The organism is Bradyrhizobium sp. 604_D8_N2_3 (assembly GCF_051810765.1).
Classification (GTDB): domain Bacteria; phylum Pseudomonadota; class Alphaproteobacteria; order Rhizobiales; family Xanthobacteraceae; genus Bradyrhizobium; species Bradyrhizobium barranii.
Genome location: NZ_JBPWPM010000001.1, coordinates 5918616 through 6028097, shown reverse-complemented (window position 1 = coordinate 6028097; position 109482 = coordinate 5918616). Strand labels below are relative to the sequence as shown.

Below are 109482 nucleotides of genomic sequence, written 5' to 3'. Positions count from 1 at the left end.
CGGAAACCGCAGAGGTGGGAGTCGGGCGGCGGCGGCCTTGTTGGTACGGTCGGTGACTACGCGCGCTTCTCGCAGATGCTGCTCAACGGCGGCAGCTATGAAGGCCGGCGCTATCTCAAGCCGGAGACCATCGCGCTGATGGCGTCGGATCATATCGGCCCCGGGACGAAGATCGCGCGCGATCAGAATTACTATCCGGGCGGAAGCTCCGGCTTCGGCCTCGGTTTCGCGGTGCGCACCTCGGTGCCATCAGGGACATCGTGGCCGCTTGGCGAATATCGCTGGGACGGCGTCGGCGGCACCTTCTTCTTCATCGATCCCGAAGACGATCTGTTCGGGATCTTCATGGTGCAGACCCCGTCGCAGCGCGGCCGGATTCAGCTCGCGTTGAAGACGCTGATCTATCAGGCGATGGGGCGGTAGCTGGCCGCCTTCGTAGCCCGGATGGAGCGAAGCGCAATCCGGGAACATCTTTCCGCGAGGCGAGGACCCCGGATTTCGCTGCGCTCCATCCGGGCTACGGACTTACGCCCCGCGCACGATCTCTCTGACATACCCGATCGTTTCTTCGACCTGGGCCGCATTGACGTCGAGATGGGTGCAGGCGCGGATGCGGCCGTCCATCATCGCGAGCGTCACGCCGCGCTGGCGCAGTGCGGCGACCATCTTGTCGCCGGCAATTCCGGCGCCATCAGGCTTGAAGAACACGAGATTGGTCTCGGGCTCCTGCACCTCGACGCCTGCGATCTGCGACAGCCCGCGGGCGAGCGCGCGCGCATTGGCGTGGTCGTCGGCGAGACGGTCGACGTGATGGTCGAGCGCGTAGATGCAGGCGGCCGCGCAGACGCCGGCTTGCCGCATTGAGCCGCCGAGGCGCTGTTTCCACTGCCAGACCGCGTCGATGAAGGCGCGCGAGCCCGCCAGCACGCCGCCGATCGGCGCGCCCAGGCCCTTGGAGAAATCGATCCACGCCGAATCCCACCCCGCCGTCATGTCGCGCGGGGAGATGCCGCTTGCGACGGTGGCGTTGAGCAGGCGCGCACCGTCCATGTGGGTGACGAGGCCGTGCTGCTTGGCGATCGCGACGATCTCGTCGAGCGCTGCCTTCTTCCAGATCGTGCCGCCGCCGATATTGGCGGTCTGCTCGACGCTGACGACGGTCTGCGGCGGCTGGTAGCGCGTCCGCGGATGCAGTGCCTTGCGAAAGGTCTCCGGCGTGAACTGGCCGTCGGGTCCCTTGAGCTGGGTCACCTGGAAGCCGCCGATCGCGGCATGCGCGCCGCCCTCGCGGGCGATGATGTGCGCGCTCTCGTGGGCGAGGATCTCGTCGCCGGGACGGCAATGCACCAGCGTCGCGGTGACGTTGCACATCGTGCCTGAGGGCATGTAGACCGCGGCTTCCTTGCCGAGCAGCGCGGCGACGCGCTCGCACAGTGCGTTCACGGTCGGATCGTCGCCGACCTGCTCGTCGCCGACCTCCGCCCGCGCCATCGCCTCGCGCATCGCAGCCGTCGGCTTGGTCTGCGTGTCCGAAAGCAGATTGATGCGCACCGGCGGCGCCTTGGGATCGATCGGGGGAGGGGTATAGAGCATCAACTTGCTCCCTGAGGGGAATGGCACTCGCTCGCGGTCAGCGAGCTCTGGGTGGACGCCGGGCGGCGTGACGAAACCGCATAATAACGATTTCTGTCTAGGTCACACGATAATCGATCAGATAGGGATAAGGGTTGACCGGCAAGCGACGGACGTATGCACGCGTAGTCGTTCGACCTGCGTGGGGGTAGGTCTCTAGCAATGCCATGAGAGCGACAATGCGGCCGCGCACGTGGCCTGTGCCTTGGGGCGAGTGCGCCTCGATGTAGGTCAGAATTTGGTCGATTTGGGCGAGCGCCCGCTTCGTATAGCGGACCTTCACAGGCCGTGCTTAGCCCACATCGCGCGGACTTCGTCGCCGCTGGCCAGCTCGCCGCGGGCGATTTCGGCTTCGGCCTCGGCGAGATCTGCCTCTTCCGCCGCCGTCAGCTGGATTGGTGGCTGATCGACCCCGGCAAGCTCAAGCAGGGTCCGCGCCAGTTCGTCCTGCTCTAAATCGGGCAGGCCGGAAACTTTGCTGAAGGCCTCTTCCAGAAGATGAGTCATGCTCAACTCCGCGATGTGCAATCATAGCACAGATGGCCTGAGACATGGGAATCGCCGGCTCAAACAAAAAGGCCCCGGTGAACCGGGGCCTTTGAATGTCGTTCTGCCGAACTGTTAGCGCGAATAGAATTCGACGACCAGATGCGGCTCCATCTGCACCGGGAACGGCACGTCGGAGAGGCCGGGGATGCGCACATACTTGGCGGTCATCTTGCCGTGGTCGACTTCGAGATAGTCGGGGGTGTCGCGCTCGGGGAGCTGGCTGGCTTCGAGCACGTGGGCGAGCTGCTTGGAGGCTTCCTTGACCTCGATCACGTCGCCGATCTTGAGCTGGTAGCTCGAGATGTTCACCTTGCGGCCGTTCACCTTGACGTGGCCGTGGTTGATGAACTGGCGCGCGGCGAAGATCGTGGAGACGAACTTGGCGCGGTACACGACCGCGTCGAGACGACGCTCCAGGAGACCGATCAGGTTCTCGCCGGTGTCACCCTTGAGGCGGCTCGCCTCGACATAGATGCCGTGGAACTGGCGCTCGGAAATGTTGGCGTAGTAGCCCTTCAGCTTCTGCTTGGCGCGCAGCTGCACGCCGAAATCGGAGAGCTTGCCCTTGCGGCGCTGGCCGTGCTGGCCGGGGCCGTACTCGCGGCGGTTGACGGGGCTCTTCGGGCGGCCCCAGATGTTCTGGCCCATACGGCGATCGAGTTTGTACTTCGCCTCACTGCGCTTAGTCATCGCGTCCTCTTCAGGTACATGGTTTGAGGAAACGCGCCCTCCTGTGTGACGGGCTGGGCCCGGCACTGACAGGTCCGATCCCCAAAGCTTAAGGGAGAGGACCACGGGTCGCGAAACGCTTCGCGGGCCGAAATCGGCCCGCGAGCAGGCGGCTTTTAGGTGAGTTTGGGCCGTTCTGTCAATGCGAATAGCCCCGAAATCATGTCCGGACCGCCCGGATCGGCTTCGGCCCGGCCGCGCGCAATTCGGCAGCGATTTCAGTGTTCAGGACCTGTTCCAGCCGGGTCAGGACCCGGGCAATGGGGGCGGCGTCGGTGACCCGGTGGTCCCAGCGGATCACGACATTGATGGTCTGGTCGCCCTCGACCACCCCATAGCTGACGATGAACGGGCCCGGCGTGATGGGATGGAGCTCGCCACCGCCATAGGCGGCCACCGAGCTCACCGCGAAGCTGCCGAACCAGTTGCCGCGCTGTCGGCCGAAATTCAGCCCGACCGCCCAGCACAGCCGCCGCAGCGGCAGCGGCAGGCGGGTGGCCCGCATGATCTTGCGGAACATCGGGATATCGTCGATCGGGGCCGTCTTGGCACGCCGGATTTCGGCGTCCACCGCGGCCAGCGCCATGGCTTCGGGAGCCGCGATTCGCTGCGGCATCACGCATTCCTCGCCGTCTTGGACCCGGGCGATCGCCACCGACGCCACGCTATTGGGCAGCTCGTAGAGCATCGGCCAAGGCCATTTGGCGTAGACAGTGCGCAGGACCGGCTCGTCCCTGGCGACCAGGGCAAAGGCCTTGACGAACATCGCGGCCCAGCCGGCGGACGCCATCGCTCCGGCACGCGCCTCCAGCAGGGGGCGGATATTGAGGGGGCGGGAGAGCGAGACGAATGGCACGTCCATCGACGCCCGCATGAGGTCGCAAATCAGGCGGCGCGGCAGCGAAATGGTCTTGGGCGTCCCGCGCATGGGTCTTTCGGTTCCTGCGGACTAAAATATGTGCAGCGAGCGGGTGGCCCGCTCGCCGCGTGCTCTAGCACGAACCAACCCGCCTGGGGCCGGTCGGTTCGCCGCATCAGGGCGCCGGCGAAGCCAGCGGCTTGGTCTTGTCGACGATGTAAACTCCAAGCACTTTCATGGCCTTGTCGCCATGAGCCTTGGCGTCGTGCACGACGCCTGCCGGGATCTGATAGGAATCCCCGGCTTTCAGGGTTTTCTCCGGCTGGCCGTCGATGAGGAGATTCAGCTCGCCTTCGAGCACGTAGCCGGTTTCGACCCCAGGATGGGTATGGCGTCCGGCCGCGCCGCCCGCCGGGACCTCTGCGATGGCGGTGACGGTGTTGTAGCCGTCGGGAAATTCGACCTTCTGCAGTGGGGTCCGCTTGATGCCGGTCTGCTGGGCGAAGGCTGCGAGGGCAAGGCTGGTGAAGGCGAGAGCGAGCAAAGTCTTTTTGAGCATGGTTCTTCCTCCCTGGAACCGCCGACCCTAGCAGCGTCGCAGTTCCCGGCAAGGCCGCGATCGGCTCGTTCAGCGCTTGATTCCCTCGAACGCCGCCATGATGCCGCGCTGGAACAGCGACCAGTCGAAACCCAGCGCGATCGCGCGATAGCCGCGATCGACTAGGGCGTTGGCCTGGTCGGCGGTGCGGGCCACGCCGCCGATCGGCACGCCGCTCTTGAGGATGCCGGCCTCGGCGCGGGCGACCAGCTCCAGCAATTCCGGATCGTCCATCTGCCCGCGCTTGTTGATGGACGTCGCGAGATCGCCGGGGCCGATCACCGCGACGTCGATGCCCGGCGTCGCCATGATCTCGTCGATGCGATTGACGGCCTCGACATGCTCGATGGTGATCATGCAGATCATCTCGTCGTCGGCGCCGGCCATGTAGTCCGGCATCGACTGGCCCCAGCGGAACGGCGCGTGGAACGGACCCCAGAGACGATCGCCGCGCGGCGGATAGCGCACGCTGCGCACCGCCTTCTCGGCTTCGGCGCGATTGGTGATCATCGGGAAGGTGATGCCGAAGGCGCCGATGTCCATCGGCGCTTTCGCAAGCCACGGCTCGTTCGCCGCGATCCGCACCAGCGGCGTGCATGGCGTGCCTGTCGTGGCGGCGATCATCGCATGCGCTTCGGTCAAGCCAATCGGGCCATGCTCGAGATCGACGATGATCCAGTCGAGCGAGCGCGCCATGATCTGTACGGTCTGCACGCTCGGGATCGTCGCGATCGCGCCAAAGGCGGGGCGCCCCTCGCTCCACAATTGGCGGAGGCGATTGAGCGGCGTTGCGGGGACCGGCATGGGGATGAACCTGCGAAGATGGCGACGGCGAAGCCTAGCAGCGCGCCGTCGAGGCGCAAGGTCAGGCCAGCGCGCGGCCGCCGAAGAACGGCGTCAGCGTGGCCGAAAGACCATGCACGCGGTTCGAGGTGAAGATCATCTCGGCGCCGGACTGCGCGATGCCGCCGATTTGCGTGCCGAGCAGGTCGGAGACGCGGCGGGCGATGGCGGGCGCGGGGTCGATCCATTCGACCGGCCAGGGCGCGAGCGTCTTCATCCGGTCGAGCAGCAGCGGATAGTGCGTGCAGGCTAGCACCACGGTGTCCGTGCGCGATGTCGCGTCCGCGGGATCACCGACGAAGCAGGGGGCGAGTTCGGCGAGGATGTCGCCGTCGCTGATCGGATGGCCGCTGAGCGCGGCTTCTGCCAGCGAGGCGAGCTCGGGCGAGCCGACCAATGTCACCTCGCAACCCAGCGCGAAATCGCGGATCAGCGCCTTGGTGTATTCGCGCTTCACCGTGCCCTTGGTGCCGAGCACCGAGACGCGGCGGCTCTTCGACTGCGCGCAGGCGGGCTTGATCGCCGGCACGGTGCCGACGAAGGGCAGGGAATAAGCGGCGCGCAAGTGAGATAGGACCAGGGTGGACGCCGTGTTGCAGGCGATGACGACGAGGTCAGGATCGTGGGTGCCAATCAGTTCGCCCATCAGCGGCACGACGCGGGCGATGATCTCGTCCTCGCTGTGGTGGCCATAGGGGAAGAAGGCATCGTCGGCGACATAGACGTAATGCGCGTCCGGGCGCGCGGCCACGACCTCGCGGAGCACCGTGAGTCCGCCAAGGCCGGAATCGAACACCAGGATCGTCGAGGAATAGGTCACGTCGCTACCTTAAGGGCACCATGGTTACCATTCGGTTTTTGGGGCGGTTTTGCGGCGGGGCCCGCTTGGGACCAATTTGGAACGATTCAATTTCACGGTTGCCGCAAGTTCCCGCTATCAGCAGCTGCGCTGCGGAGGGGGACATATCCGCAAAACTCCGGAGAGCCGACATGATCAGAAATACCAGTAACGGCTGGGGCAGCGTTTCCCGGTGGCTGCACTGGATTTTGGCGCTGGCCATCCTCGCCATGATCGGCTTCGGCTGGTGGATGAACCACATCCCGGCGCGTCCGGACCGCTTCTTTTGCCGCTCGATCCACGCCGATATTGGCTATGTGATCCTGCTGCTGACCGTGCTGCGCCTGGTCTGGCGCGCCGTCAACCCGACGCCGGCGATGCCGCCTGAAACCTCGCGCTGGCAGAAGATCGCGGCCCATATCAGCCACGGCGCGCTCTATCTCGTGGTCATCCTGGTCGCGATGCTGGGCTGGGCGCATTCCGGCGCGCGTACGCCGGATTATTCCGATTTCTTCGGCCTGTTTCAGGTGCCGCAATTCACCTCTCCCGACCGTGCGGCGGCGGGCGCCTATGAGGACCGCCACATCCTCTTTGCCTATGTGCTGCTGGCGCTGATTGCGATTCACGTGGTCGCTGCCCTCTGGCACCACTTCATCCGCCGCGACCGCGTCGTGGCGCGGATGGTGACGGACGAGGCGGGGTAGGGCGGTCCCTCCACGTCGTCATTGCGAGCGCAGCGAAGCAATCCAGAGTCTTTCCGCGGTCGCAGTCTGGATTGCTTCGCTGCGCTCGCAATGACGGGTTAAGATGCGGACATCACGGCAGGTCCAACTCACGGTCGCAGGAGACGCCATGCTCACCGTCCACCATCTCGGCAAGTCGCAATCCGAGCGCATCGTCTGGCTCTGCGAGGAACTGGGAATTCCTTACGAACTGAAGCGCTACGCGCGCGATTTCGTCACCATGCTGGCGCCGCCCGACTACAAGGCGCTGCATCCGATCGGGAGCGCGCCCGTGATCACCGACGGCGACCTCGTGCTCGCCGAGTCCGGCGCCATCGTCGATTACATCATGGCCAAATACGGCGATGGGCGCCTTGCGCTCCGCCCTGATCATCCTGATTTCGCGCAGTTCCTGTACTGGTTTCACTTCGCCAACGGCACGCTACAGGCCGGCATGGGCCGGCTGATGATCCTGAACCGGCTCAAGCTCGCCGCGGACAATCCGATGCTGGTCGCGAGCAGAGGGCGTACCGACCGCGCCTTCGACCTGGTCGATGCACGTGCTCGCGACGCCGAATATCTGGCGGGCGACACCTTCACCACCGCCGACATCATGATGGGCTTCTCGCTCACCACGATGCGCTACTTCCAGCCCTATGACCTGTCGCGCTGCCCGAATGTGATCAAATATCTCGGCCGCGTCGGTGCCCGCCCGGCCTACCGGCGCGCGATGGAGAAGGGCGATCCGGGAATGGCGCTGCTGCTGAGCTGAGCCGCGGCGCCGTTCACGCGATCCGGTTCGTGGTCGTTGACCGCTCGCTCGCCAGCTGCTTTTGCAAGCGATCGATGTTTTGCAGCAGGCGCTGGCTGGTCAGCACCAGGAAGTAATAGCCGAACTGCGGGTCCTGAAAATAGATCTCGAGCAAGCGGTCATAGGTGATCGTCAGCACCTGTCCGTCCTCGACGCATTCGATGGTTCCGGTGCGCCGATTGTCCGGCGTGAGGAAGCCGAGCTCTCCCATGAGAGCTCCGGGCCCGATCTCCACATTGATCTCCTTGACCAGGAACTTGCCGGTGACCGTGAGGAGCATCTCCTTGGCCGGATCGCCCAGTTTGAAGAGCGTATCGCCACTGCGATATCTGCGCTCGGTCATGAACGGCTTGAGCCACTCGATCGACATGTCGCCTTCGGCCGCATGGCGCGCCTTCTTGACCAGCTTGAGCATCTGCCGCAGGCGCAGGGCGTTGATCGGAAGCAGCAACAGATAGAGGAGGAAGGTCGAGACGTTGGCCGAGAGCGCGCCGAAAACGGCGAAGAATGCACAGCCGACCATGTTGGCGACGCGCAGCGGCACCATCGTCCGCATCAGGAGGGTGGCGACGAAGAAGCCGGCGCCGACCGCGGCGAACAGATTGGCCAGCGTAATGTTTTGGACAAAGATCTCCAGCAACCGGTTGAAGATCGCGTCGTAGGTGACGTTGTTGGGATCGAGGCCCATCTGGACCAGGATCTTTGCGATCCTGAGGTTGTCCGTCGCCGCATCCAGAATGCGGTCGAGGATCGAGGAAATGTCTGCGCTGCCGGACGGCATGTACTAACCCCGCGTAAGGCCTTCAGTCCTGGTCGGTATGCTCGACACGTATAGCCGAAATCGAATGACGGCCGCTTGAAATGAAGCCTTCGGCCGCCATGCCGCAAGAGGCAAATTTTAGCCTGATCGGGCGTTTCGGCAATTGCCCGTTGGTTGTGCGCGTGGCCATGGCGCGCCCGTGATTCGGGGCCCCCGAGGCGCGGGCTTCGGCGTCGTGGACCGTGGCGCCCCGACGGGGCGGGGGCGGAGCGCGACCGGCCCTTACGGCTTGGCGGCGGGTTGCATGACCTGCTGCTCGACGAGGTCGAGGTGCCCCGGCAGCGAACCGGCGCGCAGCAACATCGCGACGCTATTGGCTTCCTCCAGGGTGAAATTGCCGGAGATTTGGCCCGAGCCGCCGGTGATGGGCTCGCGGATCACGGGGGCGGAGATCACCTTGCCGTCGAGCACGATGGCGAAGGGCCTTCCGATGTTCTCCTCGGTGACGTGGGCAAAGCGCCGCGTGCCGCGGCCGTTGAAACGGAACGAGGCGATCGGGTCTTTCGTGCCGCTGGCAAATCCCGGGCCGGCATAGCTGATGTCGTCGCCGTCGAGTGCGCTGTCCCTGGCGACCAGGTAATGGCGCTCGTCCTTGAAGCCGGGCAGGACTTCGGTGCCCGTGGGCGGCGTGCCGGATTGCGCCTGCTCCGCCGGCATCGAGACGTCGATCAGGCGGAAGCTGACCTTGACCTTCCTGGCGAAGACCGCGGTCACGCGGGCGGGCTCCATCATGCCCGGGATGAAAATGCGGATGCGATCCGTGCCATCCGGCAGGACGCTGGCGAGGTTGATGCCGGCATCCTTGAGGCGCTGCTCGATCATGGCGATGGAATCTTCGACGAGATCGCGCAGCCGGGCCGCGGATGCGGCATCGGTCTGCGCGAGCCTGACCAGTCCGTCGCCGCCATCGGTCACCGTGAGCGCATGCGATGGCAATCCCTCCGCGGCCGACGCGAGCTTGCGTGCGAGCTGTTCGCGGCCCTTGGCATCCGCGATCTTCACCTCCACGCCGGCGTCGCGGATCGCAAGACCGGAGAAGGCGATCTTGCCCTCGCGCAAGGTCTTGTAGACATCGTCGCGCAAATCCGTGACGACGCTCTCGCGCAAGCCGTCGGTATCGACCTTGTAGATAATGCGCGAGCCGCCCAGCTTCTCCATCTTGTCGGCGACGAAGGCGGCGATCCTGGCACGCATCTTGTCGAACTGGCCGTCCTCGGCGCGCGCCGCGCGCGGCAGGACGATCGCCGAAGTCATGATCGCTGAAGTCATGATCGCCGAGGTCACGGCGAGCGCGACAATCAGCCGTGTGATGCGGTGCCGCGGGGGCGTGGTCATGATTTCCTCAAGTCTTGCGGCAGGACGCTGGCAGCGGAGTCCGATGCATGTTCTTGGTCCCCGGATCGGGCCGGGAGGTTCAATGGCCACGAAGACGAGTGCTACGGCCGTAGCCGTTCGGCCATGGACGAACGCTCAATCATCCATCATTCTGTCGGCGCTCGACCGGCTATCGGCCGAGGCCTCGCCGACCAAAATGTCAAAAGACAGGGGGCGGGAAATGCATCTGAGGGAGGACGGAATTCCATGGCGGGCATCCACGCGCTCGATCGGTTCATCGGCAACGACTATCCGGACTTCGCGACGGACGCAGAGGTCCGGGCCTTCGAGCAGGTCCCTTACGCCGATCGCGTCGCGGCCGAGAGCACCTATGACGCCATCAGGCTCGGTGCGGCGCGCAACCCCGACGGTGCGGCGATCCAGTTCCTGCAAAACGCCGATCCGGCCGATACGCCTGTGATGGTCACCTATCGCGATTTCGTCGCGCGCGTCACGCAGGCCGCCAACATGTTTCACGCGCTCGGCGTCGAGAAGGGCGATGTCGTCAGCTTCATGCTGCCGCTGGTGCCCGACGCCTTCGTGACGCTGTTCGGCGCCGAGGCCGCGGGCATCGCCAATCCCGCCAATCCGCTGCTCGAGCCGCACCAGATCGCGGAGATCCTTGAGGCCGCGAATACCAAGGTTCTGGTTGCGCTCGGGCCGATGCCGGGCACCGACATCTGGCAAAAGGTCGAGCAGATCCGTCCGCAGCTCAAACACCTCAAGGCGGTCGTGCAGGTGTTCGGGGGAGGCGATCCGGACAAGGGCATCTTCGCCTTCAACGACCTGATCAAGCAGCAGCCGTCCGACCGGCTTATCAGCGGGCGCAAGATTCTGGGTGGCGACATCGCCGCCTATTTCCACACCGGCGGCACCACCGGCACGCCGAAGCTTGTGCGGCACACCCACGCCAATCAGGTCTATCAGGCCTGGGCGCTCAATCTGCTGCTGAAGTCGAAGCCCGGCGCCAACATGCTGTTCGGCATGCCGCTATTCCACGTCGGGGGATCGCTGACGCAGGTGTTGCTGACGCTGTCCGCCGGCGGCTCATTGGTCGTGCTGTCGCCGAGCGGCTGGCGCAACCCGAATTCGGTGAAGAACATCTGGGGGCTGGTGGAGCGCTTCAAGCCGGAGGCGCTGTCGAGCGTGCCGACGGTGCTGGCGGCCACGCTTGCGGTGCCGCCAGGCAATGCGGACATCTCCAGCCTGAAATATGCCGCCGGCGGCGGCTCGGCGATTCCCGTCGCCGTCGGCTCGGCGATCCAGGAGAAGCTGAAGCTGCCGGTGGTCGAGGTCTACGGCATGACCGAGACCTCGAGCGTGCACACGCTTGCTTATCCCAGCCGGCCGATCCGGCTCGGCTCGGTCGGCCTTCCCATGCCTTACGCGCGCGTGCGCATCGTGCAGCTCGATGCTGACGGCCGCCTGATCCGCGACTGCGCAGCCGACGAGATTGGCGTCGTCATCATGGCCGGGCCCGGCGTGTTCGGCGGCTATCTCAACGACGAGCACAACAAGGGCGCGTTCGTCGACGATGTCTGGGTCAACTCCGGCGACCTCGGACGTCTCGATGCCGACGGCTACCTCTGGATCACCGGCCGCGCCAAGGATCTCGTGATCCGCGGCGGCCACAATATCGATCCGGCGCCGATCGAAGAGATCATGTTTCGCCATCCCGCCGTCGGCTTCGCCGCCGTGGTTGGCCAGCCCGACGCCTATGCGGGTGAGCTGCCGGTCGGTTACGTGCAACTGAAGCCGGGCGCGACCATTCAGCCGGGCGAGCTCGAGTCCTGGGTGCGCGAGCGGACGCCGGAGCGCGCCGCCGTTCCGGTACAGGTCATTCCGATCGACCCGATGCCGGTGACGGGCGTCGGCAAGGTGTTCAAGCCGCAGCTGCGCTGGGACGCCGCGCAGCGCGTGTTCGCCAAGGTGCTGTCGCCGCTCACTGAGCGCGGCATCGATTGCAGGGTGAAGGTCGGCGCCCACGGCAGTCACGGCTCGATCGCCACTGTGACGCTCGCGGGCCTGCCGGCAGACCAGCGCGAACTCGTCGCTGGTGAGGTGCACACGCTGCTCGATCCGTTCGTGATGCGGCACGAGGTGGTGCAGGCGTAGGTAAGGGCACGCGAGGCTTGCGCGCCTCGCCGCGAGCGCGCATCATCCTCTCAAAAAATGGGGGGAAGCCGATGCCTGAACTCTCTCGCCGCCATTACCTTCAACAATTGTCGGCCGTGTTCGGATCCGCTGCGCTGTCCGGATTGTCACGGCCGGCATGGGCGTCAGAGCCGGACATTCCGCCGGAGGGCATCGGCAAGGGCATCAAGCATATCTCGTACAGCGATGTCGGCGGCCGGCCCGACACCGTGCAGGTGATGTTCAACCGGCAGCACGTCTATGTCGGACACATGTTCAGCGACGGCGTGACGATCCTGGACGCATCCGATCCGCGCGCACTGAAACCGGTCAATTTCTTCACTGCCGGGCAATACACCCGCACCCACCATCTGCAGGTGGCGGAAGACCTGCTGCTGCTTGCGAACGGCGCCAACATCGTCGCGATGCAGTCCTACGACAGCATGCGCGGCTATTTCGAGAATTCGCTCGCCGACAGCATCACCAAGGCCAAGAAATTCCGCTCCGGCCTGTCGATCCACGACATCTCGAAACCGGGCGAGATGCGCGAGGTCGCGTTCCTCGAAATGCCGGGCTTCGGCATCAACCGGCTGTGGTGGCCCGGCGGCCGCTATGCCTATGTGTCGGCGCATTTCGACGGCTTCACCGACCACATCCTTTGCGTGGTCGATCTCAAGGCCATCACCAAGCCGGAGATCGTCGCGAAATGGTGGCTGCCGGGCATGAACCGCGCGGCCGGCGAGCTGGCGACGCCCGAGGGCAAGCGCTTTGCGCTGCATCACATGATCACGGCGGGCGATCGCGGCTATGCCGCCTGGCGCGACGGCGGCTTCACCATCCACGACATCGGCGATCCCGCCAATCCGAAGCTGCTCTCGCACATCAACTGGTCGCCGCCCTTCGCCGGCGGCACGCATACGCCGCTGCCGCTGCCCAAGCGTCAGCTCGCCATCGTCGCGGATGAAGCCAATGCGGATCAATGCGCCAAGGGCCTGTTTCATACATTCGTGCTTGACGTGCGCGCGCCGCAAAATCCGGTGCCGATCGCGACGCTGCCGACGCCACGCGATCGCGACTTCTGTGCGAAGGGCACCTTCGGTCCGCATAATCTGCATGAGAACCGCCCCGGCTCCTTCCAGAGCGAGGAGACGATTTTCGCGACCTACAACAATGCCGGCGTCAGGGTGTTTGACGTCACGGATCAGTTTGCGCCGAAGGAGATCGCGTATTGGGTGCCGCCGGTACCGAAGAAGCTGATCGATCCCCGGCCGAACGTCGCGCTCGCAGCCAAGACCTGCGATTCCTATGTCCGGCCCGACGGGCTGATGTTCGTGTCGGACTGGAATGCCGGAATGCACGTGCTGCAATATCAGGGGTAATCGCCGCGCAGCGGGAGTCGGCGACTTGTCCGCCGTGGCCACCTCTTCCGATCGGGTGATGCCTCGCCGCTACCCGCGGATCGCTGCATTGGCCCTTTCGGCCGCGCCCGTCATCGCATCCTTGGCCGATTTCGCACCGTTGACCACTTCATTCACGCCGATCATGAAGGCGTCCAGGATCAGTCTTGATTGCGGATGGAAAAGAATCGCCTTGGCGCGGTCGACGTCGGCATTCTGCAAATTGATCAGCGCCGCCTCGGCGGCCTGCGAACCGAACGCCTTCCTGAAGCCCTCGCTCGACCAGGCCGACACGCGTGTCGTCGCCAGCCCTGCTGCAGCAGTCTGCAGCGAGGTCGCCTTGCTCGTCGCCCAGAGCAGGAACAGGAAAGCCGCGCGCTTGTTTCGCGATTTGGAATTGATGCACGCCTGCCAGTGCGACATGAAGGGGACGGGGCCGCGACCGGCGAGATGCGGAAAGGTTGCAAACCCGGCCTGCTTCGCGACACGGCTTTTCGCTGGATTGGAAATGTCGGTCGCGAAGTTGCTGCTGTCGATCGCCATGGCCGTCCGCCCCTGCAGGAAGTCGTCCAGCACGTGGTACCATTCGTAGCTGCCGACGCCGGCAGGCCCGGCCTGACCGAGCAACTGTCCGTACATCTCGACGGCCGCGATCCCCTCAGGGCTCGCGAAAACGACCCTGTTGTGCTCGACCATGGCTCCACCGTAGGAGAACAGGAAGCCCATGGCTGGCGGGGAGGAATTGCCGCTCGCCTGGGCCCGCATCGCGATCCCCGACATCCCGTTGCTCTTGACCGCCTTGGCGGTGACAAGCAGCTCGTCGAAAGTCTGGGGTACCGGCTGGTCCTTGGCTGCCAGCGCATCGCTGTTGATGAACAGGGTCGTCGCCTCTGAGGTAATCGGGACCGCGTACCGTTCGCCGTCCGACCACAGCGGGAAGGCGCGGGCCGTCTTGAGCAGGTCGCTCTCGTCATACCAGGCGGGGTCGGTCAGCGACTTCATGGAATAATAGCCGTTCAGTGGCTCCACCCATCCGTTCGTGATGCCCTGGCCATAGGTCGTGAACATGAAGACGTCGGGCGTGCTACTGCCGCGAGCGAGCCTGATCGGCAGCGCGCCGAGGTAGGTGGTTTCCAGCTGGAAATCGATGGTGACGTTGATGCCGGTGAGGATGGTGAACTCCGGCAACAGCGGCGCGATCGCGTTCGACCACGGATGGATCGCACCCGAAAGTGCGATCGTCTGTCCCGCAAATTGCTTCCAGTCGATCGCGGCGTTGGCGTTAGCCGCAGCGGAATCCTCGGCAAAGCCCCATCGCGGCAGCGCGGTCAGGCCCGCGCCAGCCGCCCCAGTCCCTTGATGAAACTGCGGCGGCTCGCCGGATGGCTCAATGAGTTTTCACCCTGTGCCATGATGATGCTCCTTGAATCAACCAAGGGCATTCATCCATAGCACACGCACGGTGCCGCAGTCCTGCGACATCACGGCCCGACCTCTGGCGTATCCGATGAATGTCGGGTTCCCGACCTCCTTATCCGTGCTATTGTCCCATCATGCTCTGGCGTCGGCACCAGAACACGCGCGGTCACACGAGCATCGAAGACCCACGGCCAATGTCCGTTCCTGTTCGGGCCCTGCCTCTGCGATGGTTTGCTCGTCCGCTGATCCTTGCGGTCGCAGTGCTTGTGACCCTGTTTGCCGCGACCAGCTTCCTCGGCCTGCAATATTGGCAGGAGCGGCAAGCAGCTCATCACTTCATCGAGCATAGCCGTCAGGTCCTCGAAACGCTTGATCGGCTGCGGGCGATCGTCGCGGAACTGGAGACTGAAAGGCGCGGGTATCTCATGACCCTCGACCCCGCCTATCTCAAGGCCTACGGCGTCTCTGACGAAAGCGTACGGCGCGAGGCTCAGGCGCTGCAGATGTTGGTGGCGGATGATCCGTTGCAGGGCCTTCGGGCCGGACATCTGGCGCTGACCGTTACAGCCACGCTGCGCGAGATCGACGAGCTGCTGAAGACGGCCGGCACGTCCGGGCTGGCCGCGCTGGCAATGATCCGCAGCATGGACGAGATCCGCTCGCAAATCGACCAGATGGTGGATCACGAGCGCTTTCGGCTCGCCGGCCGGGAGGCGCGCGCAGAAGCATTCGAGCAACGCTGGACCTGGCTGATCGCCGGCGCCGTTGTCCTCGTCGTCGCGCTGGCCGCAGCGGCGCTGGCGCTCGCGCGGCTCGAAGCGAAACGGCGGCGGGAGGCGACCGAGGAGAACATCCAGCTCCAGAGTGATCTTGCAGCACGGGATATCAAGATCAGGCGCCTGTTCGATGCCAACATCATCGGCATCATCATCTGGGAAGTCGAGGGGCGCATTCTCGAGGCCAACGATGCCTTCCTGCGCATCGTGGGATACGACCGGGAAGATCTCGCCGCAGGGCGCCTGCATCGGACCGACCTCACGCCGCCGGAATGGCGCGACCGCGACTTGCAGACCGTGACGGAACTGAAGCGGGTCGGGACGGCCCAGCCATTCGAGAAGGAGTATGTGCGGAAGGACGGAAGCCGCGTTCCGGTGCTGATCGGTGGGACCATGTTCGGAGAAGGTACGGATCATGGCGTCGGCTTCGTCCTCGATCTGACGGCTCTCAAGCGGGCGGAAGCCGAAGGCCGCGAACACGAGCGGCGCTACCGTGAAGCGCTGATGGAGCTCGCGCACGCCAATCGCGTCACCACGATGGGACAGCTAACCGCTTCGATCGCCCATGAAGTCAATCAGCCGATCGCCGCGATCGTGGCGAACGCCGAGGCCGGGCTGAATTGGCTGGAGGCGCGACCGCCAAACCTGGAGCGGGTTCGACAGACCCTCGACTGGATCACCGGTGATGGTATGCGAGCCGGCGACATCATCGGCCGGATCCGGGCGCTCATCAGGAACGCGCCCCCGCAAAAAGAGACCCTGGAGATCAACCCGGCGGTGCTTGAGGTCATCGCGCTGACACGCAGCGAAGCGTTCAAGAACGGCGTCTCGGTGCGAATGCAATTTGCGGAGGGCTTGCCGCCGATTCAGGCCGACCGGGTTCAAGTTCAGCAAGTGGTGCTCAACCTGATCGTCAACGCGATCGAGGCGATGGCCGCGGTCGGCGAGGGGGGACGGGAGTTGCTGATCAGCACCGGTCGGGATGCATCCGACGGCGTCCACGTCACCTTGCGGGATTCCGGTCCGGGGCTGGATCCGAAGAACGTGGATCGCCTGTTCGAAGCCTTCTACACCACCAAGCCCACAGGCATGGGGATGGGTCTCGCCATCTGCCGCTCGATCATCGAGGCGCATGGCGGGCGGATGTGGGCCGGCGCAAACGAGCCGCGGGGCGCCTTCTTTCAGTTCACCCTGCCTCTCGCCTCAGACGAGACCGCATCCAGCCCGCTGGAGACGGAAGAGCCAACGGGGCAACGCTCTGCGGCTCGATGACGGGCTCCGCGTTGCGTGGCCCTTTGGCGGCAATGTCGCCCGGGCCACGGCTGCCGCGAAGCGACGCTAGCCCGCCGGCATCCGCGTCTCCACCAGGCGCGCCCAGTAGGAGGCGCCGTGGCCGAGGATGTTGTCGTTGAAGACATAGGCCGGGTGGTGGCACTCGTTGCCGTCGCCCATGCCGACCAGGATCATCGCGCCGGGACGCGCTTCCAGCATGAACGAGAAGTCCTCGGCGCCCATCATCGGGATGAACTTGTCGTTGACGCGCTCGGCACCGACGATGTCGCGGGCGACGTCGGCGGCAAGGCCGGCCTCGCGCGCATGGTTCATCGTCACCGGATACATCCGCGTGTACTTGGTCTCGGCCGAGCCGCCATAGGCGCGGGCGACGCTTTCGGCGACCTCGCCGATGCGGCGCTCGACGAGATCGCGCACTTCAGGATCGAGCGTGCGGACGGTGCCGCCGAGCTCGGCGACTTCAGGGATGATGTTGAAGGCCGTGCCGGAGTGGAATTGCGTGATCGAAATGACGGCGGACTTCAGCGGATCGACGTTGCGCGCGACGATCGACTGCAGCGCGTTGACGATCTGCGAGCCGATCAGCACGCTGTCGACGGATTTGTGCGGACCGGCGCCGGCGTGGCCGCCCTTGCCGTGGACGGTGATCTGGATGTTGTCGGAGGAGGCCAGCATCGCGCCGGGCGTGGTCGCGAAATGGCCCTCGGGCAGGCCCGGCATGTTGTGCATGCCGTAGACCTCCTGGATGTTCCAGCGCGTCATCAAGCCGTCCTCGACCATCGCCTTGCCGCCGCCGCCGCCTTCCTCCGCAGGCTGGAAGATCATGATCGCGGTGCCGTCGAAATTGCGCGTCTCGGCGAGATATTTGGCGGCACCGAGCAGCATGGCGGTGTGGCCGTCATGGCCGCAGGCGTGCATCTTGCCGGGAACCTTGGAGGCGTAGGCGACGCCCGACGTCTCCATGATCGGCAGCGCGTCCATGTCGGCACGCAGCCCGATGGTCTTGCCGGAGGCCGACTTGCGGCCGCGGATCACGCCGACGACACCGGTCCGGCCGATGCCCGTCACCACCTCGTCGCAGCCGAATTCGCGCAAGCGATCGGCGACGATGCCGGCGGTGCGATGGACCTCGTAGAGCAGCTCCGGGTTCTCATGGAAGTCATGGCGCCAGGCGGCCATTTCGTCGGAGAGGGCGGCAACGCGGTTGACGATGGGCATGAGGGGATCCGTTTCTTGTTCGTGGGGTAGGTTAGCGTAGCGTAACCCACCGCCGTGTCACGAGGAATGGTGGGTGATGCCTGCGGCTAACCACCCGGCAGTTTCTACGGACGCGCGCTCAGCTCTCGCCGAACACGCGCTTGAAGATCGTGTCGACATGCTTGAGGTGATAGCCGAGGTCGAACTGCTCCTCGATCTCGGCGTCGGTGAGATACTTCTTCACTTCAGTGTCCTTCTTCAGGAGCTGGAGGAAGTCGCCTTCGCCGCGCCAGACCGGCATCGCGTTGCGCTGCACCAGCTTGTAGGCATCCTCGCGGCTTGCGCCCTTCTGGGTCAGCGCCAGCAGCACGCGCTGCGAATGCACGAGGCCGCCGAGGCGGTCGAGGTTCTTCTGCATGTTGGCGGGATACACCAGCAGCTTGTCGATCAGGCCGGCGAGGCGCACCAGCGCAAAGTCGAGCGTCACGGTGGCATCCGGGCCCATCATGCGCTCTGCGGAGGAGTGCGAGATGTCGCGCTCGTGCCAGAGCACGACGTTTTCCAGGGCCGGCGTCACATAGGCGCGGACCATGCGGGAGAGGCCGGTGAGGTTTTCCGACAGCACCGGGTTGCGCTTGTGCGGCATCGCGGACGAGCCCTTCTGCCCTTCGGAGAAGAACTCTTCGGCCTCCAGCACCTCGGTGCGCTGCATGTGGCGGATCTCCACGGCAATGCGCTCGACCGAGGAGGCGATCACGCCAAGCGTCGAGAAATACATCGCATGGCGGTCGCGCGGGATGACCTGAGTGGAGATCGGCTCGGGGACGAGGCCCATCGCCTTGGCGACGTGCTCTTCGACGCGCGGGTCGATCTGGGCGAAGGTGCCGACGGCGCCGGAGATGGCGCAGGTCGCGACTTCCTTGCGCGCCGCGATCAGGCGCTCCTTGGCGCGCGAGAATTCGGCATAGGCATAAGCGAGCTTGAGGCCGAAGGTCACAGGCTCGGCGTGGATGCCGTGGCTGCGGCCGATAGTCGGCGTCATCTTGTGCTCGAAGGCACGCTTCTTCAGCGCGGCCAGCACCTTGTCGAGATCGGCGAGCAGGAGGTCGGCGGCGCGGGTGAGCTGGACGTTGAGGCAGGTGTCGAGCACGTCGGAGGAGGTCATGCCCTGGTGCACGAAGCGCGCTTCGGGGCCGACGATTTCGGCAAGGTGGGTCAGGAAGGCGATGACGTCGTGCTTGGTCTCGCGCTCGATCTCATCGATGCGGGCGACGTCGAAAGTGGCGTCCTTGGCCTTGGCCCAGACCGTCTTCGCGGCCTCCTTGGGGATCGTTCCGAGCTCGGCGAGAGCGTCCGCCGCGTGCGCCTCGATCTCGAACCAGATCTTGAACCGGGTCTGCGGCTCCCAGATCGAGGCCATTTCCGGGCGGGTATAGCGGGGGATCATCAGACTGCTCCAGGAAGGTGGGCGGGCGGCCCAAGGGGGCGGCGACCGGCCAAAATGCTTTTTACGCCGTGATTTAGCAGAGCGGGCAGGGCGAAACAAACGATCTGGACCCCAGGCGAGGGGGATCGGCGAGCTATCCACCGCCCCTGGACCAGCCCAAGCTGAGGAGACGCCGCCCACAAAAGTTAACTGTCAATCACGGATCATTGACTGACAGATATTGAAATCTGTCAGCGGGACGTGTATATCCGTTCTCGGACGCTGCGATTGGGCGTCCCGCGGCGACCCGCCCGGGGAGCCCGAGGTCCGAAACAGTTGCGGATCGCGGGACATAAGGAGGTTGGGACCGCGGACGAATGGAGACTTAAGACAATGACGACCGAAATCATCAACTTCACCGGAACGATTGGGCATTGGCTCAATTTACTGGTTGCGCGCCAGATCGCGGCGCAGGCTGCAAAACTGCCTCATTAAGGCGAGAGCTTTCCGAAACGACCGGCACGGGCGCTTCGGAAGCAGCTCCATCGCCGGGTAACTGAGCCCTCAACGGGAACATGGTGCTGGCATGAATGAAGCCGTGATCTTGACGCCGGAGCGGATCCTCGAAGTCACCGAGGACGTTCTGCGGCGCTACGGACTTGCCAAGGCCACCGTGGTTGACGTTGCCCGTGCGCTCGATGTGAGCCACGGCAGCGTCTATCGCCATTTCCCGAGCAAGGCCTCGCTGCGCGAGGCCGTCGCCAAACGCTGGCTGGATCGCATCGACGCGCCGTTGCTGGCGATCGCCGAGGAGCAGGGGCCGGCGCCGGCCCGACTCGACCGCTGGCTGCGCACGCTGTTCGCCGCCAAGCGCTCGCGCGTGCTCGACGATCCCGAGATGTTCGACACCTATCTGACGCTGGCGCGCGAGGCTTGCGCCGCCGTCAAGTGCCACAAGGACACCATGATCGACCAGATCGCGTCGATCCTGACCGACGGCGTGAAGCAGGGCGTGTTCGAGGTGGGCGACGTCAAGGCCACCGCCCGCGCCATCTTCGATGCCACCGTCCGCTTCCACCACCCGGCACATGCCGACGAGTGGAAGGACGCCGATCTGCCCGCTCGTGTCGATGCGACCCTGGCGCTGGTGCTGCGCGGGTTGAAGGCGGCCTAGACCGACACGGTCCCGCCAAAGCGTGTAACTGTCGATTCAGCCTTTCGCCTTGTGCAAAAGGGCCTCCTCGCGAAGGGCAGGCGAGTGGGTCGATTGCCTTCCGTTGGAGGATGGGACAACCGGCGGGCTCTCCGGATATGTGTTCACCGCGATTTCGACGGCGTCCTTCGACCGCTTCCGAATGCGGTAGAATGTAAGCTCCTGATCGAGTGCGGGGCAGCGGAAGTGGACGACGGCCGTATCCGGCAAGCGGCAGAGTTCGTCGATGAGCTCGCCCACGGTGAGGAGCGGAGGATCGACGACCGTTCGGTGCATGGCCTTACTCATGGCGCAACTCCTTCACTCTGCTGCTAACCAAAGCGCGACGGTGTCGGTTCCATTCCGCTCGCCTCAAGCGCTGGATAAAGGCGCGAACTGTGCGCCGCCGCGCTAGAGCGCGGATCCCGACCGCAGGCCGCGCGACCGTAAGATGCCGAACGGGTCTTCACGCCCGGCCAGTTTCCGATATGTCGCAAGGTCGTCGAGCGTCGGACCTTCTCCCCGTCGGACATTCCCACTCGTTCCAACCGGAATCGACGTGCCGAGGCCGGCATAGAGATAGCTGTCGCCGAACGCCTTCTTGAGCGCGGCAAAAGTCGGCTCACCGGTGCAATGTCCCGGTGCTACGGCGTCGACCTTGAACCTGTCCTTCAGAGCGGTAACGACTTTCGCGATTGCCTCGTCAGGCGCCACGACCAGATGAAATCCGCCGGCGATGAGATGAATCCTGGGATTGATACCGGTCGCCGCTTCGACAATGCGCTCGATCCCGGGGTGCGAACAACCGACCAGAAGGACTACGCCTTCTGCGGTGTTGACGGCCAGAGACAGCTCCTTGAGTTCTCGTGTCCCGGGCGCGTCGGAGATCAGCGAAATCAGTGTGATCCCAGGAGCAATCTCGGTCGTTTGATCGATCAGTTCGAAGTTTGCGTTGGCCCATGCCGAGCCGAACTTCATCACCGCTGGGGGCTTGCCTCCGTAGTACCGCATCTCCGGTGGCAGGGCCTCGTCTTTCCGGAAGAAGCCGGAAGGCAGCGAAGAGCCGTAGATGCCAAATCCTTCCTTCGGCGCGTAGATCTTGACGGTCGGATTGACGCTCAGGACGTAGGACAAGCCCGCCATATGATCGGAGTGGCGGTGCGAAAGAACGACAAAGTCGAGGTCCGAGAGGTTGACGCCCCTGGCCTTCACGTTTGCCGCGAAGATCTCGGGGTCGTTACCCGTGTCGAACAGGATGCGTTTTCCCGCGACTTCGACAAGGGCGGAAAAACCCCAGTCCTTTGTCATCGCGTCATTTGTGCCGAAGGCGTCATAAAGAATGGTGATCTGGTCTTTCGCCTCGGCTGCTGTGCTCTCGGTGGTTCCGGTCGCGACAACGTTGAAGGCGATCAGTGCGGCAAGAAGACTGTCCCTGATGTTCATGGAAGCGTCTCCTGTTGTCATGCAAAACATACAACGGGAACGAGCGCGGCTTCGAAAGAGCCGGGAGGCTCGCGTCAAGATCGGAGCCCAACAGACACCCACCGGCGGTCTCGCGCGGATGCCGTGGCTGCGATCGAGCCTAGCACAATCCGAGAGCGACTGGAGACCTTCGTTGGGGCGGCCGGCCGGAACCGGATAGGCGTCCAGCCGCGAAGCCCTAGATCCTCGTCAGCCCGCAGCTCGCTGCCAGCCGCACCAGTTGCGCGTCGGTGCGCGCGCCGGTCTTGGTCTTAATCAAATAGTGATAGTTCTGCACCGTCTTGACACTGAGATTGAGATGCGCAGCAATCTGCTCGGTCGTAGCGCCGCCGGCGAATTGGCGCAGGATCTCGATCTCGCGCTCACCCAGTTGGTCCAGCGCCGAGCCCGCCGACAGGCTGTCCTCGGCCAAAATGTGCGCGATGTCGTCGCTCATGGCGCGCTCGCCGCGCGCAACGCTGCGGATCGCGGTGACGACCGCGGAGGGTTCGCTGCTCTTGGTGACGAATCCGCTGGCTCCGGCGCTGAAGGCGGCTTTCACCAGCACGGCCTCGTTGTGCATCGTGAAGACGAGGATGCGCGCCCGCGGGCTGCGCGCGCGGATGTTGCGGATCGCCTCCAGCCCGCTCGCGCCGGGCATCGAGATATCCAGCAGGACGACATCAGGGTCGTGCGCCTTGAAGGCGCCGTAGGCGTCGGCCGCGTTGTCGGCTTCCGCCACGACATGGAGATCGCCCTGGCTCTCCAGCACGCGCCGGTAGCCTTGCCGCACGATCGGATGATCGTCGACCAGCAGCACGGAGATGCCTGTTGCCGCAACATCGCTCATGTCGGCCTCATGCGGCGAGCGGGATGGTGGCGGCGACGCTGAGGCCTCCTCGCGCAGGCAGGATCGAGAGCGATCCGCCGGCCGCCGCGACCCGCTCGCGGATGCCGGTGAGGCCGAAGCCGGCCGACTGCGCCACGCGCGCGGCGTCGCCGCCGCCGTCGTCCTCGACACGGATCAGCAACGCGTCGTCGTCACCGGCGCGCCGCTCGATGCGCAAGGAGATTTCGCGCGCCGAGCTGTGGCGCAGTGCGTTGGTCAGGCATTCCTGCGCCACGCGATAGGCGGTGGTGGCGGCCGGGCCGCTGATGTCGGTGAGGTCGCCCCTGAGGTCGAGCCGGATGGTCGGCTGGGCAGCGCTTTGCGAGCGCCAGCTGTCCACCAAATTGACCAAGCTGGCCTCGAGCCCAAGCTCCTCGGGCAGGGGATTGCGCAGGCGTTTGAGCGCATCGCGCAACGAGGCCATCAGATGATGGGTGGCCTGCGAGATCATGCGCGCGTCCTGCGCGATTGCGTTATCCTTGCTCTCCTTCGCGCTTGCGGTCTCGATCGTGTTGGCGAAGGCGAGGATGGCGGAGAGATTTTGGCCGAACTCGTCGTGCAGCTCGCGGGCGAGCGCGCGGCGTTCGTCGTCACGGATCTCGATCAGCCGCCTTGTCAGCGCCGCGCGCTGTTCGGTGGCTTCCTCGAGCCGGCCGCCGAGCTCGCCGACGGCGCTGCCGATCATCGCCAGCTCCATGGAGCGGAAGCGCGGCAGTTTCGTGCGATACTGGCCCCGCGCCATGCGCTGGAGCGCGGCGACGATGGTGCGCGCCGGCGCCAGCGCGTGCGCGATGGCGAGCGACGCCAAGAGCGCGATCGCCGCCGCCATCAGAAGCGCGACGTCGACCACGTTGAGGAGATACTCCCAGGCAAGCGAGATGGCCGCTGCGGCATCCGGCGTCGCGACGACCGTTCCGGCGGCTGCCGCGCGGGGACTGACGGGCCTTATCACTTCGGCGTGGCTGCCGAGGAAGATGGGTACGATCGCGGTGAACCAGTGCGGCGGCGTCTTGCCTAGCCCCACGCTCTGGCCGCAGAGCGGCCGTTCGAATGCGATGGCCGGCTGGAACTCGACGCAGACGCCGGGCGAGATCAGCTTCATCGTCTCCAGGGTGCGCCACTCCGGAACCGGCAAGAGCTGCTCGCGCGTTCTGCTGCTGCGCAACAAGAACTCGTGCCAGTACAGCGCCTGAAGTGCCTGCGCGACCCGCTGCGCCGAGGCCGCGGTCGCCCGGTCGACGCTGCGATAGGCGTCGAACGTGGCCCAGACGGTCGCCGCGCCAAGGCAGAGCGCGACAATGAGAAGCAGACGGGCGACAAGCTGAAGCACGAGGCGCATGCGATCACCCTCAACGTTTGGTAAGGTCAGCCTAACAACGCCGCCGCGCCTTGCCAATTGCGGGGTTTGGGCCGGATTGCAGCTCGGGCAAATTTCCCAAGCCGGATTGGGCATGGCTCTTTGGACCGCGCGCGGCGGCTTTGATCTAATCGGGGTGGAATCGTTGCAGGCCAATCCCTGCAAGCCAGGAGCAGTGCAGCATGAGTTCGATGACGATTGGACCGATCGCGGGGTCTGCTGCCGACCCATCCGAGCGCAGTGCGCTGCTGTTCTGGATGATCTTCACCGGGCTGTCGATCTTCGCCGTCGTGCTGCTGTGGCGCTTCGGCCTGATCCGTCTGATGCTGAGCTCGGACCGCACTTACATTTCCAGCGTGATCGCGCTGCTCTATGTCGTCACCTGCGGCCACTGCTTCCTGCGGACGCGGGCGATCGCCCGTGAAGGCGCGGCGGCGCGGCGCTGCCGGGCGGTGCTCGCGGCGCCCGGGGGCAGCAAGGTGCTCGACGGCAGCGCGGCCGCGCTGCCACGCGGGCTGGTGCGGGACCATATCGAGAGCCTCGTGACGAAAGCGTCCGCGCAGGACTACCGGGCGGTCGACCAGACGCTGCTGCTGCGGACGCTGGCCGACCGGCTGCGCGGCTCCAACGGGTTCGGTGCCTTCGTCTCGGACACGCTGATGAAGCTCGGCCTGCTCGGCACCATCATCGGCTTCATCATCATGCTGGCGCCGATCGCGGGGCTGGACGCCGCCGACAAGGTCGCGATGCGTTCCTCGATGGGGCTGATGAGCGACGGCATGGCGGTCGCGATGTACACGACGCTGGCGGGCCTCGTCGGCTCGATCCTGGTGCGCATCCAGTATTACATGCTGGATGCCGCGACCCAGCGCGTGTTCTCGGACGCGGTGGTGCTGACCGAGACCTATGTGACGCCGGTGCTGGAGCGCAAAGGCGCTGGAACCGCGTCATGATGGATGACTTTGGTCTCTATCCACGCGAGGAGCCGTTCGATCCGCTGGGCGTGATGCTGTTCAAGGCGCTCCAGGTGATCGCTTTCCTGTTCTTCCTCGCGCTCCTCGCGGTGTCGCCCGATGCCAAGGACGGCAAGATCGATTCCAAGGCCGAGTTCATGATCACGCTGGACTGGCCGGACAGCCATCCAGACGATCTCGACCTGTTCGTGCAGGATCCCGCCGGCAACATCGCCTGGTATCGCCACCGCGAAGCCGGCTTCCTCACGCTCGATCGCGACGACCGCGGCGGGGCCAACGACTTCATCATGGTCAACGGCAAGAAGATCGCCTCGCCGATCCGCGAGGAGATCGTCACGGTGCGCGGCATCCTCGCCGGCGAATACACCGTCAATGTCTCACATTTCGTGGCGACGACCGGCGAACCGGTCCAGGCCAATGTGAAGGTGCAGAAGCTCAATCCGACCGCGCAGGTGGTCTTCGACAACAAATTCACGCTCGATCACACCGGCGACGAGAAGACCGCGGTGCGGTTCCGGCTCGATGCCGAGGGCAAGGTCGTCAATGTGGACCAGCGGCCGAAATCGCTGCTGGAGACGTTCCGCAGCAGTTGGCGCAACGGCGCCGATCTCGACCCGAGGACCGGTGTGAGCAAGAACGCTGTGAGGGTGCGCCGTGACTAGCCTGCAGACGGTCATCCTCACGCTGTCGGTCGCCTACGCCGTCATCGGCGCGCTGCTGCTGGTCGTGCTGGTCTATGCGCGGCTGCACTGGTCGTTGAAGGCCGTCGCGGTGGTCGTGACCAGCGCCTTCTATGTCGTCAGCTTCACCGAGATGCGCGGACTGCTCGGCTGGGCCAGCGCCGACCGGCTGCCGGCGACCTTCAAGCTGCTGAAGGCCCGCATCGTCGAGCCGCATTCGCTGGAAGGCGATCCCGGCTCGATCTATCTCTGGGTCGAGCAGCTCGACGAGGACAATCGGCCGAGCGGCATCCCGCGCGCCTTTCGTGTGCCCTACAATGACAGGCTGGCCGACAAGACCCATGCGGCGGAGAACGAGATCGCGCTGGGACATCCGCAAGGCGGCCGCGCCGCCGATTTCGGCGGCGGCGATGGCAGCCTGATCGACATGGTCCGGGAATATGTGACGCCTAAGACCATTCTGGAGACCAGCGGAGGCGATTCCTCGACCGGCGAATTCCTGGCACCACCCGCCGGCGCGCAAGGCGCGGTGTTCACCCCGATTCCGCCGCCCCGGATGCCGCCGAAAGACGAGCAATAGGCTCTTCACCATCGCGACAGGGGCACGCTGGAAAACGCACCCGCACTGGCGCATCTTCTTGACGTCCCTCAATTTGGCCTTATCGGCTTCCGATAAGACCTTTGGGGTGGAGGGTGCGTGCTTCTCGCTGTCTTCTCGGATATCCACGGCAACCGGCAGGCGTTCGAGGCCTGCCTGAAGGTTGCCCGCGCGAAGGGCGCGGAGCGGTTCGTCCTGCTCGGCGATTTCGTCGGCTATGGCGCCGATCCGGAATGGGTCGTGGATACCGCGATGGGTCTGGTCCGGGAGGGCGCCATCGCCGTCCGCGGCAATCATGACGAGGCGGTCAACACCACGACCGAAGCCATGAATGCGGAGGCGCAGATCGCGATCGAATGGACGCGCGGACGGCTCGACGTCGCGCAGCGGCGGTTCCTCGCCGAGCTGCCGATGCTCGTGGATGAGAAGGAGCGCCTTTACGTCCACTCGGAGGCCTCGAGCCCGCAGCGCTGGCACTATGTCCGTTCGACAGCGGATGCCGCCAAGAGCCTGATATCGACGCCCGCCCATGTCACCTTCTGCGGCCACATCCATCGCCCGGCGCTCTATTCGATGTCGGTGACGGCGAAGATGACGGGCCTCGTGCCCAAGACCGACGTTTCCGTGCCGCTGCTGCGCGGGCGGCAATGGCTGGCCGTGCTCGGCTCGGTGGGCCAGCCCGCGATGGCGATCCATCCGCAGCCTTCGTGCTGTTCGACACCGTGTCGTGCCAGATCACCTATTGCCGCGCGCCCTATGATATCGCGAGCGCGGCGAACAAGATTCGCGAGAACGGCCTGCCGCCCTGGCTCGCCGACCGGCTGTCGCAGGGACGCTGACGGCGATGCCGCAATCCCTGGTCAAATCAGGCGCCGAGATCGACGGCTACACCATCGGTGAATGCGTCCATGCCGGCGGCATGGCGACGCTGTGGACCGTCACCCATCCCGGCATCGACGTGCCGCTGCTGATGAAGATTCCGCGGGTGTCGGAGGGCGAGGACCCCGCCGCGATCGTCTCGTTCGAGATGGAGATGATGATCTTGCCGCGGGTCGCCGGGCCGCACGTGCCCTCGTGTTTCGGCACCGGCGACTTCGCGCACCAGGCCTACGCCGTGATCGAGCGCATTCCCGGGACCACGCTCTACAAGCGGCTGCCCGACCTGCCGCTCCCATACGAGGAGGCGCGGCAGCTCGTCGCGAAGATCGCCGCCGCGCTGGCCGATCTGCACCGGCAGAACGTGATCCATCACGACATCAAGCCGAGCAGCATCATGTTCCGCGATAGCGGCGAGGCGGTCCTGATCGATTACGGCCTGTCGCACCACAACCATCTGCCGGACCTGTTGCAGGAGGAATTCCGCCTGCCTTACGGCACCGCGCCCTACATGGCGCCCGAGCGGCTGTTGGGGGTACGCGACGATCCGCGCAGCGATCTGTTTTCGCTGGGTGTGCTGCTCTATTTCTTCACCACCGGCGAGCGTCCCTTCGGCGAGGGCGAGACGCTGCGCGCGATGCGTCGCCGGCTGTGGCGCGATCCGCATCCGCCGCGCGAATTGCGCGCGGACTATCCGCCCTGGCTTCAGGAGGTGGTGCTGCGCTGTCTCGAGATCGAGCCGGTGCGGCGCTATCCGACCGCGTCCCAGCTCGCCTTCGATCTCGCTCATCCGGACCAGGTCAGGCTCACCGCGCGTTCGGAACGGCTGAAGCGCGACCCCTTGAGCGTCGCCTGGCGGCGGCGCTTCAACCTGGGTGTCATGGCGCCGCGCGCGAAATCGGACGTCGCCGCGCAAATCGCCTCCAGCCCGATCCTCGCGGTCGCGCTCGACACGGTGGAAGGCGCGGGCGAGCTGAACGAGGCGCTGCGCGTGACGACCGAGCGCATTCTCGCGACGCTGCCGTCGGCGCGGCTTGCCTGCGTCAACGTGCTCAAGCTCAACCGCATCGCGATCGACCGGACGCTCGACGAGCAGGGCTCCAACAAGCATATCGACCGCCTGGTCGCGCTCCGGCATTGGGCGACGCCGCTCAAGCTGGATGAGAGCCGGCTGTCGGTTCACGTGCTGGAGGCCGTCGACCCCGCCGCGGCGCTGTTGGAATTCGCCGAGGTCAATCAGGTCGACCACGTCATCATCGGCGCACGGCAGAGCTCGTTCCGCCGCGCGCTGCTCGGCAGCGTCTCGGCCAAGGTGGCCTCGGAGGCGGCCTGCACCGTCACTGTGGTGCGGCCGCCGCGAATGGCTGCTGCGAAACCAGACGCCGGCGTCGTGTGGGGCTAGGAAAGATCACGCCGCGTGGGCGGCGTGGACGGAGCGCTTGCGGCGGATCGGCCAGCAGAATTGCGGGCCGGGCTCGCCGTGATCCGCGCCGCCGCCGAAATACTGGATGATCTCGCGGCAGGGCTCGCAATTGAAGAGGTTACGCGACGCAGATGCCTTGGTCATTTCCTTCAGGCAGTTCGGGCAGTGCGGTTTCATCGGGCGTGGTCCAGAACAGAATTCAATGCCGGCGCGGTGACCGGAGCGGGTGATCCGGGTCCGCCATCTCGGGCCCGGTGTCGTCGCGCCTCTCGCCTTCGGTGCGTTCGAGCCGACCGAAGAAATAGTCGAGGTCAGGATGCGGGCGCCGCGGGATGCGGCACCTGCGCTTCAGTTGACGCTTCACGAGCGCGATCTGCATGGGCTCAGGCCCGATACCAGTCGCGACGGACGATGCGGGCCGAACGTGCCGGCACCCTCGCCGGTCCGGCCGATGGGCCGAACACAACAAACGCACTGAAACCAAGCCACAACGCCACGCCAGTCCAAACCAGGGTCGTCGTCATGATGTGCTCCCGCGAAAACAGGCAAGAATCACTAGCGGTGATTTGCACGAATCAGGGAAGCCCGGAGGAGTACGGATCAAGGTGCAATTTAGGCATTGCGCGTCGCAACGCCCGTAAGACCCGCAGCTTTTCAGCAAATATGTTGCTTGTGCTTCAGATCGCTTCGCCGCGTGCGCCTGCGGCGGCGTTACGGATCGCGGCGATGTTGGTCTTGTACGCTTCCTGCGTGCCGCCCTTGAACACGGAGGTGCCGGCGACGAAGGCGTTGGCGCCCGCCGCGGCCAGGGGACCCGCGACATCGGGACCGACGCCGCCATCGACCTCGATGTCGATCGGACGTCCCGCCGTCATCGCGCGGATGTCGCGGATCTTGCCGATCGCAGACGGGATGAAGGCCTGGCCGCCGAAGCCGGGATTGACCGACATCACCAGCACGAGGTCGACGAGGTCGATGACGTATTCGAGCACGCTGATCGGCGTGCCCGGGTTGAGCGAGACGCCGGCCTTCTTGCCGAGCGCGCGGATCGCCTGGAGCGAGCGGTGCAGATGGGGACCGGCTTCCGCATGCACGGTGATGTGGTCACAGCCGGCTTTGGCGAAGGCCTCGAGATAGGGGTCGCAGGGCGAGATCATCAGATGCGCGTCGAAGATCTTCTTGGTGTGCGGGCGCATCGCCTTGATGACGTCGGGGCCGTAGGAGATGTTGGGCACGAAATGACCGTCCATCACGTCGAGATGGATCCAGTCGGCGCCGGCCGCGTCCACCGCGCGCACCTCTTCGCCGAGCTTGGAGAAGTCCGAGGCCAGGATCGAGGGCGCGATGGCCAGGGGGCGGGGAGTGAAGGCTGGGGTCATGGCGCGGTGTCCCGTGGCGGCCGTGAAAGATGATGCTCGCCTAACATGGGCCTCTCAGCCGGGCAATGCAGGGCTGGTGTGCTTCCTGTGGGCGGAAATTTCTGCCGCGACCGGCATGAATTGCCGGTGTTCCCGAGCCGCGCCAGGCGTCGCGAACGCGGATTTCATTGAGCTTTTTGCGCTGGCACGACGCTTGCTGGCATCACCGCCAGAACATTGGCTGCGGCGTGCCGCATCGGTTGGAGTTGTGCAATGTTGTTTGCCCTTGGTGCCGTATCGAGCGCGCTCGACGCGATCCAGTCGCTGACGAACTCGAAATCGTCCTCGTCGACCCAGAAGACGGGGTCTTCGCAGAGCGCGCCGACCAATCCGTTCGCGATCGACAGCAGCAGCACGACGAGCAACGCGACCTCGCCGGTCAACGCGGGCAAAACTCCGCAGATCTCGCCGGAGACCATGAACGCGCTGTTCGCCGCGCAAAGCCAGTCGACGGACAGCACCGGCAGCGCGGCCAGCTCGACCTCGTCGAGCTCGACGTCTTCGACCTCGACGAGCCGCGACGCTGCGCTGAAGGACCTGTTCTCTCAGATCGACGGGGACGGCGACGGCAAGATCACCAAGTCCGAATTCGAGAACGCGCTCGGCGCTGGCGGCACCAACCTAGCGCAGGCCGACGACGTGTTCTCGAAGATGGATACGAATTCCGACGGCAGCGTCAGCCTGGATGAGATGTCGAAGGCGCTGAAGAGCGGCCATCACGGCCATGCCCACGGTGCCAGCGGCTCCGGCGATGGATCGGATTCCGCCTCGAAGCCGAGCGGCGGATCGACCTCGACCACGACGACCGCGGCCGACGGCTCGACCACCACCACCGTCACCTATGCCGACGGCTTCAAGATGTCGACGACGGTCCCGGGCGCCTCCAGCTCCTCTCGCAATTCGGCCTACGATCTGTTCGCGCAGTTGATGCAGCGGCAAGGCGGGCAGGGGCAAGGCGCCTCAGCGACCGCCGGCTCGTCGATGTCGATGAGCGTCTGACGCCCACTCGCTGTCATGCCCGGCTTGCCGCCTTCGCTAAAGCTTCGGCGGCCGAGCACCCTTGTGGCCCCGGCGTAGCCTTGGCGGAGCCGGGACCGGGGCATCCAGTACGCCGCGGCTTCTCGGTTCAATCACAACTGCCTCTGGAATACTGGATCGCCCGGTCTTCGCCGGGCGATGACGCGCGATATGTGGCGAGAGGCGCGTGCCCCTTACGCGCCGAAGCGGTCCTTCCACGCCGGTAATGCTCCCGCAAACGGCAGCGCCGTTGCGCTGTACACGCCGCGCGCGATCGCGCGCGCGACCACGTTGGCGGCGACAGTGCCGAGCTCGGTGAGGCCGACCAGCGGCTCGATCGGCTTCTCGCAGGTCGCAGCCGCAAACAGCACGTCGCCGTCGGTCGGGGCATGCACCGGATAGATGGCGCGGGCAAATCCGGTGTGCGCGATCATCGCAAGCCGCTTGGCCTGGGCCTTGGTCAGCGTCGCATCGGTGACGACGGCGCCGATCGTGGTGTTCTCGCGCGCGCTCGCGGCGGGGCCGCCCTTGATGCGCATCGCCAGCATGTCAGGCGTGAACTTGGCTGGCAGGCCGCGCCCGCCGAACTCGCCGTTCTCCTCGAACGGCGCCGCCCAGAACCACGGTCCCTCGCCGACGGTTGCGCTGCCGACCGCGTTGACGACCACGATGGCGGCGACCTTGATGCCGTTGGGCAAGACCGCTGAAGCCGAGCCGAGCCCGCCCTTGAAGGTCGCAGTGGTGCAGCCGAGGCCCGCGCCGACGCTGCCCAGCGCGAAATCGTGGCCCGCGGCCACAGCTGCCGCGTAACCGAGATCGCGATAGGGCGCGAAGCGACCCCAGGCCTTGTCACCGCCGTTGAGCAGGTCGAACACGATGGCGCCCGGCACGATCGGGATCACCGCCTCGCGAATCCGGAAGCCGCGGCCCTGTTCGGCAAGCCAGGCCTGGACGCCGCCGCCGGCCTCGATGCCGAAGGCGGAGCCGCCGGACAGCGCAATCGCATCGACGCGCTCGACTGTGCTGGCAAGGTCGAGCAGCGCATCCTCGCGCGTGCCGGGCCCGCCGCCGCGCACGTCGATCGCCGCGACCGCCGGGGCATCGAAGATGATCGCTGTCGTGCCGGAGGCGACTTTCGCATCCTCGGCATGGCCGACGCGGACGCCGGCGATATCGGTAAGCAGATTATTCAAGGCCGGCACTCCATGCGCTTCAGGCATCAGCGATAGCGCACCGATGCCGCGCGCTCAACTCGCCAGCGCCGTCCTGAGCATCTTGGCGAGCTCGGATTTGCGGTAGGGCTTGGCCAGCAGCAGCACGCCGGAATCGAGCCGGCCGTGATGGACGATGGCGTTCTCGGTGTAGCCCGAGGTGAACAGCGTCTTCAGGTCGGGACGCCGCCGCACCGCCTCGTCCGCGAGCTGGCGGCCGTTCATGTGGCCCGGCATGATGATGTCGGTGAAGAGCAGGTCGATGCCCTTGTCGGCATCGATGATGGTGAGGGCTTCGGCCGCGTTGGCGGCCTCGAGCGCGGCATAGCCGAGGCTCTTGATCTGGGTCACGACATATTGCCGTACCAGCGCGTCGTCCTCGACGATCAGGATCTTCTCGTCGCCGCCGGCGATGGGCACGTTCTGGAGCGACTCGTACTCGCTCTCCTGCACGCCGCTCGAGCGCGGCAGGTAGATCTTCACGCTCGTGCCGTGGCCTTCCTCGCTGTAGATCTTGATGTGGCCGCCGGACTGCTTGACGAAGCCGAACACCATGCTGAGCCCGAGCCCGGTGCCCTTGCCGACCTCCTTGGTGGTGAAGAACGGGTCGAACACCCGCTCCATCAGGTCCGGTGGAATGCCGGTGCCGGTGTCGCTGACCGCGATCATCACATAGCTGCCGGCGACGACGTCGGGATTCATGCTGGCATAGCCGTCGTCGAGGAAGATGTTGCGGGTCTCCAGCACCAGCGTGCCGCCGTCCGGCATGGCGTCGCGCGCGTTCAGCGCGAGATTGAGGATCGCGGTGGAAAGCTGGCCCGGGTCGACCAGCGCCGGCCAGGCATCCTCGGTGAGCTGCGGCATGATGGTGATCTGCTCGCCGAGGGTCGGGTGCAGCAGCTTGGCGGCCTCGAGCGCCAGCGCATTGACGTCGATCTCGCGCGGCTGGAGCGGCTGCTTGCGGGCAAAGGCGAGCAGGTGCTTGGTCAGTTGCGCGCCGCGCTCGGCGGCGTCGTCGATCAGCTTGGTGATGGCGGCGAGCTCAGGACGGTCGGCCACCGCATCCGCGAGGATGCCGATCGTGCCGGTGATGACGGTCAGCACGTTGTTGAAATCGTGGGCGACGCCGCCGGTCAGCTGGCCGATGGAGTCCATTTTCTGGACCTGCCTGAGCTGGGCCTCCGCGGCCTGCTTCTCGGTGAGGTCGCGGCCGATGAAGAAATGGCGCTTCACAGGCTCCGACCAGGTGCCCATCCAGTTCAGCGTCACCTCGTGACCGTCGTAGTGGTAGTAGCGCGCCTCGAAGCTGCGCTTGACCGCGCCACGCCGCGCCGCGCGCATCTCGCTGCGGGTGTTGTCGAGGTCATCGGGGTGAATGAACTCGATGGCGCTGTGCCCGATCATGTCCTCCGGCTTGTACCCGAGGATGTCCTTCACGCTCGGGCTGATCTGGATGAAATTGCCGTAACCGTCCGTCACGAGGATCAGGTCCTGCGAGGTCTCGAAGATGCGCTGGCGCTCCTCGATCTCGCGGTTGAGGGCGGATTCCGCCCGCTTCCGCTCGGTGATGTCGCGAGCGACCTTGGAGGCGCCGATGATCTTGCCGTCGGTCGATCGCAGCGGGACCTGGCTCAGCAGGACGTCGATCGGCTGGCCACTCTTGTGCAGCCGCACGGTCTCGTGCTGGTCGATGACCTCGCCGTTGCGGGTGCGGGCCAGCATTTCGGCGACTTCCTCGCGCTGCCCCTCGGGCATGATGATATCGACCTGGCGGCCGATCGCCTCGCTGGCGGAGTAGCCGAAGACGTGCTCTGCCGCCTTGTTCCAGGACGTGATGGTGCCGTCGAGCGACTTCGTGATGATGGCGTCGTTGGAGGACTCGACGACGGCGCTGAACAGCCGCTCGCGCTCGGCATAATAGTTCCGCTCCGAGCTCGACTGCCGCTGCAGCGCGCCGACCATGCCTGCCGTGTTGGCCTGGAGCCGCACGTTCTCGATGAGCAGCACCGCGAGCACGAAACTCGACGCAAAGAGGCCGTAGAGACGGCCGGCATAGAAACCGAGGTCGAAACGCGCGACGTTGACGATCGCCGACAGCGCGATGTCGAACAGCCAGGCGCACATCGTGACCATGAGCCAGACGTCGATCACCGTGTGCGGCTTGCGAAACCACAGCGTGACCAGCGCCGCGAAGCTCAGGGACCACACGAACGACACCACGCCGATCATGGTGGGGGTGTAGTGGCCGTCCTTGAGCAGGACCGGTAGCAGGCCGTGCTGCGCAGTCACCAGCCAGGCGAAGACGGTCAACGCGACGAACACGCCGGCGACGGAAAGTGCGATCGCGGGAGCCGTCGCGCCCGCAACCCTGTTGCCGCCGTTGCCGTCCTTGAGCCAGGCATAGGCCAGCACGAACAGCGGGAAACCGGCGTGCCAGATCATGTAGAGCCAGACGGTGGTCTGCGGGCCTGCACCGAACAATCCGGCCGGGGCGAACAGCCCGGGGAAGGTGAGGGCGTGGGTCACCGCGGCGCCCGCCGTGAACATATAGCCGATCGACAGCAGCAGCAGCGCGCGGCTGCGCAGCACGGCGAACTGCGACAGCAGCAAAACGGCGGTGATGATGTCGCTGACCGCGAGCGCCGACTGGTAGCTCGCCACGAAGGCCGGCACCTGCGCGAGCGGCAAGCCCGCAAACGGTACCGCCAGTGCGAACAGGATCGCGGAGATGCCGACGATCGCCAACGCAGCCCTGCGATCGCTTCGCGTAGCCGGCAAGGTCGACAGGAATGTGCTTCGGTCGTTAGGCGCTAGCACGTCGATCTCTCGTAAGCCGGCATGATGACCTCCTACGTCAATCTCTTCCGGCCGGGAAGCCGCTACCCGCATGGTAGCCCGCTCCGGGCGCGCATCCTGACAGAAAGCGCATGCGACTCAACCGAAGGTTACAGCTTATTTAACTTGGGGTGGGACTTGGAACAGGTAGCTGGTAAGAGGTGATTTACCGGGACAGACCCATACTGCCTTGCCGGGCACTTGCGGTGAATTGAACCAAATAATGATACGTATCCGGGAGTTGTTCCCATGCGCCGTGTTCTCGTTGTCGACGACCAGAAGGAGGTCCGCGCCATGGTCGCGATCGTGCTTCGGGTCAACCGCTTTGACGTCGTCGAAGCCGAGAGCGGCGCAGCGGGCCTGAAAGCCTTCAGCGAGGGCGCTTTCGATGCCGCGATCGTCGATATTTTCCTGGCCGACACCAGCGGCGTTGACGTCATGGCGGCCATTCGCGAGCGAGTTCCCGGGTTCCCGATCGTCGCGGTCTCCGGCATGACCGCGCTGGATTTCATGGGCGAGGCGCCTGGTCTGGCCGACGTGGTATGCCTGCAAAAGCCATTTCGGCCGAACGATCTCCTGCAAGCGCTCCACAAGGCCCAGGCTGCGGCGGGCGGCGAACTCTCCGCAGCCGTGTGACCGCACGGCGAAAGAAAACGCCCCGGCGAACCGGGGCGTTGGATTGATCCGGTTAAAAGGTCAGGCATCCTGTCTTAGGTGCCGTTGCCCTTGATCTCGGCGTAGCCGCCCTTGGCGTCCCATTTGTAGACGACATAGTCGAGCTGCTTGATGTCGCCCTTGGCGTCATACTCGATCGGGCCGATCACGGTGTCCCACTTGCCGGCCTTGATCGCCGCCATGACCTTCTTGGCGTCCGTGGTGCCGGCCTTCTTTGCCGCCTGCGACCAGACCTGCATCGCCGCGTAGGTGTAGAGCGTATAGCCCTCGGGGTCGATGTTCTTGGCCTTGAAGGCGTCGACGATCTTCTTCGCGGTCGGCTTGTTGCGCGGATCGGGGCCGAAGGTGAACAGCGTGCCTTCGCCGGCCGGACCAGTGATGGAGGCGTACTCCTTGTCGGCGAGCGCATCGCCGGCCATCAGGATCGTCTTGAGGCCCTGGTCACGCATCTGGCGCAGGATCAGGCCGCTCTCCTGATGATAACCGCCGACATAGACGAGGTCGATGTTGTCGCGCTTCAGGCGCGAGACGATCGCGTTGAAGTCCTTGTCGCCCTTGTTGTAGGACTCGTACATCTTCTCGGTGATGCCGGCCTTGTTGAGCGCCTTCTTGGTCTCGTCGGCGAGACCCTTGCCGTAGGTGGTCTTGTCGTTGAGGATCGCGATGTTCTTGCCCTTGTAGTTCTTGGCGATGTACTGCGCCGCGACCAGGCCCTGCTGGTCGTCACGGCCGCAGACGCGCGCCACGTTCCAGAGTCCGCTATCGGTGAACTTCGGATTGGTCGAGGCGGGGGTAATCTGGAGCACGTTGCCGTCGGCATAGGCTTCGGAGGCGGGGATCGACGACGACGAGCAATAGTGCCCGGCCACGAACGGGATTTTCGCGCCGGCGATCTTCTCGGCGATCGAGCGCGCCTGCTTCGGATCGCAGGCATCGTCCTCGACGTTGAGCGCGAGCTTCTTGCCGTTGACGCCGCCGGCGGCGTTGATGTCAGCCACGGCCATCTCGGCGCCGTTCTTCATCTGGCGGCCGAAGGCGGACTCTCCGCCGGTCATCGGGCCTGCGACTGCGACGGTGACATCCTGCGCGAACGCCGCGCTCGATAGCGCGATCGACGCGCCGAATGCCAGACCGATGAGCTTCAGTGATTTCATGAGATACCTCGCGGGTGGTCGCCTGTGGAAGTTGCCGGATACGCCCGGTCCAAACCGGCGCCATTCTCGAATGAATCTCGGGAGAAGTCACCGGCAAAATACGGGCATTGGCGGAGATATCTCGCCACATTCGGCCGCACGGGCTCCGCCGTCGGGCAACCTCAGCCGTGCCGGCCGCCTTCCAGGTAGGCGGCGCGAATCTCGGGGCGCTGCAACAACTCGGCGCCGGTCCCGGCCAGCGTGATCAGGCCGTTGACCATGACGTAACCGCGATGGGCGAGCTTCAGCGCATGGTTGGCGTTCTGCTCGACGATCAGGACCGTCAGGCCGTCCTGGCGGTTCAGGGTGCGGATCGCATCGAAAATCTGGCGCGCGATCAGCGGCGCCAGCCCGAGCGAGGGCTCGTCGAGCAGAAGCAGGCGGGGGCGGCTCATCAGGGCGCGGCCGATTGCCAGCATCTGCTGCTCGCCGCCGGACAGCGTTCCACCGCGCTGGGCGTAGCGCTCCTTCAGCCGCGGGAACAGCGTGAAGACGCGTTGCAGCGTGGCCTCGCGTTCGGCGTCGGTGCATCCGGTGGCATCCGCCCCCATCTGGAGGTTTTCCGCGACGCTCATGCGCGGGAAGATGCGGCGGCCTTCCGGCGATTGCGCGATGCGCAAATGGGCGATCTCATGCGTGGGAACGTCGGTGATGTCGCGGCCTTCGTACAGGATATGGCCGGCGCGGGCGCGCGGCTTGCCGAAGATCGTCATCATCAGCGTGGACTTGCCGGCGCCGTTGGCGCCGATCAGCGCGACGATCTCGCCGGCGCTGATCTCGACATCGACGCCCTTTAGCGCCTCGATCTTGCCGTAGGCGGCGCGCAGGCCCCGGATCGAGAGCAGGGGAGTGGACGCCGACGTCACGACCCGCTCTCCATCACCGCCACGGCCTCTTCCTCGTCGGTGCCGAGATAGGCGGCGATCACCTTGGGATCGTCGCGGATCTCGCGCGGAGAGCCTTCCGCGATCTTGACGCCATGGTCCATCACCACGATGTGGTCGGAGATCTCCATCACGACCGACATGTCGTGCTCGATCAGCAGGATCGAGGTGCCGAGCTCGTTGCGGATCGAGAGCAGGAGCTCGCTCAAGGCGGCGCTCTCGCGCGCGTTGAGACCCGCGGCGGGCTCGTCCAGGCATAAAAGCGCGGGCTCGGTGCACATCGCGCGCGCGATCTCGAGCCGGCGCTGGTCGCCATAGGCGAAATTGCCGGCGGCATCGTCGGCGCGGTCGAGCAGATTGACCCGCTTCAGCCAGTCGGTGGCGAGGTCGATCGCGCGCTTTTCGGCGTCGCGGTAGCCGGGCGCGCCGATGAGGCCGAGAAAAGTGAAGCCGGAGGCGCGCATCAACGCGTTGTGCTGTGCCACCATCAGGTTTTCCAGCGCGGTCATGCCGGGAAACAGGCGGATGTTCTGGAAGGTGCGCGCCACCTTGGCCTGCTTGGCGATGCGGAAATCGTTCAGCCGCTCCAGCGCAATCACCTTGCCGTCGTCATGGGTGAGGCGAATGGCGCCGCCGCTCGGCTTGTAGAAGCCGGTGATGCAGTTGAACACGGTGGTCTTGCCGGCGCCGTTCGGTCCGATCAGCGCGGTAATCTTCTTCCGTTCGGCCGCAAACGACAGGTCCTGCACGGCGACGATGCCACCGAAGCGCATGGTCAGCCGGTCGACGCCAAGAATCTTGTCGCTAATCTTGTCGGCGCTCATCCGTGCCCTTCCTTCACGAGGTCGGAAGAGATCGCCTGCGCCTTGGTCAGATACACGGTCGGCGCGCGATGGCCGATCAGGCCGCGCGGCCGCCAGATCATGATCAGCACCATGGCCATGCCGAACACCAGCATGCGGTAGGTCTCGAGGCTGCGGAACAGCTCGAAGCCGCCGATCATGGCGAGCGCGGCGAGCGCGACGCCGAGCTGCGAGCCCATGCCGCCGAGCACGACGATGGCGAGCACCAGCGCCGATTCCTGGAAGGTGAAGGATTCCGGACTGATGAAGCCCTGGCGCGTCGCGAAGAACGCACCGGCAAAGCCGCCGAACATGGCGCCGGTCGCGAACGCCGTGAGCTTGGTGGTCGTGGTGTTGATGCCGAGCGCGCGGCAGGCGACCTCGTCCTCGCGCAAGGCCTCCCAGGCGCGGCCGATCGGCAGGCGGCGCAGCCGGATCGTCACCCAGTTGGTGAGCAGCGCAAGCGCCAGGATCAGGTAGAACAGGAAGACGATGCGCTGGGTCGGCGAATATTCGATGCCGAGCCTGGCGGCGAGCCCGTTGTCGCTGTTGTCCAGCGGGATGCCGAAGAACGAGGGGCGGGGAATGCTGGAGACGCCGTTGGGGCCGCCGGTGAGGCTCTGCCAGTTGATGATGACGAGGCGGATGATCTCGCCGAAGGCGAGCGTCACGATGGCGAGATAGTCGCCGCGCAGGCGCAGTACGGGGAAGCCGAGCAGCACGCCCCAGAACGCGGCGAGGATGCCGGCAAGCGGCAGGCAGACCCAGAACGACCAGCCGAAATTGGTGGCGAGCAGCGCGTAGGAATAGGCGCCGACCGCATAGAAGGCGACGTAGCCGAGGTCGAGCAGGCCGGCGAGCCCGACCACGACATTCAGCCCCCAGCCCAGCATCACATAGGTGAGCACGAGGATCGCGAGATCGAGGATATAGCGCTGGTCATAGAAGATCACCGGCACAAGCACCGTGAAGATCAGAAGTGCGGGCGCCAGGTAGCGGCCCAGAAACGACATGCCGCTGCGTACAGCCGGCGGCACCAGCTTGTCGGTGCCGCTGGACCCGATCCACTGTCGCAACAGCCCGAGCACGATCGAGCCGCCGAACACGGCGGCAACGAGGGAGGCGACCTCGCCGAAGCGGGTCCAATAGGTGAGCTGGCCGTCGGAACCCGCTTCGGTGCGGACGCCGACCATCAGCGAGAACAGCACCAGCGCGATCAGGGCGTTGACGAAGGCCGTCTTCAGCAGAGCGGGGATGTCCGTTGCAGGTTTGGCCGTATTGCTCGAGAGAATTGTCACGCGGCGACCGTCAGACTTTTTCGACTTCGGGACGGCCGAGCAGGCCGGTCGGCATGAAGATCAGCACGACGATCAGGATCGAGAACGCCGCGACGTCCTTGTACTCGACCGAGAAATAGGCCGACCAGAACGTCTCGATGAGGCCGATCGCGAGACCGCCCAGCATGGCGCCAGGCAGCGAGCCAATGCCGCCGAGCACAGCCGCGGTGAACGCCTTGATGCCGGCGACGAAGCCCATGAAGAAATCCACCAGGCCGTAATAGAGCAGGTACATCAGGCCCGCGACCGCGGCGAGCGCTGCGCCGATCACGAAGGTCATGGAGATGGTGCGGTCGACGTTGACGCCGAGCAGCGCCGCCATGGTCTGGTCCTGCTCGCAGGCGCGCATGTCGCGGCCGAGCCGGGTGCGCGACACCAGCCAGGTGAAGATCCCAAGCAGCACGATGGTGGTGAGAACCACCATGATCTGGATGTTGGAGAGCTGGATCACAAAGCCGTCCGCACTTTCGTGCAGCGTATAGCCGCCGGTGATGAAGGGCGGGATCGGCTTGACGCGGGCGCCCTGCGCCACCTGCGAGTAATTGGTCAGCACGAAGGACATGCCGATCGCCGACAGCATCGGGGCGAGGCGGAAGGAATGACGCAGGGGCCGGTAGGCGATGCGTTCGATGGTCCAGCCGTAGAGCGCGGTGATCGCCATCGACACCAGCAGCACCACCAGCAGGATCACCGGGATCGCGGTCAGGCCGAGCGAGATCAGGATCAGGAAGGTGATCAGGGCGATGAAGCCGCCGATCATGAAGACATCGCCATGGGCGAAATTGATCATGCCGACGATGCCGTAGACCATCGTATAGCCGATGGCGATCAGGCCGTAGATCGAGCCCAGAACGAGACCGTTGATGAGCTGCTGGGCGAAATAATCCATGGGCTGCCGTTACCAAACCTGACGCGGCTCAAAGGGAGCTCTTCGAGAGAAAGTGTGATTGAGTTTCTTCTCGGGCCCCGGCAGCCCCTAAGCATTCTTCTCGTTTTGTAACAGGAGGGAACTGGTGGCTGCAACTGGCCATGCCTCGACACAAAGGCTTGTACAGAGGTCATTTCGCTACGGATGTCATTTCGGTTCCGCAGGTGCGAGGAACCGGGTTCCGCAAAGCAACCAAACTGAATCCCGGCCGTTGTCTCTCCTCTGAGGTCCAACTAGGGAGTTCCCCCAAATGTCGAAGCAGCAAGATCAGAATCCGGGCCAGCAGACTCAGAAACCCGGGCAGCAGCAGGGTGGCGGGCAGAAACCCGGACAGCAGCAGCAGCATCCGCAGCGCCAGGGCGAGAAGCCCGGCCAGCAACAGGGCGGCCAGCACGGTCAGGACAAGTAGTTTCGGAGCCTAGACGTGAAGAGGGCCCCGCCGGGAGGCGGGGCCCTTTTTCCTTGGGCGCGCCGCCCGGCGGGCCGGTTAAGGTAAACAAAGGGTTTAAATTGCCGCCATGGTCTGATGCGAGTTAGCTCCCCGGCAAAGCCTTTCCATGGAAGGCGCGCAGCGAGCGAAGCGGGAAGCGGCATGTTCAGGAATTGGCGGATCGGTTCGGTCAACGGCGCCCTGCTGGCGGCCTATTTCATCCCGGCCTGGACGCTCGTGGCCTTCAACATCATGGTGGCACCGGTGCACGGCCTCTACGAGCGGCCGAGCGTCGCGGTGGCGCTGTTCCTCAGCGATCATCTTCAGATGGCGGGGATGAGCACGGTGCGTGCCGCCTGGCTGCTGGCGCTGGGCCGGCTGACGGTGGTGGCGTTCTTTGCCATCTATCTCGCGCTTCTGTGCATTCCCCGCGTCCGCAAGAATGGCGGCAGCGACGAGGCGCTCGGCATTGCGCTTGCGATCGGCAGCCTCATCTCGTTTACGAGCATGTTGATGGCGTCGAAGGTCGGCGAGATGGCCGCGCTCCGGCTGCATGCCACCGAGCTGCTGCTGCTGCTCGGCGCTGCCATCGTGGTGGTGATTGAACGGCCCGCGCCGGCGCCCAAGAACGTTCGGGAGGCCGTCGAGACCGCCGCGCCGCTAGCTCTTGAGCAGGCCGAGCTCCTGCACAATCGCTGAGGCTTCCTTGACGGCGTGGTTCGCCGCCGGCACGCCGCAATAGATTGCCTGCTGAAGCAGGATTTCCTTGATGTCGTCGGGGGTGAAGCCGCCCTCGGCGAGCGCCGCGCGCACATGCAGGCGGAATTCGTCCCATTGCCCCAGCGCGACCATGGTGCCGATCACGAGCACTCGCCGCGTGCGCTCGTCGAAATGCGGCCGCGTCCAGATCTCGCCCCAGGCGTAGCGCGTGATCATGTCCTGGAAGTCGGTGTTGAAGGCATTGCGGCCCGCGATCGACTTGTCGACCCAGGCATTGCCCAAAACCTTCCGGCGCACGTTCATGCCGGCATCGCGGCGCTTCTGGTCGTCCATGGGCATCCCTTGTCAAAATGATCTTCGAGCCAATCTAGCGTACCCCGGCCGGGGCTGACAGGCCGTTGAGGCGACGCTCACATCTTTCGGTACTGTTCTATCTGCGGTAGTATCGGTCATTGCGTGCGCCTGAGGCCTTCGTTTCGAGGGAGTGAATTGCCATGGACGAGACCGCCACCGGCCAGATTGCCATGTTCAACACGGCCGGCGACTACCACGAGCTGAACGCGGGCGCCCACCGTAAGCCGCCGAAGGTGCTGAGCGCGCCGTCCCTGGTCTGGCATCTGGCGTTCTGGACCAATTTCCAGGAGGAGGGGGACAGGCGGGAGCAGCCGGTCAATCCGGAATGGGCGCCCAACAAGCGGCCCGAGGAGATCAACACGGCGCTCGATCGCTTCATCCGGGAGCTCTGGATCGGGTTGGAAACGAAGCGAGGCATCCCGATCGAGGTCACGCCCCGGATTGGCGGCGTCAACCTGCTGTTTGGCAGTGCCTACCGCAAGCCGCAAGACGACCAAGTCGATAAGCTCACGCGGCGCCAGAACGACATCTTTGCGAGCACCAACCGCGTCGTCAGCCTGCAATTCGTCTGGCAATTGCTCGACGTCACGATCCGCTTCGAGACCCAGGCTGAGTATTTCACGATGTCGGTCTTCGTCGAGCTGGATCGGCCGCGCAACAACACGCCCACAGGCATCGCCGAGCTGAACGAGACGATGAATCGGATCGTCGCCTATCTCGATCCGGACCGGCACCTCTCCACTGGCGGCCAACCTGCGGCTTCGCTGTCGCAGCAGGCGGTCGACCAACTCGCCAAGGATATCAACCGCTATTCATTCCACGAGTTCTGGCGTGCCTTTGACGAGGAGGTGCTGTCGTTGGGCGGATCCTTTCGGAACGACGCCATCTTTCAGCGTGTATGTGCGGATTTTCGCGGCTTCGTCGCCTCCGAGCGGGCCGTGACCTTCGGGGACGATCGCTTCTTCAAGTTCAACGGGCCGCCGAGCTGGGGCGCCGAGGCCAAGCAGGCGCTACTGCCCCTGATCCAGCATCGCATCCGCGCCGATCACACCCGCTACGAATGCGCCGCTAACTATATGCTCGATGGCCGGGCGCTCTATCTGAGCACGCTCGGCCCACAATTGCCCGAGATATCGGACGGCGAGCGCATTCCAGTGGAATTCATCGTCTATGCCCACCAGAGGGTCGGCGACAGGACCGTGGTCAACAAGTGGCAACTCGGCCGTCTCGTCAGCCAGATCCTTCAGCTCGGCACGTTCCGGCTGTGCGCGCTCAAGGACGTCAGGTGGTTGCACAATGCCGGACTCGAGTTGGCCGATCTGGAGGAGGCCACCCAGAGGGCGCGCCGCGCGATCGCGCAGACGGAAGCCTACGGGACGCGCCCGGGTGAAAGCGTCCCCGCAACCGCCAACCAGCGTAACCGCGTGGCCATGGCCGAGATCGCCAAGGCGCATGCGCAGCTCAACGAGATTACGGGCAAATTTCTGCTGAAGACCGGGAGCGGCCCGCTCTACCGAATCGAACGGTCCCGCTACTACGTGCGGCAGTTCGAGCAAAATGTGAAGCTCTTGCGCATTCTGCGCCTCGAAGGCGACCAGCCCTATGATCAGTTCATCCGGCGCCGGCTGGGTCCGGAGTTCGATTTCATCGACCGGCTGGGTGTCCGCTACGAGCGCGCGATGTCGAGCATCGTTAGTCTCGACCAGAACTACCTGTCGATCACGCAGAACTCGCTGGTGGAGCGGGCCACTAAGATCGACGAGGAGACGAAGACGATCCAATCGGAGATCGGGTTGATCCAGCGCTGGGGCGAATTCATCCTGCTGAGCTGTCTCGTGCCCTACTACGTCTCTCACCTGCTCGTCCTGATTATGGGAGAGGGGTGGACCTTGAAGTCGCGGGCAGCTGGTGGCGTCTGGCTGCTCAGCATCGCGTTCGCGATCTACCGCGCCTTCAATCAAACCTTCACGCGGCGCGGGCTCGTCTTGATCCTGCTGCCATTCGCGTTGGCCGAGATTGCGCTGGTCGCAATGACGCTGATCGCGCCGCCGCAATCCGAACATCACCAGCCGGAATCGGACGGCGGCGGGCGGACGCGGTCCTCGCGTGAGCCGGGACCACCGAAGCCCGAAACGCCGGGCACACCGGATGAACCGCGAACCTCTCAACAGCCGTCACTGCAGTCCGCTGAGCCGGCGACACCCGTGCCCGCACCGCCCGCGCCCGCCCAGGGGGCGATGCCGCAGCCCTCCGCCGAACCGCGCTGAATTGGACGGCCTCAGCGCTGCGTCAGGAAACCCACCACCGCGTCGGTGAAGGCGTGCGGCTGCTCGACATTTGAAATGTGCGCGGCATCGATGATGGTCATGCTGGCGCCGGGAATGTTTGAGCGGATCAATTCACCCGCCGAGATCGGCGTCGCCATGTCGTGGCGGCCGGCGATCACCAGTGTCGGGCTCTTGATCTTGGCGAGCATCTCGCGCTGATCGAGCGTCGACAGCGCCTCGCAGCAGGCGAGATAACCCTCGACGGGGGAAGCCAGCAGCATCGACTTCATCTTCGCCGTGATCTGCGGCTCGCGCTCGCGGAAATCCTGCGTCAGCCAGCCAGCGATCACGGCATCGGCGACCGCGGTGATGCCGCCCTTCTTCACCGCGTCGATGCGCTCCAGCCATTTGGTCGGCTCGGCGTAGTAGCAGGAGGTGTTGGCGAGGATGAGCTTGCCGAAGCGCTCCGGCGCATTGGCCCCTAGCCACTGCCCGACCATGCCGCCCATCGAGAGGCCGCACCAATGCACCTTCTCGATGTTGAGGTCGTCGAGGATCGCCAGCACGTCGCGGCCGAAGCGCTCCATCGTATAGGGGCCGGGCGGAACGTTGGACTTGCCGTGGCCGCGGCGGTCATAGCGGATGACGCGGAACACCTGCGTCAGAGCCTTCATCTGCGGCTCCCACATCTGCAGCGTGCAGCCGAGCGAATTGGACAGCATCAGCGTCGGCCCGCCGTCGCGGCCCTCGACGGAGACGTTGATCAGGCAACCGTCGGCATCGATCATGGGCATGCTGGGCGTCTCCGTTCTGGAGCATGATCCGGAAAAGTGTGGAGCGGTTTTCCGAAAAAGATCATGCTCAAACAATTAATCGCGCTCGAGGCTGTCGAGCAGCCGGTCGATCAGGGCTTGGGAAGCCCCTTGATAGGCCATCGGCTCGAACAATGCCGCAATTTTTTCCGGCGGCAGATGCGCGGTGACCTGCGAATCGGCCGCGAGAACCTCGCGCAAATGCTTCTTTTCGGCGACCGCGCGCTTGCTCGCGGCCTCGATCAAATGATGCGCATCGCTTTTGCCGATCTTGTCGGCCAGCGCAAACGTGACCGCTTCCGCCATGATGAGCCCATGCGTCGTATCGAGATTGCTGCGCATGCGCGCGGCATCGACGTCGAGGCCCTCGGCGATGTCGAGGATGGCGGCGAGCGCGCCCGAGGTGACCAGCATCAATTGCGGCAACGTCGGCCATTCCGCGTGCCAGGGGCCGGCGCTGCGCTCATGGTCCTGCACCTGGGCTGCAAAGATCGTCGCGGCGAGCTGCGGCGCCATGGTCGCGCAGCCCAGCGCGCTCGCGGCCGCGACCGGGTTGCGCTTGTGCGGCATGGTCGAGGAGCCACCGCGGCCTTCGCCGGCAGGCTCGAACGCTTCGCCAACATCGGTCTGCATCATCAGCGAGACGTCGCGCGCGATCTTGCCGCAGCTTCCGGCGAGAATCGCAAAGCATGATGCGGCTTCCGCGATCCGGTCGCGATGGGTGTGCCAGGGCGCTTCCGGCAGCGGCAGGTTGAGCTCCTGCGCCAATCGCTCTGCAACGACGAGCCCCTTGTCGCCGAGGGCCGCGAGCGTGCCGGCCGCGCCGCCGAATTGCAGCGCAAGACCCTCGCGGGAGAGCCGCCGCAGGCGGCAGCGGGCGCGGGCGAGGCTTGATGCGTATTCCGCGGCCTTGAGCCCGAACGGCATCGGCAGCGCGTGCTGGAGCCAGGTCCGCGCCACCATGGCGGTGTTGCGATGGCTCCGCGCCAGGGCGGCAAAGCCCTTGATGGCGCGGCTGAGATCGGCATCGAGCGCATCGATGCCGGCGCGAAGCGTGAGCATGGTCGCGGTGTCGATGACGTCCTGGCTCGTCGCGCCCCAATGGACGTAGCGCGCGGCCTCCGCATCGGCCTTGCCGACATTGGCCGTGAGCGCCTTGACCAGGGGAATCGCGAGATTGCCGGATCGCGTCGCGGCCTCGCCCAGAGCGGCCATGTCAAAGGTATCGGCCCTGCACGCAGCTTCGATCGGGCCCACCGCGGATGCGGGAATCACATCCGTGGCGGCCTCGGCGCGTGCCAGGGCTGCCTCGAAATCGAGCATGTTCTGGAGGGTCGACCGGTCGTCGCAGACCGCGCGCATGGCTGGGCTCGACAGCATCGGCGCGAGCAGGGGGGAGAGGGCTGTGCTCATGTTGCGCGGGACCTAATCACCATGCCCCGGCTCTGCCAATCCCAAACCATCGGCGCAAAGCTTTTTGCAGTTGCGAATATGCATTGCACGTGGCCGGGGGCTGCCCTTTCCTTTGCGGCCTCCGTGCGTTACTTGAGCACATTATAGAGAAGCATCCGGGAGGTACCCCATGGCCATGACGATGAACGGCGAAGTCCAGCTTGCGGCGCCGCGCGAGGCCGTGTGGGAGAAGCTCAATAATCCCGAGGTGCTGAAGGCCTGCATCCCCGGCTGCGAGGAGCTGGAGAAGACCGACGACGGCGGCTTTCGCGCGACCGCGAAAATGAAGGTCGGGCCGGTGTCGGCGCGCTTCAAGGGCAAGGTCACACTCTCCGATCTCGACCCGCCGAACGGCTACAAGATCTCCGGCGAAGGCGAGGGCGGGGTGGCCGGCTTCGCCAAGGGCGGCGCCGTGGTCAAGCTCGCGGAGAAGGACGGCGGTACGCTGCTCTCCTACGAGGTCGAGGCGCAGATCGGCGGCAAGTTGGCGCAGCTCGGCCAGCGCCTCATCAACGGCACCGCCAAGAAACTGGCCGACGAATTTTTCGCGAACTTCGCCAAGGCGGTACAGGGCTGAAGGCTATCGCCTTTCGGCATGGCGCCTTGCGTCCGGGGCGATGTTGCCCCCGGGCATAATGGCCCATATGATGGGTTGGAATAATTATAAGAACCGCTTCGACGGGACCCGTCGGGGCGCTGATAGAGAGTGCTTATGGCAAAAATCTCCCTCATCGTGAACGGCAATCCTGTCACGGCCAACGTCGATCCCCGCACCCTTCTGGTGCAGTTCCTGCGCGAGAATCTGCGCCTGACCGGCACCCATGTCGGCTGCGATACCTCGCAGTGCGGCGCCTGTGTCGTGCATCTCGACGGCAAGGCCGTGAAGTCCTGCACCACGCTGGCCGTGATGGCCGACGGCCACGAGGTCAAGACGATCGAGGGACTGGCCGCCGACGGCGCTCCGCTGCATCCGATGCAGGAGGCCTTCCGCGAGCACCATGGCCTGCAGTGCGGCTTCTGCACGCCGGGCATGATCATGACGGCGATCGACATCGTCCATCGCAAGGGCCACGAGCTCGACGACCACACCATCCGCGAGGAGCTGGAAGGCAATCTCTGCCGTTGCACCGGCTACCAGAACATCGTCGCTTCGATCTCCGCCGGCGCCAAGGCGATGGCGAAATCCGATCTCGCCTAACCGCGCGCGCATTCTGCGATCAGGACATTCAGATGTACGAATTCAAATACCATCGCCCCGGGACCGTTCGCCAGGCGGCCAACCTCCTGGTGAAGAACGAAGACGCCAAGGTGATCGCCGGCGGCCACACGCTGATTCCCGTCATGAAGCAGCGTCTCGCCAGCCCCCCGCATCTGGTCGACCTCTCCCACATCGAGGGGCTCAACACGATCGAGATGAAGGGCCGCGCGCTCGTGATCGGCGCCACCGCCAGGCATGCCGAGGTCGCAAGCTCTGCGATCGTCGGTGAGGCGATCCCGGCGCTGGCCAATCTTGCCAGCCAGATCGGCGACCCCGCCGTGCGCCACAAGGGCACGATCGGCGGCTCGCTCGCCAACAACGATCCGACCGCGGACTATCCGGCCGCGGTGCTCGCGCTCGGCGCCACCATCGTCACCAACAAGCGCCGCCTCAAGGCGGAAGAGTATTTCCAGGGCCTGTTCACGACGGCGCTCGAAGCCGACGAGATCATCACCAAGGTGATGTTCCCGCTGCCGAAGAAGGCGGCCTACATCAAGTTCCGCAACCAGGCCTCGCGTTACGCGCTGGTCGGCGTGTTCGTGGCGCGGCGTCCTTCGGACGTGCGCGTTGCCGTCACCGGTGCCGGCTCCGAAGGCGTGTTCCGCGTCACCGCGTTCGAGGAAGCCCTGAAGAAGCGCTTCGCCGCGAAGGCGCTCGACGGCATCGAGGTGCCTGCGGAAGGCCTCAACAGCGACATCCACGGCAGCGCCGAATACCGTGCGCATCTCATCGGGGTGCTGACGCGGCGTGCCCTCGATGCCGCCAACGCCAAGGAGTGAGTGAACCTCACGCCTCGGCCCAAACTTGTCCCCGGTGAGGGCGTAGCGAGACTGGCTTTTTCATGACTCTCACGGCCCTGCCGGCATCGGTCGATGCGATGCTCGAACTCTTGACTTCGCGCGGTTATCTCGCGGAGCGATCGCTGGCGACGGTGACCTATCTGTCGCTGCGCATGGGCCGGCCGCTGTTCCTGGAGGGCGAAGCCGGCGTCGGCAAGACCGAGATCGCCAAGGTGCTGTCGGCGGCGCTGGGGCGGAAGCTGATCCGCCTGCAGTGCTACGAGGGCCTCGACGTCTCCTCCGCCGTCTACGAGTGGAATAGCGCCGCGCAGATGATCGCGATCCGGATGGCGGAAGCCGCCGGCGACACCGACCGCGATCAGCTCTCGTCCGATATCTTCGCCGACCGCTACATGATCAAGCGGCCTTTGCTCCAGGCGCTGGAGCCCGACGTCGCGGGACCGCCGGTGCTGCTGATCGACGAGCTCGACCGCGCCGACGAGGCGTTCGAGGCATATCTGCTCGAAATCCTCAGCGACTTCCAGGTGACCATTCCCGAATTCGGCACCGTGAAGGCGCCGCATCCGCCGATCGTCATCATCACCTCCAACCGCACGCGCGAGATCCATGACGCGCTGAAGCGGCGCTGTCTCTATCACTGGGTCGACTATCCAGAAGCCGAGCGCGAGCTCGCGATCGTCAAGACGCGCGTGCCCGGCATCTCCGCCAAGCTGTCGCAGCAGGTCGTGCGTTTCGTCCAGGCGCTGCGCAACCAGGATTTCTACAAGTCGCCTGGTGTCGCCGAGACCATCGATTGGGCCACCGCGCTGTCGGAGCTCGACGCCCGCTCGCTGACCCCGCAAGTGGTCGGCGACACGCTGGGGGCGCTGCTCAAGTACCAGGACGATATCACCCGGATGCAGGGCGACGCCCTGCAAAAGGTGCTGAAGGAAGCGACGAGCGAGAATTGATCTTGCGCCACTAGTACTCCGGTCATTCCGGGGCGACGCGCAGCGTCGAGCCCGGAATCCATAACCACGATCGGGAGTATGGATTCCGGGCTCGCGCCAAGTGGCGCGCCCTGGAATGACGAGGGGATGGATACGAGACCATGGCCATCAACCACCTTGCGCCCGACCAGACCGAGCAGTTCGCCGACAACATCGTCGGCTTTGCCCGCGCGTTGCGTGCAGCCAGCATGCCGGTCGGACCGGGCGCCGTCATCGATGCCATGAGCGCGCTCCAGGTGATCGACATCGGCAACCGCGCCGACGTCTTCACCACGCTGGAGGCGATCTTCGTCAAGCGCCACGAGCATGCGCTGATCTTCAGGCAGGCCTTCAACCTGTTCTTCCGCGCCTCGGAAGAGTGGAAGCACATGCTGGATTCGGTGCCGTTGCCGGAGCAGGCCAAGAAGAAGCCGCAGGCCGGCTCGCGCCGCGTGCAGGAGGCGATGTCGCAGCCACGGATGACGGAGACGCCGCAGCACCAGGAGCAGGATTTGCGCCTGTCGGTCTCCGACAAGGAGATCCTTCAGAAGAAGGATTTTGCGCAGATGAGCGCGGCTGAGATCACCGAAGCGCTCCGCGCCGTCGAGCGGATGCGGCTGCCGCAGGCCGAGCTTCTGACGCGCCGGCACCGGCCCGATCCCCGCGGGCTTCGTCTCGATTTGCGCCGCACGCTGCGCGCGTCCTTGCGCACCGGCGGTGACATCATCGACATCCATCGCCTCGGGCGCATCGAGAAGCCGGCGCCGATCGTCGCGCTGCTCGATATCTCGGGCTCGATGAGCGAGTACACCCGCCTGTTCCTGCATTTCCTGCATGCCATCGGGGATGCCCGAAAGCGCGTCTCGGTGTTCCTGTTCGGCACCCGGCTGACCAACGTCACCCGGGCGCTGCGCCAGCGCGACCCCGATGAGGCGCTGGCGAGCTGCTCGGCCTCGGTCGAGGACTGGGCCGGCGGCACCCGGATTTCGGCCTCGCTGCACAACTTCAACAAATTGTGGGCGCGGCGCGTGCTGAGCCAGGGCGCCATCGTGCTGCTGATCTCCGACGGGCTGGAGCGGGAGGCCGATTCCAAGCTCGCCTTCGAGATGGACCGGTTGCACCGGTCCTGCCGGCGGCTGATCTGGCTCAACCCGCTTCTGCGGTTCGGCGGCTTCGAGGCCAAGGCCCAGGGCATCAAAATGATGCTCCCGCACGTTGACGAATTCCGCCCGGTACATAATTTGAGTTCGATCCAGGAGCTGATCACGACGCTCTCCCGGCCGCTGCCGCCGCATCACCGCAGCCTGATCCGTTCCGCAGCTTGAGAGGTTAAGCCATGCTCGATCGCGACGAGGATATTCTGAAAGCGGCGGAGGATTGGCAGAAGGCCGGCCGCGGGGTCGCGCTGGCCACCGTTGTCGAGACCTGGGGCTCGGCCCCGCGCCCGGCGGGCTCGAGCCTCGTCATCAACGATGAGGGCACGTTTCTGGGGTCGGTCTCCGGCGGCTGCGTCGAAGGCGCCGTGGTCACCGAGGCCATGGACGTGATCCAGAGCGGCAAGCCCAGGATGCTGGAGTTCGGCGTTGCCGATGAGACGGCCTGGAATGTCGGGCTGTCCTGTGGCGGCACCATCCGCGTCTTCGTCGAGAAGGTCGGTTAGCCGTGAAGCTCGCAATCCTGCACGAACTCAATGCCGAGCGCGCCGCGCGCCGGCCGGTGATCCTGGTGACCGACACCGAGAGCGGCGAGCAGCGCCTGGTGAAGGCTGCGGATTTTGCAAAAGACCCGCTGCGCGCCGAACTGGACAAGCAGCTTCGCATGGGCAAGAGCGCCAGTGTCGAAGCCGGCGGCAAGAAGCTGTTCCTCAACGTCTACGCGCCGACCGCAAAGCTCGTCATCGTCGGCGCGGTCCATATCAGCCAGGCCTTGGCGCCGCTGGCGCGCTCGCTCGGCTACGACGTCACCGTGGTCGATCCCCGCACGGCGTTTGCGAGCGCGGAGCGCTTCCCTGATATTCCCCTGGTCGCCGAATGGCCCGACACGGCGCTGCCGCCGCTCAATGTCGATGCCTACACGGCTTTCGTCGCCGTGACGCACGATCCGAAGATCGACGATCCCGCGCTGCTGCACGCCTTTGAACGCAAGTGCTTCTATATCGGTGCGCTCGGCTCGCGAAAGACGCATGCCAAGCGCGGCGACCGGCTGCGCGCGCAGGGCGCCAAGGACAGCGACATCGCGCGCATCCACGCGCCCATTGGGCTGGCGATCGGCGCTGTCTCGCCGTCCGAGATCGCTGTGTCGATCATGGCCGAGATCACGGCGGTGCTGCGCCTGCCTCCAAAAGAAAAAGAAGAAGCGGCATGAAATTCGGACCGGCGAGCCCCAAGGATGCGATCGGCGGGGTGACCGTCCACACCCTGCGCCAGGGACCGCTGGTGCTGAAGAAAGGCACGACGATCGGCCCGGCCGAGGTCGAGGCGCTGACGCGCGCCGGCATCAAGGACGTCGTGGTGGTGCGCATGGAGGAGGGCGACGTCTCCGAGGATGTCGCCGCCGCCAGTATTGCGCTGGCCGTCGGCGGCGAGGGCATTCATGTCGAGCGCGCCTTCACCGGCCGCGCCAATCTGTTCGCCGCGCGCCCGGGCGTGCTGGTGATCGACCGCGCCGCGGTCGACCGCATCAACAATATCGACGAGGCCATCACCTTTGCGACGCTCACCGCCTACAAGCCGGTGGTCGAGGGTGAGATGGTCGGCACCGTCAAGATCATCCCGTTCGGCGTGGAAGGCAATTTGCGCGATGCCGCGGTGAAGGCGGCGGGCCGGGACGTGCTGAAGATCGCGCCCTACGTCATCAAGCGCGTCGGCATCGTTTCGACGCTGCTGCCGGGCCTCTCGTCGAAGGTGATCGACAAGACGCTGCGCGTCACCGCCGAGCGGCTCGCGCCGGCCGGCGCCAGCATCATTGCCGAGCGCCGGGTCCAGCACGAGGAGCGGGCGCTGTCGGCCGCGATCAAGGAGCTGCTCGCGCTTGGCGCCGAGCTCGTGATCGTGTTCGGCGCCTCTGCGATTGCCGACCGCCGCGACGTGATTCCGGCGGCCGTCACCGGGATCGGCGGCGAGATCGAGCATTTCGGCATGCCGGTCGACCCCGGCAATTTGCTGCTGATCGCGCGTGTCGGCGGGGTGCCGGTGCTGGGCGCGCCGGGCTGCGCACGCTCGCCGGTCGAGAACGGTTTTGACTGGGTGCTGATGCGGCTGCTCGCCGGCATCAAGGTGACGCGCTCCGAGTTGATGGGCATGGGCGTCGGCGGCCTCCTGATGGAGATCGTCACGCGGCCGCAGCCGCGCGCAGAACCCGCGATCGAGGGCAACAGCCATGTCGCGGCCATCGTGCTCGCAGCGGGCCGCTCGACCCGGATGGGCGGACCGAACAAGCTGCTCGCCGAGCTCGACGGCAAGAAGCTGGTGCGGATCGCGACCGAGCAGGCGCTGGCCTCCAAGGCCTCCGAGGTGATCGTCGTCACCGGCCATCAGACCGAGCTGGTCGAGCAGGCGCTGCAAGGCTTGAAGGTGAAGTTCGTCCGCAACCCGGATTTCGCCGGCGGCATCGCGAGCTCGGTCAAGGCCGGCATCGCGGCTGTGCCTGAGGCTTGCGACGGCGCCGTGGTCTGTTTGGGCGACATGCCGCTGATCGATGCCGGCCTGATCGACCGTCTCATCGACGGCTTTGCGCCGGACCGCGGCAACCTCATCGTCGTGCCCGTCAGTGACGGGCGCCGCGGCAATCCCGTGCTGTGGTCGCGCCGCTTCTTCAAGGAATTGATGACGCTCGACGGCGACGTCGGCGCGCGCCATCTGATCGCCAAGCACACCGAAGCGGTGGCCGAAGTCCCCGTGGATGGTGAGAGTGCCTTCCTCGACATCGACACGCCGCAGGCGCTGGAAGCCGCAAGACGCGGATGACGGTGCCGTAGAGTGGGCAAAACGACTTGTCCGCCGTAGCTCGTAGAGCGAAGGCGGAAGCGTGCCCACTAATTTTGAATGATGGTGTGGATGGATAGTGGGCACGGCGCTTTGCGCCTTTGCCCACCCTACGGCACTCTCATTCGTTCGATTTCACCCCTCGTTCACCATCTGGAAACGTCCACCGCCTAGAGTCCTCTCCACCTGCCTTGGGGGGAGGGGTTTTTCCATGGCTTCGAATGTCGTCGCGCGCCGTTGCGCGATGTTTTTCTTTGCGCTGTCGGTTTGTGTCGCCGGCGCTCGCTACATCACGGATGCGCATGCTGCCGGTGCGTTTGCGGTCGGCAAGTGCGGAGCCTATGGCCAGGCTTTTGATTACGGCGCCGAGCGCGAGGCCCGTGCCGCCGCACAGAAGCAGTGCAAGGGCGACTGCACGACGGTGACCATGAAGCGCGCTTGCGCCGCGATGTCGGTCGATATGGCCAACCCGTGCGGCGCCTATGGCTATGCCGTCAAGCCGAAGATCTCGGCCTCGCTCAACGCCGCCACGCGCGAATGCTACAAATACGGCGGCAAGGAATGCGTGATCCGCGCCTGGGCCTGCGACGCCAAGGGGTGAATTTCTCTTGCTGTCATTCCGGGGCGATGCGTAGCATCGAACCCGGAATCAATTCGTCCACCGGCTCTGTGGCCTGATGAATTCCGGGCTCGCGCCTTCGGCGCGCCCCGGAATGACAGTTCGAGGTATGCATGCAGCTCGACACCAAGATCGCGGTCGTGATCCGCACCGATCTTCAGGCCTGGCAGAAGCTCAACGTCGCGTCGTTTCTGACCAGCGGAATTGCCGCGGCCTTTCCGGACTGTGTCGGCGAGCCCCATGAGGACGGTTCGGGCACGAAGTACCACGCGCTGATCGGCCAGCCGATCCTGATCTACGGTGCCGATGGTGCCGCGCTGTCACGCGCGCTCGACCGTGCGCTCTCGCGCAATGTGACGGCGGCCCTTTACACCGAGGACATGTTCAAGACCACGCACGATGCCGCCAATCGCGAAGCGGTGAGGGCGGTTGAGCGCACCGATCTCAATCTCGTCGGCATCGCGATGCGCGCCGAGCGCAAGGTGATCGACAAGATCGTCGACGGTCTGAAGTTCCATAGCTAGCGGTACTTCAAGCAGCCTCGTCTTCGCGGTGTCGTGATGGTTCCTGCGACGGAAACTTGCGTTCTTTGACTCCAATCAAGGATGCGCCGCCCGGCATCGCTAGTCTGCCCTCCGTATTGCAATGGAGCAGACACATGCCGACCATGAAAGCCGCCATCGTCAAACAATTCGGCAAGCCGCTGGTGATCGAGGACGTGCCGGTGCCGCAGCCCGGTCCCGGCGAGGTTTTGGTCAAGGTGAAAGCGTGCGGCGTCTGCCACACCGATCTGCACGCAGCTTCCGGCGACTGGCCGGTGAAGCCGGTTCCGCCCTTCATTCCCGGGCATGAGGTGGCGGGAACCGTCGCTGCACTCGGGCCAGGTGTGAAAAATCTGAAGGTCGGCGATGCCGTCGGCGTCGCCTGGCTGCACGACGCGTGCATGGCTTGCGAATATTGCGAGACCGGCTGGGAAACGCTGTGCGAGCACCAGCACAACACCGGCTACAGCGTGAACGGCGGCTTTGCCGAATATGTCATCGCCTCGGCCGCCTTCGCCGCAAAGCTCCCGGCAACGATCGATTTCGCCGCCGTCGCGCCGATCCTGTGTGCCGGCGTCACCACCTACAAGGGATTGAAGGAGACCGACGCTCGGCCCGGCGAGTGGGTCGCGATCTCCGGCGTCGGCGGGCTCGGCCATGTCGCGATCCAGTACGCCAAGGCGATGGGGTTCAAGGTCGCAGCCGTCGACATCGCCGAGGACAAGCTCAAGCTCGCACGCGAGACCGGCGCCGATCTCGCGGTCAACGCGCTGGAGGCCAATGCGGTGGACAAGGTTGTGGCAGCAACCGGGGGCGGGGCCCACGGTGTGCTGGTGACGGCGGTCTCGACCTCGGCGTTCGCGCAGGCGCTGAAGATGGTGCGTCGCAAGGGCACCGTCAGCTTGGTCGGCCTGCCGCCGGGCGAATTCCCGACGCCGATCTTCGATGTCGTGCTCAAGCGTATCACCGTGCGTGGCTCCATCGTCGGCACCCGCAGGGATCTCGACGAGGCCATCGCATTCGCCGCGGACGGCAAGGTCAAGGCCGAAGTAGCCAAGGTGCCGCTCGCGGAGATCAATAACGTCTTCGACCGGATGAAGGCCGGCAAGATCGACGGCCGCATGGTGCTCGACTTTGGCTAGAGCGTTTTCGAGCGAAGTCGATACCGGTTCGCGTAAGGAAAACGCGTCAAGACAAGAATCTAGAGCCCCGTTCCGATTCCATCGGAACTTCCATCGGAACGGAAGTGGCTCTAGTGCCTCACGCTGGCGGCATGGTCTCGAATTTCGGCAGGTCCGGATCGAGGTGGTCCCAGCCATGTCCGCGCGCCGCGTAGGTCACCACCTGCGGCTTGTAGCGGGCGGGCTCGTCGAGGCTCGCGGCGCGGATGGTGAAGATGTCGGGCATTGCGGCGAAGGTCATGTAGACCGGCAAGCCGCACTGCGTGCAGAAACCGCGCGTCTTCACGTTGCCGCTGTCGCCGACCATGTCCCAATGCTTCGCCTCGCCGGTCAGCGTGACACCTTCGCGCGCGAAGGTCATGTACGAGCCGTGACCGCCGCCGCTTTCGCGCTGGCAATCCCGGCATTGGCAGTGATTGCTGAACAGCGGCTCACCGAGAATCGAATAGCGGATCGCGCCGCAGGCGCAGCCGCCGGTAAAAGGCCTGGTCATCGGAAGATCTCCCACTCACTTCTCGCCACTGATCTCGTCGAGCTGACGCACGACCTTCTTCCAGCCGCCGCTCATGACCGTGTAGGCCGACTCGTTCCTCGGCATGACGAAGCCCGCATGCACCAGGCGGATCCGCGTGCCGGCTTCGACCGGGGTGAGGGACCACGTCACGACGGTATCGAGCGGCGCGCCGTAGCCGGTGTTGCGTTCGTCGCCGCCCTTCCAGGCATAGACGAGGCGCCGGTTCGGTACGACTTCCAGAACCCGGCAATGGATGACGCCATCCCAGTTGCCGCCGGGCGTGGTCTGGAACGTGAAGGCCTTGCCTTCGATGGCTTCGAAGCCGGTCGGCTGCATCAGCCAGCGCGCGATCAACTGGGCGCTGGTCAGCGTCTTCCAGATCGTCTCGGGCGCGTGAGGGAAGACCTCCTCCAAAACAATGTCTTGGACGATGTCTTTAGTCTCGGCTTTGAACTCGGCTGCACTCACGGATCGATCTCCTTCAAGAGGTCACGCAGATTCTGGAAGCGCTCGCGCCAGAACACGCCGTAATGGTCCATCCAGGTGACCAGCGGCTCGAGCCCTTGCGGCGCGGCGCGGTAATAGACATTGCGGCCCTCGGCGCGCTCGGCGACGAGGCCGGCCTGCTTCAGCGACTTCAGGTGCTGCGAGATCGCGCCCTGCGTCACGCCGCTGCCGCGGGTGAGCTCGGCCACGCTGATCTCCTTGCTCTCGAACACGCGCTCGAACACGGCCCGGCGGGTCGGATCGGCGAGGGCACGCATCACGGTGGTGACGGGATTTGGGGCGGCTTCGATCATGGATATTCGATTAGCATGCGCTAATGAATTAGTCAATGCTAATTTGTTGCTGGATTGACTCGCTGTCTTGATTATGACTGACTAGTCAGTCATAAATGGGAGATGACAAAGAAGCCAACCAAAGCAGCCACGCCAACCGCAACTCGCGCCGATGCGAAGGGCCGTGCGCCCGCCGACGCCGCGCCCACTTCGAACCGTGCCACACGTGCGGCCGAGCGTCGGTCGGCCATCGTGGAAGCGGCGATGGAGGAGTTCATTGCGCGCGGCTTTGCCGCGACGCGGCTCGACGACATCGCCAAGCGGGCGGGCGTGGCCAAGGGCACGATCTACCTGCACTTCAAGGACAAGGAATCGATGTTCGAGGAGCTGGTGCGCACGGTGATCGTGCCGGTCGTGGCCAAGCTGAATGCGCTGCCGCCGCCGACGGGCTCGGTGCGCGATCTCGTCGAGGCCTTTGCCGGTAACTTCCTCAAGGAGGTCATCGGCACGAGGCGTGGCGATCTCGTGCGATTGATCGTGGCGGAAGGGCCGCGCTTTCCGTCCGTCGCCGATTTCTACTATCGCGAGGTTGTCTCGCGCGGGATCGCCGGCATGCGCGCGCTGATCGAGCTCGGCATTGCCCGCGGCGAGATCCGCGAGAAGAACCTCGCGCGCTATCCGCAGATCCTGGTCGCACCGGCGATGATCGCGGTGATCTGGCAGAGCCTGTTTGCGCGGCACGCGCCGCTCGACGCCCAGGACATGCTGCGCGTCCATCTCGATCTGATTTTTGGCGAACGGAGGACGACATGAGGTCGTCACGAGCAATTTCTGTGTTTGCATTGGCCCTCGTCCTTGCAACCGGCCTTGCCGGCTGCAAGGACAAGCGCGATCCCGGATTTCAGGGTTGGGTCGAGGCCGACATGATCTTCGTCAGCCCGGACGAAGCGGGCCGGGTGACGAAGCTCAATGTCCGCGAGGGCGACGAGGTGAAGGTCGGCGATGCCCTCTATTCCGTCGACGACGATCTTCAGCTTGCCGACCTCAACCAGAACAAGGCGACACTGGCCAATGCGCAGCAGACCTATGATCGCGCGGCCTCGCTGAACAAGACCGGCTCCGGTACGCAGGCCAATCTCGATTCCGCCGTGTCGTCCTTGCGTGTCGCCGAAGCGCGGGTCGCAACGTCGGAGACGCGAATGGCGCGGCGCAGGGGCTTTGCGCCCGTTGCCGGCACCATCCAGCAGATCTATTTCCGCGAGGGCGAGATGGTGGCGGCGCAGCGGCCGGTGCTCTCGATCATGCCGCCCGGCAACATGAAGCTGCGCTTCTTCGTGCCCGAGACCGAGTTGCCGAAGCTCGCGATCGGCGACACGGTGCGCATCTCTTGCGATAATTGCGCGGCGGATCTCACCGCAAAGATCTATTTCATCGCGACCTCGGCCGAATACACTCCGCCTGTCATCTACAGCCTCGATGAGCGCAACAAGCTGGTCTATTTGATCCAGGCGCGCCCCTCGCGGCCCGATGCCCTGCGGGTCGGACAGCCGATCGACGTCTATCTCCATCCAAAAACGCCGGTGGCGGACAAGCGATGAACGGCGGCAACGGCATCGCGATCGACGTCAAGGGCCTGACCAAGTCGTTTGGCGGCCGCGAGGTCGTGCACGATCTGTCGATGCAGGTGAAGCGCGGCTCGATCTACGGCTTCCTCGGGCCGAACGGCTCGGGGAAGACCACCACCATCCGCATCCTCTGCGGCCTGCTCACGCCCGACAGCGGCGAGGGCACCTGCCTCGGCTACGACATCAGGCGCGATGCCGAAAAGATCAAGCGCCAGGTCGGCTACATGACCCAGCGCTTCAGCCTGTACCAGGACCTCTCGGTGCGCGAGAACCTCGAATTCGTCGCGCGGCTCTATGGCCTCGCCGATGCACGGGGCGCTGCGCGCGACATGATCAAGCGGCTCGGGCTGTCGGGGCGCGAGGAGCAGCTTGCGGGCGAGCTCTCCGGCGGCTGGAAGCAGCGGCTCGCGCTCGGGGCCTGCACGCTGCCCAGTCCGAAACTGCTGCTGCTGGACGAGCCCACCGCCGGCGTCGATCCCAAGGCGCGGCGCGATTTCTGGAACGAGATCCATGCGCTCGCGGCCGACGGCCTCACCGTCCTGGTCTCGACCCACTACATGGACGAGGCCGAGCGCTGCCACGAGATCGCCTATATCGCCTACGGCCATCTGCTGGCGCACGGCACGGTCGAGGAGGTGATCGCGAAGTCCGCCCTGACGACCTACACCGTGACGGGCGAGGACCTCAACGGGCTCACGGCCGCGCTCACCGGCAAGCCCGGCGTGGACATGGTGGCGCCGTTCGGTACTTCGCTCCACGTTTCCGGGCGCGACGTCGCCGCGCTCGAGGCCAGCATCGCGCCGTGGCGCGAGAAGGGCGGCCTGCACTGGCACAAATCATCGCCCTCGCTCGAAGACGTGTTCATCGAATTGATGAGCCGTTCCAAGGACAATTTCCAATGAGCGCCGCCGATCATCCCGCACCCGCGCACGAGATCCGCGAGCGCTTCGGCTTCTGGAAGCGCTCCTATGCGATGCTGGTCAAGGAGTTCATCCAGCTCAAGCGCGACCGCGTCTCGTTCGCGATGATCGTGATGCTGCCGGTGATGCAGCTTCTGCTGTTCGGCTATGCCATCAACACCACGCCGCACAATCTGCCGAGCGCGGTGCTGCTCCAGGAGGATTCGGATCTTGCCCGCTCGGTGTTGAAGGCGCTGGAGAACACCGCCTATTTCCGCTTCATCTACGAGGTCCACGACGTCGACGATTTCGACAACCTGCTGAAATCGGGCAAGGTGCTGTTCGGCGTCGAGATTCCGCGGGGCTTCGAGCGGGCGGTGCGGCGTGGCGACCGGCCGGCGCTGCTGGTTGCGGCCGACGCCACCGATCCCGTTGCGGCCAGTGCCGCGCTCGGCTCGCTCGGCATGGTCGTGCAGACCGCGCTTGCGCACGATCTCTATATCGGCAATCCGCCCGAGATGCCGTTCGAGATCCGCGCGCATGCGCGCTACAATCCGGCCGCGTCGTCCAGCCTCAATATCGTGCCGGGCCTCGTCGGCACCATCCTCACCATGACCATGCTGATCTTCACCGCGCTCTCGGTCACCCGCGAGGTCGAGCGCGGTACCATGGAGAGCCTGCTGTCGATGCCGATCAAGCCGGTCGAGGTGATGTTCGGCAAGATCGTTCCTTATGTGCTGGTTGGCTTCCTTCAGGCCTTCCTCATCATCGGCATCGGTGTCGGCTTGTTCGGCGTGCCCTTGCTCGGCAATCTGTTCCTGCTCGCGCTGCTGTCGACCTTGTTCATCGCTACAAATCTGTCGATTGGCTACACCATCTCGACCGTGGTGCAGAACCAGCTCCAGGCCATGCAGATGGCGATGATGTTCTTCCTGCCGAGCATTCTGCTCTCCGGATTCATGTTCCCGTTCGCCGGCATGCCGGTCTGGGCGCAATATCTCGGCGAATGCCTGCCGCTGACCCACTACTTGCGGATCGTCCGCGCCATCATGCTGAAGGGCGCGACCATGCAGAATTTGCACTTCGACGCGCTGGCGCTGGCGATCCTGATGCTGGTCGCCATGACCATCGCGGTGACGCGCTTCCGCCGCACGCTGGATTGAGGCACAATGCCCCTGAATCGAGGGGAGAAATGGTCAGGTTTGCCAGCAGGAAGACCCGGCAGCATGCCGTGATGTCGGACGAGTTCGAGCGCGAGCTGACGCGAGAAGTGCTGCGGACCGAGCTGTTGCGGGTGAGGGCGCTGATCACGACGGGCTGCGTCATGATCCTGTTCCTCACCGCAACCTACCTGATCGACCCTGCCATCGTGAACCGGGTCTGGCGCGGGACGGAGGGCTTGGTCCGCGAATACATGCTCTTGGGGGGCTTCATCCTCTTCGAGGTCTGGGTCCACAGCCAGATCAGGCGAAACCTCAAGCTCGATCGCGACCTGCCGGTGATCAGGCGCTATATCGGCGCTCTCATCGAAACGTCGCTGCCGACGATCATCCTGATCCTCCAGATTCGCAGCATGGGCGCTGGGCCCGCGCTCGGTTTCGTGCTGCCACTGGCCTATTTCATCTTCATCATTCTTTCGACGCTGCGGCTCGATTTCTGGCTGTCCACCTTCACGGGATTTGTGGCCGCAGCCGAACTCCTGGCCGTCGCGCTGTACTACAATTCGGCCAGCGACGCTGGCGAACCGCTGATCTACTTTCACGCTGTGCGCAGCACCATCATCCTGATCTGCGGCGTGCTCGCCGGCTCCGTCGGCGCGCGGCTGCGGCGGCAATTTGCCGCGAGCATCGCGGCCGCCACCGCGCGTGATCGCGTCACCAACCTGTTCGGCCAGCACGTCTCGCCGCAGGTGGTGGAACGGCTGATGGCGGCGGGGCCCAGCGCGGGCGGCGACCTTCGCCGCGTCGCGGTGATGTTCGTCGATTTCCGCGGCTTCACCGCCAGCGCGCGGTTGCGCACCCCGCAGGAGGTGGTTGACCGGCTCGACGGTGCGTTCGCCGTGCTGGTCGACATCCTCGATCGTCAGGGCGGCATCGTGAACAAGTTTTTGGGCGATGGCTTCCTCGCCCTGTTCGGCGCGCCGCTGGAGGCCTCCGACGCCGCGCACCGCGCGGTTGCCGCAGGCCGCGAGATGCTGGCCGCGATGGACCGCATCAACGCGCAAACGAGCTGGCCGCTGCGGATCGGCATCGGCATCCATTTCGGCGAGGTCGTTGCCGGCAATATCGGCTCGCCCCGGCGCAAGGAGTACACGGTCATCGGCGACACCGTGAACTTCGCCTCGCGGCTGGAGGCACTCAACAAGGAGTTCGGCTCGCACCTCCTGATCTCCGCGTCCGTCCGCGAGGCGCTCGGCGACGACGGTGAGGACGCCGTCGCGCTCGGCGAGGTCGCGATTCGCGGCTACGAGCACAAGGTGGCGGTGTTTCAACTGGGGTGAGGGGCTCGCGTTTCGTTGAAGGCGCGTGATGAAATATCTCACGGCGATTTCCGCTCATATTGTCAGGACGCCGAAACCTCTCGGCTTCCGTTTGCCACGCGGAGAGAACCCATGACCCGATTGACCCTTGTCTCGGCCGCCCTGATCGCCGCCGCCGTCTATCAAACCCAGGCCGCAGCCGCTCGCGACGTCGCCCCGCGGCGCGCCTCGCCTCAGGCGGCTGCGGATTGCGTGAGGGCTCCGGCACAGGGCGCGTTTGCCTCAGCGCCCTACAAGCAGCCGCCCTGCACGCCGAGGGCAGCGAATTAACGCGCAAGGCGAGGTCGGGTTGGCAACGTCCGCCGGCCCGACCTCGCGTCCCCCGCGGGCATCGCCGGTTTCTCGATTGCGGTACCTTGGTAGTGCTTGACTCCCATCTCATCTAGTCATCTATATGACTATATGAATGCAGCCCCGCACGACGACCGCCTGCCACGCTACCAGCGCCTGCGCGACGACCTCGCCGCGCGGATCAACCGCAATGAATGGCGGCCGGGCGAGCCGATCCCGTCGGAGGCCGAGCTCGCGGCGCATTACGGCGTCGCCATCGGCACCGTGCGCAAAGCGATCGATCAGCTCGTTGCCGATACCGTGCTGGAGCGCCAGCAGGGCCGCGGCACCTTCGTGCGCCGGGCGCGCTTCAACTCCTCGCTATTCCGCTTCTTCCGCTTCCAGTCCGAGAGCGGCGAGCGGCGCGTGCCGAAGAGCCGCATCATCCGGCGCAAGAGCGTTCCGGCGAATTCGGCCGTTGCGTCGGCGCTGCGCATCCCTGTCGGCGAGCCCGTGATTAGCCTGTCGCGTCTGCGCCTGATCGACGATGTACCGCTGCTCGCCGAAGAAATCTGGCTCCAGCAATCGCGCTTCGCGCCGATCCTGGAGATCGACACCGCCGAATTCGGCGACCTGCTTTATCCGCTCTACGAGGAGCGCTGCGGGGAGGTGGTGGTGTCGGCCGAGGAAATTCTGACGGTCGAAATGGCCAACGAGATGCAGGCCCGCCTGCTGCGCCTCGAAGCGCACGCACCATTGATCGTGATCGAGCGCCTCGCGCTCGATCTGGAGCGGCGGCCGATCGAATGGCGCAGGTCGAGGGGGCCGGCCGACCGGTTCCGCTACCACGCCGAGATCAGGTGAGAGCGACCTTTCAACGACATCAAGCAATAACGAATTCAAGGGAGAAACAATGTCAAACTGGTACAGCGAAAGCTCGCCGCTGGAGCGGCGCACGTTCTGGGCAAGCTTTGGCGGCTGGGCGCTGGATGCGCTCGACGTCCAGATGTTCGGCCTTGCCATTCCCGCGCTGATCGCCGCCTTCGGCATCAGCAAGGCCGATGCGGGCCTGCTCGGCTCGGTCACGCTGTTCTTCGGCGCGTTCGGCGGCTGGCTCGGCGGCGCGCTCGGCGACCGTTTTGGCCGCGTCAAGGCGCTTCAGATTACCGTTGCGACCTTTGCGCTCGCGACCTTCGCCTGCGCGTTCGCGATGACTTACAACCAGCTCCTGATCCTGAAGGCGATTCAGGGCCTCGGCTTCGGCGCCGAATGGGCTTGCGGCGCGGTGCTGATGGCCGAGATCATTCGCCCCGAGCATCGCGGCAAGGCGCTGGGCTCGGTGCAGAGCGCCTGGGCCGTGGGGTGGGGCGCAGCTGTGCTGCTCTCGGCCCTCGTGTTCACTTATGCACCCGCCGACATCGCCTGGCGGCTGCTGTTTGCGCTGGGGCTGTTGCCCGCGCTCCTCATCATCTTCATCCGCCGCGGCTTGAAGGAGCCGCCGCGCGCGGTCGCAGCCGACAAGACGCCATTCTTCGCCACGCTCTCGGGCATCTTCCATCGTGACGTGCTGCGCTCGACGCTGATCGGAGGCCTGTTTGGCATCGGCGCCCACGGCGGTTACGCGGCCCTGACCACGTTCCTGCCGACATACTTGCGCGAAGTGCGGCATCTGTCGGTGCTGGGCTCCAGCGGCTATCTCGCAGTCATCATCGTTGCCTTCTTCTGCGGCTGCATCGCGAGCGGCATCATCAGTGACCGCATCGGCCGCAGGGCCAATGTCACCTTCTTCGCCAGCGCCTGCATCGTCACCGTGCTGATCTACATCTTCGCGCCGCTGACCAACGGCGAGATGCTGGTGCTCGGCTTTCCGCTCGGCTTCTTCTCGGCCGGCATTCCCGCCAGCATGGCGGCGCTGTTCAGCGAGCTCTATCCGGCCGGCGTGCGCGGCACCGGTGTCGGCTTCTGCTACAATTTCGGCCGCATCGTCTCCGCCGCGTTCCCCTTCCTCGTGGGCTATCTCAGCGACCATATCGGGCTCGGACCGGCGATCGGCATCGATGCGGCCTTCGCCTATTCGCTGGTGCTGATCGCGGTGGTGCTGCTGCCCGAAACCCGCGGCAAGGTTTTTGAACAAACCGCCGCGACGCGCGCCTGACGCCGGATGGGGAGCAGTCACCATGATGTCCCGCGCGCGCGGCCTGACGCGCCGCCAATTCGGCACAGGCCTTGTATCTCTCGTGTCGGCCACGGCCGCCGCGAGCCGAGCGAAGAGTGAGACGAGCTTGCCGACGATCGATACCCATGCCCATGTCTTCCACCGCGGCCTCAAGCTCGCGCCCGGCCGGCGCTATGCCCCCGATTACGATGCGCCGCTGGCGCTCTATCTGGAGCAGCTCGACCGCAATGGCATGAGCAACGGCGTGCTGGTGCAGCCGAGCTTTCTCGGCACCGACAATTCCTATCTGGTCGAGAGCCTGAAGACTTCCGGCGGACGCCTGCGCGGCATCGCGGTGGTCGATCCTTCTGTGACCGCGGACGAACTCCGCGCGCTCGATCGCGCCGGCGTCGTCGGCATTCGCCTCAATCTCGTCGGCCAGCCCTTGCCCGATCTCGCTGCCAGCGAATGGAAGGTGCTGCTCGGAAACGTGAAATCGATGGGCTGGCAGGTCGAGCTCCAGCGCAACGCGTCCGACCTCGCACTGCTTGCGCCGCAGCTGCTTGATCATGGCGTCACCGTCGTGCTCGATCACTATGCGCTGCCGGATCCGAAACTCGGTGTCGCCGATCCCGGCTTCCAGTCGGTGCTGAAGCTCGGCGCGACGCGAAATGTCTGGGTCAAGATCTCGGCGCCGTATCGCAACGGCGCGAGCGGCGAGAGTTTTGCGAAGGAGGCCTATCCGCTGCTGCGCGAGGCTTACGGCCTCGACCGCCTGCTGTGGGGCAGCGACTGGCCGCACACGCAGTTCGAGGCGTCGCAGGCTTACGCGAAAAACCGGCAGTTTCTCGATGCGCTGATCGTCGACGACAGCGAGCGCGCGCGGGTACTCGCATCGCCGCATCAGCTGTTCCGCTTCTGATTCTCCCTTCTGATCTCCTCGCGCGCGATTGCTCCGAATGCTCCGAATTTTGGGGCATGACGAGCGATGTCGCCGGCTTGTAGACTGCCGGCGATGCGGCCGGTTGAGGCCGCGAGTTTCATGAGGAAGTGAAGATGCAGCGCCGCTACATCACCGTCGACGTGTTCACCGACCGCGCCTTCGGCGGCAACCAGCTCGCCGTGGTGCTGGATGCCGGCGGGCTCACGACGCAGCAGATGCAGGCGATCGCGACCGAGTTCAACTATTCCGAGACGACCTTCGTGCTGCCGCCGCGCAACCCCGGCCACGACGCGGAGGTCCGCATCTTCACGCCGGTGAGGGAGCTTCCCTTCGCGGGTCATCCCAATGTCGGCACCGCTTTCGTGCTGGCCCGGCGCAGCAATGAGCCCTGGCCGCGGTTGTTGTTCGAAGAGAAAGCCGGGATCGTGCCGGTCGAGATCTGGCGGGAGCAGGGCAAGGTCGTCGGCGCCGAGCTGACCGCGCCGCAGCCGCTGGCGCGACTTGCAAAGCTGTCCGCCGCCGAGGTCGCCGCGTGCCTGTCTTTGACCGCGGACGACATCAGGACCGATCGTCATGTGCCGGAGGTCGTCGGCGTCGGCACGCCGTTCGTCGTCGCGGAATTGCATTCGCGCGACGCGCTGCGGCGGGCGGCGCCCGATGCTGCGGCGTTCGGCCGGACACTGCCGCGCGACGGCGCGTTCTCGATCTATTTCTACACGCGCGATATCGCGGCGGCGCAGGCGCCTTGCGACCTCCAGGCACGGATGTTCATGCGCGGTGCCAGCGGTTTCGCCGAGGATCCGGCCACCGGCAGCGCAACGGTCGCCGCCGCCGCGCTGCTCGCCACGCTCGATCCACTCCGCGACGGCGAGCTGAAGCTCACCATCGGCCAGGGTTTTGACATGGGCCGGCCGAGCATCCTGCGGACGACAGTGGAAAAGGAGGGCGGCGCCCTTCTTGATGCCTATGTCGGCGGCCATTGCGTACAGATGATGGAGGGGACGTTCGAGCTGGCGGGAGAGGGGTAGGGTCTCTCCTCCATGCCCGGGACAAGCCCGTGACGATCACACCTGCCGCCCCGCCAAATTCCTCACCGCCACGCCATCGCGCTCCTCGATGATCTCCGCGATCATCTGGCGGTGGCAGTGGGTGTGATCGCGCTCGTAGCAGAGCAGGCAGACCGGGCCGGCCTTCATCACCAGCGCCGAGAGCTCGTCCATCTCTTCCCGGGCCTGCGGCGTCTTCAGGTGCTTTGAATAGATCTTCTCCAGCACATCGTATTGGCCGCTGCGCGCGGCGAGCCGGCCTTCCTTCGGCGTGCCGAGCGCGGCGAGATGAACATAGGCGATGCCGCGTTCATCGAGGCCCGCGGAAAGCTGCTTCTTCGAAAAGCCGGGCCGGCGCGATGAGGTCACCGCGCGCACGTCGACCACGAGCTTGACGCCGGCCTGTTCCAGCTCGTCGAGCACCGCCTTGGGCGGCGTCTGTTCATAACCGATGGTGAAGAGCTTTTTCGCCTTTGCCATGAACCATCCTCAGCTCACCCGCGCGATCAGTTCCATGGCGCCGGCCGGTGCGCGCACCTTGCCCTCGTGGATGACATAGGCGAACACGTCGCGCGGCTCCTTCTTCGGCTTGGCCTTGTCGACCTTCGGCAGATCGTCGGGTTCACTTCCCTCGGCCCAGTCCTGAAAGCGCTTGGCCCAGGCATCGAGCTGCTTCGGCGGATAGCAGGTCTTGATCTCGTCATTGCCCTTCTGGAGCCGTGCATAGACGAAATCGCCGGCGACGTCGGCGATCGCCGGATATTTGCCGTGCTCGGCGAACACGACAGGCGTCTCGAACTCCCGGATCAGCGCGACGAAGTCCGGTGCGCAAAAGCTGTCGTGACGGACCTCGACGACATGGCGCAGCGCGCGCCCCTCGAGTTTGCGCGGCAGCAGCTCCAGGAACTTGCCGAAATCGGCGCCGTCGAACTTTTTCGTCGGCGCGAACTGCCACAGCACCGGTCCGAGATGGTCGCCGAGTTCCAGCACGCCGGAATCATAGAACCGCTTGATGGAATCGCCCGCCTCGGCGAGCACGCGGCGGTTGGTCGCGAAGCGCGGTCCCTTCACCGAGAACACGAAGCCATCGGGCACTTCGCTGGCCCATTTGCGAAAGCTCTCCGGCTTCTGCGAGCCGTAATAGGTGCCGTTGATCTCGATCGAGGTCAGCTTCGAGGCGGCATAGGACAGCTCCTTGGCCTGCGTGAGCTTCTCCGGGTAGAACACGCCGCGCCAGGGCTCGAAGGTCCAGCCGCCGACGCCGATGAAGATGTTGCCGGATTTTTTGGACGCGGTTTTTGCTTTGGCCACGGGAGGGTCTCGCATCGACGGGGAGGGACTTCATCCTAATCAAACCAGATGTGATTGGCCAGTTGCGCCGTCCCGTCTAAGGTCGCAACGGGACCCGCGCAAAAAGGAGAACAAGAATGCGGATGCTGATGGTGGGAGCGGCGCTCGTCATGATGACATCTGCTGCCATGACGTTTGGTGCCATGGCCGACGATGACGACGATGCCAAGGGCGCGCAGAAGCTCGCCATGCAGGGCCGCGACGATTACTGGCATTGCCTGGCGCGGGAATATTCGCGCGACTCCAATCAGGGAATGTCGGAACAGGATTTCGGCCGTTCGGTCGCGGGCGCCTGTCCGTCGGAGCGGCAATATTACCGGGTAGCGTTGCTCGACTATCTCACCACGCAATATCCGAACATCGATGCCGGCGCCCATCTCGCCACCGCGAACAGGGCGGTCGAGTCGGCGCAGAAGGACATTGTGACGGCCTTCGTCAAGCACAGGCCGCCCGCAAAGTAGGGCAGTGGCGAATGGCCCATCGCGAAGAGGGCGTGTAAGCCGGCGCTCCTCATTCGCGACGAGCCATTCGCTACTCGCCCCTCCGCGGGGGGCTCTTCCAGCTCCGCGCGCATCCATGGTATCACTGGAGGCATCTGGAACAGGGATGGGCTTCCATGTCGTCTGAGTCGGTGGGTGGCATTCTGGGCGCGATCGTCGCGGCGGTCGTGCTTGCGGTCGCCGTCGTATTGGGGCCGATCGGCCAGTACGGCAAGCCGCCCAGGCCGGCAAAGGCCGAGCCGGCTCCGGCCGCAGCGCCCGCTGTCCCGGCCGCCCCCGTGCCGCGTGGGCCGGTGATCAAGGAAGTCCCGAACTAGCAAGGGTCTGAAAAAGAGCCGCTATGCCCCCTTGCGAAGCGGTTTTGCCGTACCTATCTAGCCTCTAACGGCGACGTTGAGCGAAACCTCCGGCGCTGGAACGACCTTGGAATAGCTTGGGCTTGCGCCGGATGTACGCGCGGTCCGCCGTTCCGGGGTCGTTGGCATTTTTGGGCCCTTTTTGGGCCTTTCCCCACAGACCCCCGGCTCGGTAGATCTTGGCAGCGCAACGTCTTGGCAGCGCAGGACGCGGCGGATATACGCTGCCGTCATGAATGAAGCGATCAGACCGGGCTCCGGCACTCCCCCGCAGGCTCAAGAGGCGCCGGAACTGTCGGTCATCGTCCCGACGTTCAACGAGCGCGACAACGTCACGGTGCTGTACCGGCGGCTGGAGGCGACGCTCGCCAACGTCGCCTGGGAAGTCGTGTTCGTCGACGATAATTCGCCCGACGGCACCTGGGACGTCGTGCGCGCGCTGGCGCAGCGCGACAACCGCGTGCGCTGCGTTCGCCGCATCGGCCGCCGTGGCCTGTCGGGCGCTTGCATCGAGGGCATCCTGGCCTCCAGCGCGCCCTATGTGGCCGTGATCGATGCCGACCTCCAGCACGACGAGACGCAACTGCCGAAGATGCTGTTGCTGCTCGCAAGCGACCAGGCCGATCTCGTCGTCGGCAGCCGCTACATCGAGGGCTACAAGAGCGAAGGCTTCAACAAGCAGCGCGCCGGCGCCAGCGCGCTTGCGACCGAACTCGCCAGGAAGGCGTTGCGGGTCGAGATCGCCGATCCCATGAGTGGCTTCTTCATGGTTCGGCGCGACCGTTTCGAGGAGCTCGCGCCGAAGCTGTCGGTGCACGGCTTCAAGATCCTGCTCGACCTCGTCGCGAGCGCGAACGGTAGCTTGCGAGCCGTTGAAATTCCCTACACGTTCGGCGAGCGCCAGCACGGCGAGAGCAAGCTCGATTCCATGGTCGCGCTGGATTTTCTCGGCCTGGTGCTGGCCAAATTCACCAACGATGCTGTCTCGCTGCGCTTCATCCTGTTCGCGATGGTCGGCGGCATCGGCCTCGTGGTGCATCTGACCACGCTGTTCATCGCCCTTCAGCTGTTCAAGGCGCCGTTCGCAGAGGCGCAGGCCGCGGGCGCCGTCGTCGCCATGACCAGCAACTTCGCCCTCAACAACTTCCTCACCTATCGCGACCAGCGGCTGAAGGGCTTTGCGCTGCTGCGCGGCCTGATCGCCTTCTACATCGTGTGCAGCGTCGGCCTGCTCGCCAATGTCGGCGTCGCCTTCTCGGTCTACGACCAGGAGCCGATCTGGTGGCTGGCCGGCATGGCCGGCGCGCTGATGGGCGTGGTGTGGAACTACGCGATGTCCGGACTGTTCGTCTGGCGCAAGAAATAGCTCGACATGGGCGGGGCTGACGCGCGGATTGTCCGCAATACCGCGCTGGTGATCGTTGCGCTGGTCGGCTTGCGGCTGGTCGCGGCCGCGTTCACGCCCATCACCTTCGACGAAGCCTATTACTGGATGTGGTCGAAGAACCTCGCCGGAGGATATTACGACCACCCGCCGATGGTCGCCTATGTGATCCGCGCCGGCACCATGATCGCCGGCGACACCGAGCTCGGCGTCCGCGTGTTCTCGATCCTGCTCGCGCTGCCGATGAGCTACGCGATCTACCGCTCCGCCGCCATCCTGTTCGGCGGCGCGCGGGTGGCTGCGACCAGCGCCATCCTGCTCAACGTGACCATGATGGCCTCGGTCGGCACGCTGATCGTCACGCCGGATGCGCCGCTGCTCGTTGCCTCCAGCTTCGTGCTGTTCTTCCTCGCGAAGGTGCTGGAGACCGGCCGCGGCGTCTGGTGGCTCGCCGTCGGCGCGGCGGTCGGCGCGGCGCTGCTGTCGAAATACACCGCGATGTTCTTTGGCGCTGCGATCCTGATCTGGCTTGCGGCCGTGCCGAAACTGCGGCGCTGGTTCCTCTCGCCCTGGCCCTATCTCGGCGGTCTCGTTGCGTTCGCGCTGTTCTCACCGGTGATCCTGTGGAATGCGGATCATCAATGGGTCTCGTTCGTAAAGCAGCTCGGCCGCGCGAAGATCGAGGACTTCCGTCCCATCTTCATCGCCGAGTTGATCCCGACCCAGATTGCCTTCGCAACGCCGCTGGTCTTCATCCTCGGCGCGATGGGCCTGCACGCGCTGACCTGGCGCCGGGCCGGCGCGCTGGCCTCGCGTTTGCTGATCGAGACGCTGTTCTGGACCATCGTCGTCTATTTCGTCTGGCATTCGCTGCATGCCCGCGTCGAGGCCAACTGGTTCGCGCCGGTCTATCCGCCCTTCATCGTTGCCGCGGCCGCCGCCGCCAATCTCGTGCCGTGGCAACCACGCGCGCGGCGCCTCGCGGATTTCTGCCTGCGCTGGGCCGCGCCCGTGGGCATCGTGATGTTTGCGGCGCTGATCGTGCAGGCCAACACCGGCTGGCTGTCGGGCTATCGCCGCGACGCGACGGTGCGCAGCGTCGGCGTCGGCTGGCGCGAGCTCGCCGCCGAGATCGAAGCGGTGCGCGCGCGCAGTGGCGCGACCTGCGTGCTCGCGCAGGACTACGGCACCACGGGCTGGCTCGCCTTCTATCTGCCGCGCGGCACCTGCGTGGTGCAGCAGAACCAGCGCATCCGCTGGGTCAACATGCCCGAGCCCGATCCAAAGCTGCTTGCCGGCAAGGTGATCTCTGTCGACGAGCTGCGCCCGGACGGCCATCCCGCCCTCGACGAGCTCTTCGCGAAGGTGACGCAAATTGCGCAATTGCAGCGCAAGCGCGGGCCGCTCGTGATTGAAACCTACGGCATTGATCTGCTCGAAGGCGCCAAGGGCGACGTGCTCGACCGCTCGCCGCCGCCGGAAGCGCGGTAGGCGGCCCCAAAAATCAGTCGATCATCTCGGCCCTGGCGGCGGCCTGGCTCGGCCCGTTCTGGTCGCGCCAGAACCAGACGGTCACGACGCCGGAGCGGCCGCGGACCTGCGTGAGCAGGGGACCTGACAGAATGCCGTCGGGAGCGCCGTGGAAGTCGGCCGCATCCAGCAGCGTATCGGTCAGCGCGAGCCGCGCACAGTTCTGGGCGGCAACCTCCATCAAGCGGTTCGCGACGTTGACCGTGTCGCCGGTCGCCGTGATGTGCTGGTGGCTTTCGCCGAGGCGGGAGGCGATGATCGGGCCGAAATGCGCGCCGATCTTGAAACCGAGTTGGCCGCGAAGGGCAGGCGGCAGCGAAGCGATCCAGCGATCGACGCTGCGATACAGGTCGATCGAGCATTGCAGCGCGCGCGCGGCGTCGTCGGGCATCGCGTGTGGCAGTCCGAACAGGATCATGGCGCCGTCGCCGAGAAAGCCGGTGATCAGGCCGCCGCAATCGACCGCGGCCTTGTCGATCAGCGCGTGAAATGCCCTCAGCAGATGCTGCAGCTCGTCCGGATCGATCCGTTCGCTGAGCGTCGTGAAACCGGAGAGATCGATGAAGACGACGGCCGCATGCTGCCGGACCGGCCTGGACAGGAAATTCGGATCGCGCGTCAGCCATTCCTGCACGGCGGGCGCCTGGAATTGCGCCAGCGACCTGCTCTTGGCGGCAAAATATTGAGTGCGGCGGCCGCCGGCCCACAGCTGCACGCCGGCAAAGACCGCGACCGGCGGCACCGCGGCGGCAAGTGTCGTCGCGGCGTTCAGCCAAACGCCGTGCGTGAAGGCGAACAGATTGAGGCCGGCCCAGGCGATCATCACCGCGGCGGCCGCGACGATGCCGGGCGCGCTGCGCCGCCAGGCGAGCAGGCCGACCAGCAGCATCGGCAAAAGGATCGCGAAAAGCGCGTCGGCGATGTGGACCTTGCGGTCGCGCACGATGCCGTCACCGGCGACGAGATGGGTGATCGCGGTCGAGATCACCTCGACGCCGGGCATCAGGGAATCGAACGGTGTCGGATAGAAGTCGCCGCCGCCGGCGACCGCGGCGCCGATCACGACGATGCGGTTCTCGATCGCCGCGCGATTGAGCGTACCGTCGAAGATGCTCTGCGCGCTGACGGTGCGGATGGTGCGGCGCGGGCCGTAATAGGTGATCGGCAGCGCGAAATCGCTGTCAGTCGACACCGCGCGGTCGCCGAGCATGAGGTGATCCGGCGCGATCGTCAGCGGCTTGTCGAGCGCGCGCGTCGCGACGCGCAAGGGAAACGACAGCTCGACCTTGTCGCGGGTCCGGAACAGCATCGGCACCGAAAGCGGCGAGCCGGACTGCCCCGTCGCGACGTTGACGACGCCGACCTCGGCGTGATCGGCGAAAGCGGGCAGCGGCAGCAGGAAGCGCTCGGCCTGTGGCAGCGCGGCGAGGGGACCTTGGGTGCCCGGCTCCACGGTCTCGCTGGCGGTCGGGAAGATCGCCGCGGCGGCGAGCACCATGGGGCCGGTGGCGAGCGTGTTGGCCAGCGTCGCGTCGCCGATCGCAGCGCTGCGGTCGACCAGCAGCAGGTCGATCGCGACGACCTTCGGCTTGAACTGCACGATGGTGTCGACGACGCGCGCGAGATCGGCGCGCGGCAGCGGATAGCTGCCGCCGCGCTTCACGACGGTGTCGTCGATCGCAACGATAGTGACGAGATCGGGCGGAGCCTGCACGCCGCGGACCTGGGTCCGCCAATCCGTCAGCGTCGCCTCGAGCCGATCAAGAAAGCGCAGATGACCGTTGGCGTGGCCGGCATAGATGCCGGCACCCCACAGCGCGGTGAGGACGAGTGCCACCAGGATCTGAACGCGTCTAGTCATTACGTACTGCAATCTTCTTTGTCGCCCGGGCGTTGCTGCGCGGGCCTTAATTGTCCAGGCCTTATTGACCCAGTCTTGCCATCAGCGCGTCGACGCGCGGCTGGCCCCAGGTCTTGACGGTCAACGGGCCGGTTGCCTCGACATCGACGCCTTGGCCCGGTCCGAGCACGACGCCGCGTCCACGAGCCCTGCGGCTCACACCGACACGGCCGTCAGCAACGAAGACCGCGGTCTTGGCCTCAGCGACATCGACGGCCCATTTGGTCCCGCGCACTGCGGCGATCGCCTGCGGCGTCAGCACCTTGAAGGGATTGCCGCCGGGCTTCTTGGGCACCTCGATCAGCAGCGCCTTGCTGCTCAACTCCACGGAGTCAATATATCCGTCGCGGTTGGCGTCCTTAAGTTCAAATCTGGCGCCGTTTTCCGCAACGATGGTGATGCCGTTGTCGCAGCGCCACACTTGCGTGCCCGCAGCCGATGGCGATGCCGTGCAGCCGACATTGACAGCCGGCTGTGCATTCGCAGACCCGGTCAACTGAAACAACCACGCCAGAGCGAAAATACCGGCGCCCGCGATCCCTCTCATGCCAGCCTCCGTTTGCGTGCTTGGCACAGTTCAAAGCGATGTTGATACGGTACCGTATCACACGCAGAGGCTGCTGAAAAGTGCCGCTCTCGCAGCTATTTCCTCGGTGCGGTCTTTTCCAGTCCGGCGCGATCAACTTTCGGTCAGGGCGCCGTGCTGCGTGAGCACTCTGTGCGTGATGTGTGATGTGGGACGGGCTCTGCCGCCACCCTGCTGACACCCGCTGGAGAGGGCGCCGCACACCAGCCTCGCGCAACGCTTCCCCGCTATTGTCCGGGTATTGAAGACCACGAAAACGACTTGGTTGGATGGCCTTAGAGGGGCGGCCTGTGACGTCCGTCGAACGCGCCGAACCGGCCGAGAATTATGGTTAACAGATGCTGCTAAGTCCGTAGTTCTGCGGACTTTTTTCTCGAAATGGGACAGCGTTAACGCGGTGCCTCACATCTGCCCGAACTTAATCTGCATTTAACTAAAAGTCGCCTTAATGACGCTCCGACCTCCTGCGAGATGCTGTTCCCGGATCGTGACCAGCGGCACTTCGAAGGGGGACTGAGTGACACCGTCCTGGACGCAAGGCGAATGAGTACGAGTATCGCTGCGCAGAGTAACGCGGCACGGAAGTCCAAGAATTCTCTTCGGAAGCCTTCCCGGAAAATGACCACCACCAATTGGCTGGGCGCCGCGGCGATCGGCTGCGTCGTGATGGGCGCCGGCTGGACCATCTACAGCAACGTCCTCGGCGCCAGCGTCTATCCGACCGTCGGCAGCATTGGCTACGACGAGCCCGTGATCAAGCGCGCGCCCAGGGTGGCGCTGCGTGAGGCCGGCGAGGCCATCAGGGACACCTTTGCGCTGCTGCCCGACCGGCTCCAGGTCGCAGCCCCGATCTCGCGCGAGATGTTCAACGAGCGCTTTGCCGCGGCCGCGACCCAGGGCGTGGCGTCGAATGCGAGCGCCGCGCCCGCAACCCAGGTCGCCGTCGCCAAGGAAGCGTCGAAGGACGCCCCCAAGCAGAGCGTGATCGCGAAGGTCGCGGACGCGCTGAAACCGGCAGCACCGGCCAAGATTGCCGACAAAACTGCGGACAAGGCCAAGCGCGCGCCGGATGCGCAGATGCAACTGGCTTCGGCCGATCCGGCCGAGATCGTGCCGGCGCCCGAGGCGAAGCCGAAATCGTTTGCCGATCGCGCCAAGGCCGCGGTGATGTCGATCACCGGTCCGCGCCAGTCGATGGTCGAGAAGCTATGGGGCAAGCGCGAGCCGTCCGGCGGGCTGCTGGCCTATGCCTCGGCCGACGCCAGCGTGACCGCGTCCATCGCGCCGAGGGAGCAGAACCCCATGCTCGGCGGTTCGGCGCCCTATGAGCGCGACACGGCGGTCTACGACATCACCGCCAAGATGGTTTACCTGCCCGACGGCACCAAGCTCGAGGCGCATTCCGGCCTCGGCTCCAATCTCGACGATCCGCGCTCCTCGCGCGTCCGCATGCGCGGCGTGACGCCGCCGCACATCTACACGCTGAAGCCGCGCGAAGCGTTGTTCCATGGCGTGCCGGCGCTGCGCCTGACCCCGATCGGCGGCGAGAGCGCGATCTACGGCCGCGACGGCCTGCTCGCCCACACCTTCATGCTCGGGCCGAACGGCGATTCCAACGGCTGTGTGTCGTTCAAGGACTATTACGCGTTCCTCGACGCCTACCGCAACAAGGGCATCCGCAAGCTCGCGGTGCTGGCGCGGGTCGAGTAATCTCAGTCAATTCGCGATGATCTCAAAGGGCCGCTTGCAGCGGCCCTTTTCTTTTCTGATTTAGCCTGGCCAGCATTGTCCGCCGCCGTCGATCCTGAGCACCTGGCCCGAGACGAAGGCGCCCATGGGGCCTGCAAAGAACTCGACGACGCGGGCGACCTCGTCGACGGTCGCGATGCGGTCGAGCGTGCCGGTCTCGACCATCCTGTCGGGGTCCACCGCGCGCGTGCCGAGGAAACGGCCGGTGCGGGTATCGCCGGGCGCGATGCAGTTGACGGCGATGTCGTAGGCGCGGAGCTGGTCGGCCAGGCATCGCGTGTAGTGGGTCACGCCAGCCTTCGACACCGCATAGATCGAGCCCTGGGTGCGCCCCTTGAACGCGGCGACCGAGCCGAGCGTGACGATGCGGCCGCGGCGCCGCTCCATCATGCCCTTCGCGACCGCCTGGCAGGTCAGGATGGTCGAGAGCAGATTGCGCTCCAGCACCGCGCGCACATCGGCCTCCTTGATGTTCACCGCGTCGTTCGGGTCGGGCTTGCCACCGGCGGCTGCGATGTCGCCGCCGGCATTGTGCACGAGGATGTCGATCGGGCCGAGCGCGGCCTCCGTCTCGGCGATCACGCGCGCGATGTCCTCGCCCCTGGTGAGGTCGCCGAGCACGCGCTGGCTGCGGACGCCGAATTGCTGGCCGATCTCTGCGGCCACCGCGGTGAGGGTGGTGCCCTCGCCATATTCCGCCGGTCCGTTCTCGCGCATGCCGTGGATGGCGACGTCGGCGCCGAGCGCGGCGAGCTTCTCTGCAAAGGCACGGCCGAGCCCGCGTCCCGCGCCGGTCACCAGCGCCACGTGTCCTGACAATACTTTCCCGTCATGTGCAGCCATGATCTTCTCCTGTTATGAAACGTCAGTCCGCCGCGAGATCGAGCCCGATCGCCATCGCCTGCACGAGGCACATCGGTGCGACCAGCGTGCGCAGCGCCGGCTCGGGCATGTCCTGGATCTCGAACACGACGCTCGCGCCTTCGACGATCGGGCTCAAGAGGCTGTCGGTGATGGAAATCGTGGGCACGCCTCGCGCAACGAGTTCGGGAAATAGCCGCGCCGTATCCGGATAGTAGTTCCGGAAGCTGATCGCGACCAGCGCGTCCTCCGTGGTTGCGGCATGCGACTGCTCGTGGATGCTGCCGCCCGTGCCGTCGAGCAGGACGACGCGGCGTCCGAGCTTGCGCAGCACGTAGGCGAGGTGGGTCGCAACCGGAAACGAGCCGCCGAGGCCGAGCAGATAGATGTCGCGCGCTTTCGCAAGGATCGCAGTTGCCGCGTCGAGCTCGCACGCATGCACGGACTGGCTCAGCGTCACCAGCGACGATTGCGCCTCCGAGACGAAGCGGGACAGCACCGCGGCCGGCTGGCGGCCGAGCACCGATTTTTCCTCGCTCTTCATGCGGGCGAGCCGCGCCTTGTAGCTTGGCGCGACGCCGGCAACGAGGCGTGAGCGGAATACCTGCTGCATCTCGGTGAAGCCGCCGAAGCCGAGCGCATGGGCGAAGCGAACGATCGCCGAGGGCGGCACGCCCGAGCGCTGCGCCACCTCGGCCACGGTGCCGAGCGCGACATCGGTCGGGTGATCGAGCACAAACTCCGCGATCTGTTGCAGCCGGCCGGACAGCGCCCGGTGCCGCTGCGCAATGGCGCCGCGCAGCTCGTCGTAGCTCATCGCGCCTTGTGCCTTGTTCATCGTCTCGGGTCTCCAGATCGGTCGCCTGTTTAACGGCATTTCACCGTTTGGATCAAATATTCCACTTTACATAATAAATGGAATGAATATTCTAATTGCACAAAAAAGCAAAAGACTTCGAAAACGGGAGGAAACGATGAGAGGGCGTCAGATCTCACGGCGAAGCGTTCTGAAGGGCAGCTTGATGGCCAGCGTCATCGGCGGCACCGGCAGCTTCTTCGGGCCGTGGAAAGAGAATCACGCGTGGGCGCAAGGCGCGAAGCCGATCAAGCTCGGCCTGACCTGCGACGCCAGCGGCCAATACGGCAACAGCGGCCAGGATGATTTCCGCGGCATCAAGATGGCGATCGACGAGGTCAACGCCAAAGGCGGCGTGCTCGGCCGCCAGGTCTCGTTCATCACCGCGGACACCGAGACGACGCCGGCGACAGGCAGCCGCGTCGCCGAGCGGTTCATCACCCGCGAGGACTGCACCATCCTGATCGGCGCGCTGCATTCCGGCGTCGCCAACGCGATCACCCAGGTCGCCAGCAAATACGGTGTGATCTACATGAACACCAATTCCTCCGCGCCGAGCGAGGCCGGGGAGAATTGCTCGCGCGTGAAATTCGTCTGGGACGGCAACGGCACCAATTTCTCCAAGGCGTCGGTCAAGAACGCGGTCGATTCCATCGGCAAGAACTGGATGCTGCTGACCAATGACTACGTCTGGGGTCACACGACGTCCGCCGCGACCAAGGCGCAGGTCGAGGCTGCCGGCGGCAAGATCATCGACAATTTGCTGGTGCCTCAGAACACCCGCGACTTCACCGCCTACCTCCTGAAGATCCAACAAGCAAAGCCCGACGTGGTCGCGACTGCGATCGGCGGTGACGACATCAAGGCGCTACGCGAGCAGGTGGCGCAACTCAAGCTCGACGGCAAGCCCGCCTGGATCAACAACCAGCAGGACTGGCCCGATGTCTGGGGCGCGCCCGACAGCCTGTTCGGCGTGTTCGGCACGACCTGGTATCACAAGCTGCAGCTGCCCGGCGTCGCCGACTTCGTCAGGAAATGGCAGGCCGCCAACAAGGACGGCCCGATCCCGGTGCCGGGCAACGTCTCCTACAACGGCTATATGAGCACGCGCGAATTGCTGCGTGCGATCGAGCGGGCAGGGTCGACCAACAACGTCAAGATCATCAAGGAGCTCGAGAACCTGAAAGTCTCGGCGACCGACCGCATGCAGCATTTCGACGCCTACATGGATCCCATGACGCATCAGATGCAGCAGACGATCTATCTGGCGCGGCGCAACGCCAAGCCGGCCGACAACACCGATCTGTTCGAGATCATCAGTTGGACGGAGCCCAAATCGGCCGCCGATGACGCTGCTCCCGGCAAGTGCAAGCTCACGCCCTACGAACAGGTGCCGACCGTCGACTCCTAGAGACGGTGCGTCGCGTCGTGGAATGAGCGGCGCGCATGTCGCGCGCCGCAGCCCGGGCCTTCGAGGGCTTGGGGGAGCAATGCCAGTTGCGAGAGTCAAAACCTTGTTCGACCTTCTTCCGCATCTCCTGAACGGCCTGACGCTCGGCCTGTTGTTCGCGCTGATCGCGCTCGGCTTCATGCTCATTGTCGGGCTGATGGAGCAGATCAACCTTGCGCATGGGTCCCTGTTCGCGCTCGGGGCCTATGTCGCCATGCAGCTCACCGGACCGCGCCCGCCATTGCCGGCCGATCTTGCGAAAGCGTGGCTCGCGCTGCCGCTGGGCTGGCGCTATGCCGCGACGCTCGTGATCGCGCCCGTGATCGTGAGCCTCGTCGGCATGCTGATCGAGCTCTGCATGCGGCGGACCTACGGCAAGGATCCGCTGTACGGACTGCTCCTGACCTTCGGCGCCGCGATGGTGATCGAGGAGCTGATCCGCCTGGTCTGGGGCACGCGCGACTATGTGCTGCAAGTGCCGTCCGCCATCAATGGCGGCTTCCTGTTCGGCGACCTGATCTGGTCAACCTATCGCTTCTACGCGGCGGGGATCGCGGCCGGGATCATCGGCCTGGTCTGGCTGTTGATCGAAAAGACCTCGTTCGGCGCAACCGTCAAGGCCGGCGCCCATGACAGCGAGATCGTCCGCGCGCTTGGCATCAACCTGTCGCGCTTGCGGCTGCTGGTCTTCGTGTTCGGCACGATGCTGGCCGCGATCGCGGGCATTATCGTTGCGCCGATCTGGGGCATCCGTCCGCATATGGGCGTCGATGCCGTCATCCCCGCGTTCCTGGTGATCGTGCTCGGCGGCGTCGGCAGCTTTTGGGGCGCGGTCGTGGCGGGGCTGCTGGTCGGACTCTGTGTCGGCCTTGCCGGCGCTTACGCGTCCGAATGGTCGCTGTTGTCGATGTACATCCTGCTGGTCGCCGTCGTGACGTTCCGTGCGCGCGGTTTGTGGGGCAAGAAAAGCGTGCTCGAGGCCTAGGGAATGATTGTGGGATCAAAATCGTCATCCGACGCTGCGCGCCTCGTCACGCCGACGATGCTGGTGCTCTGGCTCGTGCTCGCAACCGTGCCGCTCTGGATCACGCGGATCGGGCTCTATCCCTATCTCGGGATCGAGATCCTGATCTGGTCGCTCTATGCGCTTGCGTTCAACCTGGTGCTGGGCACGGCCGGACTTCCCTCGTTCGGACATGGCGCCTATTTCGGCATCGGCGCCTATGCGTTCGGGCTCTGCCAGTTCGACATTGTCGCCAATCTCTGGATCTGTCTCGCGGCCGCGGCCGCGGTCGCGGGGCTTGCCGGCGTGCTGGTGGCGCTGTTCATCTCGCACCGGCGCGGCATCTATTATGCCTTCATGACCATCGCCTTCGGCCAGATCTTCTGGACGCTGGCGATCAAGTCGCACCGGATCACCGGCGGTGAGGATGGGCTTCTCAAGATTAAACGGCTGCCGGCCGATTTCGGGCTGGTGTCGTTCGATCTCACCGACAATGTCGCGTTCTACTATTTCGTGCTCGCGGTCTTCGCGGTCGGTACTGCCGTATTGTGGCGGCTGGTGCACTCGCCCTATGGCCGCGTGGTCGCTGCGATCAGGCAGAGCGAGGTTCGCGCCGCCCATCTCGGCTATAACGTGTGGCTCTACAAGGCGTCGGTGTTTGCGCTGTCGGCGGCCGTGTCCGGCTTTGCCGGCGGACTGTTCGCGATGGCGCAGCTCGCCGCATTCCCTGACGTCATGAGCCTGCATCAATCCGGCTACGTCGTGATGATGACGCTGGTCGGTGGCGGGCTCGTCAGTTTCTGGGGGCCGGTGATCGGCGTGTTTCTCTTCCTCACCGCGCGCGACGTGATCGGCGCGCTGACCAATGCCTGGATGCTCTATTTCGGTCTGCTGTTCATTGCGATCGTGCTGTTCCGCCCCGAGGGCATCGCCGGCGCGCTCTCGGCCGCCGCGCAGCGGTACTCACTCAACGCGCTGCGGCGGCGCGGCACCTCCGCGATGCGACTGCTGGTCGGGGGCGGGCGATGAGCATGATCGAGGCCGCAGGTGTGCACGTTCGCTTCGGCGATCGCGTCGTGCTGGAAAGCGTCGATCTCGCGGTTGCCGAGGGCGAGTTTCACGGCGTGATGGGTCCCAACGGCGCGGGCAAGACCACCTTCTTCAACGTCCTCACCGGCAGGGTGAAACCGAGCCGCGGCCGAGTCCTGCTCGGCGGCGAGGACGTCACGGGATTGAGCCCGCACCGCATCGCCGCCAAGGGCATCGCCCGCTCGTTTCAGATCATGACCCTGTTCGACGAATTCTCCGCCCGCGACAACGTCATGATGGGCTTGCCCGCGTTTCGCGCCCGTGGCCTCGATATCGCGCGGGCGGCGGCTGGAGATCGCAGGTTTGCCGAGCAGGCATCCGAAGCGCTCGCCGCGGTCGGGCTTGCCGACAAGGGCTATGTCCGTGCCAAGGACCTGTCCTATGGCGACCGCCGCGCACTCGAGATCGCGGTCGCGCTGGCGCAGGCCCCGCGCGTGCTGTGCCTGGACGAGCCGACCTCCGGCCTCGGCTCCGACGGCGTGCAGCGGCTGGCCGCTCTGGTGGCGCGCCTGAAGGGCCGGCTGACCATCGTCGCCATCGAGCACGACATGGAGTTCCTGTTCTCGCTCGCCGATCGCATCTCGGTCATCCATTGGGGCCAGGTGGTGGCGCGCGGCACGCCGCACGAGCTGCAGCAGAACGAATGGGTGCGTCGCTCCAATCTCGGGAAATTCGCATGATCCTCGAAGTGGATGGGGTCGATACCTTCTACGGCGAGACCCAGGCGCTGTTCGGCGCCTCGCTCGCTATCGAGCACGCCAAGGTGTTTGCACTGCTCGGGCCGAACGGCGCCGGCAAGACCACCATGCTCCGTTCGATTCTCGGGCTGACCCGCCCGCGCCGCGGCGCGGTTCGCTTCGACGGGCATGACGTGACGCGCGATCCGACCCACGAGATCGCGCGCGCCGGCATCGGCTGGGTGCCCGACGACCGGCGGCTGTGCCCGACCTTGTCGGTGGCGCGCAACCTCACCATCGCGCAGAAGCGCACGCGCTTTCGCAATTGGAGCGTCAAGGAGGCCGCCGCGATCTTCTCGCCGCTCGAATATCTCATGGAGCGCGACTGCGAGAACCTGTCGGGTGGCGAGATGCAGATGGTCGCGATTGCGCGCGCGCTGGTCGGCTCGCCGGGACTGGTCCTGTTCGACGAGCCGAGCCAGGGTCTTGCGCCAAAGATCGTCGGCGACGTGCTCGCGACCATTTTGCGCATGAAAGAGGAGGGGATCGCCTCGCTGGTCGTGGAACAGAATGCGGAGATCGCGCTCTCGGTCGCAGACCACGCCGCGGTGATCGACCGTGGCAGGATCGTCTGGACCGGTGAGGCCGCGACCTTGCGTGATGATCGCGCCCTTCGTCAGCGCTTGCTGGGAGTACAATAGGTGGCCGCACCGCTGCTCGTTCTCGATGACGTTCGCAAGGTCTACACAAGGGGCCGCGTCATCCGCCGTCCGACGTTCACGCTTCAGGCAAACCTGTCGCTGGAGGAGCCGGGTATCGTCGGCGTGGTCGGGCCGAACGGCGCCGGCAAGACGACCTTGTTCGAGATGATGACCGGTTCCAACGTGCCGACCTCGGGCCGCGTGCTGGTCGCGGGCACCGATATCCACGGTGTCAAATACCGCGAGCGCGACCGGCTCGCGATCCACTATCACCAGTCCTATCAGGTCAGGCGGTTTCGCAAGCGCGTTCCGTCCGCCTTGCTGGCGCCGTCGCCGACAAAAACGCCGCTGGTTCACTTGTTCGACGAACCGCAGTTCAACCTGCAGGACGGCTATATCGGCTTCATGCTCGATTTCTTCCGCAAGCTGCGCGACGAGGGCAGGCTGGTCGTGCTCTGCATGCATCCGACAGCTAGCTGGCACCTCGACATCCTCGCCGAGATCGCCGGGCAATTCCTGTTCGTCGCCGGCGGCGGGGTGACGCGGATGGCGGACTTCCGCACGCTCGCCGCCGAGCCGCGCTTCCGCGTCTATCTCGGACCGGAGATGACGCGCGCCGCGGACGCCATCTGTCACAGCTCGACCTAAAAGGAGATTCCGTTGGCCTATTCGAACACGCAGCTTTTCATTGCCGGCAAATGGCGCCCGGCCCATTCGGGCAAAGCGATCGAGGTGCGCAATCCCGCGACCGAGGAGGTGATCGGCACCGTCGCGCATGCTGGCCAATCCGATCTCGACGAGGCGCTCGTCGCCGCTTCCGCCGGCTTCAAGGTCTGGCGTAACGTTGCCCCCTTCGAGCGCTGCCGGATCATGCGCAAGGCCGCCGCGATCATGCGCGAGCGCAATGACGAAATCGCGCCGCTGCTGACGATGGAGCAGGGCAAGACGCTGGGCGAGGCCAGGATGGAGGCGATGGCCGCCGCTGACGTGATCGAGTGGTTCGCGGAGGAGGCCAAGCGCGCCTATGGCCGATTGATCCCCGCGCGCGGCCCCGGCATCTACCAGATCGCGATGAAGGAGCCGGTCGGCCCGGTCGCCGCGTTCACGCCGTGGAATTTCCCGATCAACCAGGTCGTGCGCAAGCTTTCCGCGGCGCTCGCTGCCGGTTGCTCGATCATCGTCAAGGCGCCGGAGGAGACACCAGCTTCGCCCGCGCAGTTGATCCGCGCGTTTGCGGACGCGGGCGTGCCCGACGGCGTCATCAACCTCGTCTACGGCGTGCCGTCGGAGATCTCCGAATATCTGATCCCGCATCCGGTGATCCGGAAAATCTCCTTCACGGGCTCGACCCATGTTGGCAAGCAGCTCAATGCGCTTGCGGGCCTGCACATGAAGCGCGCCACCATGGAGCTCGGCGGCCATGCGCCGGCGATCGTCTTTGGGGATGCCGACGTCGCGTCGGCCGCGAAGATCCTGGCGGCGGCGAAATATCGCAACGCCGGCCAGGTCTGCATCTCGCCGACGCGGATGCTGGTGCAGGACGATGTGTTCCGCGAATTCGTCGACAAATTCGTCGACAGCGCCAAGGCGTTCAAGGTCGGCAATGGCCTCGATCCCGAGTCCAAAATGGGCTCGCTCGCCAATCCGCGCCGCGTCACCGCCATCGAAGGCATGGTGCAGGATGCCGTCGGCAAGGGCGCCAGGCTCGAGACCGGCGGCAAGCGTGTCGGCAACAAGGGCCATTTCTTCGAGCCGACCGTGGTGAGCGATGTGCCGAAGGATGCGCGCGCGATGAACGAGGAGCCGTTCGGCCCGCTCGCCCTGATCTCCCGCTTCTCGTCATTCGACGACGTGGTCGAGGAGGCCAATCGGCTGCCCTTTGGCCTTGCCTCTTACGCCTTCACCAGCTCGGCCAAGACGGCGGCTGCGATCGGCGCGGCGGTCGAGGCCGGCATGATGTCGATCAACAGCTTTGGTCTGGCACTGCCCGAAGTGCCGTTCGGCGGCATCAAGGATTCCGGCTACGGCTCGGAAGGCGGCACCGAGGCGATGGATGGCTACTTCAACACCAAGTTCATCAGCCAGACGGGCGTGTGAGCGGGCGTTGCACGCGAGGCCGCGCGATCATCGCGCGGCTTAGCGCTTGACGAAAACCAGGTTGCAGGCACGCGCCTCGTTGCGCTTGCCGCTGCCGCGGGTGCGATCGAACTGCGCGTCGACCGTGAAGGCATAAGGAGAGCCGGGTGCGAGGTTATTGAGTGTGTAGGTGCTCGCCCCGGTCGTGCCACGTGCGCTCAAGGTCGTCTTGCCGTCCGCGGGGATCTGGCCGTCGATCTCCAGCCGATTGACACCGCCCGGACCCTGCACCTCGGCGTGAAACACGCCATTGGTCACGGTGGCGACCAGGGGCCTGGTGAAGCCCTGCGCCTTGCCGGAAGCCGGGCAGTTCAACGTCACGTCCCAGCTGCCGTCGAAATCCTTGCTTCCCGTGGTTCTGGCGTTGCCGGAAGGCGCCAGCGCCACTTTCTGCTTCAGGCCCTCAATGCGTCCCTTGGCGAGGGTGGCGAAGATGCAGTTCGGGAATCTCGCGAGATGATCCTCAAAGGCACCCAGCGTGCCGATGCCCTCAGCAGCCTTCCAGTGCGCCTCGGCGGCCGCGCAGGGATCGGCCTTCGGTGCAGCTTGGGGGGCCGCCGGCGCGACCGTGACCGACACAGGCCCGTTCAGATAGAACTTGCCGATGATCGACAGCGAGAGCTCCGGCAGCTGGGTCTTGCCGCTGGAGTCATAGACGTCGCTGCTGATGTCGCGAAAGACGTCGCCGATTTCCTGCGGCTCCTCGATGTGCTTCAGGAACGCAGTCGTGTAGGGGCTGTTGCGGCCGACGCCATCGGCGGCGACCTGCCCTGATTGTGTCGAGAACGACACGATCGTGCCGCGCGGTGCCTCGACCTTCGACAGGCCTCGTCCGATCGAGGCGGCGCGCGTCGAGCCTGCAGAGCGCTTCAAGGTTTCGGCCAGCGGATTGTCGCGGCAGGAATCAAGCACGAGGATGCGCAAATTCTTGGCCTGCTGCAAATCGTTCACGATGTCGTCGACACGTACGAAGCGTTTCAGGTCCGCCTCATCCGTCAGCACGGCGTCGACGGGCATCAGATAGTTCACGCCGTTGTACTGCATCGCATGGCCGCTGTAGTAGAACATCGCGACGTCGGCACGGCTCGCGGCGCGCGCGAACCGGATGGTCAGGTCCTGCATGTCGGCCTGGCGCAGGTCGATACCCTGGAACACCTCGAAACCGCTGCGCTTGAGCGAGGCTGCGACGTCTTCGGCATCGTGCGACGGGTTGGGTAGCTGCGCCGTAGAGAGGTAAGCGCCGTTGCCAATCACCAGCGCGACCCGCGTGTCCGCCGATGCGGGGCCAAGGCTCAGCCCAAGGCTCAGCCAGAGGGCGAGGAGGGTCAGGAAAAACGGACGCAAAATTCCAGAAGGAGCACGCATGAATGCCTTCCAGGGAAATATCGAAAAATATCCCCCAGATTAGCGCATGTCGTGTCGGTATCAATGCCCTCGCTGTGGACCGGTCAGATTTGGCGACCGTGACATCCTGTCACGCCGGGTTTGCCGCCACCGTCTTGCGTAGCTCCATCTCGGTCGCAATCGCGTCCCGCACGCTGGGCCGCGCCTGCATGCGCGCGAGATAGGCCGACAGGCTTGGCCATTGCGCGATGTCGACGCCCGCGGGACGGAGCAGCAGCAAGGCCCAGGTGAGGTGGGCATCCGCGACGGTGAAGCCGTTGCCGACGAGGAATTCGCGGTCCGCGAGATGCGCCGATGGCACCGCCAATGTCTGCGTGATCCTTGCACGCGGCTTGGCGAGCGAGCTGTCGTCCTTGTACCAGAAGGTCGGAAACAGGAATGCCTTGTGGATCTCGGTGCCGATGAAGCTCAGCCATTCCTGCAGGCGGTAGCGGTCGGGATCGCCGAGCCGGGGCGCAAGGCCCGCCTCCGGCTTCGCATCGGCGATGTATTGCAGCACCGCCGCGCTTTCGGTCAGCCGTTCGCCGTTCTCCAGCACCAGGACCGGCACCGCGCCCTTTGGCGACACGCCGCGGAAATCGCCGTCGTCGTCCGCGACCGTCTTGGTCCGGAGATGCACCAGATGATAGCGCGCGTCGAGGCCGGCTTCCATCAGCGCGATGCGGCTCGCAAGCGAGCAGGCCATCGGCGAGAAATAGAGCTGCAGCATCGGGTTGCTCCGTTATTTCAGCGCATCGCCGCGCGCGATGATCGCGAAGCGGTCGGACAGCTCGGCGAGCGCAACCTCGTGGATGGTTCGGGCGTCCAGCGTGCCGCCGCGGCCGTCGGGCAGGTCGCGCGTGGCGCAGGCATCGGCGTCAACAGTCGTGCGAAAGCCGAGGTCGAGCGCGGCACGGGCGGTGGAGCTGACGCACATATGCGTCATGAAGCCGGCCAGTACGATGTTCTTCCTGTCGGTTGCGGCAAGGCGCGCCTGCAGATCAGTGCCGGCAAATGCATTGGGCAACTCCTTCTCGATCACCAGCTCGCCGGCACGGGGGCTCAGCTCGGCGACGATGGCACCGCGGTCGGCGCCGCGATCGAACAGGCTGCCGGCCTTGCCGCGATGGGCGATATGGATGATCGCGGCTCCGCTCTCGCGTGCCCGTGCCAGGAGCGTAGCCGCCCGCGCGATCGCGGGCCGGGCGTCGGGCAGAGCGAGGGGACCTGCGAGATATTCGTTCTGGATATCGATCAGCACCAGCGCGGCGTCGCCAAGACGCGGCGGGTTCAGATCGGCACCGGCGAGCTGCAGCAGGGTCTTTGCGGTCGTCATGGTCTGGAAATCTCCGGGGCAAAAGGCTGCACAAACATAGCCCCGGGAATGCCTGCCGATATGCAGGGATATTGCAGCGGGTGGCTGCGATATTGCAGGCTGCTCCCGGCCGGTATAGCCTGACGCAATGAACTGGGACGATCTGCGTATCATCGCCGCCGTCAGGGACGAGGGCACCTACGCGGGCGCCAGCGCGCGGCTGCGCATCGACGAGACGACGGTCGGGCGCAGGCTCTCGCGCATCGAGCGTGCGCTCGGTTTGCGTCTGTTCGAGGCCGCGGACGGCGTCCGCCGGCCGACGCGGAGTTGCGAGGCGGTGCTGGCGCATGTCGAGGCGATGGCCGCACATGCCGCCGAGATCGGTCGCGTTGGCGCGAGCCTGGCAGGTCCGGTGGGCCGCCTGCGCATCGCCTCCACCAACACGTTCGCCGAGGAGGTGCTGTCGCCGCGCGCGAGCGACTTCCTGCGCGCCAATCCCGGCCTGACGCTGCAATTCCTCACCTCGAGCGAGAACGTCAAGTTCTCGCGCTGGGAGGCCGATCTCGCCATCCGACTGCGCAAACCCGACAAGGGTGATTTCGCGATCTCCAGGCTCGGCGAGATCCGCATTTATTATTTCGAGCCTGTTGCGACCGAGGGCGAACCGGTGCTGTGCGCCTATCCGGATGAACTCGGTGCCATTCCCGAGATGCAATTCCTGCGCATGAAGCAAGCCCGTGCGCGCTGCGTCACCGACAACGTTCGCGTCATCCGTAACCTGATCCGCGCGCATCGGGCCGCCGGCGTGTTGCCGGAGTATGTTTGCGCGGACTTGCTCGGCGATCGCCGCCTGCGCGCCACGCTGCTGCCGAAGCGGCGCGACGCCTGGCTGCTGGTGCAAAACCATCTCAAGCGCGATCCCGCGACGCGTGTCACGATCGACTGGGTGAGGGCGAGTTTTCAGGAAACGTCGCGCGGTTGACGTCACATCGCATTGTGATCATCGCGTCACAGTGCGGAGTGCGTGACGAAAAATCTTGGCTTTCCCCCTTGCAACCCGAACGTGCTTCGTCTATTAGCGCCCTCCTTCGCTAGGCCATGGGTTCGGGCTCTCTGAGATCCCGACTGGCGCGGGCCGCTCTGCGGTTTCGTGTTCCGCCGAATGAAGGGCAAACGCAGGACGTAGCTCATGGAGAGCGTCGGGCTGAACACCCGAAGGCATCGGTTCGATTCCGGTCTCTTGCACAAAGGATAGCTCAGTTTGGTAGAGCAGATGACTGTTACTCATCCTGTCGCGGGTTCGAATCCCGCTCCAGCGCTCCGTTTCAGCCTGAAAAGCTGATACCTCTGACGAGGACCGGACGCGCGCTTCAGTCGCAGTCCGGCCGTTTTGCCGAAAGGCATTCCGTCCGAACCTAGACACTGTGAGACCGGCTTTGCGCCGCGGGTCGATACCGCTTGCGCTGATGCCGGGTGGCTCCGCATGACCGCTCGACACGCGTCGAGCGATCGCGCGCGCGCGCCCGTCATCGTGCAAGCTCAAGCCCCGGCCCGCCGATCTCTAGGGAAGCGTCGTCCGCGTCCTCACGTCCTTTGCAAACGAAACCTGCTATCCGGCCGCGTGCGGCCGGAGGCAACATGATGGAGGCGTGCCATGACCTGGCATTTGCTGATGCTGAACGTGACGGTGAAGGATGGCGAGTGTGCGTTGCTCACGCGCAACGGACAGCTCGTGCGCGTGCTCGCGCCCGGCAAGCACCGGCTGTTCGATCCCCTGCACGAGCTGAAGGCCGAGGTGCTCGACGTGGTGCGCAGCGAATTCCCCGCGGATCGCTACGCGGTGCTGAAGGCCGCGCGGCCTGATCTGGCCGCTGAGCTGTTCGAGGCGATCGAGACCAAGGCGGACGAGATCGCCATCGTCAGCCTCGACGGCCGGCCCGTGCATCTGATGACGCCCTGGCAGGTGCGCGTCTACTGGAAGGTCGCGACCCGCATCGATGTCGAGCGCATCGATGTGTCCGCCGATCCCCGGGTTGGCGCGCGGCACCTGACCATGATCGAGCGCAACCGCTCGACCGTCGTGATGGAAGCGGTGGTCGAGAACCACGAGGCGGGCCTGCTCTATGTCGAGGGCCGGCTCGTGGAGCGGCTTGCGCCCGGCCGGCACGCCTTCTGGACCGTCGGCCGCAAGATCGAGGTGAAGCGCCTCGACCTGCGGCCCCAGGCGGTCGAGATCACTGCGCAGGAGATGCTGACCAAGGATCGCATCGCGCTGCGGGTGACGCTGACGGCGTTCCGCAGGATCGTCGATCCCGAGCGCACGGTTGCGACCGTGCCCGACGTGGATGCGTGGCTGTACCGGCTGGTGCAGTTCGCGATCCGCGAGGCGGTGGCGGGCCGGACGCTGGACGAGGTGCTGTCTGCGAAGGCGGCGCTGGATGCAGAGCTGCGCGACTATGTGCGGGCACGCGTCGCAGAGTCCGGCGTGGAGGTAACCGAGCTCGGCGTCAAGGACGTGATCCTGCCCGGCGAGATCCGGGAGCTGGTGAACAAGGTGGTGGAGGCGGAGCGGGTCGCGAAGGCGAACCTGATCCGCCGGCAGGAGGAGACCGCGGCGACGCGTTCGCTCCTGAACACCGCCCGCCTGATGGAGGAGAACCCCCTGCTGCTGCGGCTCAAGGAGCTGGAGTCGCTGGAGCGGCTGGTCGAGAAGGTCGGCCGCATCGACCTCCACGCCGGCAACGGCGAGGGCCTCGATGCCCTCCTGACCCGGCTCGTGCGCCTGAAGGCGCCCGAGAGCGCATGAAGCAGAAGGGCCGCCCACGGGCGGCCCTTCACATGTTCATTGTCGACGCTTGCGATGAACGCGTGCGCGCGCCTGTGCGACCAAACCATGAGTGGGTATTGCACGCGCGCGAAGGTTGCGTAATCTCACGGTGACGACCACAATCTCGATCATGGCAAGCGAATGACCACTCTTCAGCAAACGATCGGCCCTACGGCCCGGCCGCGGGAATGGAAAGCGATCGTCGTCCTGATCCTGTTGATCCCGGTGCTGTGGTCGCCGCCGTTCCTGTTTCGCTTCTTCCTGTATCAGCCGTTCAACATTCCTTCCGGCTCGATGACCCCGACGCTGGTCGTCGGCGACTACGTCTTCGCCGCAAAATATGCCTATGGCTACGGCCGCTATTCCTTTCCGTTCGCGCCGTCATGGATCTCGGGCCGCTTCCGGGCCGCCGATCCGGAACACGGCGACGTCGTCGTATTCCGCTCGTCGAAGGGGACTTCGGCCGACTATGTCAAGCGCGTGGTCGGGTTGCCAGGCGACCGCATCCAGATGCGGAAGGGGCAACTCATCCTGAACGATCGCCCCGTGACGCGCGTCCCTCTGAAGGAGGTGCCCGCGGGTTCTGCCTGCGGCACCGATGATGGCGCGAAGGTCAAGCGCTGGCGCGAGACGCTGCCGAGCGGCGCGTCCTACATAACCTACGACTGCGTCGACAACGGTTATCTCGACAACACGGACGTCTTCACAGTGCCCCCCGGCCATTTCTTCGCGCTCGGCGACAACCGCGACAACTCGTCCGACAGCCGGCTGATGTCAGTGATGGGTTTCATCCCGATGGACAATCTCATCGGCAAGGTGACGCGGATCATCTGGTCGCTCGACGAAGACGGCGAGCCGCACATGGAGCGGCTGGGGAAGGTGTGGTGAGGGGCGCCGCCGTCATTCCGGGGCGGCGCGTAGCGCCGAGCCCGGAATTCATTCGTCCGCAAGGTTCGTTTCCCGAAGGTCGTCGGGCCGAGCCCTTCAGTCGCCAATCTCTTTCAGAAAGGCCTTCGCGTTTGCGCAGGCTTCGTCCGTGTCGCCAAAGCGGCAGGATTTCGCCAAGAAACGCCGCGCCCGGTCGTTGTTCTTTTCGACGCCGATACCTTTGATCAAGTGAAATCCCATCATCGTGCATGCCCAGGGATCGTCTCGGCCGCATGCCAGTTCATACGTCCGATTGGGACAGGCATAGTCGCCGCTGTCTTCCATGCTGGCGGCAACGTTCGTACAGCCTGAAGCAACGCCGAGCTTGCAGGCCCTCAGAAACAGCGCATCGGAGAGCGGCCCGGTCTTGATCATCCGCTGGACGACGAGTGCGGCTGCGTAGCAGTCGCTCGCGTTGCCCGCCCGACAGCGATCAAGGCACTGCTCCGCCGCAGCCGAGCATCCTTCGATCGAAAAAGCAGGTGCGCCCGCGTTCGCCGGCATGGAGTCAGCGGGGCATTGCTCGGCTCGCGGAAGCCAATCCGGCCATGTCCCTTCCATCTTCCCAATCGCGTCATTGTTGTCCGCCGCGTCTAGGGGCGTCGGCGCGGAAAGGCCCGCAGCGGAGATGATGACAAGGGCTGCCAGCAGCGGACGTATCTTGCGGTGCGGCATTGCAATTCTCGTCAGGGCTCCACGGGATCCTGCAGCATTAGTGATCCGAAGGATACACCTTTGAATTGTAGGTGCGCTCGCAGGTCGCCACAAGGCGTTGCATCGGGGCGCCGCCCCAAAACAAAAACCCCGGCATCGCTGCCGGGGTTTCGCATTCCGTATCGTATCTGAACGGCTGGATCAGAAGTCCATGCCGCCCATGCCGCCGCCCGGGGGCATCGCCGGACCGGCGCCGCCCTTCTTGGGCAGCTCGGCAACCATGGCTTCCGTGGTGATCAGGAGCGCGGCAACCGAGGCTGCGTTCTGGATCGCGGTACGGACCACCTTGGTCGGGTCGATGATGCCCTTGGTGACCAGGTTGACGTACTCGCCGGTCTGGGAGTCGAAGCCGTAAGCGTAGGTCTTGTTCTCCAGGATCTTGCCGACGATCACCGAACCGTCTTCACCGGCGTTGATCGCGATCTGGCGAGCGGGAGCCGACAGCGCCTTGCGCACGATCTCGACGCCGGTCTTCTGGTCGTCGTTCTTGGTGCGCAGACCCTTGAGCTGCTCGGAGGCACGGAGCAGGGCGACGCCGCCGCCCGGGACGATGCCTTCCTCGACCGCCGCGCGGGTCGCATGCATCGCGTCATCAACGCGATCCTTGCGCTCCTTCACCTCGACCTCGGTCGCGCCGCCGACGCGGATCACCGCGACGCCGCCTGCGAGCTTGGCGAGACGCTCCTGGAGCTTCTCACGGTCGTAGTCCGAGGTGGTCTCCTCGATCTGCGCCTTGATCTGGGCCACGCGCGCCTCGATGTCGGCCTTCTTGCCGGCGCCGTTGACGATCGTGGTGTTCTCCTTGTCGATCATCACCTTCTTGGCGCGACCGAGCATGTTGAGCGTGACGTTCTCGAGCTTGATGCCGAGATCTTCCGAGATCGCCTGGCCGCCGGTCAGGATCGCGATGTCCTGCAGCATGGCCTTACGGCGATCGCCGAAGCCCGGAGCCTTGACGGCCGCGACCTTCAGACCACCGCGCAGACGGTTCACGACGAGGGTCGCAAGCGCTTCGCCTTCGACGTCCTCGGCGACGATGACCAGCGGCTTGCCGGTCTGCACCACGGCCTCGAGCAGCGGCAGCAGCTCGTTCAGCGAGGAGAGCTTCTTCTCGTTGATGAGGATGTAGGCGTCGTCCATCTCAACGCGCATCTTGTCGGCGTTGGTGACGAAGTAGGGCGAGATGTAGCCGCGGTCGAACTGCATGCCCTCGACGACGTCGAGCTCGGTCTCGAGCGACTTGGCTTCCTCGACGGTGATGACACCCTCGTTGCCGACCTTCTTCATGGCGTCGGAGAGGAACTTGCCGATTTCGGCATCGCCGTTGGCGGAGATGGTGCCGACCTGGGCGATCTCGTCGTTCGAGGTGACCTTCTTGGAGTTCTTGACGAGGTCGGCGACCACGGCTTCCACGGCCAGGTCGATACCACGCTTCAGGTCCATCGGGTTCATGCCGGCGGCAACCGACTTTGCGCCTTCACGAACGATCGCAGCCGCGAGCACGGTTGCGGTGGTGGTGCCATCGCCGGCCGCGTCAGCCGACTTGGAGGCGACTTCGCGCACCATCTGCGCGCCCATGTTCTCGAACTTGTCGTCGAGCTCGATCTCCTTGGCGACGGTGACGCCGTCCTTGGTGATGCGGGGAGCGCCGAACGACTTGTCGAGGACGACGTTGCGGCCCTTGGGGCCGAGCGTCACCTTGACGGCGTTGGCGAGGATGTCGACGCCACGCAGCATCTTGTCGCGTGCATCGACGCCGAATTTGACTTCTTTAGCTGACATCTGGATTTTTCCTTAGGTGTTTAGCTGGTGGGGAGAGGGGGCTCTTAGGCCGCCTTCTTCTTGGAAGCGGGGACGTCGAGGACGCCCATGATGTCGCTTTCCTTCATGATCAGCAGGTCGACGTTGTCGATCTTGACTTCAGTGCCGGACCACTTGCCGAACAGCACGCGGTCGCCGACCTTCAGGTCGATCGGGATCAGCTTGCCAGCTTCGTCGCGGCCACCGGGGCCGACGGCGACGACTTCGCCCTGCGAGGGCTTTTCCTTGGCAGTGTCGGGAATGATGATGCCGCCGGCGGTCTTCTCTTCTGCGTCGATACGCTTGACCACGACGCGGTCGTGAAGCGGACGGAATTTCATGCAGTCCTCCTAAGTAGTTGCACGGTATGGGAATTTTTTGGCGTTAGCAGTCTGTGCCCGCGAGTGCTAGCACAGGCGAGGCTGAAATAGGACAGGAATTTTGCGGGGGCAAGGGCTTCTAGCAGAAAAATCGGCACTCTGAAGGCCCGGGTGCCAGAATCTCTTTACCATCGTTAACCCGCCCGGTGACCGTATTAGCACGGAGCCGCCTCTGCTGCTAAAGCATTGAATTTCAACAGCTTGTTAAACTTTTAGGCTTGAGATGGATTGTCAGTTTGCGTCACATTTCTCTCATGTGAGCGCATCAGTACCGGGTGGCTCGTAAGGCGCACACCGACCAAGCCGCCCCTTGAATGCGCTCCTGCAAAGGAGGTTGGCATGGGCTTGCGGAGTGGGGGCGTTTCCGAAGATTTCCGGAAACAGCTTTTGGGTTACGGGCTGACGACGGCGCAAATTCTCTATCGGATGCCCGATCATCCCTCGCTTCTCCAGACCTACGTCTGGCAGAACTACGACATGTTTCCGAAATTTCCGGCGCTGAAGGATTTCCTGGCGTTCTGGCAGGAGAAGCTCGACGGTCCGCTCCATTCGGTGACCGTCGCGCATTCCAAGCTGATCAAGCCGGCCGAGCTGCGCGCCGTGGATGGCGTGTTCCGGCTGCATTGAACAGCGCGCCGGCATCGTAGAGTGGGCAAAGGCGCGCTCGCGCCGTGCCTACCATCTCTCCACGATTGCATCTGGCAATGGTGGGCACGCTTTCGCTTTGCCCACCCTACGATATCTCGTTCTGTGCTAGCTTCCGCCTATAACAACAGGGAGGCGGCCCATGGCCAAGAAAACAAAATCGCGCAGTGCAGCCCAGGCCGCGGTGAAGAAGCGGAGCGGAGCCAAGGCCGTGGCACGATCCTCGGCGCGCAAGGCGGTGAAGGCAAAGGCGCGCACGACACCGGCGAAGGCCGCTCCGAAAAAGCCCGCTCGTCCCAAGCAGCGCATCGCCATCAGCCATCACCGCGAGGAAGACTTCAAGGCCGACGGCCTGCGCGTCTACGCCAAGTATCGCGACCTCGGCATCGCCGAAGCCAGCCACGGCCTCGCGCAAGCCCACGTGATCCGCCTGCAAGGCCCCTGCGATCCGAACGAGGTGTCGAAGCTGCACTTCCACGACGTCGAATTCCAGATGGTCTACGTGCTCAAGGGCTGGGTGAAGACCTACATGGACGGCCAGGGCGAGACCTTGATGAAGGAAGGCAGCGCCTGGACCCAGCCGCCGAAGATCAAGCACATGATCCTGGATTATTCGGATGACGTGGAGCTGCTGGAGGTGATCCTGCCGGCGGAGTTCAGGACGGTGGAGTTGAAGGCGTAGGCGCGGTCTTTCCGCCGTCATTGCGAGGAGCCCGCGACAAAATTGCGAAGCAATTTTGCGCTGGCGACGAAGCAATCCAGAAATCTTTCCGCGGAGACGGTCTGGATTGCTTCGCTTCGCTCGCAATGACGGGTGGAGAGAGCCTAACTCAACACCCCCACGACCGCGCCCATCAGGCACGTCGTCAGCGTTCCCGAGACGATCGATTTCAGCCCGAGCGCGTTGATCTCCTCGCGCCGCTCCGGCGCCATCACCCCTAAGCCGCCGATCATGATGCCGAGGCTGGCGAAATTGGCGAAGCCGCACATTGCGTAGAGCATGATCAGGCGCGAGCGCGGATCGAGCGTATCGGGCGGCAGTTTCGAGAAGTCGACATAGGCGATCAGCTCGTTGAGCACGGTCTTGGTGCCCATCAGGCTGCCGGCGGTCACCGCCTGGTCCCAGGGCAATCCCATCAGCCAGCACACCGGCGCCATCACGAGGCCGAGCAGGCGTTGCAGCGAGATCGCGGCGCCGCCGATATTGGGCAGCAGTCCGAGGACGGCATTGACGAGATAGACCAGTGCCACCAGCACCAGCAGCATGGCGACGATGTTGATCAGCAGTTCGATCCCCGCGCTCGTCCCCTTGACGATCGCATCCATCGGGCCGGAGACGTCCATCTCAGGATCCTCCAGCGCGCCGCCGGTGCGCTTGTCTGACGTCTCCGGCACCATGATCAGGCTGACGAGGATCGCGGCCGGCGCGCCCAGCACGGAGGCGATGACGAAATGCGCGGCGGCATCGGGAATGAGCGGCGCCAGCAGCGTCGCATAGAGCACCAGCACCGTGCCGGCGATGCCGGCCATGCCGCCGGTCATTACCAGGAACAATTCGCTGCGGGTCATCTGCGCCAGATAGGGCCGCACGAACAGCGGCGCCTCGACCATGCCGAGGAAGATGTTGGCCGCGGTCGAGAGCCCGACCGCGCCGCCGACGCCCAGCGTCCGCTCCAGCAGCCAGGCCATGCCGCGCACGACCGGCGGCAGCACGCGCCAGTAGAACAAGAGCGTCGTCAGCACGCTCATGACCAGCACGATCGGCAGCGCCTGGAACGCCAGGATGAAATCGGCGCCCGGCACCTTCAGATCGAAGGGCAGGGGACCGCCTCCGACATAGCCGAACACGAAGGAGGAGCCGGCGCGCGAGGCCGCCGAGATCGCGCCGACCGCGTCGTTGATGGCGCCGAAGGCGCGCGCGACGACGGGCACCTTCAGGAGCACGACCGCGGTGACGAAGGTTGCGACAAGCCCGATCGCTGCTTGGCGAGCCGAGGCTGCGCGGCGATTCTCGCTCAGCACCCAGGCGATCAATAGCAATGCGAAAACGCCGAGTGCCGATTGCAGCCGAAGCATGATGTCCCCAAACCCTCAATGATTATGGCCGCGCGTGCGTTGCAAACGCAATGCCGGAAGGCCGCCGGAGCCGCCCGCTGTTGACAAGCAGGCCTGCGTCAGCCACGCGGGGCGGGTCGAAATCAGGGGGCGGACGGTCCAAGCGTGACCCAAGAGGCGATGACAGAGCAGCCGATATCCTCGAATCCGCCGGTCACCGCCCGCGCACTTCTCTCCCACCGCGCATTCCTGTTCTTCCTGCTTTCGCGCAGCCTGTCGCGCTTTTCCAGCCAGATCGCGGCGGTCGCGATCGGCTGGCAGATCTATGATCTCACCGGCTCGGCCTTCGATCTCGGCATGGTCGGCCTCGTGCAGTTCCTGCCCACCGCGCTTCTGGTGTTCGTCGCCGGCCACGCCGCCGACCGTTTCGAGCGCAAGCGCGTGGTCCAGCTCTGCCAGCTCGTGGAAGCCGCCACCGCGCTCTATCTCGCAATCATCACCTATCTCGGCCTGGTCAGCGAGGTGCAGATCTTCATCGCGACCTTCGTGCTCGGCATTGCCGGCGCCTTCGAGAGCCCGACCACTGCGGCTCTCTTGCCGCTGATCGCGCCGCAGGGATCGCTCCAGCGCGCAACCGCAGTCGCGAGCGGCGCGGGGCAGGTCGCGACCATCACGGGTCCGGCGCTCGGCGGCTTTGCCTATGCGGTCGCGCCGCATCTTGCCTATGCCGTGATGCTGCTGTTCTGGATTCTCGGGATGATTTTGACTGGCTTCATCCGGCCGCGCCCGCAGGCGGTCTCCAAGGAGGGGACGGACGCCGACAACATCTTCGCCGGCGTCCGCTTCATCCGCAGCAATCCGGCGATCCTCGGCACCATCTCGCTCGATCTGTTTGCCGTGCTGTTCGGCGGCGTCACCGCTCTGTTGCCGATCTATGCCCGCGACATCCTCCAGACCGGCCCGATGGGGCTCGGGATCTTGCGCGCCGCGCCCGCGGTCGGTGCGCTGCTGATGACCATGGTGCTCGCGCGTCACGCCATCTCGCGGCATGTGGGCCTGCGCATGTTCCAGGCTGTGATCGTGTTCGGCGTCGCCACGGTCGTGTTCGCGCTGTCGTCGTGGATGTGGCTGTCGGTGTTGTCGCTCGCGGTTCTGGGCGCCGCCGACACGATCAGCGTCGTGATCCGCTTCTCGCTGGTGCAGCTCTCAACCCCCGACGAGATGCGCGGCCGGGTCGGCGCGGTGAACTTCCTCTTCATCAACGCCTCCAACCAGCTCGGCCAGTTCGAGAGCGGCGTCGCAGCCGCGCTGCTCGGCGCGATGCCTGCGGCCGTGCTCGGCGGCGTCTGCACCGTCGCGGTCGCGCTGCTGTGGATGAAGCTGTTTCCGGCGCTGCGGCAGGTGGAGAGCTTGGAGTAGGGCTCCGCTCTATCATCCGTCATTGCGAGCGCAGCGAAGCAATCCAGACTGCTACCGTGGAGGCGTGGTCTCTCACCAGGAGACCACGACGAGACTGCGTTGGTCGTCCCAGTTGTCGAGAAAGCTGGTTCGGAAATCCTGCTGTGCCTCAGCAATCGTTAGTTCGAATATTCTCTGCGCGTACGACTTTTCAACGAACATCCCGTCCGGGAGGAATTCGTTGAAAAAGGCGTCAGCGACGGCGTTTCTTTGATACCCGATCTGTTTGGTGTAGACGACATCCTCCAATCTATCGATCATCGGATACTGCTTGATCTTGAAGGTCTTCAATCTCTTCAAGACATTTGGCGGCAGTTGCGGCTTCGGCGCGAAAAAGCTTCTCTTGTCGGTAAAGTATAGACCCGTCTGGGTCGGGTTCATCGGATCCGATTCGCCTGTGGGGCAGAAATAAAAGCTGTCGGAGAATTTTCCGATCCCTGACAGCTCCCGTTGATGAAGGGCTTGATAGTAGTCTCGCGCGGAGAATCCGTGATCGGAAAGAAGCCGCTCAAAGTCGATATACTGATTTGTTTTCTTGCGGCTGAATTGAACGATCTTCTGAAGTTGAGCCTGCTCGACGTCGATGATGACAGGAAAATCAGTGACGTCATCGTCGATGTGAAGATGATATATGTCCAAACCCATTTGTACCGTTCCGAACGATTTGCGGAGCCGCCGGGTAATGGCCGGGATTATGGCTCTACCCTAGGTGGCTCATACCTTAGTTCGGGATTGTGACATGCTTTCTCGCTGTTTCCCGGCTCTGCGCGCGTGTAAGGACGATTGTCGAGGCGGGGCCAGGACTTATTCCGTCTCACCCCGCTTGCGGGGAGACTTCGCGGCGCCTTGACGCCTACTGTGCATGGGGTTGTTTTTCAGTTTTTTGAGTCAGGCCCTCTCCCCGCAAGCGAGGAGAGGGAAGAGAGGTCTTCAGCCCCGTCCGACAAACGGCATCTTGGTGGCCATGACGGTCATCGTCAGCACGTTGGCATCGAGCGGCAGGCCGGCCATGTAGGCGACGGCGTCGCCGACCGCCTTGGCGTCCATGCGCGGCTCGTGCTTGGTGGTGCCGTCGGGCTGCAGCACGCCGGGGCCGTTGACCATGCGATCGGTCATGGGCGTGGCGGCATTGCCGATGTCGACCTGGCCGACCGCGATGTCGTACATGCGGCCGTCGAGGTTGGAGGCCTTGGTGAGGCCCGTGATGGCATGCTTGGTCGAGGTGTAGGCCGCCGAGAACGGACGCGGCGCGTGCGCCGAGATCGAGCCGTTGTTGATGATGCGGCCGCCGCGCGGGCTCTGGTCCTTCATGATGCGGAAGGCGTGCTGGGTGCACAGGAACGGGCCGGTGAGGTTGGTGTTCACCACCGCCTGCCACTGCTCGAGGCTGAGATCCTCGAAGTTCACCGCCGGCGCGCCCATGCCGGCATTGTTGAACAGCACGTCGAGCCGGCCGTAGGTCGCCTTCACCTTGTCGAACAGCGCGGCAATGGAGTCCGGCTTGGTCATGTCCGCGGTGACGCACAGGCTCTTGCCTGCGGGGCCGAGCTTTGCGGTCTCCTCGAGCATGTCGAGCCGGCGCCCGACCAGCACCACGGTGAAGCCGATGTTCATCAACGCCAGCGACGCCGCGCGCCCGACACCGGTGCCCGCGCCCGTCACCACTGCGATCTTGTTTGCTTCACTCATCGTTTCCTGCCTTTTCTCTCTTCAAGTTGGCTGTCAGGTTTTTGGTTCTTTTTCGTTCTTGTAGGGCGGCCGCGGAATGTTCTGATGCGCCGCGCGCAGGGCCGCCGACCAGCGCGAACGGAGGTCGTGGAAATAGGGCTCGCCGGCCTCGATGCGGTGGTTGAGATCGGCATCGCAGGCATCGCTACGCACCACCAGCACGTCGATCGGCAGGCCGACGCCGAGATTGGAGCGCATGGTCGAGTCCATCGAGATCAGGCCGGTCTTCAGCGCCTCGTACAGCTCGACGTCGTAATGCATGGCGCGGTCGAGCACCGGCTTGCCGTATTTGTGCTCGCCGATCTGCAGGTAGGGCGTGTCCGTGGTGCACTCGATGAAATTGCCGGCGGTGTAGACCATGAACAGGCGCATGCGCGCGCCCTTGATCTGGCCGCCGAAGAGGAAGGAGACGTCGAAGGAGACGTCTTCGGATCGCAGCGCCGGTCCTTCGGTCGCGTGCACCGCCCGGATCGCCCGACCGATGCGCTGGGCGGCCTGGAACATGGTCGGCGCGTTCATCAGCGTCTCGACCTCGCCCGTGGTGGGGTCCTCCAGGCCTTCGGTCAGCGTCGACAGCACCGACTGGCTGATGGCGAGGTTACCGGCGCTGGCGATCGCCATGATGCGGTCGCCGGGTTTGGAGAAGATGTGGAGCTTGCGGAAGGTCGAGACATTGTCGAGCCCGGCATTGGTTCGGGTGTCGGCGATCATCACCAGACCGTCCCGAACCAGGATTCCGCAACAATAGGTCATTTCCCGTCCCCGAACGCGTTTGCGCGGAATTACTAGCCAATTTCGGGGAGGCATGAAACCCCCGATTCCCCGGGGGAGGTCGTCATTCTCCGGCGAAACAGCTATCTCTGCCGCTCAGTCAGCGGCATCGACGAGAAACGCCTCGTCGACGGGGACGCCGAGCGCCGTGACCAGCCGGTTGGTCTCCGCGGCCATGCCGACGATGGCGAGCATCTCGCCATATTCGGCCTCGGTCATGCCCTTGGCCCGTGCGCCCGCGGTGTGCGAATGGATGCAATAGCTGCAGCCATGCGCGATCGAGACTGCGACATAGAGCATTTCCTTGATCTTGGGATCGAGCGCGCCGGGTGCCATCACCTCCTTGATGCTCTCCCAAGTCCGCCGCAGCGTCTTCGGATCATGCGCCAGCGCGCGCCAGAAATTGTTGACGAAGTCCGACTTCCGCACCTTGCGGATATCGTCGAAAACGGCGCGCGCCTCGGCGGAGAGTTCATCGTCCGAAAGCAGCTTTACGGTCGCCATGGGGTACCTCGCGGGGTCAGGTCTGATCCCGCGAGTGTAGCACGGCTCGAGCGCTCAGCCGGCATGTCCGGCCGCACGACGCAAGGCCAGCTTGCCGACGTCGACATATTGCCGCTGCTGCGCGTGAGCGTGCTGAGCTGCGACGTGAAGGTCGCGCAGGCGCCGCTGCAGCGGCGAACTGTCATAGACCACGCTGGCGCCGGCCAGCGCAAAGCAGGCATCCGCGATGCCGACGCAGGTCGTGGCGAGCCAGGTCGCGGACCGGGACCCCTCGATCATGAGGTCTTCGTCGTTCAGCGTTCCCGCCAGCGCGTGACGCCAGTGGCTGGCGGCCTGGACCTCATGAAACGCTTGCGCGGCCCCGAGGTCGGCGGAGATCCGGCCGAGATCGTACTGGAAGATCTCGGACTCCCGCATCGGCACGGCCGCGTACAATTGCTGCCTTCCGGTGCCCGCCAGCGCGAGCAGGTCATCGACGGTGCCCTCGGCCATGCCTACCGTGAATGCGCCGTGCACCAATGGCAGCCATTGGCGCAGCGCCCGATAGAGCGGACCCGACTGGCGCGGGGCGGCATCGAGATCGAAGAAATTGGCCTCGGGAACCAGCGTCTCCCGCAGCGTGACGTGATGGCTGCCGGTGCCCTTGAGCCCCGCCGCGTGCCAAGTGTCCTCGATCTCCCAGTCGCGCGCCGGCAACACAACGACGCGAAGCAGCGGCTTGCCCTGCGGGCCGGGGACCGGCTTGCCATTTTCGGTGACAATGCAGAACCCGCCGATCCAGTCGGCGTGCGTGCAACCGCTGGCGAACGGCCAGCGGCCCTTGACGCGATAACCGTCGGCCACGCGCTCTGCCGTTCCACCCGGTTGGGATGAGCCGCAGATCGCCGTATCGGGTCCGTCCTGATAGATGCGCTGGTACAATTCCGGGGGTGACGCTGCGACGAAGAGGCTGCTGGCTCCGGCGACAGTCGCGATCCAGCCGATCGAGCCGTCGAGACGGGCCAGTGCCTTGATGACCTCCAGTCCGGCCGGAAAATCCAGCTCCAGCCCGCCATGGCTCCGCGCAACGAACATCCGGAAGAGCCCGATCGACCGCAGCCGTTCCACGAGGTCGGGCGGGACGCGGCGTGCGGCTTCGATCTCGGCGGCGCGGGCCTTGATCTCGGGAGCCAACTCCCGGATCCCCGCAAGCATGTCTTGGTGGGGATCGCGCAGGGGCACGGAATGCTTCTTGTTCTTGTCGTGAAGCCGCATCTGTCTCAACCTCTGTTGCGGAAACGGATCACAACGGAGGTTGAAGAGATGGCGCTACGGGACGGTTTCAGCGCGGGCCGTCGTCGATTACAGCTGTAACGCTGCGACGTGATTGCGCCGCAGATGCCTCGTGACGAGATACCGCAGCGCCTAGCTCTGCCGCTGTGACTGGGACTGCGATTGCCCGCCGCGGCCGGCCTGCTCGACCTTCACGGCCACCGTCAGCGTCTCCGCGCCGCCGCCATAGCGGGTGCCGCGCACGGGGGCTGCGCCGAGATAGTCGAGCCCGATCGCAACGCGGACATGGGCGTCGGTGGTGCAGATGCAGTTGGCGGGATCGAAGCCGACCCAGCCGAGACCGTCGACGTAAGCTTCCGCCCAGGCATGGCCGGCATCCTGGTGCACCGTGCCGTCCGAGCGCAGGAAATGGCCGGAGACGAAGCGCGCCGGCACGCCGCCGCTGCGGGCGCAGGCGATGAAGATATGCGCGTAGTCCTGGCAGACGCCGCGCTTGAGCGTGAACGCTTCGGCCGCCGAGGTGCCGCTGTTGGTCGGATCCTCGTCGAAGGTCATGTGATCGCTGATTTGCGTCATCAGCGTGTGCAGGAAGCCGAGCGTGTCGCTCTCGGCCTCGCTGCGCAACTGCCGCGCGACCGCCGTCATCGCCGGATTGACGGTGGTGAGGTCGGTGGCCCGCAAGAACATGCCGGCCGGAAAGCGCTCGTCGGCGCCGCGCAGCACGCCGCCGGTGTCGTGGGTCTCGATCAGGCCCTCGGCGGTGATCTTGATGTCGCCGACGGGTCCGCAGGACAGCACATGGGTGACGTTGCCGAAGGCGTCCTCATGGGTGTCGAGCTTGGTGTCGGTCGAGACGTCGATCTGCCACTCCGCCACATATTGCCCGTCATGGCTGCCGGGCGTCATGCGCAGGATCTGGATCACGCTCGTGGCCGGCGGCTCGTAGCGATAGGTCGTGGTGTGCAGGATTCGCAGGCGCATGGTGGACCGTGAAGTTAGTGGTTAGACCCGCTGCCTATTGCGAAGAAGCTCGTCATGCCCGGGCTTGTCCCGGGCATCCACGATCTTCCTCGCCGCGCAAAAGCAAGAACGTGGATGGCCGGGACAAGCCCGGCCATGACGATATCCCGTTTTCGTCAGCCGGGGGACATCAGATCAAATACTGCTTCGTGATGATTTCGCCCAGCCTGGAATTGTCCGTGATGAATTCCTGAATGAATTCATGCACGCCATGCTGGAAAATGTCGTTCATATTGCTGTGTTCCAGCCGGTTGCGGATGCCGCGGGCGTGGCGCTGGGCGGGGCCCTGGCGGCCATAGGCGACGCCGATCTGGTCGAGGTTGCGCACGAGATTGCCGTAGCAGCTTGCCAGCGAGCGCGGCAGCGTGTCGTTGAGGATGAGCAGGTCCGCAATCAGCCACGGCTTCAGCGTCTCGCGATAGACCCAGTGATAGGCCGTCAGCGCCGAGACCGAGCGCAGGATCGAACTCCACTGATAGAAGTCGAGCGGGCCGCCGACATGCTCCTCCTCGGGCAGCAGCACGTGGTACTTCACGTCGAGAATGCGCGCGGTGTTGTCGGCGCGCTCCAGATGAACGCCCATCCGCGAGAACCAGTAGGCGTCGTTGCGCAGCATGGTCCGGTAGGCCGAGCCGTCGAAGCGCAGCGAAGTCTCCTGCACGAAGCGCAGGAATTTGGCGAGATCCTCGCGCGTAGAGGTGCCCTTGCTCCAGACCTCCTGGAGTTCGATCCAGGCCGAGTTGATGGTGTCCCACATCTCGCTGGTGAGCGCGGTGCGCACCGAGCGCGAGTTCAGCCGCGCCGCCTCGATGCAGTTCCGGATCGATGATGGATTGCTTGCCGAGAACGAGAGGTAGTCGACGACGTTGTGCTCGTTGGCGACTTCATATTGCTGATAGAAGCTCGCGGCGACGCCGGCGGTGAGAAGCGCCGAGTCCCATTCATTGGTCTTGCCGATATAGGCGGCGGGAAGCGCGGTGACGCGCAGCGTCGCATCGATGGTGCGCGCGAGATATTCGGCCCGTTCGACATAGCGGGCGAGCCAGTAGAGGTTTTCGGCGGTACGCGACAGCATCTGACTACTCGTCCAGGATCCAGGTGTCTTTGGTGCCGCCGCCCTGGCTCGAATTCACCACCAGGGAGCCTTCCTTGAGCGCGACCCGTGTCAGCCCGCCGGGCACGATTGTGGTGCTCTTGCTGCCGGTGAGCACGAAGGGCCGCAGGTCGACGTGGCGTGGCGCGAGGCCGCTTGCCGTACAGGTCGGGCAGGTCGAGAGCGCCAGCGTCGGCTGCGCGATAAAACCTTCCGGCTCGCGCTTGAGCTTTTCGCGGAAGGCCTCGATCGTCGCTTTCGTCGCGGCAGGGCCGATCAGCATGCCGTAGCCGCCGGAGCCGTGGACTTCCTTGACGACGAGCTCGCCGAGATTGTCGAGCACATAGGCAAGGTCCTTCGGCTCGCGGCAGCGCCAGGTCGGCACGTTCTTCAGGATCGGCTCCTCGCCGAGATAGAATTTCACGATGTCCGGCATGTAGGAGTAGATCGCCTTGTCGTCGGCGATGCCGGTGCCGACTGCGTTGGCGAGCGTGATGTTGCCGGCCGCATAAGCCGACATCAGCCCGGGCACGCCGAGCACGGAGTCGGGGCGGAAGGTGAGGGGGTCGATGAAATCGTCGTCGACGCGGCGATAGATCACGTCGATCCGCTTCACCCCCTCGGTCGTTCGCATGAACACTTCGTTGTTCTTGACGATGAGATCGCGGCCTTCGACCAGTTCGATGCCGAGCTTGTCGGCAAGGAAGGAGTGCTCGTAGTAGGCCGAGTTGTAGACGCCGGGCGTGAGCAGGGCGACGGTCGGCTCACCGGAGGCGCCTTGCGGCGCCACCGAACGCAGGGCGGAAAGCAGCTCGTCCGGATAGCGTTCGACCGGCGCCACCCTGTGGCGGGCGAACAAGTCCGGAAACAACCGCATCATGATCTCGCGGTTTTCCAGCATGTATGACACACCCGACGGCGTACGGGCATTGTCCTCCAGCACGATGAAGTCCTCGGCATCGATCCGGACGATGTCGATGCCGGCGATGTGCACGTAGACGTCGTGCGGCACCTGCTGGCCGTTCATCTCGGGGCGGAACACCGGGTTCTGGAAGATCAGGTCGTCGGGCACGATCTCGGCGCGCAGGATGTCGCGGCCATGATAGATGTCGCGCAGGAACATGTTGAGCGCGCGCACGCGCTGCTTCAGGCCCTTCTCCAGCAGTGCCCATTCCTTGCCGGACATGATTCGCGGGATCACGTCGAAGGGGATCAGGCGCTCGGTGGATTCGGAATCGCCATAGACGGCAAAGGTGATGCCGATGCGGCGGAACAGGAGCTCGGCCTCCTGGCGGCGATATTCGAGCGCCTCGGGAGGCGTCTCCTTGAGCCAGCGCGCCAGCTCCTGATAGGCGGGGCGAAGGTCCCCGCCGGGAATGTTCATTTCATCAAACGCGACTGCCATAGATCCCGACTTGTCTCCGCAAGGCGTTGCGCCATTCGACAGGTCGTCAGGCCTTGGTGAAGACCGCAACGTCCTGGCCATGCGGCAAGAGTGCATGACTCTGAGGAGGTAGCAAGGGCCGGGCCAGCGCGATAAGCATGGAGTTGTGGCATTTGCCGGGGACAGCCGGGAGGGTGCCTCAAAAAATGGCTGAGGACTGCTTATTTCGGCAGCAAAACCGCGTGACTTCAACGCGTTACCTCGGCAAAGTCGGGCCGACAGGTGAGGGACTTAAGGTATGAGCGACATCGTCACGGCGGGCATTCTGGTCATCGGGGATGAAATCCTGTCCGGCCGCACCAAGGACAAGAATATCGGCTTCATCGCCGAATACCTGACCAATATCGGCATCGACCTGAAGGAAGTCCGGGTCGTCTCCGACGACGAGGACGACATCATCGCGGCGTTGGATGCACTGCGGCATCGCTACGCCTATGTCTTCACCACCGGCGGCATCGGGCCAACCCATGACGACATCACCGCCGACAGCGTCGCCAAGGCGTTCGGCGTCGGCATCGACCACCATCCGGAGGTCGTCGCCCGCTTCCGCGAGCGCTGGAGCGAGCAGGACCTCAACGAGGCCCGCCTGCGCATGGCCCGCATCCCCGATGGCGCCGAGCTGATCCAGAGCGCGACCATCCTCGCCCCCGGCTTCAAGATCGGCAACGTCATCGTGATGGCCGGCGTGCCCTCGATCATGCAGGCGATGATGGACATCGTCTCGCCCAAGCTGAAGTCGGGCGTGCGCATGCTCTCCGAATCGGTCCGCGCCAATGCGCGCGAAGGTGACATCGGCAGCCCGCTGCGCGCGATCGCCGCCGCCCATCCCGACACCATCATCGGCAGCTATCCGTTCATGGACGAAGATCAGAAGCCGAACACCAATCTGGTGGTGCGCTCGCGCGACGCGGACAAGCTGGCAGCGGCGATGGCGGCGGTGAAGGAAATGCTGGCGGGATTGAACATCACCCGGTAGCAGAATGGCTGCCGGATGAAGATTGGCAGGAGACAACAATGGCTGGCGAAGCACCGGAACTGAGCGCGCAGGAGCGGGCCGGCAAGGCCTTTCCTGTTTCGTGGGACCAGTTCCACCGCGACTGCCGGGCGCTGACCTGGCGGCTCAACGAGGTCGGCCCGTTCCACGCCGTCATCGCGATCACCCGCGGCGGGCTGGTGCCGGCCGCGATCGTGGCGCGCGAGCTCGGTGTCCGCATCATCGATACGGTCTGCATCGCCAGCTACGACCACGACAAGCAGGGCGAGCTCCAGGTCCTCAAGGGCATGTCCGAGGCGGCGATGAAGCTCGGCGGCGGCACCGGCAAGGGGCTTCTGATCGTCGACGACCTCGTCGACACCGGCAAGACCGGCAGGCTGGTGCGCGACATGCTGCCCGATGCGCATTTCGCCACCGTCTACGCCAAGCCGAAGGGACGCCCGCTGGTCGACACCTTCATCACGGAAGTCTCGCAGGACACCTGGATCTTCTTCCCCTGGGACACCGCGCTGTCCTACCACCCGCCGCTGCGCGACGGCGCGGCGTGAGGGAAGCGACGAAGCAAGCCAGACGATTTCCGCAGACGCATTTCTGGATTGCCTCGCTTCGCTCGCAATGACAGGTGGAGGTGGCCATGCCCCTGCAAAACCGTGTCACGCCGACCGGCGACATCATCGCCACGCCGCACCGTGGCCTGTTCACCGGCAATCGCGGCATCATCCATGATCCCGCGACCAGGACGCTGCTCAAGAAGCGGTGGTCGTCGCCGGCCTGGCTCACCTGTGTTTGCGAATTCCGCGGCCGCCGTCGCGAGGTGATGACGACGCATAGCTGGACCGAGCTGTTCTTCCTCGACGAGGCCACCGCGCTCGCCGCCGGCCATCGCCCCTGCTTCTACTGCCGCCGTGACGACGCCAATCGCTTCCGGGCCGCGTGGGAGAAGGGCAACCGCGTCCGTGACGTTCGCATGCACGATATCGACACGGTGCTGCACCACGAGCGGCTCGATCACGGCAAGAAGCGGCTTCACGCGCTGCTGGTGCCGCTCGAGCAGCTTCCAGACGGCGCGATGCTGCAGCAGGGCGAGGAAAGCTTTCTGCTGATGCGGGGCGGGGCGCTGCTGTGGTCGACGGCGGGTTATGTTGAAGGCGCGCGAAAGCTCGACGATGCGCAGTTGCTGACCCCGCCGTCGACGCTGCGCGCGATGAGCGCCGGCTATGAGGTCACGCTGCACCCCAGCGCGCACCGCGCCTGACCGTCCCCGCAAGCGGGAGGGAGCGTAGCGAGCGTGGGGTTATTTCAGCGGCCGCCCTTGCTCATCCACCGTCGTCCGCGCATCGCGCAGCGCCCATTCGCGCATGATCTGGCGGCAGCGGGTGAGCTCGGCCTCGGTTGCCGTACCCGTATCCTTTGACGCACGCTCGACCATGGCCTTGCAATTCAGCAGCACGGAGCGATCCTCCGCGCGCGCAGCGAATGTGATCCCCGCAAGAGCCGTGACGACGAGTGCCGTTCGGAGCACCATCACCCCAGCTTCTCGCGCGCCAGCGCGGCACCGGCGCCGAGCGCCATCAGCTTGGCCTCGGCGATCTCCCGCCGCATCGGCGCCATGCCGCAATTGGTGGTGGCGATGATGTTGCTCTTGGGAACGAACTTCGACAC

116 protein-coding genes, 2 tRNA genes and 1 pseudogene (2 of these 119 running past the window's edge) are annotated in these 109482 nt (G+C 65.0%); 61 read left to right on the top strand and 58 right to left on the bottom strand.

Annotation, left to right across the window (positions count from 1 at the left end; genetic code table 11):
- Positions 1-423: the end of a serine hydrolase domain-containing protein gene (locus tag AB7245_RS29005; RefSeq protein WP_439035185.1), read on the top strand. The gene continues 840 nt to the left of window position 1, outside the view; 423 of the gene's 1263 nt are visible here — the last part of the coding sequence; the start codon falls outside the window, past its left edge; the stop codon is at positions 421-423.
- Between the two features lie 102 nt (positions 424-525).
- Here the strand turns inward: AB7245_RS29005 and AB7245_RS29000 are convergent, their stop codons facing one another.
- From AB7245_RS29000 to murI, 8 genes are all read right to left on the bottom strand, one after another.
- On the bottom strand, positions 526-1593 hold the full coding sequence (locus AB7245_RS29000) for a threonine aldolase family protein (RefSeq protein ID WP_208087609.1): 1068 nt from the start codon (positions 1591-1593) through the stop codon (positions 526-528).
- A 97-nt stretch (positions 1594-1690) separates the two neighbouring features.
- Positions 1691-1915 carry a type II toxin-antitoxin system RelE/ParE family toxin gene (locus AB7245_RS28995; RefSeq protein WP_166342504.1) on the bottom strand — a complete coding sequence of 75 codons (225 nt, stop codon included), beginning with the start codon at positions 1913-1915 and terminating at the stop codon, positions 1691-1693.
- On the bottom strand, positions 1912-2139 hold the full coding sequence (locus AB7245_RS28990; protein ID WP_166342503.1) for a hypothetical protein: 228 nt from the start codon (positions 2137-2139) through the stop codon (positions 1912-1914). The genes AB7245_RS28995 and AB7245_RS28990 overlap by 4 nt, the downstream gene beginning before the upstream one ends.
- Positions 2140-2253: 114 nt before the next feature.
- Positions 2254-2871, bottom strand: coding sequence for a 30S ribosomal protein S4 (gene rpsD, locus AB7245_RS28985; protein WP_071912408.1), 618 nt, complete (start codon positions 2869-2871; stop codon positions 2254-2256).
- A gap of 199 nt (positions 2872-3070) precedes the next feature.
- On the bottom strand, positions 3071-3838 hold the full coding sequence (locus AB7245_RS28980; protein WP_166342502.1) for a 2-oxo acid dehydrogenase subunit E2: 768 nt from the start codon (positions 3836-3838) through the stop codon (positions 3071-3073).
- 106 nt (positions 3839-3944) lie between these two features.
- A complete protein-coding gene (locus tag AB7245_RS28975) occupies positions 3945-4328 on the bottom strand; it encodes a cupin domain-containing protein (protein WP_038941991.1) in 384 nt (127 codons plus the stop codon).
- 69 nt (positions 4329-4397) lie between these two features.
- Complete coding sequence (locus AB7245_RS28970; protein ID WP_439035184.1) at positions 4398-5171, bottom strand: HpcH/HpaI aldolase family protein; 774 nt, start codon at positions 5169-5171, stop codon at positions 4398-4400.
- Positions 5172-5232: 61 nt separating this feature from the next.
- Positions 5233-6030, bottom strand: a complete 798-nt coding sequence (murI, locus tag AB7245_RS28965) for a glutamate racemase (RefSeq protein ID WP_166342500.1) — start codon at positions 6028-6030, stop codon at positions 5233-5235.
- Between the two features lie 170 nt (positions 6031-6200).
- Here murI and AB7245_RS28960 point away from each other — a divergent pair, with 170 nt between their 5' ends.
- A complete protein-coding gene (locus tag AB7245_RS28960; protein ID WP_439035183.1) occupies positions 6201-6752 on the top strand; it encodes a cytochrome b in 552 nt (183 codons plus the stop codon).
- A 148-nt stretch (positions 6753-6900) separates the two neighbouring features.
- Positions 6901-7542, top strand: coding sequence for a glutathione S-transferase family protein (locus tag AB7245_RS28955; protein ID WP_166342498.1), 642 nt, complete (start codon positions 6901-6903; stop codon positions 7540-7542).
- A 13-nt stretch (positions 7543-7555) separates the two neighbouring features.
- Here the strand turns inward: AB7245_RS28955 and AB7245_RS28950 are convergent, their stop codons facing one another.
- Positions 7556-8362: a Crp/Fnr family transcriptional regulator gene (locus AB7245_RS28950; RefSeq protein ID WP_071912420.1), complete on the bottom strand. Its 807-nt coding sequence runs from the start codon at positions 8360-8362 to the stop codon at positions 7556-7558.
- Positions 8363-8623: 261 nt separating this feature from the next.
- Positions 8624-9736: a SecDF P1 head subdomain-containing protein gene (locus AB7245_RS28945; RefSeq protein ID WP_166342497.1), complete on the bottom strand. Its 1113-nt coding sequence runs from the start codon at positions 9734-9736 to the stop codon at positions 8624-8626.
- Positions 9737-9982: 246 nt separating this feature from the next.
- Between AB7245_RS28945 and AB7245_RS28940 the strand changes: the two genes are divergently transcribed.
- Positions 9983-11890, top strand: coding sequence for an acyl-CoA synthetase (locus AB7245_RS28940; RefSeq protein WP_354130325.1), 1908 nt, complete (start codon positions 9983-9985; stop codon positions 11888-11890).
- Positions 11891-11961: 71 nt separating this feature from the next.
- On the top strand, positions 11962-13287 hold the full coding sequence (locus AB7245_RS28935; protein WP_439035182.1) for an LVIVD repeat-containing protein: 1326 nt from the start codon (positions 11962-11964) through the stop codon (positions 13285-13287).
- Between the two features lie 69 nt (positions 13288-13356).
- Here AB7245_RS28935 and AB7245_RS28930 read toward each other — a convergent pair whose 3' ends face one another.
- Positions 13357-14493 carry an ABC transporter substrate-binding protein gene (locus AB7245_RS28930; RefSeq protein WP_439035181.1) on the bottom strand — a complete coding sequence of 379 codons (1137 nt, stop codon included), beginning with the start codon at positions 14491-14493 and terminating at the stop codon, positions 13357-13359.
- 425 nt (positions 14494-14918) lie between these two features.
- On the opposite strand from AB7245_RS28930, the gene AB7245_RS28925 reads away from it, so the two are divergent.
- The gene (locus AB7245_RS28925; protein ID WP_166353247.1) at positions 14919-16772 is read left to right on the top strand and encodes an ATP-binding protein; all 1854 of its coding nucleotides are present in this window, start codon (positions 14919-14921) and stop codon (positions 16770-16772) included.
- 66 nt (positions 16773-16838) lie between these two features.
- Here the strand turns inward: AB7245_RS28925 and AB7245_RS28920 are convergent, their stop codons facing one another.
- Positions 16839-18011, bottom strand: coding sequence for a M20 aminoacylase family protein (locus tag AB7245_RS28920; RefSeq protein WP_085404318.1), 1173 nt, complete (start codon positions 18009-18011; stop codon positions 16839-16841).
- A 118-nt stretch (positions 18012-18129) separates the two neighbouring features.
- On the bottom strand, positions 18130-19437 hold the full coding sequence (gene purB / locus AB7245_RS28915; protein ID WP_014494164.1) for an adenylosuccinate lyase: 1308 nt from the start codon (positions 19435-19437) through the stop codon (positions 18130-18132).
- Between the two features lie 565 nt (positions 19438-20002).
- Here purB and AB7245_RS28910 point away from each other — a divergent pair.
- Positions 20003-20590 carry a TetR family transcriptional regulator gene (locus AB7245_RS28910; protein WP_028158450.1) on the top strand — a complete coding sequence of 196 codons (588 nt, stop codon included), beginning with the start codon at positions 20003-20005 and terminating at the stop codon, positions 20588-20590.
- A gap of 36 nt (positions 20591-20626) precedes the next feature.
- On the opposite strand, the gene AB7245_RS28905 is transcribed toward AB7245_RS28910, so the two are convergent.
- The 4 genes from AB7245_RS28905 to AB7245_RS28890 all read right to left on the bottom strand — a co-directional run bounded on the left by AB7245_RS28905 (position 20627) and on the right by AB7245_RS28890 (position 24297).
- Positions 20627-20917 (bottom strand): hypothetical protein, encoded by a 291-nt coding sequence (locus tag AB7245_RS28905; RefSeq protein ID WP_166342494.1) that lies wholly within the window; start codon positions 20915-20917, stop codon positions 20627-20629.
- A 102-nt stretch (positions 20918-21019) separates the two neighbouring features.
- Entirely contained in the window at positions 21020-22051 is a 1032-nt protein-coding gene (locus AB7245_RS28900) for an MBL fold metallo-hydrolase (protein ID WP_354125875.1), read from the bottom strand.
- A 217-nt stretch (positions 22052-22268) separates the two neighbouring features.
- A complete protein-coding gene (locus AB7245_RS28895; RefSeq protein ID WP_014494168.1) occupies positions 22269-22919 on the bottom strand; it encodes a response regulator in 651 nt (216 codons plus the stop codon).
- Positions 22920-22926: 7 nt separating this feature from the next.
- Positions 22927-24297 (bottom strand): sensor histidine kinase, encoded by a 1371-nt coding sequence (locus AB7245_RS28890; RefSeq protein WP_166342493.1) that lies wholly within the window; start codon positions 24295-24297, stop codon positions 22927-22929.
- Between the two features lie 200 nt (positions 24298-24497).
- Between AB7245_RS28890 and AB7245_RS28885 the strand changes: the two genes are divergently transcribed.
- The 5 genes and pseudogenes from AB7245_RS28885 (at position 24498) to AB7245_RS28865 (ending at position 28845) form a co-directional block, all read left to right on the top strand.
- Entirely contained in the window at positions 24498-25268 is a 771-nt protein-coding gene (locus tag AB7245_RS28885) for a MotA/TolQ/ExbB proton channel family protein (RefSeq protein WP_166342492.1), read from the top strand.
- The gene (locus tag AB7245_RS28880; RefSeq protein WP_028147462.1) at positions 25265-25951 is read left to right on the top strand and encodes a hypothetical protein; all 687 of its coding nucleotides are present in this window, start codon (positions 25265-25267) and stop codon (positions 25949-25951) included. Before AB7245_RS28885 ends, AB7245_RS28880 begins: the two co-directional genes overlap by 4 nt.
- Positions 25944-26549 (top strand): hypothetical protein, encoded by a 606-nt coding sequence (locus tag AB7245_RS28875; protein WP_166342491.1) that lies wholly within the window; start codon positions 25944-25946, stop codon positions 26547-26549. The genes AB7245_RS28880 and AB7245_RS28875 overlap by 8 nt, the downstream gene beginning before the upstream one ends.
- Positions 26550-26666: 117 nt before the next feature.
- Positions 26667-27406: pseudogene (locus tag AB7245_RS28870) on the top strand (metallophosphoesterase family protein).
- A gap of 5 nt (positions 27407-27411) precedes the next feature.
- Positions 27412-28845, top strand: a complete 1434-nt coding sequence (locus tag AB7245_RS28865) for a serine/threonine protein kinase (RefSeq protein WP_166342489.1) — start codon at positions 27412-27414, stop codon at positions 28843-28845.
- A 6-nt stretch (positions 28846-28851) separates the two neighbouring features.
- On the opposite strand, the gene AB7245_RS28860 is transcribed toward AB7245_RS28865, so the two are convergent.
- The 5 genes from AB7245_RS28860 to AB7245_RS28840 all read right to left on the bottom strand — a co-directional run bounded on the left by AB7245_RS28860 (position 28852) and on the right by AB7245_RS28840 (position 30649).
- A complete protein-coding gene (locus AB7245_RS28860) occupies positions 28852-29043 on the bottom strand; it encodes a hypothetical protein (protein ID WP_014494175.1) in 192 nt (63 codons plus the stop codon).
- A 22-nt stretch (positions 29044-29065) separates the two neighbouring features.
- Positions 29066-29245 (bottom strand): hypothetical protein, encoded by a 180-nt coding sequence (locus AB7245_RS28855; RefSeq protein ID WP_166091403.1) that lies wholly within the window; start codon positions 29243-29245, stop codon positions 29066-29068.
- A 4-nt stretch (positions 29246-29249) separates the two neighbouring features.
- Positions 29250-29390, bottom strand: coding sequence for a hypothetical protein (locus AB7245_RS28850; RefSeq protein WP_166342488.1), 141 nt, complete (start codon positions 29388-29390; stop codon positions 29250-29252).
- Positions 29391-29543: 153 nt separating this feature from the next.
- Positions 29544-30245: a ribulose-phosphate 3-epimerase gene (gene rpe, locus AB7245_RS28845; protein ID WP_166342487.1), complete on the bottom strand. Its 702-nt coding sequence runs from the start codon at positions 30243-30245 to the stop codon at positions 29544-29546.
- 164 nt (positions 30246-30409) lie between these two features.
- On the bottom strand, positions 30410-30649 hold the full coding sequence (locus AB7245_RS28840; RefSeq protein WP_224517356.1) for a hypothetical protein: 240 nt from the start codon (positions 30647-30649) through the stop codon (positions 30410-30412).
- On the opposite strand from AB7245_RS28840, the gene AB7245_RS28835 reads away from it, so the two are divergent.
- Positions 30540-31283, top strand: a complete 744-nt coding sequence (locus AB7245_RS28835) for an EF-hand domain-containing protein (RefSeq protein ID WP_224517804.1) — start codon at positions 30540-30542, stop codon at positions 31281-31283. The genes AB7245_RS28840 and AB7245_RS28835 overlap by 110 nt on opposite strands.
- Positions 31284-31495: 212 nt before the next feature.
- Here AB7245_RS28835 and AB7245_RS28830 read toward each other — a convergent pair whose 3' ends face one another.
- Both AB7245_RS28830 and AB7245_RS28825 read right to left on the bottom strand, forming a co-directional pair.
- The gene (locus AB7245_RS28830; protein WP_354097483.1) at positions 31496-32494 is read right to left on the bottom strand and encodes a P1 family peptidase; all 999 of its coding nucleotides are present in this window, start codon (positions 32492-32494) and stop codon (positions 31496-31498) included.
- 54 nt (positions 32495-32548) lie between these two features.
- Positions 32549-35401 (bottom strand): PAS domain S-box protein, encoded by a 2853-nt coding sequence (locus AB7245_RS28825; RefSeq protein WP_135215444.1) that lies wholly within the window; start codon positions 35399-35401, stop codon positions 32549-32551.
- A 195-nt stretch (positions 35402-35596) separates the two neighbouring features.
- On the opposite strand from AB7245_RS28825, the gene AB7245_RS28820 reads away from it, so the two are divergent.
- Entirely contained in the window at positions 35597-35983 is a 387-nt protein-coding gene (locus AB7245_RS28820) for a response regulator (protein ID WP_071912455.1), read from the top strand.
- Positions 35984-36057: 74 nt separating this feature from the next.
- On the opposite strand, the gene AB7245_RS28815 is transcribed toward AB7245_RS28820, so the two are convergent.
- The 5 genes from AB7245_RS28815 to AB7245_RS28795 all read right to left on the bottom strand — a co-directional run bounded on the left by AB7245_RS28815 (position 36058) and on the right by AB7245_RS28795 (position 41167).
- The gene (locus AB7245_RS28815; RefSeq protein ID WP_028147453.1) at positions 36058-37176 is read right to left on the bottom strand and encodes a branched-chain amino acid ABC transporter substrate-binding protein; all 1119 of its coding nucleotides are present in this window, start codon (positions 37174-37176) and stop codon (positions 36058-36060) included.
- A 161-nt stretch (positions 37177-37337) separates the two neighbouring features.
- Entirely contained in the window at positions 37338-38081 is a 744-nt protein-coding gene (locus AB7245_RS28810; RefSeq protein WP_166342483.1) for an ABC transporter ATP-binding protein, read from the bottom strand.
- Positions 38078-38923, bottom strand: coding sequence for an ABC transporter ATP-binding protein (locus tag AB7245_RS28805; RefSeq protein ID WP_208072043.1), 846 nt, complete (start codon positions 38921-38923; stop codon positions 38078-38080). The genes AB7245_RS28810 and AB7245_RS28805 overlap by 4 nt, the downstream gene beginning before the upstream one ends.
- Positions 38920-40239 (bottom strand): high-affinity branched-chain amino acid ABC transporter permease LivM, encoded by a 1320-nt coding sequence (gene livM / locus AB7245_RS28800; RefSeq protein WP_085404375.1) that lies wholly within the window; start codon positions 40237-40239, stop codon positions 38920-38922. The genes AB7245_RS28805 and livM overlap by 4 nt, the downstream gene beginning before the upstream one ends.
- 10 nt (positions 40240-40249) lie before the next feature.
- Positions 40250-41167, bottom strand: coding sequence for an ABC transporter permease subunit (locus AB7245_RS28795; protein WP_028147449.1), 918 nt, complete (start codon positions 41165-41167; stop codon positions 40250-40252).
- Between the two features lie 289 nt (positions 41168-41456).
- Here AB7245_RS28795 and AB7245_RS28790 point away from each other — a divergent pair, with 289 nt between their 5' ends.
- Both AB7245_RS28790 and AB7245_RS28785 read left to right on the top strand, forming a co-directional pair.
- Positions 41457-41615 carry a hypothetical protein gene (locus tag AB7245_RS28790; protein WP_166342481.1) on the top strand — a complete coding sequence of 53 codons (159 nt, stop codon included), beginning with the start codon at positions 41457-41459 and terminating at the stop codon, positions 41613-41615.
- A gap of 183 nt (positions 41616-41798) precedes the next feature.
- Positions 41799-42335, top strand: a complete 537-nt coding sequence (locus AB7245_RS28785; RefSeq protein WP_085404328.1) for a hypothetical protein — start codon at positions 41799-41801, stop codon at positions 42333-42335.
- Here AB7245_RS28785 and AB7245_RS28780 read toward each other — a convergent pair.
- On the bottom strand, positions 42297-42689 hold the full coding sequence (locus AB7245_RS28780; protein WP_039152041.1) for a carboxymuconolactone decarboxylase family protein: 393 nt from the start codon (positions 42687-42689) through the stop codon (positions 42297-42299). The genes AB7245_RS28785 and AB7245_RS28780 overlap by 39 nt on opposite strands.
- Before the next feature lie 161 nt (positions 42690-42850).
- Between AB7245_RS28780 and AB7245_RS28775 the strand changes: the two genes are divergently transcribed.
- Positions 42851-44977: a DUF3422 family protein gene (locus tag AB7245_RS28775; RefSeq protein ID WP_166342480.1), complete on the top strand. Its 2127-nt coding sequence runs from the start codon at positions 42851-42853 to the stop codon at positions 44975-44977.
- Between the two features lie 11 nt (positions 44978-44988).
- On the opposite strand, the gene pcaD is transcribed toward AB7245_RS28775, so the two are convergent.
- Complete coding sequence (pcaD, locus tag AB7245_RS28770) at positions 44989-45771, bottom strand: 3-oxoadipate enol-lactonase (protein WP_166342479.1); 783 nt, start codon at positions 45769-45771, stop codon at positions 44989-44991.
- Positions 45772-45846: 75 nt separating this feature from the next.
- Positions 45847-47202 carry a 3-carboxy-cis,cis-muconate cycloisomerase gene (locus tag AB7245_RS28765; RefSeq protein WP_166342478.1) on the bottom strand — a complete coding sequence of 452 codons (1356 nt, stop codon included), beginning with the start codon at positions 47200-47202 and terminating at the stop codon, positions 45847-45849.
- Between the two features lie 169 nt (positions 47203-47371).
- Between AB7245_RS28765 and AB7245_RS28760 the strand changes: the two genes are divergently transcribed.
- From AB7245_RS28760 to adhP, 11 genes are all read left to right on the top strand, one after another.
- A complete protein-coding gene (locus AB7245_RS28760; protein ID WP_071912467.1) occupies positions 47372-47818 on the top strand; it encodes an SRPBCC family protein in 447 nt (148 codons plus the stop codon).
- A gap of 135 nt (positions 47819-47953) precedes the next feature.
- Positions 47954-48439 carry a (2Fe-2S)-binding protein gene (locus tag AB7245_RS28755; RefSeq protein WP_014494194.1) on the top strand — a complete coding sequence of 162 codons (486 nt, stop codon included), beginning with the start codon at positions 47954-47956 and terminating at the stop codon, positions 48437-48439.
- 32 nt (positions 48440-48471) lie between these two features.
- Positions 48472-49278 carry an FAD binding domain-containing protein gene (locus AB7245_RS28750; RefSeq protein ID WP_014494195.1) on the top strand — a complete coding sequence of 269 codons (807 nt, stop codon included), beginning with the start codon at positions 48472-48474 and terminating at the stop codon, positions 49276-49278.
- 62 nt (positions 49279-49340) lie between these two features.
- Positions 49341-50249: an AAA family ATPase gene (locus AB7245_RS28745; protein ID WP_028147443.1), complete on the top strand. Its 909-nt coding sequence runs from the start codon at positions 49341-49343 to the stop codon at positions 50247-50249.
- 140 nt (positions 50250-50389) lie between these two features.
- Entirely contained in the window at positions 50390-51592 is a 1203-nt protein-coding gene (locus AB7245_RS28740) for a vWA domain-containing protein (protein ID WP_166342477.1), read from the top strand.
- Positions 51593-51603: 11 nt separating this feature from the next.
- On the top strand, positions 51604-51927 hold the full coding sequence (locus tag AB7245_RS28735; RefSeq protein WP_007602422.1) for an XdhC family protein: 324 nt from the start codon (positions 51604-51606) through the stop codon (positions 51925-51927).
- Between the two features lie 2 nt (positions 51928-51929).
- Positions 51930-52631, top strand: coding sequence for an XdhC family protein (locus tag AB7245_RS28730; protein ID WP_166342476.1), 702 nt, complete (start codon positions 51930-51932; stop codon positions 52629-52631).
- Positions 52628-54232, top strand: a complete 1605-nt coding sequence (locus AB7245_RS28725; RefSeq protein WP_439035180.1) for an NTP transferase domain-containing protein — start codon at positions 52628-52630, stop codon at positions 54230-54232. Before AB7245_RS28730 ends, AB7245_RS28725 begins: the two co-directional genes overlap by 4 nt.
- 229 nt (positions 54233-54461) lie before the next feature.
- Positions 54462-54851 carry a DUF4189 domain-containing protein gene (locus tag AB7245_RS28720; protein WP_028158473.1) on the top strand — a complete coding sequence of 130 codons (390 nt, stop codon included), beginning with the start codon at positions 54462-54464 and terminating at the stop codon, positions 54849-54851.
- A 131-nt stretch (positions 54852-54982) separates the two neighbouring features.
- Complete coding sequence (locus tag AB7245_RS28715; RefSeq protein ID WP_166342474.1) at positions 54983-55393, top strand: DUF2000 family protein; 411 nt, start codon at positions 54983-54985, stop codon at positions 55391-55393.
- Positions 55394-55527: 134 nt separating this feature from the next.
- A complete protein-coding gene (adhP, locus tag AB7245_RS28710) occupies positions 55528-56553 on the top strand; it encodes an alcohol dehydrogenase AdhP (protein ID WP_166342473.1) in 1026 nt (341 codons plus the stop codon).
- A 118-nt stretch (positions 56554-56671) separates the two neighbouring features.
- Here the strand turns inward: adhP and AB7245_RS28705 are convergent, their stop codons facing one another.
- Genes AB7245_RS28705 through AB7245_RS28695 form a run of 3 tightly spaced genes read right to left on the bottom strand, consistent with a single transcriptional unit; the run spans position 56672 to position 57906 of the window.
- Positions 56672-57085 carry a GFA family protein gene (locus tag AB7245_RS28705; RefSeq protein WP_166342472.1) on the bottom strand — a complete coding sequence of 138 codons (414 nt, stop codon included), beginning with the start codon at positions 57083-57085 and terminating at the stop codon, positions 56672-56674.
- Between the two features lie 15 nt (positions 57086-57100).
- Positions 57101-57574, bottom strand: coding sequence for an SRPBCC family protein (locus tag AB7245_RS28700; RefSeq protein WP_063982412.1), 474 nt, complete (start codon positions 57572-57574; stop codon positions 57101-57103).
- Positions 57571-57906 (bottom strand): ArsR/SmtB family transcription factor, encoded by a 336-nt coding sequence (locus AB7245_RS28695; RefSeq protein WP_011088398.1) that lies wholly within the window; start codon positions 57904-57906, stop codon positions 57571-57573. The genes AB7245_RS28700 and AB7245_RS28695 overlap by 4 nt, the downstream gene beginning before the upstream one ends.
- A gap of 102 nt (positions 57907-58008) precedes the next feature.
- Here AB7245_RS28695 and AB7245_RS28690 point away from each other — a divergent pair, with 102 nt between their 5' ends.
- The 10 genes from AB7245_RS28690 (at position 58009) to AB7245_RS28645 (ending at position 67344) form a co-directional block, all read left to right on the top strand.
- Positions 58009-58698: a TetR/AcrR family transcriptional regulator gene (locus tag AB7245_RS28690; protein WP_175627369.1), complete on the top strand. Its 690-nt coding sequence runs from the start codon at positions 58009-58011 to the stop codon at positions 58696-58698.
- Entirely contained in the window at positions 58695-59483 is a 789-nt protein-coding gene (locus AB7245_RS28685) for an HlyD family secretion protein (protein WP_166342471.1), read from the top strand. The genes AB7245_RS28690 and AB7245_RS28685 overlap by 4 nt, the downstream gene beginning before the upstream one ends.
- Positions 59480-60412, top strand: coding sequence for an ABC transporter ATP-binding protein (locus AB7245_RS28680; protein WP_166342470.1), 933 nt, complete (start codon positions 59480-59482; stop codon positions 60410-60412). Before AB7245_RS28685 ends, AB7245_RS28680 begins: the two co-directional genes overlap by 4 nt.
- Positions 60409-61572 (top strand): ABC transporter permease, encoded by a 1164-nt coding sequence (locus AB7245_RS28675; RefSeq protein WP_135215457.1) that lies wholly within the window; start codon positions 60409-60411, stop codon positions 61570-61572. The genes AB7245_RS28680 and AB7245_RS28675 overlap by 4 nt, the downstream gene beginning before the upstream one ends.
- Before the next feature lie 29 nt (positions 61573-61601).
- Positions 61602-62909 (top strand): adenylate/guanylate cyclase domain-containing protein, encoded by a 1308-nt coding sequence (locus tag AB7245_RS28670; protein WP_166342469.1) that lies wholly within the window; start codon positions 61602-61604, stop codon positions 62907-62909.
- A gap of 111 nt (positions 62910-63020) precedes the next feature.
- Positions 63021-63218, top strand: a complete 198-nt coding sequence (locus AB7245_RS28665) for a hypothetical protein (RefSeq protein WP_085404340.1) — start codon at positions 63021-63023, stop codon at positions 63216-63218.
- Between the two features lie 132 nt (positions 63219-63350).
- On the top strand, positions 63351-64082 hold the full coding sequence (locus AB7245_RS28660; RefSeq protein WP_085404341.1) for a GntR family transcriptional regulator: 732 nt from the start codon (positions 63351-63353) through the stop codon (positions 64080-64082).
- Between the two features lie 49 nt (positions 64083-64131).
- On the top strand, positions 64132-65373 hold the full coding sequence (locus AB7245_RS28655; RefSeq protein WP_166342468.1) for an MFS transporter: 1242 nt from the start codon (positions 64132-64134) through the stop codon (positions 65371-65373).
- Positions 65374-65395: 22 nt separating this feature from the next.
- Positions 65396-66295 (top strand): amidohydrolase family protein, encoded by a 900-nt coding sequence (locus AB7245_RS28650; RefSeq protein ID WP_166342467.1) that lies wholly within the window; start codon positions 65396-65398, stop codon positions 66293-66295.
- Between the two features lie 134 nt (positions 66296-66429).
- Complete coding sequence (locus tag AB7245_RS28645; protein ID WP_071917365.1) at positions 66430-67344, top strand: PhzF family phenazine biosynthesis protein; 915 nt, start codon at positions 66430-66432, stop codon at positions 67342-67344.
- A 36-nt stretch (positions 67345-67380) separates the two neighbouring features.
- On the opposite strand, the gene AB7245_RS28640 is transcribed toward AB7245_RS28645, so the two are convergent.
- Both AB7245_RS28640 and AB7245_RS28635 read right to left on the bottom strand, forming a co-directional pair.
- The gene (locus AB7245_RS28640; RefSeq protein WP_354266163.1) at positions 67381-67842 is read right to left on the bottom strand and encodes a DUF488 domain-containing protein; all 462 of its coding nucleotides are present in this window, start codon (positions 67840-67842) and stop codon (positions 67381-67383) included.
- A gap of 9 nt (positions 67843-67851) precedes the next feature.
- Positions 67852-68688: a DUF72 domain-containing protein gene (locus tag AB7245_RS28635; RefSeq protein ID WP_014494217.1), complete on the bottom strand. Its 837-nt coding sequence runs from the start codon at positions 68686-68688 to the stop codon at positions 67852-67854.
- 101 nt (positions 68689-68789) lie between these two features.
- On the opposite strand from AB7245_RS28635, the gene AB7245_RS28630 reads away from it, so the two are divergent.
- The 4 genes from AB7245_RS28630 to AB7245_RS28615 all read left to right on the top strand — a co-directional run bounded on the left by AB7245_RS28630 (position 68790) and on the right by AB7245_RS28615 (position 72443).
- The gene (locus AB7245_RS28630) at positions 68790-69173 is read left to right on the top strand and encodes a hypothetical protein (protein ID WP_063982423.1); all 384 of its coding nucleotides are present in this window, start codon (positions 68790-68792) and stop codon (positions 69171-69173) included.
- A 155-nt stretch (positions 69174-69328) separates the two neighbouring features.
- The gene (locus AB7245_RS28625) at positions 69329-69529 is read left to right on the top strand and encodes a hypothetical protein (RefSeq protein ID WP_071912499.1); all 201 of its coding nucleotides are present in this window, start codon (positions 69329-69331) and stop codon (positions 69527-69529) included.
- A gap of 271 nt (positions 69530-69800) precedes the next feature.
- A complete protein-coding gene (locus AB7245_RS28620; RefSeq protein ID WP_354076331.1) occupies positions 69801-70934 on the top strand; it encodes a glycosyltransferase family 2 protein in 1134 nt (377 codons plus the stop codon).
- A gap of 6 nt (positions 70935-70940) precedes the next feature.
- Entirely contained in the window at positions 70941-72443 is a 1503-nt protein-coding gene (locus AB7245_RS28615) for a glycosyltransferase family 39 protein (RefSeq protein WP_439035179.1), read from the top strand.
- Between the two features lie 13 nt (positions 72444-72456).
- Here AB7245_RS28615 and AB7245_RS28610 read toward each other — a convergent pair whose 3' ends face one another.
- Together AB7245_RS28610 and AB7245_RS28605 are read right to left on the bottom strand one after the other, a co-directional pair.
- On the bottom strand, positions 72457-74343 hold the full coding sequence (locus AB7245_RS28610) for a CHASE2 domain-containing protein (RefSeq protein WP_439035178.1): 1887 nt from the start codon (positions 74341-74343) through the stop codon (positions 72457-72459).
- Positions 74344-74404: 61 nt separating this feature from the next.
- On the bottom strand, positions 74405-74929 hold the full coding sequence (locus tag AB7245_RS28605) for a FecR domain-containing protein (protein WP_439035177.1): 525 nt from the start codon (positions 74927-74929) through the stop codon (positions 74405-74407).
- Positions 74930-75586: 657 nt separating this feature from the next.
- Between AB7245_RS28605 and AB7245_RS28600 the strand changes: the two genes are divergently transcribed.
- Positions 75587-76678: a DUF2778 domain-containing protein gene (locus tag AB7245_RS28600; RefSeq protein WP_166342460.1), complete on the top strand. Its 1092-nt coding sequence runs from the start codon at positions 75587-75589 to the stop codon at positions 76676-76678.
- Positions 76679-76738: 60 nt separating this feature from the next.
- Here the strand turns inward: AB7245_RS28600 and AB7245_RS28595 are convergent, their stop codons facing one another.
- Positions 76739-77560: an SDR family NAD(P)-dependent oxidoreductase gene (locus AB7245_RS28595; RefSeq protein WP_439035176.1), complete on the bottom strand. Its 822-nt coding sequence runs from the start codon at positions 77558-77560 to the stop codon at positions 76739-76741.
- Positions 77561-77582: 22 nt separating this feature from the next.
- Positions 77583-78416 carry a MurR/RpiR family transcriptional regulator gene (locus AB7245_RS28590; RefSeq protein WP_439035175.1) on the bottom strand — a complete coding sequence of 278 codons (834 nt, stop codon included), beginning with the start codon at positions 78414-78416 and terminating at the stop codon, positions 77583-77585.
- Positions 78417-78552: 136 nt separating this feature from the next.
- On the opposite strand from AB7245_RS28590, the gene AB7245_RS28585 reads away from it, so the two are divergent.
- The 7 genes from AB7245_RS28585 to AB7245_RS28555 all read left to right on the top strand — a co-directional run bounded on the left by AB7245_RS28585 (position 78553) and on the right by AB7245_RS28555 (position 85451).
- Positions 78553-79845 carry an ABC transporter substrate-binding protein gene (locus AB7245_RS28585; protein WP_439035174.1) on the top strand — a complete coding sequence of 431 codons (1293 nt, stop codon included), beginning with the start codon at positions 78553-78555 and terminating at the stop codon, positions 79843-79845.
- Between the two features lie 103 nt (positions 79846-79948).
- Positions 79949-80869, top strand: coding sequence for a branched-chain amino acid ABC transporter permease (locus tag AB7245_RS28580; RefSeq protein WP_014494228.1), 921 nt, complete (start codon positions 79949-79951; stop codon positions 80867-80869).
- Between the two features lie 3 nt (positions 80870-80872).
- Positions 80873-81916, top strand: a complete 1044-nt coding sequence (locus AB7245_RS28575) for a branched-chain amino acid ABC transporter permease (RefSeq protein ID WP_439035173.1) — start codon at positions 80873-80875, stop codon at positions 81914-81916.
- On the top strand, positions 81913-82656 hold the full coding sequence (locus AB7245_RS28570) for an ABC transporter ATP-binding protein (protein WP_439035172.1): 744 nt from the start codon (positions 81913-81915) through the stop codon (positions 82654-82656). Before AB7245_RS28575 ends, AB7245_RS28570 begins: the two co-directional genes overlap by 4 nt.
- On the top strand, positions 82653-83354 hold the full coding sequence (locus AB7245_RS28565) for an ABC transporter ATP-binding protein (protein ID WP_283016965.1): 702 nt from the start codon (positions 82653-82655) through the stop codon (positions 83352-83354). The genes AB7245_RS28570 and AB7245_RS28565 overlap by 4 nt, the downstream gene beginning before the upstream one ends.
- Entirely contained in the window at positions 83355-84002 is a 648-nt protein-coding gene (locus AB7245_RS28560; RefSeq protein WP_354096197.1) for an ATP-binding cassette domain-containing protein, read from the top strand.
- 12 nt (positions 84003-84014) lie between these two features.
- A complete protein-coding gene (locus tag AB7245_RS28555; RefSeq protein WP_439035171.1) occupies positions 84015-85451 on the top strand; it encodes an NAD-dependent succinate-semialdehyde dehydrogenase in 1437 nt (478 codons plus the stop codon).
- Positions 85452-85490: 39 nt separating this feature from the next.
- On the opposite strand, the gene AB7245_RS28550 is transcribed toward AB7245_RS28555, so the two are convergent.
- The 3 genes from AB7245_RS28550 to AB7245_RS28540 all read right to left on the bottom strand — a co-directional run bounded on the left by AB7245_RS28550 (position 85491) and on the right by AB7245_RS28540 (position 88209).
- Positions 85491-86855: a caspase family protein gene (locus tag AB7245_RS28550; RefSeq protein WP_439035170.1), complete on the bottom strand. Its 1365-nt coding sequence runs from the start codon at positions 86853-86855 to the stop codon at positions 85491-85493.
- Positions 86856-86964: 109 nt separating this feature from the next.
- Positions 86965-87603, bottom strand: a complete 639-nt coding sequence (locus tag AB7245_RS28545) for a glutathione binding-like protein (protein ID WP_439035169.1) — start codon at positions 87601-87603, stop codon at positions 86965-86967.
- A gap of 12 nt (positions 87604-87615) precedes the next feature.
- Positions 87616-88209 carry a cysteine hydrolase family protein gene (locus tag AB7245_RS28540; protein WP_439035168.1) on the bottom strand — a complete coding sequence of 198 codons (594 nt, stop codon included), beginning with the start codon at positions 88207-88209 and terminating at the stop codon, positions 87616-87618.
- A 127-nt stretch (positions 88210-88336) separates the two neighbouring features.
- Here AB7245_RS28540 and AB7245_RS28535 point away from each other — a divergent pair, with 127 nt between their 5' ends.
- From AB7245_RS28535 to lepB, 5 genes are all read left to right on the top strand, one after another.
- Entirely contained in the window at positions 88337-89170 is an 834-nt protein-coding gene (locus tag AB7245_RS28535) for a LysR family transcriptional regulator (RefSeq protein WP_439035167.1), read from the top strand.
- Positions 89171-89363: 193 nt separating this feature from the next.
- A tRNA-Phe gene (locus AB7245_RS28530) sits at positions 89364-89433 on the top strand.
- Positions 89434-89437: 4 nt separating this feature from the next.
- Positions 89438-89503: transfer RNA gene (locus AB7245_RS28525), tRNA-Asn, on the top strand.
- 339 nt (positions 89504-89842) lie between these two features.
- Positions 89843-90994, top strand: coding sequence for an SPFH domain-containing protein (locus AB7245_RS28520; protein WP_439035166.1), 1152 nt, complete (start codon positions 89843-89845; stop codon positions 90992-90994).
- A gap of 162 nt (positions 90995-91156) precedes the next feature.
- Positions 91157-91903, top strand: a complete 747-nt coding sequence (lepB, locus tag AB7245_RS28515) for a signal peptidase I (protein ID WP_063982443.1) — start codon at positions 91157-91159, stop codon at positions 91901-91903.
- Positions 91904-91999: 96 nt separating this feature from the next.
- Here lepB and AB7245_RS28510 read toward each other — a convergent pair whose 3' ends face one another.
- The 3 genes from AB7245_RS28510 to AB7245_RS28500 all read right to left on the bottom strand — a co-directional run bounded on the left by AB7245_RS28510 (position 92000) and on the right by AB7245_RS28500 (position 94797).
- Positions 92000-92617 carry a hypothetical protein gene (locus tag AB7245_RS28510; RefSeq protein ID WP_439035165.1) on the bottom strand — a complete coding sequence of 206 codons (618 nt, stop codon included), beginning with the start codon at positions 92615-92617 and terminating at the stop codon, positions 92000-92002.
- 180 nt (positions 92618-92797) lie between these two features.
- Positions 92798-94438 (bottom strand): chaperonin GroEL, encoded by a 1641-nt coding sequence (gene groL, locus AB7245_RS28505; RefSeq protein ID WP_071912538.1) that lies wholly within the window; start codon positions 94436-94438, stop codon positions 92798-92800.
- Positions 94439-94482: 44 nt separating this feature from the next.
- Complete coding sequence (locus AB7245_RS28500) at positions 94483-94797, bottom strand: co-chaperone GroES (protein ID WP_008139213.1); 315 nt, start codon at positions 94795-94797, stop codon at positions 94483-94485.
- A 378-nt stretch (positions 94798-95175) separates the two neighbouring features.
- Between AB7245_RS28500 and AB7245_RS28495 the strand changes: the two genes are divergently transcribed.
- Positions 95176-95463, top strand: coding sequence for an usg protein (locus AB7245_RS28495; protein WP_014494242.1), 288 nt, complete (start codon positions 95176-95178; stop codon positions 95461-95463).
- 160 nt (positions 95464-95623) lie between these two features.
- A complete protein-coding gene (locus AB7245_RS28490) occupies positions 95624-96163 on the top strand; it encodes a cupin domain-containing protein (protein WP_166091685.1) in 540 nt (179 codons plus the stop codon).
- A gap of 143 nt (positions 96164-96306) precedes the next feature.
- Here AB7245_RS28490 and AB7245_RS28485 read toward each other — a convergent pair whose 3' ends face one another.
- Entirely contained in the window at positions 96307-97557 is a 1251-nt protein-coding gene (locus AB7245_RS28485; protein ID WP_071912543.1) for a NupC/NupG family nucleoside CNT transporter, read from the bottom strand.
- 159 nt (positions 97558-97716) lie between these two features.
- Here AB7245_RS28485 and AB7245_RS28480 point away from each other — a divergent pair, with 159 nt between their 5' ends.
- A complete protein-coding gene (locus tag AB7245_RS28480) occupies positions 97717-98955 on the top strand; it encodes an MFS transporter (protein WP_439035164.1) in 1239 nt (412 codons plus the stop codon).
- A gap of 72 nt (positions 98956-99027) precedes the next feature.
- On the opposite strand, the gene AB7245_RS28475 is transcribed toward AB7245_RS28480, so the two are convergent.
- From AB7245_RS28475 to AB7245_RS28440, 8 genes are all read right to left on the bottom strand, one after another.
- Positions 99028-99639 (bottom strand): hypothetical protein, encoded by a 612-nt coding sequence (locus AB7245_RS28475; protein ID WP_166091693.1) that lies wholly within the window; start codon positions 99637-99639, stop codon positions 99028-99030.
- Positions 99640-99924: 285 nt separating this feature from the next.
- Positions 99925-100683: an SDR family oxidoreductase gene (locus AB7245_RS28470; protein ID WP_028150002.1), complete on the bottom strand. Its 759-nt coding sequence runs from the start codon at positions 100681-100683 to the stop codon at positions 99925-99927.
- Between the two features lie 33 nt (positions 100684-100716).
- Complete coding sequence (locus AB7245_RS28465) at positions 100717-101475, bottom strand: proteasome-type protease (protein WP_028154691.1); 759 nt, start codon at positions 101473-101475, stop codon at positions 100717-100719.
- Positions 101476-101589: 114 nt separating this feature from the next.
- Entirely contained in the window at positions 101590-101997 is a 408-nt protein-coding gene (locus AB7245_RS28460) for a carboxymuconolactone decarboxylase family protein (RefSeq protein WP_028154692.1), read from the bottom strand.
- 54 nt (positions 101998-102051) lie between these two features.
- Positions 102052-103251: a flavin-dependent monooxygenase gene (locus AB7245_RS28455; RefSeq protein ID WP_439035163.1), complete on the bottom strand. Its 1200-nt coding sequence runs from the start codon at positions 103249-103251 to the stop codon at positions 102052-102054.
- 150 nt (positions 103252-103401) lie between these two features.
- Entirely contained in the window at positions 103402-104250 is an 849-nt protein-coding gene (locus AB7245_RS28450; RefSeq protein WP_063982452.1) for a transglutaminase family protein, read from the bottom strand.
- A gap of 169 nt (positions 104251-104419) precedes the next feature.
- The gene (locus AB7245_RS28445; RefSeq protein WP_028150006.1) at positions 104420-105364 is read right to left on the bottom strand and encodes an alpha-E domain-containing protein; all 945 of its coding nucleotides are present in this window, start codon (positions 105362-105364) and stop codon (positions 104420-104422) included.
- 4 nt (positions 105365-105368) lie between these two features.
- A complete protein-coding gene (locus tag AB7245_RS28440) occupies positions 105369-106787 on the bottom strand; it encodes a circularly permuted type 2 ATP-grasp protein (RefSeq protein ID WP_354097487.1) in 1419 nt (472 codons plus the stop codon).
- A 277-nt stretch (positions 106788-107064) separates the two neighbouring features.
- Here AB7245_RS28440 and AB7245_RS28435 point away from each other — a divergent pair, with 277 nt between their 5' ends.
- The 3 genes from AB7245_RS28435 (at position 107065) to AB7245_RS28425 (ending at position 109075) form a co-directional block, all read left to right on the top strand.
- Positions 107065-107802 (top strand): competence/damage-inducible protein A, encoded by a 738-nt coding sequence (locus AB7245_RS28435; RefSeq protein WP_166091725.1) that lies wholly within the window; start codon positions 107065-107067, stop codon positions 107800-107802.
- A gap of 38 nt (positions 107803-107840) precedes the next feature.
- Entirely contained in the window at positions 107841-108368 is a 528-nt protein-coding gene (gpt, locus tag AB7245_RS28430; RefSeq protein ID WP_028150009.1) for a xanthine phosphoribosyltransferase, read from the top strand.
- Positions 108369-108454: 86 nt separating this feature from the next.
- Positions 108455-109075 carry a hypothetical protein gene (locus tag AB7245_RS28425; RefSeq protein WP_354097488.1) on the top strand — a complete coding sequence of 207 codons (621 nt, stop codon included), beginning with the start codon at positions 108455-108457 and terminating at the stop codon, positions 109073-109075.
- A 39-nt stretch (positions 109076-109114) separates the two neighbouring features.
- Here AB7245_RS28425 and AB7245_RS28420 read toward each other — a convergent pair whose 3' ends face one another.
- Positions 109115-109345 (bottom strand): hypothetical protein, encoded by a 231-nt coding sequence (locus tag AB7245_RS28420; protein ID WP_063982454.1) that lies wholly within the window; start codon positions 109343-109345, stop codon positions 109115-109117.
- Positions 109345-109482, bottom strand: partial view of a methionine synthase gene (locus tag AB7245_RS28415; protein WP_354097489.1) — the end only. The gene runs 885 nt beyond the window's last position; only the last 138 of its 1023 coding nucleotides appear in the window; the start codon falls outside the window, past its right edge — the gene reads right to left on this strand; its stop codon occupies positions 109345-109347. The genes AB7245_RS28420 and AB7245_RS28415 overlap by 1 nt, the downstream gene beginning before the upstream one ends.

Excerpts from the sequence above, each read along its gene's own strand:
- AB7245_RS29000 (WP_208087609.1), bottom strand. The coding sequence starts at position 1,593 with ATGCTCTATACCCCTCCCCCGATCGATCCCAAGGCGCCGCCGGTGCGC.
- AB7245_RS28990 (WP_166342503.1), bottom strand. The coding sequence starts at position 2,139 with ATGACTCATCTTCTGGAAGAGGCCTTCAGCAAAGTTTCCGGCCTGCCC.
- rpsD (WP_071912408.1), bottom strand. The coding sequence starts at position 2,871 with ATGACTAAGCGCAGTGAGGCGAAGTACAAACTCGATCGCCGTATGGGC.
- AB7245_RS28980 (WP_166342502.1), bottom strand. The coding sequence starts at position 3,838 with ATGCGCGGGACGCCCAAGACCATTTCGCTGCCGCGCCGCCTGATTTGC.
- AB7245_RS28975 (WP_038941991.1), bottom strand. The coding sequence starts at position 4,328 with ATGCTCAAAAAGACTTTGCTCGCTCTCGCCTTCACCAGCCTTGCCCTC.
- AB7245_RS28970 (WP_439035184.1), bottom strand. The coding sequence starts at position 5,171 with ATGCCGGTCCCCGCAACGCCGCTCAATCGCCTCCGCCAATTGTGGAGC.
- AB7245_RS28960 (WP_439035183.1), top strand. The coding sequence starts at position 6,201 with ATGATCAGAAATACCAGTAACGGCTGGGGCAGCGTTTCCCGGTGGCTG.
- AB7245_RS28955 (WP_166342498.1), top strand. The coding sequence starts at position 6,901 with ATGCTCACCGTCCACCATCTCGGCAAGTCGCAATCCGAGCGCATCGTC.
- AB7245_RS28950 (WP_071912420.1), bottom strand. The coding sequence starts at position 8,362 with ATGCCGTCCGGCAGCGCAGACATTTCCTCGATCCTCGACCGCATTCTG.
- AB7245_RS28945 (WP_166342497.1), bottom strand. The coding sequence starts at position 9,736 with ATGACCACGCCCCCGCGGCACCGCATCACACGGCTGATTGTCGCGCTC.
- AB7245_RS28940 (WP_354130325.1), top strand. The coding sequence starts at position 9,983 with ATGGCGGGCATCCACGCGCTCGATCGGTTCATCGGCAACGACTATCCG.
- AB7245_RS28935 (WP_439035182.1), top strand. The coding sequence starts at position 11,962 with ATGCCTGAACTCTCTCGCCGCCATTACCTTCAACAATTGTCGGCCGTG.
- AB7245_RS28925 (WP_166353247.1), top strand. The coding sequence starts at position 14,919 with ATGTCCGTTCCTGTTCGGGCCCTGCCTCTGCGATGGTTTGCTCGTCCG.
- AB7245_RS28920 (WP_085404318.1), bottom strand. The coding sequence starts at position 18,011 with ATGCCCATCGTCAACCGCGTTGCCGCCCTCTCCGACGAAATGGCCGCC.
- purB (WP_014494164.1), bottom strand. The coding sequence starts at position 19,437 with ATGATCCCCCGCTATACCCGCCCGGAAATGGCCTCGATCTGGGAGCCG.
- AB7245_RS28910 (WP_028158450.1), top strand. The coding sequence starts at position 20,003 with ATGAATGAAGCCGTGATCTTGACGCCGGAGCGGATCCTCGAAGTCACC.
- AB7245_RS28905 (WP_166342494.1), bottom strand. The coding sequence starts at position 20,917 with ATGAGTAAGGCCATGCACCGAACGGTCGTCGATCCTCCGCTCCTCACC.
- AB7245_RS28900 (WP_354125875.1), bottom strand. The coding sequence starts at position 22,051 with ATGAACATCAGGGACAGTCTTCTTGCCGCACTGATCGCCTTCAACGTT.
- AB7245_RS28895 (WP_014494168.1), bottom strand. The coding sequence starts at position 22,919 with ATGAGCGATGTTGCGGCAACAGGCATCTCCGTGCTGCTGGTCGACGAT.
- AB7245_RS28890 (WP_166342493.1), bottom strand. The coding sequence starts at position 24,297 with ATGCGCCTCGTGCTTCAGCTTGTCGCCCGTCTGCTTCTCATTGTCGCG.
- AB7245_RS28885 (WP_166342492.1), top strand. The coding sequence starts at position 24,498 with ATGAGTTCGATGACGATTGGACCGATCGCGGGGTCTGCTGCCGACCCA.
- AB7245_RS28880 (WP_028147462.1), top strand. The coding sequence starts at position 25,265 with ATGATGGATGACTTTGGTCTCTATCCACGCGAGGAGCCGTTCGATCCG.
- AB7245_RS28865 (WP_166342489.1), top strand. The coding sequence starts at position 27,412 with ATGCCGCAATCCCTGGTCAAATCAGGCGCCGAGATCGACGGCTACACC.
- AB7245_RS28860 (WP_014494175.1), bottom strand. The coding sequence starts at position 29,043 with ATGAAACCGCACTGCCCGAACTGCCTGAAGGAAATGACCAAGGCATCT.
- AB7245_RS28855 (WP_166091403.1), bottom strand. The coding sequence starts at position 29,245 with ATGCAGATCGCGCTCGTGAAGCGTCAACTGAAGCGCAGGTGCCGCATC.
- AB7245_RS28850 (WP_166342488.1), bottom strand. The coding sequence starts at position 29,390 with ATGACGACGACCCTGGTTTGGACTGGCGTGGCGTTGTGGCTTGGTTTC.
- rpe (WP_166342487.1), bottom strand. The coding sequence starts at position 30,245 with ATGACCCCAGCCTTCACTCCCCGCCCCCTGGCCATCGCGCCCTCGATC.
- AB7245_RS28825 (WP_135215444.1), bottom strand. The coding sequence starts at position 35,401 with ATGCGGGTAGCGGCTTCCCGGCCGGAAGAGATTGACGTAGGAGGTCAT.
- AB7245_RS28820 (WP_071912455.1), top strand. The coding sequence starts at position 35,597 with ATGCGCCGTGTTCTCGTTGTCGACGACCAGAAGGAGGTCCGCGCCATG.
- AB7245_RS28815 (WP_028147453.1), bottom strand. The coding sequence starts at position 37,176 with ATGAAATCACTGAAGCTCATCGGTCTGGCATTCGGCGCGTCGATCGCG.
- AB7245_RS28805 (WP_208072043.1), bottom strand. The coding sequence starts at position 38,923 with ATGAGCGCCGACAAGATTAGCGACAAGATTCTTGGCGTCGACCGGCTG.
- AB7245_RS28795 (WP_028147449.1), bottom strand. The coding sequence starts at position 41,167 with ATGGATTATTTCGCCCAGCAGCTCATCAACGGTCTCGTTCTGGGCTCG.
- AB7245_RS28790 (WP_166342481.1), top strand. The coding sequence starts at position 41,457 with ATGTCGAAGCAGCAAGATCAGAATCCGGGCCAGCAGACTCAGAAACCC.
- AB7245_RS28785 (WP_085404328.1), top strand. The coding sequence starts at position 41,799 with ATGTTCAGGAATTGGCGGATCGGTTCGGTCAACGGCGCCCTGCTGGCG.
- AB7245_RS28780 (WP_039152041.1), bottom strand. The coding sequence starts at position 42,689 with ATGGACGACCAGAAGCGCCGCGATGCCGGCATGAACGTGCGCCGGAAG.
- AB7245_RS28775 (WP_166342480.1), top strand. The coding sequence starts at position 42,851 with ATGGACGAGACCGCCACCGGCCAGATTGCCATGTTCAACACGGCCGGC.
- pcaD (WP_166342479.1), bottom strand. The coding sequence starts at position 45,771 with ATGCCCATGATCGATGCCGACGGTTGCCTGATCAACGTCTCCGTCGAG.
- AB7245_RS28765 (WP_166342478.1), bottom strand. The coding sequence starts at position 47,202 with ATGAGCACAGCCCTCTCCCCCCTGCTCGCGCCGATGCTGTCGAGCCCA.
- AB7245_RS28760 (WP_071912467.1), top strand. The coding sequence starts at position 47,372 with ATGGCCATGACGATGAACGGCGAAGTCCAGCTTGCGGCGCCGCGCGAG.
- AB7245_RS28755 (WP_014494194.1), top strand. The coding sequence starts at position 47,954 with ATGGCAAAAATCTCCCTCATCGTGAACGGCAATCCTGTCACGGCCAAC.
- AB7245_RS28750 (WP_014494195.1), top strand. The coding sequence starts at position 48,472 with ATGTACGAATTCAAATACCATCGCCCCGGGACCGTTCGCCAGGCGGCC.
- AB7245_RS28745 (WP_028147443.1), top strand. The coding sequence starts at position 49,341 with ATGACTCTCACGGCCCTGCCGGCATCGGTCGATGCGATGCTCGAACTC.
- AB7245_RS28740 (WP_166342477.1), top strand. The coding sequence starts at position 50,390 with ATGGCCATCAACCACCTTGCGCCCGACCAGACCGAGCAGTTCGCCGAC.
- AB7245_RS28735 (WP_007602422.1), top strand. The coding sequence starts at position 51,604 with ATGCTCGATCGCGACGAGGATATTCTGAAAGCGGCGGAGGATTGGCAG.
- AB7245_RS28725 (WP_439035180.1), top strand. The coding sequence starts at position 52,628 with ATGAAATTCGGACCGGCGAGCCCCAAGGATGCGATCGGCGGGGTGACC.
- AB7245_RS28720 (WP_028158473.1), top strand. The coding sequence starts at position 54,462 with ATGGCTTCGAATGTCGTCGCGCGCCGTTGCGCGATGTTTTTCTTTGCG.
- AB7245_RS28715 (WP_166342474.1), top strand. The coding sequence starts at position 54,983 with ATGCAGCTCGACACCAAGATCGCGGTCGTGATCCGCACCGATCTTCAG.
- adhP (WP_166342473.1), top strand. The coding sequence starts at position 55,528 with ATGCCGACCATGAAAGCCGCCATCGTCAAACAATTCGGCAAGCCGCTG.
- AB7245_RS28705 (WP_166342472.1), bottom strand. The coding sequence starts at position 57,085 with ATGACCAGGCCTTTTACCGGCGGCTGCGCCTGCGGCGCGATCCGCTAT.
- AB7245_RS28695 (WP_011088398.1), bottom strand. The coding sequence starts at position 57,906 with ATGATCGAAGCCGCCCCAAATCCCGTCACCACCGTGATGCGTGCCCTC.
- AB7245_RS28690 (WP_175627369.1), top strand. The coding sequence starts at position 58,009 with ATGACAAAGAAGCCAACCAAAGCAGCCACGCCAACCGCAACTCGCGCC.
- AB7245_RS28685 (WP_166342471.1), top strand. The coding sequence starts at position 58,695 with ATGAGGTCGTCACGAGCAATTTCTGTGTTTGCATTGGCCCTCGTCCTT.
- AB7245_RS28680 (WP_166342470.1), top strand. The coding sequence starts at position 59,480 with ATGAACGGCGGCAACGGCATCGCGATCGACGTCAAGGGCCTGACCAAG.
- AB7245_RS28675 (WP_135215457.1), top strand. The coding sequence starts at position 60,409 with ATGAGCGCCGCCGATCATCCCGCACCCGCGCACGAGATCCGCGAGCGC.
- AB7245_RS28670 (WP_166342469.1), top strand. The coding sequence starts at position 61,602 with ATGGTCAGGTTTGCCAGCAGGAAGACCCGGCAGCATGCCGTGATGTCG.
- AB7245_RS28665 (WP_085404340.1), top strand. The coding sequence starts at position 63,021 with ATGACCCGATTGACCCTTGTCTCGGCCGCCCTGATCGCCGCCGCCGTC.
- AB7245_RS28660 (WP_085404341.1), top strand. The coding sequence starts at position 63,351 with ATGAATGCAGCCCCGCACGACGACCGCCTGCCACGCTACCAGCGCCTG.
- AB7245_RS28655 (WP_166342468.1), top strand. The coding sequence starts at position 64,132 with ATGTCAAACTGGTACAGCGAAAGCTCGCCGCTGGAGCGGCGCACGTTC.
- AB7245_RS28650 (WP_166342467.1), top strand. The coding sequence starts at position 65,396 with ATGATGTCCCGCGCGCGCGGCCTGACGCGCCGCCAATTCGGCACAGGC.
- AB7245_RS28645 (WP_071917365.1), top strand. The coding sequence starts at position 66,430 with ATGCAGCGCCGCTACATCACCGTCGACGTGTTCACCGACCGCGCCTTC.
- AB7245_RS28640 (WP_354266163.1), bottom strand. The coding sequence starts at position 67,842 with ATGGCAAAGGCGAAAAAGCTCTTCACCATCGGTTATGAACAGACGCCG.
- AB7245_RS28635 (WP_014494217.1), bottom strand. The coding sequence starts at position 68,688 with ATGCGAGACCCTCCCGTGGCCAAAGCAAAAACCGCGTCCAAAAAATCC.
- AB7245_RS28630 (WP_063982423.1), top strand. The coding sequence starts at position 68,790 with ATGCGGATGCTGATGGTGGGAGCGGCGCTCGTCATGATGACATCTGCT.
- AB7245_RS28625 (WP_071912499.1), top strand. The coding sequence starts at position 69,329 with ATGTCGTCTGAGTCGGTGGGTGGCATTCTGGGCGCGATCGTCGCGGCG.
- AB7245_RS28620 (WP_354076331.1), top strand. The coding sequence starts at position 69,801 with ATGAATGAAGCGATCAGACCGGGCTCCGGCACTCCCCCGCAGGCTCAA.
- AB7245_RS28615 (WP_439035179.1), top strand. The coding sequence starts at position 70,941 with ATGGGCGGGGCTGACGCGCGGATTGTCCGCAATACCGCGCTGGTGATC.
- AB7245_RS28610 (WP_439035178.1), bottom strand. The coding sequence starts at position 74,343 with ATGACTAGACGCGTTCAGATCCTGGTGGCACTCGTCCTCACCGCGCTG.
- AB7245_RS28605 (WP_439035177.1), bottom strand. The coding sequence starts at position 74,929 with ATGAGAGGGATCGCGGGCGCCGGTATTTTCGCTCTGGCGTGGTTGTTT.
- AB7245_RS28600 (WP_166342460.1), top strand. The coding sequence starts at position 75,587 with ATGACCACCACCAATTGGCTGGGCGCCGCGGCGATCGGCTGCGTCGTG.
- AB7245_RS28595 (WP_439035176.1), bottom strand. The coding sequence starts at position 77,560 with ATGGCTGCACATGACGGGAAAGTATTGTCAGGACACGTGGCGCTGGTG.
- AB7245_RS28590 (WP_439035175.1), bottom strand. The coding sequence starts at position 78,416 with ATGAACAAGGCACAAGGCGCGATGAGCTACGACGAGCTGCGCGGCGCC.
- AB7245_RS28585 (WP_439035174.1), top strand. The coding sequence starts at position 78,553 with ATGAGAGGGCGTCAGATCTCACGGCGAAGCGTTCTGAAGGGCAGCTTG.
- AB7245_RS28575 (WP_439035173.1), top strand. The coding sequence starts at position 80,873 with ATGATTGTGGGATCAAAATCGTCATCCGACGCTGCGCGCCTCGTCACG.
- AB7245_RS28570 (WP_439035172.1), top strand. The coding sequence starts at position 81,913 with ATGAGCATGATCGAGGCCGCAGGTGTGCACGTTCGCTTCGGCGATCGC.
- AB7245_RS28565 (WP_283016965.1), top strand. The coding sequence starts at position 82,653 with ATGATCCTCGAAGTGGATGGGGTCGATACCTTCTACGGCGAGACCCAG.
- AB7245_RS28550 (WP_439035170.1), bottom strand. The coding sequence starts at position 86,855 with ATGCGTGCTCCTTCTGGAATTTTGCGTCCGTTTTTCCTGACCCTCCTC.
- AB7245_RS28545 (WP_439035169.1), bottom strand. The coding sequence starts at position 87,603 with ATGCTGCAGCTCTATTTCTCGCCGATGGCCTGCTCGCTTGCGAGCCGC.
- AB7245_RS28540 (WP_439035168.1), bottom strand. The coding sequence starts at position 88,209 with ATGACGACCGCAAAGACCCTGCTGCAGCTCGCCGGTGCCGATCTGAAC.
- AB7245_RS28535 (WP_439035167.1), top strand. The coding sequence starts at position 88,337 with ATGAACTGGGACGATCTGCGTATCATCGCCGCCGTCAGGGACGAGGGC.
- AB7245_RS28520 (WP_439035166.1), top strand. The coding sequence starts at position 89,843 with ATGACCTGGCATTTGCTGATGCTGAACGTGACGGTGAAGGATGGCGAG.
- lepB (WP_063982443.1), top strand. The coding sequence starts at position 91,157 with ATGACCACTCTTCAGCAAACGATCGGCCCTACGGCCCGGCCGCGGGAA.
- AB7245_RS28510 (WP_439035165.1), bottom strand. The coding sequence starts at position 92,617 with ATGCCGCACCGCAAGATACGTCCGCTGCTGGCAGCCCTTGTCATCATC.
- groL (WP_071912538.1), bottom strand. The coding sequence starts at position 94,438 with ATGTCAGCTAAAGAAGTCAAATTCGGCGTCGATGCACGCGACAAGATG.
- AB7245_RS28500 (WP_008139213.1), bottom strand. The coding sequence starts at position 94,797 with ATGAAATTCCGTCCGCTTCACGACCGCGTCGTGGTCAAGCGTATCGAC.
- AB7245_RS28495 (WP_014494242.1), top strand. The coding sequence starts at position 95,176 with ATGGGCTTGCGGAGTGGGGGCGTTTCCGAAGATTTCCGGAAACAGCTT.
- AB7245_RS28490 (WP_166091685.1), top strand. The coding sequence starts at position 95,624 with ATGGCCAAGAAAACAAAATCGCGCAGTGCAGCCCAGGCCGCGGTGAAG.
- AB7245_RS28485 (WP_071912543.1), bottom strand. The coding sequence starts at position 97,557 with ATGCTTCGGCTGCAATCGGCACTCGGCGTTTTCGCATTGCTATTGATC.
- AB7245_RS28480 (WP_439035164.1), top strand. The coding sequence starts at position 97,717 with ATGACAGAGCAGCCGATATCCTCGAATCCGCCGGTCACCGCCCGCGCA.
- AB7245_RS28475 (WP_166091693.1), bottom strand. The coding sequence starts at position 99,639 with ATGGGTTTGGACATATATCATCTTCACATCGACGATGACGTCACTGAT.
- AB7245_RS28470 (WP_028150002.1), bottom strand. The coding sequence starts at position 100,683 with ATGAGTGAAGCAAACAAGATCGCAGTGGTGACGGGCGCGGGCACCGGT.
- AB7245_RS28465 (WP_028154691.1), bottom strand. The coding sequence starts at position 101,475 with ATGACCTATTGTTGCGGAATCCTGGTTCGGGACGGTCTGGTGATGATC.
- AB7245_RS28460 (WP_028154692.1), bottom strand. The coding sequence starts at position 101,997 with ATGGCGACCGTAAAGCTGCTTTCGGACGATGAACTCTCCGCCGAGGCG.
- AB7245_RS28455 (WP_439035163.1), bottom strand. The coding sequence starts at position 103,251 with ATGCGGCTTCACGACAAGAACAAGAAGCATTCCGTGCCCCTGCGCGAT.
- AB7245_RS28450 (WP_063982452.1), bottom strand. The coding sequence starts at position 104,250 with ATGCGCCTGCGAATCCTGCACACCACGACCTATCGCTACGAGCCGCCG.
- AB7245_RS28445 (WP_028150006.1), bottom strand. The coding sequence starts at position 105,364 with ATGCTGTCGCGTACCGCCGAAAACCTCTACTGGCTCGCCCGCTATGTC.
- AB7245_RS28440 (WP_354097487.1), bottom strand. The coding sequence starts at position 106,787 with ATGGCAGTCGCGTTTGATGAAATGAACATTCCCGGCGGGGACCTTCGC.
- AB7245_RS28435 (WP_166091725.1), top strand. The coding sequence starts at position 107,065 with ATGAGCGACATCGTCACGGCGGGCATTCTGGTCATCGGGGATGAAATC.
- gpt (WP_028150009.1), top strand. The coding sequence starts at position 107,841 with ATGGCTGGCGAAGCACCGGAACTGAGCGCGCAGGAGCGGGCCGGCAAG.
- AB7245_RS28425 (WP_354097488.1), top strand. The coding sequence starts at position 108,455 with ATGCCCCTGCAAAACCGTGTCACGCCGACCGGCGACATCATCGCCACG.
- AB7245_RS28420 (WP_063982454.1), bottom strand. The coding sequence starts at position 109,345 with ATGGTGCTCCGAACGGCACTCGTCGTCACGGCTCTTGCGGGGATCACA.